92 protein-coding genes, 1 tRNA gene, 4 pseudogenes and 1 riboswitch (2 of these 98 cut by a window edge) are annotated in these 115,343 nt (G+C 61.5%); of the genes and pseudogenes, 68 read left to right on the top strand and 29 right to left on the bottom strand.

Features of this window, described 5'->3' with window-relative positions:
• The 5 genes from efp to gmk all read left to right on the top strand — a co-directional run.
• On the top strand, nt 1-64 hold the 3' end of the coding sequence (gene efp, locus H3S97_RS00695; protein ID WP_015022137.1) for an elongation factor P. It extends 500 nt beyond the left edge of the window; 64 of the gene's 564 nt are visible here — the last part of the coding sequence; the start codon falls outside the window, past its left edge; it ends in the stop codon at nt 62-64.
• Between the two features lie 22 nt (nt 65-86).
• On the top strand, nt 87-767 hold the full coding sequence (nusB, locus tag H3S97_RS00690; protein WP_198219328.1) for a transcription antitermination factor NusB: 681 nt from the start codon (nt 87-89) through the stop codon (nt 765-767).
• A 195-nt stretch (nt 768-962) separates the two neighbouring features.
• A complete protein-coding gene (carA, locus tag H3S97_RS00685; protein WP_332468252.1) occupies nt 963-2,174 on the top strand; it encodes a glutamine-hydrolyzing carbamoyl-phosphate synthase small subunit in 1,212 nt (403 codons plus the stop codon).
• Nucleotides 2,167-5,541: a carbamoyl-phosphate synthase large subunit gene (carB, locus tag H3S97_RS00680; RefSeq protein WP_198219323.1), complete on the top strand. Its 3,375-nt coding sequence runs from the start codon at nt 2,167-2,169 to the stop codon at nt 5,539-5,541. Before carA ends, carB begins: the two co-directional genes overlap by 8 nt.
• Nucleotides 5,542-5,638: 97 nt before the next feature.
• On the top strand, nt 5,639-6,262 hold the full coding sequence (gene gmk, locus H3S97_RS00675; RefSeq protein WP_198219646.1) for a guanylate kinase: 624 nt from the start codon (nt 5,639-5,641) through the stop codon (nt 6,260-6,262).
• Nucleotides 6,263-6,336: 74 nt separating this feature from the next.
• On the opposite strand, the gene ilvD is transcribed toward gmk, so the two are convergent.
• Nucleotides 6,337-8,196, bottom strand: a complete 1,860-nt coding sequence (gene ilvD / locus H3S97_RS00670; protein WP_198177480.1) for a dihydroxy-acid dehydratase — start codon at nt 8,194-8,196, stop codon at nt 6,337-6,339.
• 178 nt (nt 8,197-8,374) lie between these two features.
• On the opposite strand from ilvD, the gene rpoZ reads away from it, so the two are divergent.
• The 10 genes from rpoZ to H3S97_RS00620 all read left to right on the top strand — a co-directional run bounded on the left by rpoZ (nt 8,375) and on the right by H3S97_RS00620 (nt 19,889).
• The gene (rpoZ, locus tag H3S97_RS00665; protein ID WP_015022131.1) at nt 8,375-8,659 is read left to right on the top strand and encodes a DNA-directed RNA polymerase subunit omega; all 285 of its coding nucleotides are present in this window, start codon (nt 8,375-8,377) and stop codon (nt 8,657-8,659) included.
• Between the two features lie 61 nt (nt 8,660-8,720).
• On the top strand, nt 8,721-9,941 hold the full coding sequence (gene metK, locus H3S97_RS00660) for a methionine adenosyltransferase (protein ID WP_045935554.1): 1,221 nt from the start codon (nt 8,721-8,723) through the stop codon (nt 9,939-9,941).
• A gap of 93 nt (nt 9,942-10,034) precedes the next feature.
• Entirely contained in the window at nt 10,035-12,338 is a 2,304-nt protein-coding gene (locus H3S97_RS00655; RefSeq protein WP_198219321.1) for a primosomal protein N' family DNA-binding protein, read from the top strand.
• Between the two features lie 101 nt (nt 12,339-12,439).
• Nucleotides 12,440-13,144: an HAD family hydrolase gene (locus tag H3S97_RS00650; protein ID WP_198219319.1), complete on the top strand. Its 705-nt coding sequence runs from the start codon at nt 12,440-12,442 to the stop codon at nt 13,142-13,144.
• Nucleotides 13,145-13,189: 45 nt separating this feature from the next.
• Nucleotides 13,190-14,164: a methionyl-tRNA formyltransferase gene (fmt, locus tag H3S97_RS00645; RefSeq protein WP_198219317.1), complete on the top strand. Its 975-nt coding sequence runs from the start codon at nt 13,190-13,192 to the stop codon at nt 14,162-14,164.
• Between the two features lie 65 nt (nt 14,165-14,229).
• The gene (arc, locus tag H3S97_RS00640; RefSeq protein WP_198219316.1) at nt 14,230-15,792 is read left to right on the top strand and encodes a proteasome ATPase; all 1,563 of its coding nucleotides are present in this window, start codon (nt 14,230-14,232) and stop codon (nt 15,790-15,792) included.
• Nucleotides 15,789-17,297 carry a depupylase/deamidase Dop gene (dop, locus tag H3S97_RS00635; protein ID WP_198177486.1) on the top strand — a complete coding sequence of 503 codons (1,509 nt, stop codon included), beginning with the start codon at nt 15,789-15,791 and terminating at the stop codon, nt 17,295-17,297. The genes arc and dop overlap by 4 nt, the downstream gene beginning before the upstream one ends.
• A 90-nt stretch (nt 17,298-17,387) precedes the next feature.
• Nucleotides 17,388-18,224, top strand: coding sequence for an inositol monophosphatase family protein (locus H3S97_RS00630; protein ID WP_045935548.1), 837 nt, complete (start codon nt 17,388-17,390; stop codon nt 18,222-18,224).
• Between the two features lie 24 nt (nt 18,225-18,248).
• Entirely contained in the window at nt 18,249-18,452 is a 204-nt protein-coding gene (locus H3S97_RS00625; RefSeq protein WP_198177487.1) for a ubiquitin-like protein Pup, read from the top strand.
• 3 nt (nt 18,453-18,455) lie between these two features.
• Entirely contained in the window at nt 18,456-19,889 is a 1,434-nt protein-coding gene (locus H3S97_RS00620) for a proteasome accessory factor PafA2 family protein (RefSeq protein ID WP_198219314.1), read from the top strand.
• Nucleotides 19,890-19,989: 100 nt separating this feature from the next.
• Here the strand turns inward: H3S97_RS00620 and H3S97_RS00615 are convergent, their stop codons facing one another.
• From H3S97_RS00615 to H3S97_RS00560, 12 genes are all read right to left on the bottom strand, one after another.
• The gene (locus H3S97_RS00615; RefSeq protein ID WP_015022121.1) at nt 19,990-20,277 is read right to left on the bottom strand and encodes an HU family DNA-binding protein; all 288 of its coding nucleotides are present in this window, start codon (nt 20,275-20,277) and stop codon (nt 19,990-19,992) included.
• A gap of 168 nt (nt 20,278-20,445) precedes the next feature.
• Nucleotides 20,446-22,917, bottom strand: a complete 2,472-nt coding sequence (locus H3S97_RS00610; protein ID WP_198219312.1) for a lysylphosphatidylglycerol synthase transmembrane domain-containing protein — start codon at nt 22,915-22,917, stop codon at nt 20,446-20,448.
• Between the two features lie 2 nt (nt 22,918-22,919).
• The gene (purB, locus tag H3S97_RS00605; protein ID WP_198219310.1) at nt 22,920-24,365 is read right to left on the bottom strand and encodes an adenylosuccinate lyase; all 1,446 of its coding nucleotides are present in this window, start codon (nt 24,363-24,365) and stop codon (nt 22,920-22,922) included.
• Nucleotides 24,366-24,437: 72 nt separating this feature from the next.
• Nucleotides 24,438-25,865: a PGAP1-like alpha/beta domain-containing protein gene (locus tag H3S97_RS00600; RefSeq protein WP_198219308.1), complete on the bottom strand. Its 1,428-nt coding sequence runs from the start codon at nt 25,863-25,865 to the stop codon at nt 24,438-24,440.
• Nucleotides 25,862-26,188, bottom strand: coding sequence for a hypothetical protein (locus H3S97_RS00595; protein WP_198180057.1), 327 nt, complete (start codon nt 26,186-26,188; stop codon nt 25,862-25,864). The genes H3S97_RS00600 and H3S97_RS00595 overlap by 4 nt, the downstream gene beginning before the upstream one ends.
• A 201-nt stretch (nt 26,189-26,389) precedes the next feature.
• Entirely contained in the window at nt 26,390-26,941 is a 552-nt protein-coding gene (locus H3S97_RS00590) for a DUF6466 family protein (RefSeq protein WP_198219306.1), read from the bottom strand.
• Nucleotides 26,938-27,966, bottom strand: a complete 1,029-nt coding sequence (locus H3S97_RS00585; RefSeq protein WP_198219304.1) for a vWA domain-containing protein — start codon at nt 27,964-27,966, stop codon at nt 26,938-26,940. The genes H3S97_RS00590 and H3S97_RS00585 overlap by 4 nt, the downstream gene beginning before the upstream one ends.
• The gene (locus tag H3S97_RS00580) at nt 27,963-29,039 is read right to left on the bottom strand and encodes a vWA domain-containing protein (protein ID WP_198219302.1); all 1,077 of its coding nucleotides are present in this window, start codon (nt 29,037-29,039) and stop codon (nt 27,963-27,965) included. The genes H3S97_RS00585 and H3S97_RS00580 overlap by 4 nt, the downstream gene beginning before the upstream one ends.
• The gene (locus H3S97_RS00575; protein ID WP_198219300.1) at nt 29,036-29,569 is read right to left on the bottom strand and encodes a hypothetical protein; all 534 of its coding nucleotides are present in this window, start codon (nt 29,567-29,569) and stop codon (nt 29,036-29,038) included. The genes H3S97_RS00580 and H3S97_RS00575 overlap by 4 nt, the downstream gene beginning before the upstream one ends.
• Nucleotides 29,566-30,498, bottom strand: a complete 933-nt coding sequence (locus H3S97_RS00570; protein WP_198219298.1) for a DUF58 domain-containing protein — start codon at nt 30,496-30,498, stop codon at nt 29,566-29,568. The genes H3S97_RS00575 and H3S97_RS00570 overlap by 4 nt, the downstream gene beginning before the upstream one ends.
• Nucleotides 30,495-31,550, bottom strand: coding sequence for an AAA family ATPase (locus H3S97_RS00565; RefSeq protein ID WP_408610405.1), 1,056 nt, complete (start codon nt 31,548-31,550; stop codon nt 30,495-30,497). Before H3S97_RS00565 ends, H3S97_RS00570 begins: the two co-directional genes overlap by 4 nt.
• Nucleotides 31,551-31,595: 45 nt before the next feature.
• On the bottom strand, nt 31,596-32,384 hold the full coding sequence (locus tag H3S97_RS00560; RefSeq protein ID WP_232356198.1) for a uracil-DNA glycosylase: 789 nt from the start codon (nt 32,382-32,384) through the stop codon (nt 31,596-31,598).
• Nucleotides 32,385-32,534: 150 nt separating this feature from the next.
• On the opposite strand from H3S97_RS00560, the gene H3S97_RS00555 reads away from it, so the two are divergent.
• The 3 genes from H3S97_RS00555 (at nt 32,535) to groL (ending at nt 35,488) form a co-directional block, all read left to right on the top strand.
• Nucleotides 32,535-33,179 (top strand): LytR C-terminal domain-containing protein, encoded by a 645-nt coding sequence (locus H3S97_RS00555; RefSeq protein WP_198219296.1) that lies wholly within the window; start codon nt 32,535-32,537, stop codon nt 33,177-33,179.
• Nucleotides 33,180-33,347: 168 nt separating this feature from the next.
• On the top strand, nt 33,348-33,551 hold the full coding sequence (locus H3S97_RS00550) for a cold-shock protein (RefSeq protein ID WP_015022108.1): 204 nt from the start codon (nt 33,348-33,350) through the stop codon (nt 33,549-33,551).
• A gap of 317 nt (nt 33,552-33,868) precedes the next feature.
• Nucleotides 33,869-35,488, top strand: coding sequence for a chaperonin GroEL (gene groL / locus H3S97_RS00545; protein ID WP_024626575.1), 1,620 nt, complete (start codon nt 33,869-33,871; stop codon nt 35,486-35,488).
• A gap of 198 nt (nt 35,489-35,686) precedes the next feature.
• Here the strand turns inward: groL and H3S97_RS00540 are convergent, their stop codons facing one another.
• Nucleotides 35,687-35,980 carry a WXG100 family type VII secretion target gene (locus tag H3S97_RS00540; RefSeq protein ID WP_015022106.1) on the bottom strand — a complete coding sequence of 98 codons (294 nt, stop codon included), beginning with the start codon at nt 35,978-35,980 and terminating at the stop codon, nt 35,687-35,689.
• A 261-nt stretch (nt 35,981-36,241) separates the two neighbouring features.
• Here H3S97_RS00540 and H3S97_RS00535 point away from each other — a divergent pair, with 261 nt between their 5' ends.
• The 6 genes from H3S97_RS00535 to H3S97_RS00510 all read left to right on the top strand — a co-directional run bounded on the left by H3S97_RS00535 (nt 36,242) and on the right by H3S97_RS00510 (nt 43,858).
• Nucleotides 36,242-36,841, top strand: coding sequence for a TPM domain-containing protein (locus tag H3S97_RS00535; RefSeq protein WP_198180044.1), 600 nt, complete (start codon nt 36,242-36,244; stop codon nt 36,839-36,841).
• A gap of 4 nt (nt 36,842-36,845) precedes the next feature.
• Nucleotides 36,846-37,604 (top strand): response regulator transcription factor, encoded by a 759-nt coding sequence (locus H3S97_RS00530; protein WP_198177501.1) that lies wholly within the window; start codon nt 36,846-36,848, stop codon nt 37,602-37,604.
• Nucleotides 37,585-39,507, top strand: coding sequence for a sensor histidine kinase (locus tag H3S97_RS08455; RefSeq protein WP_269749226.1), 1,923 nt, complete (start codon nt 37,585-37,587; stop codon nt 39,505-39,507). The genes H3S97_RS00530 and H3S97_RS08455 overlap by 20 nt, the downstream gene beginning before the upstream one ends.
• A gap of 129 nt (nt 39,508-39,636) precedes the next feature.
• Nucleotides 39,637-40,026, top strand: a complete 390-nt coding sequence (locus H3S97_RS00520; protein WP_015022102.1) for a cold-shock protein — start codon at nt 39,637-39,639, stop codon at nt 40,024-40,026.
• A 67-nt stretch (nt 40,027-40,093) separates the two neighbouring features.
• The gene (locus tag H3S97_RS00515) at nt 40,094-41,107 is read left to right on the top strand and encodes a DUF3027 domain-containing protein (RefSeq protein ID WP_198180035.1); all 1,014 of its coding nucleotides are present in this window, start codon (nt 40,094-40,096) and stop codon (nt 41,105-41,107) included.
• A 102-nt stretch (nt 41,108-41,209) separates the two neighbouring features.
• The gene (locus H3S97_RS00510) at nt 41,210-43,858 is read left to right on the top strand and encodes an ATP-dependent Clp protease ATP-binding subunit (protein WP_198187296.1); all 2,649 of its coding nucleotides are present in this window, start codon (nt 41,210-41,212) and stop codon (nt 43,856-43,858) included.
• A 412-nt stretch (nt 43,859-44,270) separates the two neighbouring features.
• On the opposite strand, the gene H3S97_RS00505 is transcribed toward H3S97_RS00510, so the two are convergent.
• From H3S97_RS00505 to H3S97_RS00490, 4 genes are all read right to left on the bottom strand, one after another.
• Nucleotides 44,271-46,703 carry an energy-coupling factor transporter ATPase gene (locus tag H3S97_RS00505; RefSeq protein WP_198219293.1) on the bottom strand — a complete coding sequence of 811 codons (2,433 nt, stop codon included), beginning with the start codon at nt 46,701-46,703 and terminating at the stop codon, nt 44,271-44,273.
• 33 nt (nt 46,704-46,736) lie between these two features.
• Nucleotides 46,737-47,363 carry an ECF transporter S component gene (locus H3S97_RS00500; protein WP_408610404.1) on the bottom strand — a complete coding sequence of 209 codons (627 nt, stop codon included), beginning with the start codon at nt 47,361-47,363 and terminating at the stop codon, nt 46,737-46,739.
• Nucleotides 47,348-47,482: riboswitch (FMN riboswitch) on the bottom strand. (Overlaps the previous gene by 16 nt.)
• Nucleotides 47,483-47,619: 137 nt before the next feature.
• Complete coding sequence (locus tag H3S97_RS00495; protein WP_198219289.1) at nt 47,620-48,393, bottom strand: histidine phosphatase family protein; 774 nt, start codon at nt 48,391-48,393, stop codon at nt 47,620-47,622.
• A 52-nt stretch (nt 48,394-48,445) separates the two neighbouring features.
• Nucleotides 48,446-49,225, bottom strand: coding sequence for a nitroreductase family protein (locus H3S97_RS00490; RefSeq protein ID WP_198219287.1), 780 nt, complete (start codon nt 49,223-49,225; stop codon nt 48,446-48,448).
• Nucleotides 49,226-49,398: 173 nt separating this feature from the next.
• Between H3S97_RS00490 and ppgK the strand changes: the two genes are divergently transcribed.
• The 4 genes from ppgK to H3S97_RS00470 all read left to right on the top strand — a co-directional run bounded on the left by ppgK (nt 49,399) and on the right by H3S97_RS00470 (nt 55,242).
• Nucleotides 49,399-50,169: a polyphosphate--glucose phosphotransferase gene (gene ppgK, locus H3S97_RS00485; RefSeq protein ID WP_024626544.1), complete on the top strand. Its 771-nt coding sequence runs from the start codon at nt 49,399-49,401 to the stop codon at nt 50,167-50,169.
• Between the two features lie 75 nt (nt 50,170-50,244).
• Nucleotides 50,245-51,432 (top strand): pyridoxal phosphate-dependent aminotransferase, encoded by a 1,188-nt coding sequence (locus H3S97_RS00480; protein ID WP_198219285.1) that lies wholly within the window; start codon nt 50,245-50,247, stop codon nt 51,430-51,432.
• Between the two features lie 125 nt (nt 51,433-51,557).
• On the top strand, nt 51,558-52,934 hold the full coding sequence (locus tag H3S97_RS00475; RefSeq protein ID WP_232356197.1) for an MFS transporter: 1,377 nt from the start codon (nt 51,558-51,560) through the stop codon (nt 52,932-52,934).
• Nucleotides 52,935-53,004: 70 nt separating this feature from the next.
• Nucleotides 53,005-55,242, top strand: coding sequence for an exo-alpha-(1->6)-L-arabinopyranosidase (locus tag H3S97_RS00470; protein ID WP_198219283.1), 2,238 nt, complete (start codon nt 53,005-53,007; stop codon nt 55,240-55,242).
• Nucleotides 55,243-55,260: 18 nt separating this feature from the next.
• On the opposite strand, the gene H3S97_RS00465 is transcribed toward H3S97_RS00470, so the two are convergent.
• Nucleotides 55,261-57,519, bottom strand: coding sequence for a hypothetical protein (locus H3S97_RS00465; protein WP_198219281.1), 2,259 nt, complete (start codon nt 57,517-57,519; stop codon nt 55,261-55,263).
• A gap of 50 nt (nt 57,520-57,569) precedes the next feature.
• On the opposite strand from H3S97_RS00465, the gene H3S97_RS00460 reads away from it, so the two are divergent.
• The 3 genes from H3S97_RS00460 (at nt 57,570) to H3S97_RS00450 (ending at nt 64,824) form a co-directional block, all read left to right on the top strand.
• On the top strand, nt 57,570-61,001 hold the full coding sequence (locus H3S97_RS00460) for a tetratricopeptide repeat protein (RefSeq protein WP_232356196.1): 3,432 nt from the start codon (nt 57,570-57,572) through the stop codon (nt 60,999-61,001).
• Nucleotides 60,994-63,558 (top strand): NAD-dependent DNA ligase LigA, encoded by a 2,565-nt coding sequence (gene ligA, locus H3S97_RS00455; protein ID WP_198219279.1) that lies wholly within the window; start codon nt 60,994-60,996, stop codon nt 63,556-63,558. Before H3S97_RS00460 ends, ligA begins: the two co-directional genes overlap by 8 nt.
• 69 nt (nt 63,559-63,627) lie before the next feature.
• Entirely contained in the window at nt 63,628-64,824 is a 1,197-nt protein-coding gene (locus H3S97_RS00450; protein WP_198180013.1) for an Mrp/NBP35 family ATP-binding protein, read from the top strand.
• A gap of 115 nt (nt 64,825-64,939) precedes the next feature.
• Here H3S97_RS00450 and H3S97_RS00445 read toward each other — a convergent pair whose 3' ends face one another.
• The 5 genes from H3S97_RS00445 to H3S97_RS00425 form a co-directional block, all read right to left on the bottom strand.
• Nucleotides 64,940-66,286, bottom strand: a complete 1,347-nt coding sequence (locus tag H3S97_RS00445; RefSeq protein WP_198219277.1) for an MFS transporter — start codon at nt 66,284-66,286, stop codon at nt 64,940-64,942.
• 200 nt (nt 66,287-66,486) lie between these two features.
• Nucleotides 66,487-67,923, bottom strand: a complete 1,437-nt coding sequence (glnA, locus tag H3S97_RS00440) for a type I glutamate--ammonia ligase (RefSeq protein WP_029678414.1) — start codon at nt 67,921-67,923, stop codon at nt 66,487-66,489.
• A gap of 144 nt (nt 67,924-68,067) precedes the next feature.
• The gene (locus H3S97_RS00435; protein WP_198180000.1) at nt 68,068-68,802 is read right to left on the bottom strand and encodes a DUF4191 domain-containing protein; all 735 of its coding nucleotides are present in this window, start codon (nt 68,800-68,802) and stop codon (nt 68,068-68,070) included.
• A gap of 48 nt (nt 68,803-68,850) precedes the next feature.
• Nucleotides 68,851-70,338: a dihydrolipoyl dehydrogenase family protein gene (locus tag H3S97_RS00430; protein ID WP_198187287.1), complete on the bottom strand. Its 1,488-nt coding sequence runs from the start codon at nt 70,336-70,338 to the stop codon at nt 68,851-68,853.
• Nucleotides 70,339-70,479: 141 nt separating this feature from the next.
• Nucleotides 70,480-71,106 carry a DUF3043 domain-containing protein gene (locus H3S97_RS00425; RefSeq protein WP_198177517.1) on the bottom strand — a complete coding sequence of 209 codons (627 nt, stop codon included), beginning with the start codon at nt 71,104-71,106 and terminating at the stop codon, nt 70,480-70,482.
• Nucleotides 71,107-71,172: 66 nt separating this feature from the next.
• Here H3S97_RS00425 and H3S97_RS00420 point away from each other — a divergent pair, with 66 nt between their 5' ends.
• The 5 genes and pseudogenes from H3S97_RS00420 to H3S97_RS08540 all read left to right on the top strand — a co-directional run bounded on the left by H3S97_RS00420 (nt 71,173) and on the right by H3S97_RS08540 (nt 75,898).
• Complete coding sequence (locus tag H3S97_RS00420) at nt 71,173-72,549, top strand: dipeptidase (protein WP_198219275.1); 1,377 nt, start codon at nt 71,173-71,175, stop codon at nt 72,547-72,549.
• A gap of 168 nt (nt 72,550-72,717) precedes the next feature.
• Nucleotides 72,718-73,392, top strand: coding sequence for an ECF transporter S component (locus H3S97_RS00415; RefSeq protein ID WP_198219273.1), 675 nt, complete (start codon nt 72,718-72,720; stop codon nt 73,390-73,392).
• Between the two features lie 10 nt (nt 73,393-73,402).
• Nucleotides 73,403-73,963 (top strand): annotated as a pseudogene (locus H3S97_RS08550) (energy-coupling factor ABC transporter ATP-binding protein); the annotation flags it as partial.
• Nucleotides 73,937-74,860: pseudogene (locus H3S97_RS08545) on the top strand (ATP-binding cassette domain-containing protein); the annotation flags it as partial. The pseudogenes H3S97_RS08550 and H3S97_RS08545, both read left to right, overlap by 27 nt.
• Nucleotides 74,861-74,902: 42 nt before the next feature.
• Complete coding sequence (locus H3S97_RS08540) at nt 74,903-75,898, top strand: energy-coupling factor transporter transmembrane component T family protein (protein WP_408610415.1); 996 nt, start codon at nt 74,903-74,905, stop codon at nt 75,896-75,898.
• A 112-nt stretch (nt 75,899-76,010) separates the two neighbouring features.
• Here the strand turns inward: H3S97_RS08540 and H3S97_RS00405 are convergent, their stop codons facing one another.
• Entirely contained in the window at nt 76,011-76,631 is a 621-nt protein-coding gene (locus H3S97_RS00405; protein WP_015022073.1) for a superoxide dismutase, read from the bottom strand.
• A 235-nt stretch (nt 76,632-76,866) separates the two neighbouring features.
• Between H3S97_RS00405 and H3S97_RS00400 the strand changes: the two genes are divergently transcribed.
• From H3S97_RS00400 to H3S97_RS00305, 20 genes are all read left to right on the top strand, one after another.
• The gene (locus H3S97_RS00400; protein ID WP_198219269.1) at nt 76,867-77,787 is read left to right on the top strand and encodes a TrmH family RNA methyltransferase; all 921 of its coding nucleotides are present in this window, start codon (nt 76,867-76,869) and stop codon (nt 77,785-77,787) included.
• A 69-nt stretch (nt 77,788-77,856) separates the two neighbouring features.
• Nucleotides 77,857-78,924: a phenylalanine--tRNA ligase subunit alpha gene (pheS, locus tag H3S97_RS00395; RefSeq protein ID WP_045935521.1), complete on the top strand. Its 1,068-nt coding sequence runs from the start codon at nt 77,857-77,859 to the stop codon at nt 78,922-78,924.
• 7 nt (nt 78,925-78,931) lie between these two features.
• Nucleotides 78,932-81,538 (top strand): phenylalanine--tRNA ligase subunit beta, encoded by a 2,607-nt coding sequence (gene pheT, locus H3S97_RS00390; protein WP_198219267.1) that lies wholly within the window; start codon nt 78,932-78,934, stop codon nt 81,536-81,538.
• Between the two features lie 25 nt (nt 81,539-81,563).
• The gene (locus tag H3S97_RS00385; protein ID WP_198219265.1) at nt 81,564-82,175 is read left to right on the top strand and encodes a DUF4190 domain-containing protein; all 612 of its coding nucleotides are present in this window, start codon (nt 81,564-81,566) and stop codon (nt 82,173-82,175) included.
• A gap of 225 nt (nt 82,176-82,400) precedes the next feature.
• Nucleotides 82,401-83,042 carry a DJ-1/PfpI family protein gene (locus H3S97_RS00380; protein ID WP_198219263.1) on the top strand — a complete coding sequence of 214 codons (642 nt, stop codon included), beginning with the start codon at nt 82,401-82,403 and terminating at the stop codon, nt 83,040-83,042.
• A 74-nt stretch (nt 83,043-83,116) separates the two neighbouring features.
• The gene (argC, locus tag H3S97_RS00375) at nt 83,117-84,208 is read left to right on the top strand and encodes an N-acetyl-gamma-glutamyl-phosphate reductase (protein ID WP_198219261.1); all 1,092 of its coding nucleotides are present in this window, start codon (nt 83,117-83,119) and stop codon (nt 84,206-84,208) included.
• Nucleotides 84,205-85,374, top strand: coding sequence for a bifunctional glutamate N-acetyltransferase/amino-acid acetyltransferase ArgJ (gene argJ, locus H3S97_RS00370; protein ID WP_198219259.1), 1,170 nt, complete (start codon nt 84,205-84,207; stop codon nt 85,372-85,374). The genes argC and argJ overlap by 4 nt, the downstream gene beginning before the upstream one ends.
• Nucleotides 85,375-85,438: 64 nt before the next feature.
• On the top strand, nt 85,439-86,386 hold the full coding sequence (gene argB / locus H3S97_RS00365) for an acetylglutamate kinase (RefSeq protein ID WP_198182570.1): 948 nt from the start codon (nt 85,439-85,441) through the stop codon (nt 86,384-86,386).
• Nucleotides 86,373-87,689 carry an acetylornithine transaminase gene (locus tag H3S97_RS00360; protein WP_198177527.1) on the top strand — a complete coding sequence of 439 codons (1,317 nt, stop codon included), beginning with the start codon at nt 86,373-86,375 and terminating at the stop codon, nt 87,687-87,689. Before argB ends, H3S97_RS00360 begins: the two co-directional genes overlap by 14 nt.
• 48 nt (nt 87,690-87,737) lie before the next feature.
• Nucleotides 87,738-88,712, top strand: a complete 975-nt coding sequence (argF, locus tag H3S97_RS00355; RefSeq protein ID WP_198177528.1) for an ornithine carbamoyltransferase — start codon at nt 87,738-87,740, stop codon at nt 88,710-88,712.
• Nucleotides 88,712-89,248: an arginine repressor gene (locus tag H3S97_RS00350; RefSeq protein ID WP_198177529.1), complete on the top strand. Its 537-nt coding sequence runs from the start codon at nt 88,712-88,714 to the stop codon at nt 89,246-89,248. Before argF ends, H3S97_RS00350 begins: the two co-directional genes overlap by 1 nt.
• Before the next feature lie 59 nt (nt 89,249-89,307).
• On the top strand, nt 89,308-90,558 hold the full coding sequence (locus H3S97_RS00345; RefSeq protein WP_198177530.1) for an argininosuccinate synthase: 1,251 nt from the start codon (nt 89,308-89,310) through the stop codon (nt 90,556-90,558).
• Nucleotides 90,555-92,021 (top strand): argininosuccinate lyase, encoded by a 1,467-nt coding sequence (gene argH / locus H3S97_RS00340; RefSeq protein WP_198177531.1) that lies wholly within the window; start codon nt 90,555-90,557, stop codon nt 92,019-92,021. The genes H3S97_RS00345 and argH overlap by 4 nt, the downstream gene beginning before the upstream one ends.
• Before the next feature lie 93 nt (nt 92,022-92,114).
• Complete coding sequence (locus H3S97_RS00335; protein WP_198177532.1) at nt 92,115-92,846, top strand: SGNH/GDSL hydrolase family protein; 732 nt, start codon at nt 92,115-92,117, stop codon at nt 92,844-92,846.
• A 244-nt stretch (nt 92,847-93,090) separates the two neighbouring features.
• On the top strand, nt 93,091-94,422 hold the full coding sequence (gene tyrS / locus H3S97_RS00330; protein ID WP_198177533.1) for a tyrosine--tRNA ligase: 1,332 nt from the start codon (nt 93,091-93,093) through the stop codon (nt 94,420-94,422).
• Nucleotides 94,423-94,453: 31 nt separating this feature from the next.
• Nucleotides 94,454-96,637, top strand: a complete 2,184-nt coding sequence (locus H3S97_RS00325; protein ID WP_198219257.1) for a helicase — start codon at nt 94,454-94,456, stop codon at nt 96,635-96,637.
• Nucleotides 96,637-97,704 (top strand): HAD-IIA family hydrolase, encoded by a 1,068-nt coding sequence (locus H3S97_RS00320; RefSeq protein ID WP_198219255.1) that lies wholly within the window; start codon nt 96,637-96,639, stop codon nt 97,702-97,704. The genes H3S97_RS00325 and H3S97_RS00320 overlap by 1 nt, the downstream gene beginning before the upstream one ends.
• A gap of 5 nt (nt 97,705-97,709) precedes the next feature.
• Nucleotides 97,710-98,030 (top strand): hypothetical protein, encoded by a 321-nt coding sequence (locus H3S97_RS00315; RefSeq protein ID WP_198219253.1) that lies wholly within the window; start codon nt 97,710-97,712, stop codon nt 98,028-98,030.
• Between the two features lie 47 nt (nt 98,031-98,077).
• Entirely contained in the window at nt 98,078-98,836 is a 759-nt protein-coding gene (locus tag H3S97_RS00310) for a TlyA family RNA methyltransferase (protein WP_332468261.1), read from the top strand.
• A gap of 106 nt (nt 98,837-98,942) precedes the next feature.
• Nucleotides 98,943-99,016: transfer RNA gene (locus H3S97_RS00305), tRNA-Arg, on the top strand.
• Nucleotides 99,017-99,191: 175 nt separating this feature from the next.
• Here H3S97_RS00305 and H3S97_RS08535 read toward each other — a convergent pair.
• Nucleotides 99,192-99,644, bottom strand: coding sequence for a tyrosine-type recombinase/integrase (locus H3S97_RS08535; RefSeq protein ID WP_198219249.1), 453 nt, complete (start codon nt 99,642-99,644; stop codon nt 99,192-99,194).
• A gap of 714 nt (nt 99,645-100,358) precedes the next feature.
• Here H3S97_RS08535 and H3S97_RS00295 point away from each other — a divergent pair.
• The 4 genes and pseudogenes from H3S97_RS00295 (at nt 100,359) to H3S97_RS00275 (ending at nt 102,884) form a co-directional block, all read left to right on the top strand.
• Nucleotides 100,359-100,754 carry a hypothetical protein gene (locus H3S97_RS00295; RefSeq protein ID WP_198219247.1) on the top strand — a complete coding sequence of 132 codons (396 nt, stop codon included), beginning with the start codon at nt 100,359-100,361 and terminating at the stop codon, nt 100,752-100,754.
• Entirely contained in the window at nt 100,747-101,124 is a 378-nt protein-coding gene (locus H3S97_RS00290) for a hypothetical protein (RefSeq protein WP_198219245.1), read from the top strand. The genes H3S97_RS00295 and H3S97_RS00290 overlap by 8 nt, the downstream gene beginning before the upstream one ends.
• Nucleotides 101,125-101,321: 197 nt before the next feature.
• Nucleotides 101,322-102,140: pseudogene (locus tag H3S97_RS08530) on the top strand (phage major capsid protein).
• 3 nt (nt 102,141-102,143) lie between these two features.
• Nucleotides 102,144-102,884 (top strand): DUF4145 domain-containing protein, encoded by a 741-nt coding sequence (locus H3S97_RS00275; protein ID WP_198219241.1) that lies wholly within the window; start codon nt 102,144-102,146, stop codon nt 102,882-102,884.
• A gap of 619 nt (nt 102,885-103,503) precedes the next feature.
• Here the strand turns inward: H3S97_RS00275 and H3S97_RS08335 are convergent.
• Nucleotides 103,504-103,716: a hypothetical protein gene (locus tag H3S97_RS08335; RefSeq protein ID WP_232356194.1), complete on the bottom strand. Its 213-nt coding sequence runs from the start codon at nt 103,714-103,716 to the stop codon at nt 103,504-103,506.
• Between H3S97_RS08335 and H3S97_RS08330 the strand changes: the two genes are divergently transcribed.
• A complete protein-coding gene (locus H3S97_RS08330) occupies nt 103,700-103,918 on the top strand; it encodes a hypothetical protein (protein ID WP_232356193.1) in 219 nt (72 codons plus the stop codon). The genes H3S97_RS08335 and H3S97_RS08330 overlap by 17 nt on opposite strands.
• Before the next feature lie 528 nt (nt 103,919-104,446).
• On the opposite strand, the gene H3S97_RS00265 is transcribed toward H3S97_RS08330, so the two are convergent.
• Together H3S97_RS00265 and H3S97_RS00260 are read right to left on the bottom strand one after the other, a co-directional pair.
• Nucleotides 104,447-105,883 carry a hypothetical protein gene (locus H3S97_RS00265; RefSeq protein WP_198219239.1) on the bottom strand — a complete coding sequence of 479 codons (1,437 nt, stop codon included), beginning with the start codon at nt 105,881-105,883 and terminating at the stop codon, nt 104,447-104,449.
• A gap of 722 nt (nt 105,884-106,605) precedes the next feature.
• The gene (locus tag H3S97_RS00260) at nt 106,606-107,646 is read right to left on the bottom strand and encodes a helix-turn-helix domain-containing protein (protein WP_198219237.1); all 1,041 of its coding nucleotides are present in this window, start codon (nt 107,644-107,646) and stop codon (nt 106,606-106,608) included.
• A 175-nt stretch (nt 107,647-107,821) separates the two neighbouring features.
• Here H3S97_RS00260 and H3S97_RS00255 point away from each other — a divergent pair, with 175 nt between their 5' ends.
• The 7 genes and pseudogenes from H3S97_RS00255 to H3S97_RS00220 form a co-directional block, all read left to right on the top strand.
• Nucleotides 107,822-109,840, top strand: a complete 2,019-nt coding sequence (locus tag H3S97_RS00255; protein WP_198219235.1) for an ABC transporter ATP-binding protein — start codon at nt 107,822-107,824, stop codon at nt 109,838-109,840.
• On the top strand, nt 109,841-111,598 hold the full coding sequence (locus H3S97_RS00250; RefSeq protein ID WP_198219233.1) for an ABC transporter ATP-binding protein: 1,758 nt from the start codon (nt 109,841-109,843) through the stop codon (nt 111,596-111,598).
• A 317-nt stretch (nt 111,599-111,915) separates the two neighbouring features.
• Complete coding sequence (locus H3S97_RS00245; protein ID WP_110425392.1) at nt 111,916-112,458, top strand: hypothetical protein; 543 nt, start codon at nt 111,916-111,918, stop codon at nt 112,456-112,458.
• Entirely contained in the window at nt 112,455-113,678 is a 1,224-nt protein-coding gene (locus H3S97_RS00240) for an ABC transporter permease (protein ID WP_198219231.1), read from the top strand. Before H3S97_RS00245 ends, H3S97_RS00240 begins: the two co-directional genes overlap by 4 nt.
• On the top strand, nt 113,678-114,343 hold the full coding sequence (locus H3S97_RS00235; RefSeq protein WP_198219229.1) for an ABC transporter ATP-binding protein: 666 nt from the start codon (nt 113,678-113,680) through the stop codon (nt 114,341-114,343). The genes H3S97_RS00240 and H3S97_RS00235 overlap by 1 nt, the downstream gene beginning before the upstream one ends.
• 3 nt (nt 114,344-114,346) lie before the next feature.
• On the top strand, nt 114,347-114,496 hold the full coding sequence (locus tag H3S97_RS00230; protein WP_154312449.1) for a hypothetical protein: 150 nt from the start codon (nt 114,347-114,349) through the stop codon (nt 114,494-114,496).
• 393 nt (nt 114,497-114,889) lie between these two features.
• Nucleotides 114,890-115,343 (top strand): annotated as a pseudogene (locus tag H3S97_RS00220) (ABC transporter ATP-binding protein); it runs 461 nt beyond the window's last position.

Here is a 115,343-nt window from a genome sequence, read left to right as displayed (position 1 = left end):
AGGCGAGGGCGAGAAGGTCAAGGTGGATACCCGCGACGGCTCCTACCTGGGCCGTGAGAACTGAGCAAGGCGGAAACCACACATCCATGGCACGTTCCACAGCCCGCAAGCGGGCCTTGAACACCCTGTATGAGGCCGATGAGAAGAGCCAGGATTTCCTCTCCCTGTTGGAGGAGCGCAAGGCTCGGCCGGGGGCGCAGACACCTCTGCCCGCCTATGCCGTGACCATCGTTGAGGGTGTGGCTGGGCATCGTCAGCACATCGACGATGCCCTACAGGCCCACTCCACCCGGTGGCCGCTGAGCCGCATGCACGCCATCGACCGCAACATTCTGCGTATCGCCGCCTGGGAGATGCTCTACAATCCTGATGTTCCCGACAAGGTGGCCATCGATGAGGCCCTGTCCCTGGCCAAGACCCTGTCGGATGCCGATGCACCCTCTTTCATCCATGGCGTTCTGAGCGCCCTGGAGCAGGAGAAGGATGAGCATCAGGCTCGTCGTGAGCAAGCCGATCGGATTGCCGCACTGGCTGATGCCGAGGCCGATGCGGACGCTTCGGATGATGAATCAGATAGGCCAAAAGCAGGGGTCGTATCCACCGGGCCGGTCCCCTCTGGGGATGACCATGCTGGCAGCAAGTCGGAATCGGCAACACCTGCACCTGAAAGAGGGGATGTCGACCAGTCGGCCCCCAGCTTGGACCAGCTGAAACTGACCCTGCCGGGGGAACTGGCCACGGATGCGGATCGCCTGTCAGGCGACTGAGCAAAGATCCGGGTAAAGGCCGACCGATGTCCGCTGGCTGTCAGGGCATCGGTCGGCCTTTTGCCATATTCAAGCCGGGAGATCAGTTGAGCTTGCGGCAAGGGTTGCTCAACCATTCCCTGAACAATCCGTTCGGCATGATCCATGGGGGTCATTAATATGGGTGCGAATATCCACGGCAAACAAGGGGGTTCGGTGAACCTGAAGGACACCAACGCCATCGCCTCCGATCGTCGTTTCTCCGATTCCGCCATCCTTCTGCTGGAGGACGGCCAGGTGTATGAGGGAAAGGCCTTCGGGGCACTGGGCAGCACTATCGGTGAGGTCGTATTCGCCACGGGGATGACCGGATACCAGGAGACCCTGACCGATCCCAGCTATGACAGACAGATTGTAGTACAGACATTTCCGCACATCGGCAATACCGGTGTCAACGGGGAGGACGGTGAGTCCTCACGGATATGGGTGGCTGGATATGTGGTCCGGGAGCCCAGTCCCACTTTCAGCAATTGGCGGGCTACAGGCGGTCTCCAAGGGGAGATGATCGATCAAGGCATCGTCGGGATCAGCGGCATAGATACTCGCCGGCTCGTGCGGCATCTGCGTTCAGCGGGCGTCATGCGGGCCGGTATTTTTTCCGGATCGGCCCTGGACGATGCCAGCATCCAAAGTCTCTTGGATCGAGTCAGACAGGCGCCGACCATGGGTGGCTCCCACCTGACCGGAGAGGTCAGTACCGACCATCCCTATACGGTGGAGCCCTGTGGCCAATACCAGGATAGGGAGCCGTTCTGCACGGTGGCCGCTGTAGACCTTGGCATCAAGGCCATGACCCCTCATCGGCTGGCCGAGCGCGGATGCAGGGTCCACCTGCTGCCCGTGGGCACCACCATGGAGACCATCCACTCGCTGAATCCGGATGGCGTCTTCTTCTCCAACGGTCCCGGCGACCCCTCTACGGCCGATCATGAGGTGGCCCTCCTGCGTCAGGTGCTTGATGCAAGGCTGCCCTTCTTCGGCATCTGCCTGGGCAACCAGCTTCTGGGCCGTGCCCTGGGTTTCGAGACCTACAAGCTGAAATTCGGCCATCGCGGCATCAACCAGCCGGTTATGGATCTGAGCACCGGCAAGGTTGAGATCACCGCGCATAATCACGGATTCGCAGTCCAGGCGCCCAAGGGGGACCCGGTGCCCTCGCCCTATGGTCAAGGTCGATATGGTCGAGTCCGGGTCTCTCATGTCGATCTTAACGATGGAGTGGTCGAAGGTCTGGAATGCCTGGATATTCCGGCCTTCTCCGTTCAATATCATCCGGAGGCGGCGGCTGGTCCGCACGATGCCTCCTATCTGTTTGACAGGTTCGTCACGTTGATGCAGAACGCCAAGGAAGGGAAGGCACATGCCTAAGCGGCAGGACATCCATTCGGTCATGGTCATCGGCTCGGGGCCCATCGTCATCGGGCAGGCGGCCGAGTTCGACTATTCGGGGACCCAGGCCTGCCGGGTGCTGCGCGAAGAGGGGATTCGCGTCATACTGGTCAACTCCAATCCCGCCACCATCATGACGGACCCCGAGATGGCCGATGCCACCTACATCGAGCCCATCGCCCTGCCCTTCCTGGAGCGGATCATCGCCAAAGAGCGGCCGGATGCCCTTCTTCCCACCCTGGGTGGCCAGACCGCGCTGAATGCTGCCGTGGAGCTGGGCAAGGCCGGCGTGCTTGAGCGCTACGGGGTCGAGCTGATAGGCGCTTCGCTGGAGGCCATCGACAGGGGAGAGGACCGTGAGCTCTTCAAGCAGGTGGTGGACCAGGCTGGCGCCGAGTCGGCCAAATCCCGCATCGCCCATAGCCTGGATGAGGCCGAGGCGGTAGCCGACGAACTGGGCTACCCCCTGGTGGTTCGCCCCTCCTTCACCATGGGCGGCCTGGGCTCTGGGATCGCACATGATCGTGAGGAGCTGCGGCGGATCGCCGGTGCCGGCATCCACTATTCGCCCACCGACGAGATCCTTTTGGAGGAGGGCATCGAGGGGTGGAAGGAGTATGAGCTGGAGCTCATGCGCGACCGCCTGGACAATGTGGTTGTGGTCTGCCCCATTGAGAATGTGGACCCGGTCGGCGTGCACACCGGAGACTCCATCACCGTGGCCCCGGTCTTCACCCTGACCGACCGGGAATATCAGCGCATGCGCGACATAGGGATCGCCATCATCCGCGGCGTGGGGGTGGATACGGGCGGCTGCAACATCCAGTTCGCTGTCAACCCCAAGAACGGCCGGATCATCGTCATTGAAATGAATCCACGTGTTTCGCGGTCTTCGGCCCTGGCTTCCAAGGCCACCGGCTTCCCCATCGCCAAGATTGCGGTCAAGCTGGCCCTGGGATACACCTTGGATGAGATCGAGAACGACATCACCCGTTCAACCCCTGCCTCCTTCGAGCCGACCATCGACTACGTGGTCACCAAGATCCCGCGTTTCACCTTCGAAAAGTTCCCCGGGGCGGATACGACCCTGACCACCTCGATGAAGTCCGTGGGCGAGGCCATGGCCCTGGCCGGCAACTTCCGCGAATCCCTGGGCAAGGCCATGCGCTCCATCGACAAGCGGCACATGACCTTCTCCTGGGATGGCCCCCGGCCCGACCAGGCCGAGACCGACCAGCTGCTGGAGGCCATGCATACTCCCACCGAGCATCGCTACCTGCAGATTCAGCGGGCCTTCTGGGGAGGGGCTACCGTGGAGCAGGTCCACCAGGCCACCAGGATCGACCCCTGGTTCCTGGAGCAGATCAGCATGATCAACGAGCTGGCCCTTCGGGTGCGCCAGTCCGAGGTCCTGGACGAGGACCTGCTGCGCCAGGCCAAGCAATCAGGACTGAGCGACCTGCAGATCGCCCACCTGCGCGGCATGGGCGACCAGGGTGAGGCGGTTGTCAGAGAGCTGCGCTGGGCCTTCGGTCTTCATCCTGTCTACAAGACTGTGGACACCTGTGCAGCCGAGTTCGATGCGGTCACGCCCTACTACTACTCCTGCTACGCCGACGAGTCCGAGCTGCGCCCCCGCCAACGCGAGGCGGTCATCATCCTGGGCTCGGGGCCCAACCGGATCGGACAGGGGGTCGAGTTCGACTACACCTGCGTACACGCCGTCCAGGAGCTGGGCAAGGACTATGACACCATCATGGTCAATTGCAATCCAGAGACGGTCTCCACCGACTATGACATGTCGGACAGGCTCTATTTCGAGCCGCTGACCTTCGAGGACGTTCTGGAGATCTACCGGGCCGAGAAGGCCATGGGACCTGTCAAAGGGGTCATCGTCCAGCTGGGTGGTCAGACGCCCCTCTCTCTGGCTGCCAGGCTCAAGGCGGCCGGGGTGCCCATCCTTGGCACCAGTCCCGAGTCCATCGACCTGGCCGAGAACCGCGAGCTCTTCGGTCAGGTGCTCAGCAAGGAGCACTTGAACGCTCCACGGTACGGCACCGCCCTTTCTCTGGATGAGGCCAAGAAGGCAGCCCATGCCATCGGCTACCCGGTTCTGGTCAGGCCCTCCTACGTGCTTGGCGGACGAGGTATGGAGATCGTCTACGACGACCAGCAGCTGGCCACCTACGTGGATCGCGCCCTGGATGAGGCCAAGGCTGATACGGTGGTCTCTGGCCGCCTGCCCTCGCCCCTGCTGATTGACAAGTTCCTCCAGGATGCCATCGAAATAGACGTGGATGCCCTCTATGACGGGCAGGAGCTCTACATCGGCGGAATCATGGAGCATGTGGAGGAGGCCGGGGTCCACTCCGGTGATGCCGCCTGCACCCTGCCGCCTTCGACCCTCTCCGACGACCAGATCAATCGGCTGAGGCAGGCCACCCTGGCTATAGCCCAAGGCTGCGGGGTCCAGGGACTGATCAACGTTCAGTATGCCTTCATGGCCAACACCCTCTATGTGATCGAGGCCAATCCCCGCGCATCCCGGACCGTCCCCTTCGCCTCCAAGGCCACGGGTACGGCACTGGCCAAGGCCGCGGCACGGATCATGGTGGGGGAGTCCATCGCCCAGCAACGAGCCAATGGTCTGCTCCTGCCTGTCGGCGACGGTGGCATGGTCCGCGTCGGCCAGCCTGTGGCTGTCAAGGAGTCGGTTCTGCCCTTCAAGCGCTTCCGCACACCGGTTGGTCGGACCGTGGACATCCTGCTGGGCCCGGAGATGCGCTCCACCGGAGAGGTCATGGGCTTCGATCGGGACTTTCCGCACGCCTTCGCCAAGAGCCAGCTGGCCGCCTACCAGGGAGGATTGCCCACCGGTGGAGTAGCCTTCCTGTCGGTCAACGACACGGACAAGCGCCAGCTGCCCATGCTGGCCGCCCGTCTGCTGGAGCAGGGCTTCAGCATCTGCGCCACCAGTGGCACGGCCTCTGTCCTGCGTCGGTACGGCTTCGACGTGGCCGTTGTAGACAAGATCAGCGATGGCGAAGAGCAGGGTCGGGCTTTCACGGATTCGGACGGGGTCAAGCACATGGGCCGCAATCCTGTCCAGCTTATTGAGGAAGGGGCCATTGACATGATCCTCAACACACCCAGCTCCAGGGGTTCGCGCTCCGATGGCTATCTGATCCGGGTGGCCGCCATCGCCGCCGATCTGCCGCAGTTCACCACCATCACCGAATTCTCAGCCGCCCTGATGGCCATTGATGTGGTCAAAAAGGACGACTACGAGGTCATGAGCATCCAGGAACACGCGGCCCGACTGCTGGAGCTGGAGGAGGCCAGGTAGGTACTGGCTATATGATTGACCCATATTCCGGTCCGGATATGCCGGAGGATGACCTTTAGGAAAGGAAGTGGCCGTGTCAGCGATCAACGGTGCCGACATGTCGAGTCAGGACTCTTCGGGGGAACAGACCGGAGATCCAGGGAAGGCGGGCGGCCGGCTGATCGTGCTGACGGGGCCCACGGCCGTAGGCAAGGGCACTGTGGAGGCGGCCCTGCGCCATGCCCACCCTGAGGTCTGGGTCTCCGTCTCGGCCACCACTCGGGCACCGCGTCCGGGCGAAAAGGACGGCATCACCTACTGGTTCATGGATGAACAGGAGTTTGCCCGCAGGGAGGCCGCTGGGGACTTTCTGGAGACCGCCCTGGTCCATGGCATGTCCCACTATGGCACCCCGCTGCAGCCGGTTCTGAATCATTTGGCGGCAGGGGTGCCCACGATTCTGGAGATTGATCTGCAGGGGGCGCATCGTGTCCGCCAACGGGCGGGGGAGCTGGGCCTGGAAGTGTTCTACGTCTTCCTGGCACCGCCATCATTCCAGGACCTGGTCACCAGGCTGAACATGCGGGGAACCGAAAATGAGGAGCAGCGGGCCCGCAGGCTGGAGACCGCCAAGGTGGAACTGGCCTCAGAGGATCAGTTCGACCAGGTCATAGTCAACGACAGCGTGGATAAGGCAGCCCAGGCGCTCTGGGAGGTAATCGCCAAGGAATACGGTCTCTGAGCACCTGGCCTTTATTTCAGAAGAGGCAAAAATCCCCCAATCGAGTGAGAGCCCGATTGGGGGATTTTGGTCTATCAGTCCAGACCCGAAAGTTGGTTGATCAGATCCGGGTCGCGGGTTGCGCCCTTGTCTGCCGAGCGGGCGAAGGCGGCGTAGGCCTTCAGAGCCAGGGAGACCTTGCGGTCCCTGTGGGCCACATAACCTTCACCGGCCTCCAGCTCTGCGCGGCGCTGGGCGAGTTCCTCGTCGCTCAGCTCGACGTCTACACGCCTGTTGGGGATGTCGATGCGGATCATGTCGCCGTTGCGGATCAGGGCGATGGGGCCCTTGTTGGCTGCTTCGGGAGCGATATGGCCGATGGCCAGGCCTGATGAGCCGCCGGAGTAGCGGCCGTCGGTCAGCAGGGCCACGTCCTTGCCGATGCCCTTGCCCTTGACGAATGAGGTGGGGTAGAGCATCTCCTGCATGCCTGGTCCGCCCTTGGGTCCCTCGTAACGGATGACCAGGGCCTGACCCTTGTGCAGGGTGCCGTTGAGTATGACCTCCACGGCCTGTTCCTGCGATTCGACCACCAGGGCCGGTCCGCGGAAGTTCCAGATCTCCTTGGGCACGCCTGCGGTCTTGACCACGCAGCCATCGGGGGCCAGATTGCCCCGTAGTATAGCCAGGCCGCCTTCGGAGACAGCCGGGTGATCCAGGTCGTGAATGGCGCCGTTGACACGGTCGGTGTCCAGGTCCTCCCACTCCTTGGACTGGTTGAAGGGCTCGGGGGAGGTGATGTGTCCGGGCGCTGCGTGGTAGAGCTCCTTGGCCTGGTCCAGGCAGGTGGGGCGCATGATGTCCCAGTCGTTGAGCTTGGACTCCAGGTCCGGGTAGTCAATGGAATGTGTGTCCTGGTGGAGGACCCCGCCACGGTCCAGTTCGCCCAGGATGCCGCAGATGCCGCCGGCCCGGTGGACGTCGGATATCTCCCAGTCTCCGGAGGGGGAGGCCTTGCAGATGCAGGGGACCGTGTGGGAGATGCGCTCGATGTCGTCCAGGGTGAAGTCCACATCCGCCGACTGTGCGGCGGCCAGGATGTGTAGGACGGTGTTGGTCGATCCGCCCATGGCCACATCCATGGTCATGGCGTTTTCGAAGGCTTTCTTGGTGGCGATGGAACGCGGCAGGACCGAGTCGTCGTCATCCTGGTAGTACCGGTTGGCAATCTCGACAACCAGCTTGCCTGCCCGCTCGAAGAGCATCTTCCGGGCTGTGTGTGAGGCCAGGGTGGTGCCGTTGCCGGGCAAGGCCAGACCCATGGCCTCGGTCAGGCAGTTCATGGAGTTGGCGGTGAACATGCCGGCGCAGGAACCACAGGTGGGGCAGACCGTCTTCTCCAGGGCCAGCAGACCTTCATCATCGATGCTGTCATCGGCCGAGGCGTACATGACATCGATCAGGTCGGTGCTCTCTTGGACTGTTCCATCGGGCATGACGGTACGTCCGGCCTCCATGGGGCCGCCGGAGACGAAGACCGTGGGGATGTTCAGACGCAGAGCGGCCATGAGCATGCCGGGGGTGATCTTGTCACAGTTGGAAATGCAGATCAGGGCATCGGCGCAGTGGGCGTTGACCGAGTATTCCACGGCGTCCGCTATCAGGTCACGGCTGGGCAGGGAGTAGAGCATGCCGGTATGACCCATGGCGATGCCGTCGTCCACGGCGATGGTGTTGAACTCGCGGGGGATGCCGCCCGCTTCCTTGACGGCTTTGGAGACCAGACGCCCCACCTTGTTCAGGTGGACGTGGCCGGGCACGAATTCGGAGAAGGAATTGGCGATGGCCACGATGGGCTTGCCGAAGTCCTCACCCTTGACGCCAGCGGCACGATAGAGAGCACGGGCGCCCGCGAACTCTCGTTCCTTCATCAACTTGGCTGATCGCATCTGCATAGTTTTATTCAAGTGATTGCGGGCATCGACGGGTTGGTCATGACCACATGTTGGAATTTTCGGCCTTTTTGCCCTGCTTTTTCCGGCAGAGAAGCATCCGAGGCTAAAATCGAGCCCGGGCGGTAAAATCATTCAGATTGAATGAATGGTTCATCCAGTTGAATTGGAGAAACATCTTATGGCATTCGGTACCGAGCCCCATCCGCAGGGATTTGCGAATCCTCCCATCGACGACCTCATGAAGCACGCCGATTCGAAGTATGCACTCTCTATCTTCGCGGCCAAGCGGGCCCGTCAGATCAATTCCTATTTCACCCAGCTCAATGAGGGCCTGCTGCAGAACGTCGGCCCGCTGGTCGAGTACCAGAACCAGGAGAAACCCCTGTCCATCGCCTTCCGTGAGATCAACGAGGGCCTGCTTGAGGAGACCCTGGGCGAGGACGATCTGAGCGAAGGCAACTGAGCCTTCGACTCTCATTGCAGGGTTCTCGGGCGGTGATGGTTTCTAGACAAAGGTGAATGAAATGACAGAGCGACGGCTGATTTCGGCTGAATCAGTGACCGAGGGCCATCCAGACAAGGTCTGCGACCAGATTTCCGATGCCATCCTGGACGATCTGATCGCCCAGGATCCGCATTCGCATGTGGCTGTGGAGACCTCGGCGGCCACTGGCCTCTTCTTCGTCTTCGGAGAGGTCTCATCACAGGGCTACACGGATATTCAGTCCCAGGTCCGGTCGGTGCTGCGCAGGATCGGCTACACCTCATCCGATATTGGACTGGACGCGGATTCCTGCGGCGTGACCGTGGCTCTGAGCGAGCAGAGCAAGGAAATCAACCAGGGTGTGGAACGGCTGTCGGCCAGCCAGGAGAGCGCCGCCACACGCGAGGAGCGCTACCAGTCCCAGGGGGCCGGCGACCAGGGCGTCATGTTCGGCTACGCCTGCGATGAAACCGATACGCTCATGCCCCTGCCCATCTATCTGGCCCACCAGCTGGCCTTCCGGCTGGCACAGGTCCGCAAGGAGGGGATAATCCCTCATTTGCGCCCCGACGGCAAGACCCAGGTCACCATCGAATACGATCAGGATGACCGCCCCCGCCGTGTGGACACGGTCCTCATCTCCACCCAGCATGATCCCGAGGTGGGGCATGACTGGCTGCAGGAGCAGTTGATGGAGCATGTCATCACGCCCGTTCTGGATCGCGTCTGTGGCAAGGCCGTCGAGCACCAGGGCTACCGGGTGCTGGTCAATCCGACCGGTTCCTTTGTTCTGGGCGGACCAGCGGCTGACGCAGGATTGACCGGACGCAAGATCATCGTGGACACCTATGGCGGTGCGGCCCATCATGGAGGCGGCGCCTTCTCCGGCAAGGATCCCAGCAAGGTCGACCGGTCCGCTGCCTACGCTGCGCGTTGGGTGGCCAAGAACATCGTGGCCGCTGGACTGGCGCACAAGGTCGAGGTCCAGGTGGCCTATGCCATTGGCGTGGCCGATCCGGTCAGCGTCAACGTGGAGACCTATGGCACCGAGCAGGGGGTCAGCCGCGAGCAGATCCAGGAGGCCGTGCGCGAGGTCTTCGACCTGCGGCCTGCTGCCATCATCGATGAGCTGGATCTGTTGAGACCCATCTATGCCAAGACTGCAGCATATGGGCACTTCGGCCGGGAGGACCCGGATTTCACCTGGGAGCAGGTGGACAAGGTGGGCGAGCTCAAGGCCGCCATCGGCATGACCAGGTAGTAGCTGTTCGTCAAGAGCCACGGCGGGTTTCCAGGTCATCGACTGGGGGAATCCGCCGTGGTTCTCTTAATTGTGAAAGCGAGGGGAGCATCCATGGATTCGCAGGCCGTCAGTCAGCCCGCCCTGGATGGCCTTGCCCCACGCCGTCGTTCGAACAGCAGTCGAAGGAAGCCTCCGCGCCGACCGGCCGATGGACTCCCTGTGGCACGGGTGGTGCTGGACGTGCAGGCCACCCATCTGGGCGGGACCTTCGATTATCTGGTGGATGCCGACCAGGACGATCATGCACAGCCGGGATGCCTGGTTCGCGTCCGGTTCGGGGCGCGCAGGGTCAACGGCATCATCTGGGAACGCGTGGCAGACAGCCAGGTTCCCCGCGCATCCCTGCGTTTCCTGGAGCGGGTGGTGCTGGATCGCAGCCTGATCTCACCTTCCCTGCGCGCGGACATCACTGCCATCGCCAGAGCCTATGGGGGCACCGAGGCCAACATTCTGCGGCTGGCCCTTCCCCCTCGTGTGGCGCGTATCGACAAGGAGCAGCAGCTGGTTCCCGGTCAGCCCCGATTGGCGTCCGACCCCGCCTGGGTGGCCGGGCTGGCCCAGCGACACAAGGATATGAAACAGCGGATTGATCCGGGCTATCAGGGGCTGGAGCATCTGGATCAATCACTGGAGGATGATGTCTTCGCCGCCTTTTTGGCTGACATTCTGCCTGGCATGGACCAGGCCGCCCTGCTGGCTGCCAGGGTGCTGATAGCCGCCCTGCTGGCCGGTAGATCGGCGGTCATGGTGTTGCCGGGCACCCGTCAGGTGGTCCACCTGTCTGCAGTCCTCCAGCAACTTGGGTTGCGCCCCTTTGGCCCTTCTGTCACCGCAGGTCCTGGCCAACAGGAGGCGCGCGGCTGGTCCGGGGATTTCGCCATTCTGGACAGCGGCATGGCTCCTGCCGAGCGCTACAGGGCCTACCTTGCCCTGGCTTCCGGTCAGGTCCGCTGCGCCATCGGGCTGCGGGCTGCGATGTACGCCCCGGTGGAGGGTCCAGCCCTCTTCGCTATGATGGACGATGCCAGCTACCAGTATGCCGACGGGATGATGCCATACGCCAACGCCCGTGGGGTGTTGAGGCTGCGGGCGCGTGCCCATGGCGGCGTCTTCCTGGCCATGGCCCGTGCCAGAAGTGTGCGTTCCCACTGGGAGAGTCTGCCCGAGGCTGCCGAAGCAGACTCTGGCGTGACCGGTCCAGGCACCGCTTTGACGCTTGACCGGCCTGCGGTGACGACCCTACAGCCTTGGATTCGCTGGCTGAACCGGGAGGAACTGAGCCATCTGGCCGACCCGACCATGGGCGCCCGGGTTCCTCATACCGCTGTCGCTGTTATCAACAAAGCCTTGGAGCGTGGCCCGGTTTTGCTGTCCATTCCTCAGGACGGCATTTTCGAAAGCCTGAGTTGCGCTCGCTGCCATCATCAGGCTCGTTGCCCGCGTTGCACCGGACCCCTGCGGGCCAGGCGGCCTGGCGCGCCGCGATGCGCCTGGTGCGGGGCTGCGGCTACGGACTGGTCCTGCCCGGATTGCGGGAGCTCACGGCTTCGGGTGGTCAGGGTAGGCGCCGCCGGGACGGCCCAGGAGCTGCGCATGCTCTTCAGAAACGTGCCCATCGTCATCTCTTCGCCCAACCAGCCCCGTGGGGTGGTCGAGCGTGTACAGGATCGTCCCAGTCTGGTCATCGCCACCCCGGGCGCCGAGCCCAGGGTCGTTGGTTCGGGCGTCGATGGCAACAATACAGACACTGGCGATTCGCATCTGCCTCGGTTGTCGCGAGGATACCATGCCGTGGCCATTCTGGACGCCTGGACCAGCCTGTATGCCCCTGGTGTCGATGCTCGTATGGACACCCTGGGAGCCTGGATGCGCGTGGCCTCCTTCTGCCGCTCCCGGGCACAGGGAGGTCAGGTGCTCCTGCTGGGGGAGTGCGATCCTCAGCTGGCCCAGGCGCTGATGACCTGGCAGGGGCCGGTGTTGGCCGCCGCCGATTTGGAGGACCGTCGGCTGACCGCCATGCCCCCTGCGGTCGGCATGGCTGCAATCTGGGGCGAAAGGGAGGCCGTCGTCTGGATGTTGGACGCCGTCGGGATTGCGCCGGGTCAGGAGGCTGTGGCGGATGCTGGCCCTGAGCCTGTCCCTGCCCTGCTTGGGCCTGTGCCCATACCGGCGCCGTCCACGCTGAAAGCCGGCTATCTGGAGGGAACCCAGGACAGGGTGCGAGCCCTGGTCCGGGTGCCCACCGGCCGCCGGGACAAGCTGGCTGATGATCTCAAGCAGGCTCAGGCCAAGTACCTGGCCGGCCGTGGGCGAGGAGAGCTGCGCTTCCGGATGGATCCCAAGGATCTGACTTGATTGGCGCTCCAGGCGGATATGCAGGGGGTCTATGCGACGTGGTTTCATGAGGGAACGCAGTCAAAGGTGTATAAGAACGAACTCAGGAAAGGCGGAGAGCCATGAAGGGATGGCCGGGCGAGATCCGGGTTGAGGCAGATGTGATCCAGGCTGGGCAGGAAGCAGCTCAGGCCCAGGGTCAGCCCATTGAGCAGGTCATCTTCGACTTCGGCAACGTCCTGATTCGTTGGCAGCCCGAGATGGCCATGGTGGCCCGATACGGGCGCGGGAGCATCGAAGCCCTGCTGGACGACAACCGTTCCGGCTTCTACCGGGCCAACAACATGATGGACGGCGGAGCCACCTGCGCCCAGGCCCGTGACTGGGTGGCCGCCAACTGCGGGTCACCCTGGGATGACATGTTCGCCTACTACTGTGACCACTTCGTCGATTCGCTGACCGGCCCGGTGCCCGGTGCCCGCATGCTGGTGGATGATCTGAAGGCGGCAGGCTTGGGTGTATGGGGGTTGACCAACTGGGGCGCAGAGCTCTTCCATTACGCCTGGGACGGCGACTCCTTCCTGCATAGGCTGGACGGGGTGGTGGTCTCCGGGCCCATCCACATGCGCAAACCCGACCCGGCCATTTACCGCTATGCCCTGGATCAGTTCGGAATCCAGGCTGACAGGACCCTCTTTGTGGATGACAAGGGTATGAATGTAGTCGGTGCCAACAAGGCCGGCATCCGCAGCCTGCGATTCAGTGACCCCTATGGACTGCGCACCGCTCTGATCGAGGCAGGGGTGAACATTCCTCAGGTTCGGTGAAGGCGCGGAGGTCCGAAGTCGTCGGATGAAAAGGAGATTGCCTATATGGTCATGACATTGCTGTTCGCGGGCACGCCTCAGGTCGCCTTGCCATCTCTGAGATTGTTGGCGGCCGATCAGGAGCATTTCCGGGTTGCTGCCGTGCTCACCAGACCCGACGCTCCCCAGGGGCGTGGAAGGCATCTGCATCCCAGTCCGGTCAAGGCTGAGGCCCTGAAGCTGGGGATTCCCGTTCTTGAAAACAACCCCTCCGATCCGGATTTTCCGGCACGGCTGCAGGATACTGGTGCCAGCTGTGCAGCCGTCGTGGCCTACGGGCGGATCCTGCGCCAGCCGGTCCTGGATGCCTTTGAGGGGGGCTGGTACAACCTGCACTTTTCCCTGCTGCCGCAGTGGCGGGGGGCGGCTCCGGTACAGCGGGCCATCTGGGCTGGGGATACCATTACCGGCGCCACGGTCTTTCGGCTGACGGCCGGTATGGATGAAGGGCCAATCCTGGCCCAATCCACCGTGGAGATCGGGCCGCACGAGACCTCGGGCGAGCTGCTGGATCGCCTGGCTGAGGATGGATCCCACCTGCTGGCTGCCAGTTTGGAGGCCCTTGCGGAAGGCCGGATTCAACCGAAGAAGCAGACTCAGGGCGCTTACCAGGTGGCCGCCAAAATCACCCACCAGGATGCCCACATGCGTTTCGATGTGCCCGTCTTCGCCCTGGACCGACAGGTCCGGGCCTGCAGCCCGGAACCGGGAGCCTGGTGTCTGTATCGGCAAGGCGATGACCCGCAGGACAGGCAGACAGGGCTGACCGTGCTCAGGGCGGCACCAGCCCGAGGGGATGAGCCCGGTCTTCCCTTGCATCTGGAGCCGGGTCGGCTGGCCATGGACCGTCGCCATCTCTGGGTGGGTACCAAGACCCTGCCCTTGGAGCTGCAGATGGTCAAGGCTGCCGGCAAGCGCGCCATGAAGGCCATGGACTGGGCCCGTGGAGCTCGTTTGGAGGACGGAGCCCGCTGCAGCTGAGTCCCTCCGCCCGGCTGGCTGTCCAGGCCGAGCGGGGCTCCCAGGGCGGACGAAGGAGGGAAGTCATGCAGTCCGATGATGTTGAGCAGGCTGAATCTGCCAATGACCAGGACCAGGCCGCTGATCGGCGCAACCGGGCCCTGGCTGCGGCGCTGACCAGGGCTGCCAAGGAACTGTCCAAGGCCAAGAGCCAGTTGGCCCAGCTGGGCCAACCGCCCTTGACGGTCGCCCTTGCCCTGGGCGTGGATTCCGTCGCCTATGACAGCCAGGGGGTGCAGCAGGCCCGTCTGTTGATCCTGAACGGTTCCAGGCGGATGGTGGTGCCCCTGGCGCCCGATATCCACGCCGAGCGGATCAGGGCCGGCCAGGAGGTTCTGCTCAATGCCGATATGGTGGTGGTGCGTGTGGGCGATCAGCCGGTGACCGGTCAGGTTCGCACGTTGCGGGAGACCTTGGAATCCGGAGCCTTGCTGGTGGAAGACCCCTCCGGACAGACTCGCGTTGTTGCACGCGCAGGGTCTCTGCAGGACCAGCCCATCGAGGCGGGTAGCGCCTTGCTCATGGACGAAAGCTGTTCGATGGCCCTGGCTGTTCTGCCTGAGTCGGACCGGTCCGACATGCTGCTGGAGGAGACCCCCGACGTGGACTTCTCGGATATTGGGGGTCTGGACAGGCAGATTGAGCGGATTCGTGATGCGGTCCAGCTGCCCTTCCAACATACCGATCTGATGCGTCGTTATGGGCTTCAGGCCCCCAAGGGTGTTCTGCTCTACGGGCCGCCCGGAAACGGCAAGACCATGATCGCCAAGGCCCTGGCTCGCGCCCTGGCCCAGGAGAGCGACGGCCACGGGATCTTCCTGTCGGTAAAGGGCCCCGAGGTGCTCAACAAGTTCGTGGGGGAGTCGGAACGGCTGGTCCGCCGCCTGTTCGCCAGGGCCCGCAGCCTGGCAGGCCAGGGTGGACCGGTGGTGGTCTTCATCGACGAGATGGATGCCCTGCTGCGAACCCGGGGATCGGGCATCTCGTCGGATGTTGAGACCACCATCGTCCCCCAGTTCCTGACCGAGCTTGACGGTGTCGAGTCCCTGGACCAGGTCATGGTCATCGGTGCCTCCAACCGCATCGACATGATCGACCCGGCGGTTCTGCGCCCAGGACGGCTGGATGTCAAGATCCGCATCGACCGGCCCAACAGGACCAGGTCCGCCGCCATTCTGGGCAAATATCTGGGTTCCGATATGCCCATGGAGGATGATGCCAGTCCGGAGGAGCTGATCCAAGTATTGGTCGATGGACTCTTCGCACGGGATGCTGACCATCTGCTGGGCAAGGTCATGGATGCCACGGGCCGCTGGCAGCCCCTCTACCTGGAGTCTGTGGTCTCCGGCGCCATGCTGCACAACCTGGTTGATCGGGTCAAGACCATGGCGGTCAAGGCCTCCATCGAGCAGGGTCGACAGGTGGGTCTTGACCGTGGACTCTGCACGAGGGCGGTTCGTGGGCAGTATGAGGACACTCTGGAGGAGCTGCGTGGCCAGGATCCGGACCGCTGGGCCGATCTGGCCGGACTGCGTCCAGGGCAGGTCCAGGAGGTTCGCCCGGTCGACGGGCCAGTGGAGCGGTCATGAATGCCGGGCGGGTTATGGGCACCGAAACGGAGTATGCCATTGCCGACCCCCAGGATCCCGGCGCTGATCCGCGTACTTTGGCCCTGCGTCTGGTAAGGGCCGCTGCCCAGCCGGACTTGGCGCACATCCGCTGGGACTACGGGAATGAGGATCCGGTCAATGATGCCAGGGGAGGTCGGCTGCCACGTTCAGCTGCCGCTCCGAGCATGCTCACCGATGCGCCTGGTGCCCGGCTGATCGATGTGGCAGCTCCCAATGGCGCTCGGATTTATGTGGATCATGCCCATCCCGAGTATGCCTCGGCGGAAACCGTGAATGCCTTCGATGCGCTGGTCCAGGACCGCGCGGGGGACCGGATGATGGCCCTGGCCGCAGAAAGGGCCGGAGGCCTGGCTCTTTACAAGAACAATGTGGACGGCAAGGGTGCCGCCTGGGGATCGCATGAGAACTACCTGATGGATAGGGCGGTGCCCTTCGCCAGGGTGGCGGCCCTGATGACTATTCATTTCGTTACCCGGCAGATCTACACCGGTTCGGGCAGAGTGGGCCTGGGGCCCAGGAGCGAGGGGGCTGGCTTCCAGCTCAGCCAGCGCGCCGACTATCTGACCAGCCGGATTGGACTGCAGACCACCTTCGGACGACCGATCATCAATACCCGGGACGAGTCCCATGCGGGGCCGGGCAGCCGCCGTCTCCATGTGATTGTGGGCGATGCCAACCGGCTGGATGCGCCCCTTATCCTCAAGCTGGGGACCACCGATCTGCTGCTGGCGCTCCTGGAGTCCGAGGGGGATTCGACCCGTCTGGTCGATGAACTGCTGGATCGCTGGACGCTGGATGATCCGGTGTCGGCCCTGCACACGGTTTCCCGTGATGTCACCCTGACCAAGTCTTTGGCCTTGGCAAACGGAGGATTCGCCGATGCGCTGACCATTCAAGGGGCCTTGCTGGATGCGGTCCGACAGGTCAGAAGGGATGCCGACCGGCCAGGTTGTGCCGACGACCGGGTTCTGAACCTCTGGGGCCAGGTGCTCGAGGATCTGGCTCTGGTTCGTTCTTGCGACGACGAGGCCCGTCTGGCCATGCACGATCAGGCAGGCAGGCTGGAATGGCTGCTCAAGTGGCAGCTCTTGGAGCGTCTGCGCCGCCGTCGGTCCCTATCCGACTGGTCGGATCCCCGTCTGGCGGCCCTGGATCTGGCCTGGGCACGGGTGGATCCCGGCCGTGACCTGCCCTGGCGACTCAGAGGATCCGTTCTGCAACTGGCCAATCCCGACCAGATCACCAGGGCCATGGACCAGGGCCCGGAGCAGACCCGGGCCTGGTGCCGTTCCCAGCTGCTCCACCGTTGCCCTGATGTGGTCAGGGCAGTCTCCTGGAGTCGTGTCATTCTTGAGGAGCAGGGACCTGAGGAGGAGTCTAGGATCAGGGTCGTGGACCTGTCCGATCCGCTGGGTCACACACGGTCTTCCTGCCGGGATGGCCGCGACATATACTGCTCATAGCGCAGAAAATAGTCCGATATCAGACCGGACGACCACCGGTGGACCACGGTCGGCAATGCCTCGACCACCCGTTTGAAAGAGAAGAGAAGTATGGAATTGCGCGATTTGGCCATGCAGGCCGCCACCATCGCTGTGGAGGCCGGCCGTCATGCCCTCCAGGACCAGATCAATCCCCACGATCCCCGCTCCACATCGGCCATTGGCCAGGGCACCCAGTTCTCTCCGGGCATTGACACGCGTCTGATCCGTTACTGCCGGACCAAGATCGCCGCCCTGGACCCCATGGATGGCTTCTGGGAGGAGGAGGCCGGCAACCGCCGTCCGGGCGGCCGCTACTGGTGCCTGGGCCATATCGACGGTCCGGTCAACTACGTACGCAACATGGCCGAATGGACGCTGACCATCTCCCTGTTCGCCGTGGATGAGAAGGGCCACGCCTCACCGGTCCTGGGCATCGTGCATGCCCCGGTCCTGGGCCTGACCTATCTGGCAGCCAAGGGCCAGGGCGCCATCAGGATCCGACGGACCATCGTGGGCGACAAGCGGGAGAAGATCATCCCCTCCACTATGACCACCCTGACCGGATCAGTGATCAGCTTCGGCATGTCCTACTTCCCCAACGAGTCCGAAAAGGTCCTGCAGATCGTCTCGCGCATGGCCGGCAAGCCTGCCGACATCAAGCGCGTCGGTCCTGTCTCGCTGGATCTGTGCCGGGTGGCGGACGGAAGCTACGACGCCTATTTCGAGCCGGCCCTGCACTCCTGGGACATCCCTGCTGTCTCTGCGGCGGCTGTCGTGGTCCGGGAGGCCAAGGGCACCCTCTGGCGCTGGGACGGCGGACATGTGCGCTGGGAGGGCAGCAACGACGTGGTGGCCACCAACGGACTCATCGCGGAGGATTTGAACACGTATCTGAGCGGGCGCTGATACGCGCCGGGAAGGAGAGTGACCATGGCTGAGGCATCCCAGCAGGGGCGGCGCATGGCAGCCGGGCAGCAGCAGGAGCAGGAAGAGGATCTGCCGCAGACCGGTGCACAGGAACAGGGCCAGACGGCTGGATCCGACCTGGATGCCGTCCTGGATGACATCGAGACCACCCTGGAGACCAACGCCAAGGAGTATGTGCAGGGCTTCGTCCAGAAGGGCGGTCAGTGATCCATGGCGGAAGGGCAGGGGCAGGGGACTGACTCGGACTTTCACAGGATATTCGGCATCGAGACCGAGTATGGACTGAGCCTGACCGGTGCCAGTGCCCCCTACGCCGCCGGCAGGGTGGCTATGGCCATGTTCCGCCCTCTCATTGATAAGCACGGATCAACCAACATCTATCTACCCAATGGTGCCCGGCTCTACCTGGACGTGGGCTCCCACCCGGAGTATGCCACAGCGGAGGCCCGTGATCCGCTGACAGCCCTGACCCAGGTGCTGGCCGGGGAGCGGATCATGGCCGACCTTGCAGATCGCGCCCGGAATCGTCTGGCGGAGGACCTGGGCAGGCCCGTCAAGGTTCACGTCTTCGCCAACAATGTGGATGCCCAAGGCCATGCCTTCGGCTGCCATGAGAATTACCTGTTGGACCGGCGAGTCCCCTTGGACATGGTTGGAGCCTGCCTGGTCCCCTTCTTGGTCACCCGGCAACTGATCACCGGGGCGGGTCGTCTGAGTCCCGATGGGTTCCAGCTCAGCCAGCGGGCCGACTTTCTGGATGAGGCGGTCTCCTCGGCCACCACCCGTGCCCGTCCCATGGTCAACACCCGTGACGAGCCTCTGGCTGATCCCGAGCGATGGCGTCGTCTGCATGTGATCGTAGGGGATACCAACCGGTCGCCGCTGGTCACTTGGTTCAAGATGGCCAGCACCCACCTTGTCCTCAATCTGATCGAACAGGCCTGCCGTCGGGGCAGACGGCCAGACCTGGTCGACTGCGCCCTGGCTGACCCCGGTGCAGCCGTCCGAGCCGTCAGTCGGGATCGGACCGGCCGGGTCACCCTGGACCTGCAGGCTTCCACGAAGACCGGTGGCATCAGCGCTCTGGGTCTGCAAGAGGCCTATTGGTCGGCCTGCAAGGCCTTGGTCGACCAACAGGAGGATATAGGTATCGACCGGTCCCAGGCTCTGCGTGCCCTGCGACTTTGGAGGTCGGCCTTGGATGCGCTGGACGAGAGACGTTGGCAGGATCTGGCTGACTGGGTGGACTGGGCCGCCAAGCTGCGCCTTCTCCAGGGCCTGAGTCGACGAGGCGCCGGACGGGATCTGGAAGAGGCGCTGGACCTGGACTATCACGATCTGAGCGCGGGAAGGTCCTTCCCCGGCCTGGTCAGGCATGGGCTCATGCGTTCACCGGTCGACGACTCCGAGGCGCAGCGCGCCATGGACCAGCCTCCAGAGGATACCCGGGCCCGTCTGCGTGGCGACTTCGTCCGTATGGCGGACCGGGGAACGCGCACATGGTCATGCGACTGGAGCCACCTGGTCCTGGGTGGTTCCCACCGAGTCGAGGTGGCCCTGCCCGATCCCTTCGACCATCTGGGGCCACCCCGATACCACTCCCTGATGGACTTCCTGAGGGGTGCTGCAAAGCCGAGTGCCTAGGGTCCGGTTTGCACTGCTGATCATCCGTCAGGTCTTGCTGTAAAAGGAAGGGCCCCGGCATCCGTGGATGGATGTCGGGGCCCTTGCGGAAAGGCTGGTTTCACTTCTTGTTGGTGACGGCCTTCTTCAGCAGCGAGCCAGCAGAGATGCGCACGCCATAGCTGGCCGGAATCTTGATGGTCTCACCGGTGCGGGGGTTGCGTCCGGTACGGGCGGCACGCTTGACACGCTCGGCCGAGAACAGACCGGTCAGCTTCAGACCCTCACCGGACTTCATGGCCTCGACGAAGACATCCTGGAAGGCGTTGACAGCAGCTTCCGCCTGAGCCTTGGTCAGGTTGGACTTCTGTGCAATCTTCGAAACGAGATCAGACTTGTTGTATGCCATAGAACATCCTTCTTTCGGGGGCCTCCCACTGCTTGATTTGGGGAAAGCCCAACGGTCAATGACTGATATTAGCGCAGATTAGGCCCAAACACCGCATTTTCCGGGGGTTTTCGACATTTCACCACGCGATTTTTGAGGCCGTCGGGATTGGGACTGCCCGAAGGTTCCTCAGATGCGATTATGGCTGCTCAACCAGCGCATGGCCAGGGCTCCCAGGGGGATGCGTAGCCAGTAGGTGGCCACCCGGAAGACCAGGGTGGCCGATATGGCCACGCCCGAGGGAACACCTGCCAGGCGGAAGGCGGAGAAGAGCACTGCCTCTATGGCCCCCAGGCCGCCGGGGGTGGGGACGGCCGAGCCTAGTGTGTTGGCCAGGAGGAAGACGAAGGTGGTCTCGAACACGTTGGTCCTGCATCCGAAGGCCATCAGGGCGGCCCAGAAACTCATGCCCAGGGCGGCTGACTGCAGCACGGCCCCAAGCACGGCCACCACCAGCTGCCTGGGCTGGGTCAGAATCTCCACAAGGTGGCGGGCGTAGGAGGCCACGATGGGCATCAGCCGTTCCATGACCAGCCGCCGTGTGTATGGGATGGCCATGATCAGGGAAGCGATGATGGCGACCGTCCCGATGACGATGACCAGGGTGTTGGTGGGGATCATCCCGGATAGGGTGTTGCGCCCTGTGAACAGCCCAATGACGATCAGCAGACAGAAGGTGGTTGCGAACTGAACTGCCACCACGGCGCTCATGATGGCCGTGGCCATGGTGTTGTCGTAACCGTCCCGCCGCAGGAACTGCAGGTTGACGAAGGCCGGCCCCACCCCTGCGGGCATGGAGACCGAGGTGAACGAGGAGGCGACCTGGGACAGGAAGATGCCCTTGAAGTCGCGTTTGGCCGGGTCGATGAAGACTCCCAGGGTGATGGCGCAGCCCACCCAGGACAGTGACCCCAGCAGGAAGGAGAGTCCGGCCATCCAAGGGTTGGCGTTGCGGACGGCGCTGATGACCTGGGGCAGGTTGAACTGGGTGATGATGACCGCCACTGCCACCACCAAGAGGGCCAGGGCCACGAAGCTTCGCAGGCTGAAGCGGGAAAGGGTCACCTGGCCGGTCTCCGCCACCGACTCAGGTGGAGCCAGAGCCCGCAGCTGTTTGCGAAGGTCTGCCAGAATCTGCCGATCCCAGCCGGGCAGGGACTGGGTCTGTGAGGGAATGGCCACCATCTGGCAGAAGGGCGACAGTCCGGCCAGGGTCTTGACCCCCCAGGAGGCACGGGCGGCCTCGATGGCTTGGTCCACGCCGATCATCGTGGCAACCAGGGCCAGAAGCTGGATGCGGTCCAGGGCGATGTTGGCTTGGGAGCTGGCGCTGTCGCCGTTCTCCCAGCCGGCGATGACCATGGAGCCCGACTGGTCCATGGCCAGAGTCTCCGGGCGGATGCGGCGGTGTGTAAAGCCGCGATCGTTGGCGCGGCGGAGGTAGTCCATCAGCTGCTTGGCCCTGTCCGTGTCCAGGCTTCCAGGTTCCAGGGGCCGAAGGTGGACGTCATCCTCCAGGACCAGAATTGAGGATTCCGCGCTCTCCGCCAGGCCATAGGGGTGCAGGGCGGTCAGCCCCAGGTCCCGCAGTTCAGCCAGCATGGCCATGTGGTGCTGCATGGAGTTTCTGACCGACCGGTCCCGGCGCATGGAGACTCCGGACAGCTTGATCCACTGCCAGAGCTGCATCAGATAGCCCATGGTGTGCAGCTGACCGTCCATGACCGACACCGTGTAGGTGCGGCCATCCCTGTCCTGGGCTCTGTAGATGCGGGAGGCCTCGATAAGGTCGTCGGCGAGGGCAGGCAGGGGCTGGCCATCGGCATCCAGACTTGGATCCTGACGTTCCAGACTGGCGGTTTGGATGCCGATGGATGCTATGGCCTGTACCACTCCCTGTCCCCAGGCGCCCTTGTTCTGTGTGCCCGCCAGGTATCGGACGACCATGCCCATGATCCGTCCCAGAATCAGCGAAACCAGAACCCCGCTGGCCGAGTTGGAGGATATGGCGACCATGATGACGGCCACAATATATAGGGCGTTCCATCCCCACTTGACCGAGCTGCGCAAGCGACGGGGTCCTGCTGCGCTCAGGAAGGCAGCCAGACCGGCATAGAAGTCGGGAAGCAGGACGGGTGACCCTATGGCGTTCTGGGAGCTGAATGAGGCAATCAAGGTCGGGTTGCCCGCCTTCAGAATCAGGTTGGAGGTCAGCATGACCAGCCCGAACCCTAGGAACATGGCCAGGGGGGCGGTGATGGCCTGGATCCATTCCCTGTTGACCAGCAGGTGGACAATCACGGTCAGGACCACGGTCACGGTCACTGCCTGCTGGAGGAAGGCGGTAGGTACGTCCATGAGCCAGTCCATGGCATTGCCGGCCTGGCGCATGTCCGATTCGACCCCGGCCGCTATGCCCTTCAGATAGACAGCCGCCAGGGTAACCAGGATTCCCAGGATCAGAGCAGCCAAGGCTCGCAGCAGATCCTCGGCATCGTGGACCCGTTGGGGCGGGGTGTCCCGGATGACGACCTGATCCGCCTTGACGGGATCGGCGGAATCGGTGTCCTCGGGGGTTATGGTCGACTGGGACGGGGTCATGGTCAGTCGCGATCGAAGTCCACCAAGGTTCCGGCTGCGCCTGTGTAGGTTGCCGGCGTCAAGGCCTTGAGCCGACTGGCCGTGTCCCGGTCCAAATCCAAGCCATCGATGAAGTGCTCGACATCCTCCCGTCCGATTCTCTTGCCCCGCATCAGCTCCTTGACCTGCTCATAGGGATGATCCATGCCTGAACGTCCCGCCAGTCCAGCGGCCCGCATGGCCGTCTGTATAGGCTCGCCCAGGACCTCCCAGTTGCTGTCCAGCTCGCGGGCCATCAGTGCCTTGTCCGGGTGGATGGTCTGCAGTCCGCCGTCCAGGTTGTCCAGAGCCAGCATGCTGTATCCCAGGGCCGAACCGATGTTGCGCTGGGTGGTGGAGTCGGTCAGATCCCGCTGCCAGCGGGTTTCGGTCAGGGTGGTGGCCAGGGTGTCCAGCAGGGCTCCTGAGATCTCCAGATTGGCTTCGGCGTTCTCGAAGCGTATGGGGTTGACCTTGTGGGGCATGGTACTGGATCCTGTCGCGCCCTTGACGGGTTCCTGGGCGAAGACGCCGCGGGATATGTACATCCAGACATCCACGGACAGGTTGTGCAGGATCCGGCCCAGGTGGGCGATGTTGCTGAAGAGCTCGGCCTGCCAGTCGTGCGACTCGATCTGGGTTGTCAGTGGATTCCAGATCAGACCCATCCGCTCCACGATGAAGGTGCGGGTCAGATTGATCCAATCCACTTGTGGCAGGGCGGCCAGATGGGCGCCAAAGGTTCCGGTGGCGCCATTCATCTTGCCCATATAGTCCTGATTGTGGATTCGGTCCAGCTGCCGGTGCAGCCGATGGACGTAGACCGCCATCTCCTTGCCCAGGGTGGTGGGTGTGGCCGGCTGGCCGTGGGTCAGGGCGAGCATGGGCAGATCCCGGTACTGCTCCGCCATGGTTGCCAGATGCTTCTCGATCCGGGTGGCCTTGGGGAGCCAGACCTGCTCGACCCCGCCTCGGATGCAGCGGGCATAGGCCAGGTTGTTGATGTCCTCGCTGGTACAGGCGAAGTGGACCAGGGGTGTCAGCCTAGGGAGTTGGGACTCGGGGCCAAGGGCTGTGGCTGCAGCCTCCAGGCGGCGGTCGATGTAATATTCCACAGCTTTGACATCGTGGTGGGTCTGGGCTTCGATGCCTGCTAGTTCGGTGATGCCGTCGGCGTCGAAATCCTCGGGTATGGCGCGCAGGTAGGCCTGTTCTGCCTCGGTCAGAGGCTCTACGCCTGGCAGGACCGGGTGCTGGCCGTTGCCCTGGTAGCCGTTGGCCAGCATGATCATCCATTCGACCTCGACCCGCATGCGCTCGCGGTTCAGGGCAGGCTCGCTCAGATAATCCACCAGATCGGCGGTCTGTCTGCGGTAACGTCCGTCCAGGGGATTGAGGGGGATGACTGGGGTGATTCGGCTCAGGTTCATGCCTCCAGCCTAGACGACCGGGTCAACCAGCAGGAAGCGGCATGGGTGCTCCTGGGGGGCCGCGTGTCCCGCTCACCGTCGTAGCCTGCCACGGTAGTAGCGGGTCTCCTGCAGATCGCCCTCGATGGCATGGGCGAAGTGGTCGTCCTGACGTCGTACTGCTGGTGAGTTCTGATCTCGGGCATCAGCCCAGGCCGCCTGCTGGTAGGCCATGCCGTGGGTGGATTCCTTGCCGGGGCCGGCAGTGGTCACTGTCCGGCCGGTCTGTGTCCCACCTGGAGGGGGAGGCCCGCCCGCTCGTCCCCTGACTGTCAGCTGATTGGATCGAGAGGGGTTGTCGGCCCCATCAAGGCTGGAGACCAGCTCTTCGCGCATCTCCACGCTGGTCACCCAGGTGTCAGGCTGTATTTTCCGATGGGCGATGGGCGAGCCGACGGTCACGATGTGATCGAAACTGTAGCGGTCCGAAAGATCCGAGGCCATGGTTGCGGCCACGATCCCACCCTGGGAGTGGCCTACCAGGCTGACCGGATCGTCCGGGCGAACTCCCGCATCACGCATGGCCTGGTCCACCAGACGCAGGGAGGCTGCCCTGTCGCGCACCGAAGCCTTGTCGCTCATGAGCTGGATGTTCTGGGCCCATCCGATGGGGGAGTCCAGATGGGAGCTGGTGCCGGGAATGTAGACCAGCCAGTGGTCCTTGCCGTCGGCCTCCCGATAACGCTGTACGGCGACTGTGGCGTAGGGAATGCCATCCCGGCAGGATCCCAGGATCTCCAGGTTGTGCAGAGCGCCGGCGATGTCGTGGGCCTCGCCCAATCCTTGGCCCTGCGGCTGAACAGGATTCATGGCGATTCGGTCGCCCTGGAAATGAGCGAGTATCAAAGGCATCAAAAGGCCCGGGCCGGTAACCAATCCGCCGATGGGATCATGGTGGTCTGAAGACAGGCCGGATGCGACGGCGGCCAGCAGGGGCTGTTGGATGCTGGCTGTGGTTTCCAGAAATTCCTGGAATTGCGATGCATCCAGGTGGCCGGTCAGTTTGGCCACCCCCAGGCCTAAACCGACGGATCCCAGCATGAACGGGGCAATAGGCTGAAAGACGATCAGGGCCTTGGAGGTCAGGGAGCTCATCAGCCGGTCCATGAACGATTCAGCTTGCGAGTACAGCCCGTAGGCCTTGGTCAGTCGGTCGGCCACAGACTGGAGCCGGGTGCGCAGATCTTCGCAGGCCTGGGCCTGGTCACTGCAGAAGGACACCATCCGATCCATTGGCAGATGGGCATGACCCGGCGGCGGCACGGCAGCCTGGGTGCAGGGGAGGGCAGGCAGCCCCGGCATGATTCTGCAGATGGCCTGATTGGTCAGAACCCACTGGGACTGCATGGTGGCCAAGGCACCACCTGCTTGGTTGAGCCTGTCCGCCATGCCGGTCAGGTGGTCCAGCTCGGTGCGCGTATAGCCGTTGGCGTCGGGGGCAGCGGTGATGGTCCGCTTCATGGCCGGATCTCTTGATCGATCAGGTTCAGGGTGCGGCCTGCCTGGATGCGCTGATCCTGGCAGACGGCATCCATGGCCCGCACCTGGGCCTTATAGGCCTCAGCAGCCCGGCCTTCCCAGTCGACCCTCAGAGCTTGGTCGGCTAATTCACTCAGATGGACCAGAGTGGTTCGCGACTGCCGTGCCATATCGAACAGCATGGCCCGGCAGCGGGCCGCTCTCGCATGACAGGGGCAGGTTTGGGCCTCTTCCGGATCAGTCAGGAAGGATTGCTGTTCGAGGAAGGGACCCAGGGTGGGTAGTGACGAGGATGACCTATACATGTCTCTACTACAACATTGCAATCATCTTGAAATGATCCCCGTAGGGCCATGTGGTCGAATGAGGTCCGGTTCATCTGGCTGTGGACGGATTTACCGCTAATTCTGTCGGTCTGATAGTCATGGGACGTTCGTCTGCATGGGAATCGATTTGTTGGGAAAGAGGGTGGTGGAGTGACTCACGCGAAAGGTTGTGTGGGCCGGTCACCAAGGCTTGACGTTCTTCCCTTGACCCTTGTTGTCGCCCGCCTTGCCTGTCGGCGTGGGGGAGGTCGACGGTTCACTCTGTTGCTGATTGCGCTTGAGCAGATCCTCCACCTCGGCCTCCTGCTGCTTGGTCAGTCCTGAAGAGGACCCTTTTCCGGATTCGTTCTTTCCGTCCTGGGCCTTATCGGCCTTCTGCTTCTTGAGCAGACGCTCCGTGCGGCTGGTCAGCGCAGCGTTGGCAGCACGGTTGGCCTGGGCAGCCTGTCTGGTCTGTGGCAGAATCAGGGGTCCCGGCCGTTCGACCTGGGCGAAGAGATGTTCGGCCTGGTCCTGCAGGGCCTTGATGGATGCTGGATCGGCCTGGGGGTTTTGGGCCTGTCGAACGTTGGTGCTCAACGTGTGCGTGCCTTCGTTATAGGTGGCGATGGCTTTGACGTTGATCAGGCCCCAGGCCCCGGTCAGGGCTGCAATCAAGGCCAAGCCAGCCAAAATCAGGCGCACTCGCAGGCGGCCTGCGTCTCTTGCTCCTTGCCGGGACTTCCTATTCATAGCAGTCTCCTCGAAGTGCGGATCCAGAGCCCCGCCTCAATCAGGATCAGGACCAGCTCCACCAGGGCCAGCGGCCAGACCAGCGGGGTGACATGTTGGCTGACCTGGTCGACCTTGGTCACCCGGTAGCGCTTGGAAGCCGCAGCCGTGGCTCCTTCATCTACCGCGGTTCCCTTGGCCAGGGACTGGTAGTGGCCGCTCATCTCGTCCGCAATGGCCTTGAGGGTTTTCGGGTCCATGGCGGAGATGCCCGGCTGCCCGGTCTTGGGGTCCGTCACCCAGCTGTCGGCATCGCTTCCGCCGACATCGGAGCTCAAGGGCACCATACCGCCCTTGGCCGAGCCGGTTCCCAGCACAAAGGCATCGTCTAATCCCTCCCTGAGAACGCTGAAGGATCGTCGTTCATCGGGTCCGGTCTGTTCGCCGTCGCTGATCAGGTAGAGCAGGATTCGGTCGTCGGGATGCCGATCCCTGGTCTGCTTCATGACCAGACTCAGGCGATCCAGTGGAGCATCCAGGCTGGAGCCGGCGGACCTGGATGTGGGCTCTGTAGCCAGCCCCCTGGCCCAATTGTCCACAGCCCGCACGTCGGGAGTCAGGGGCAGATCGACGCTGGCCGAGGCGCCGAAGCTCAAGGCCGAGAAGGAGGCATCGGGGTAGATGCGTGTCAAGTCGTGGACGGCCGCCCGGGCCGCCTCCAGTCGGCTGATTCCTTCCTGGTCGCCATATCCGGCATCCTTGACAGCCATGGAACCGGTCACGTCAACCGCAATGAAGACATCAGTGGCGTTGACGGCTTTATTGGTGGTCTTGCTGACCGTGCTGGGGGTCATGACCATGAGGGCCAGGATCAGGACCATGGCAGTGCGTCGGGTCAGGGCCCAGCGGTCGGCATCCGTATCCCGACCCTCGCGCAGTCCATGGATGACCAGCGCAATGGCCAGGAGCAGCAGCAGACCCGCCAGTAGGCCGCCGGCCAACCAGCCCAGGGAAGGCTCAAAGGTCACGGACTTGAGTATGTTCATCGCTTCAGCCTCCAGGCCAGGAGCAGATATCCCGACAGCGCCAGGGTCAGGGCCAGGGTCCACCAGCCGGGTGCATCCAGCAGGCTGGACTGCTCCTGCTGGTGGGGGTCGGCTCCGTGTCGATGCTCTATCCGGCGGACCAAGGCGTTGATGGAGTTTCCATCCTGACGTCGCAGGAAAATACCGCCACGGGCTTCGATCAGCCTCTGCATCTGCCGGGTGCTCTCATCCTCGCTGCCCTGGTCCGGTCCCGAATAGAGCCCGTCCACCGCGATTCCTGCGGCCGAGGTCAGCTTGAGTGCCTCCTCCAGGGTGTATGTGGGTTTGCCGGAGACAACGTTATCGGTGGCCAGGACCAGTGAGCTGGACCGTTGGTCGGCCTTTGCCGATCCGCTCTGGTCCTTGGGGGCGAATTGTGGGAGGAGTGCAGCGCAGCCCACCAGCCCGTCGCCGATCAGCGAGGTGGTGTCCCGGCGGTTCTGCGTGCCCTCCAGCCAGTCGCTGATGTCCTGGTACTGTCGTCCGCTCATGGCATCGATGCGGTCCTGGGACTGCACCCCGTCCAGGATCCGTCGTGCCTTGCTCAATTCGGCGGTGATCATCTCGTAGTCGTCGGTCAGGGGGAAGACGGTGCGCGAGGTGGAGTTGAATATGCTCAGAGCCATGCGTTCGCCCCGGAAGTTGCGGACCAGATCGAGGTAGGAGGCGATCACCTGCCGGTCGTAGGGCAGGGTGGAGCCGGACACATCCAGACATAGAACGATATCGCGGTTGTGCCCCTGCTCCAGTGTCCGATCGACCCGGGCGGGCCTTGCGGCCAGGCTCAAAACCATCAGCAGGGCCAGAGCGAGCAGGATTGCGGCGCAGCGGTTCAGTCGCCGCCAGTGCCGCAGTGCCTCATGGCCCTCTTCGGTGTCCAGGTCGCTGTCCAAGGTCCAGACCTGTGCTCCCGGTTCCTGATCCAGCTTGCCGCGACGTGCCATACGGTAGGCCAGCAGGCCGAACGCCAGGGCCAGGACCAAGGCCAGAACCGGCAGCCAGGGCCACCTCCAGGACAGATTGCCTATGCTCATTGCGGCCACCGTTCAATCAAATCCCGTACCCAGTCGGCAGCCTGATCCACTGTGGCATCGGTTCCTGCGCTGTCCCGGGGAAGGGCGAATTCAGGCGGGTATAAAGCATCTATGGTCTGCCGAAGCAGGTCCAGGCCCTTCCGTGTACTGGGCGTACGGGGCTGGGCCTGGATTTCGGCCAAAGTCTTGGACTTCATGTCGCTGTTCCAGGAGCGGGAGGCAAATCCACGCGCTATGGTGGCCAGTGCCGTCATGGCATGGTCGCGGTCCAGCTGGCCCTTGTCGTACCGGGCCACCACCTGATCGATTTGCTGACGCCACGCATCGCGGGTGTCGGAGCTCGCTTGGATCGGACGCTCTTCCTGGTGACGGCGGAACCTGGGCAAAAGAAGGGCCGCGGCAGCCAGGGCCAGGGTCAGTATGATGGCGGCCGTCGTCAGAGCCAGTAGCCAGATGGGCTGGGTCATGGTGGGCATGACCTTGATTCGGCCATGACCGGATGCCAGACGAATCAGGACGACAGCACTCATGCCGTCATCACCGTCCGTCGCATGGGGATGCCTGGTCTTCCGGCTGAAAGCAGGTGGATGAACCTGTTGAACATGGCTGTGCTGGAGTCGGCCCGGATCAGCGAGGCTCCGATTCTGGACAGTTCTCGGCTGAAGGCCTCGATCTGATAGCGTCTGTGCAGATCCACCGCCCGCGTCCCGTTCGCAGTGCGCAGGAATGCCGGGATCTTCCGTCCGCTGGGCGCATCCGTTACCGAGCCCGTAGCGGGCTGCAGGCGCAGGGGATTCATGGTCTCCACTCCGATGAGGTTCAGGGGGTGGGTGGTGGCCAACCGTCTGATGGTCGGAATCAGGTCGACCTTCAATGCCGACTGGTCGGTGGCGATGACCAGCATGGCCTGCCGGTCCTGGATGCCGGCGGCGTAGCCCAGCAGGGCCTCAAGGTTGCGCGGCTGATCCGGCGGTGATTCCAGAGCCCGGTCCAGGGTCTGCTCGAATCGGGCGAAACCGCCCTGGCAGGGTACGCGTCGGATGGCGGACGAATCGACCAGGACCAGATCCACTTCATCGCTGCGGCGCAGGCAGAGGGAGGCGAACATGCACAGGGCGTTGGCCGCCACTTGGATGGCCTGCTCCCCGTCAGGGCATGTTCCTGACATCTCGCGGCCGACATCCAGCAGCAGCCAGACCCTACTGGTGACCAGGCGCTCGCGCTCCACCACCATGGGCCGACCCATCCGGGCGCTGGCGTGCCAGTCGATCATGCGTGTTTCGTCCCCGAACTCGTATGCGCGCAGGTCGGCTCGTTCGTCCCCGCCGCCACGACGGCCGGAGGAGTGCTCGCCCTCCAGCAGGCCCAGGGCCCTGCGCACCGTGGGAAGCCGCAGGCTGGTGTCCAAGGACTCGATCCGCCTGCGGACCGGGTCGCGATCCGAGCGTCGACGGCTCATGGCACCGGCACCGTGTCGACGATCTGATCGATGATGTCGTCGCTGCTGACGCCGTCGGCCTGGGCCTCGAAGGTCAGCAGGATCCGATGACGGAGCACCGAATGGGCCCAGTCCTTCAAATCCTCGGGAATGACGTAATCCCTGCCTGTCAGCAGGGCTCTGGCCTGGCCGATGCGAACCAGGGCGATGGAGGCGCGCGGGCTGGCCCCCAGCCTCACCTGCTCTGCAAGCCCTTGGATGGGTCGCGATCCAGCCCCCCTGCTGGTGGCTGCCAGATCGACCGCATATCGCATGATGGGCTGTGCTACGTGGACCTGCCGGGCCTTCTGCCTGAGGAAGTCCACATCGGCGATGGTCAGTGCATCCCGATCGTCCTTGCCGGGCATATCGGTGCCTCGGCTGGTCAGCATCTGCAACATTCGGATCTCCTGGCCGGCATCAGGATAGGTCATGACGGCCTTGAGCATGAACCGGTCCATCTGGGCCTCGGGCAGGTTGTAGGTGCCCTCCTCCTCGATGGGGTTCTGGGTGGCGATCACCATGAAGGGCCGGGGCAGGGCTATACGCTCGCCGCCGATTGTGGTGGCACCCTCGGCCATGGCCTCCAGCATGGCTGACTGGGTTTTGGCGTTGGATCGGTTGATCTCGTCCAGAAGGACGAAGTTGGCGTGGATGGGGCCCAGCTGTGTGGAGAAGCGCTGTGTGGAGAAGTCATAGACCTGGGTGCCTACCAGATCCGAGGGCATCAGGTCGGGAGTGCACTGGATCCGCTTGAAGCTGCCGGAGACCGAGGTGGCCAGGGTCTGGGCGGCCGTGGTCTTGGCCAGGCCGGGCACGGATTCGATCAGGATGTGTCCTGAGGCCACCAAAGTCAGGATCAGGGCCTCCCGCAGGTTCTCCTGGCCTACCAGAGTCCTCGAAAAGCGGGTCCGGATCCGGTCGGCCAACTGGCGGCAACGTTGCAGGTCGTCCTGGCTGATTGGCGGAACCTGGCGGTCCTGACCGGGCTGAACAGATGGGGACTGACTGGGTCGAGGTGGGAATAATGCCATAGCAGACATGGTAACGGCATTTCCTGACGACTCAGCCGGCAGGACTCAGGTCAGTGACCAGTCCACCGGTTCGGCGCCCATGGCCTCCAGCGCTTGGTTGGCCTTGGAGAACGGACGGGAGCCGAAGAAGCCGTACCGGGCCGACAAGGGGCTGGGATGCGGGGATTTGATGATGGCCGCGTTGGTCAAGAGGGGCTCAAGGCTCTGGGCCTGCCTTCCCCAAAGAATTGCCACCAGGGGCCGGACCTTACCCTCCTGGTCGCGTCTGTCGTTCAGAGCTCGGATGGCGGCGTCGGTGATCTCCTCCCAGCCCTTGTTCCGGTGGCTGGCCGGTTTGCCCACCCGCACAGTCAGGCAGCGGTTGAGCAGCATGACCCCTCGCCTGGTCCAAGGTGTCAGATCGCCGTTGGAAGGTGTGGGCAGGCCCAGGTCGGAGTTCAGCTCGGCGTAGATATTGCGCAGGGAGCCGGGAATGGGGCTGACTGAAGGGTCCACGCAGAAGCTAAGGCCCACCGGATGGCCGGGCGTCGGGTAGGGATCCTGGCCCACGATCAGGACCTTGATGGAGTCGAAGGGGATGGTAAAGGCGCGCAGAATGTTCTTGCTGGCAGGCAGGTAGCGGTGACCCTGTGCCAGCTCGGATCTGAGGAAGTCGCCCATCCGATGAATGTTGGGCTCGACGGGTGCCAGAGCGCGGGCCCAGCCGGGGTCCACCAAAGCGCTCAAAGGTTTGCGCTGGGTTCGGCCCTGGCCTCCTGCTATGGTCGGAGGGTTGGTACCGGTTCGGTTCGTCGGCTCAGGGGGGGTTGCGGCAATTGGCTGGCTGCTGTTCATAAGGTCACTATATCGCTTGGCAGTATGGGCCGGTCAGGACTGCCTCGGCCATTTCAGGGTTGGCGGAGGACGTCGAATGGTCAGTTGAATGTTGACCCGGCGACGCATTACTTATAATGGTTCAGGATCCGGTGGAGCAGAGGAGAGTTCATGGCTAGCACGCGCGACAATGGGACGCAGGCGCGCCCTCAGGTTCATGATGCGTTCGATAACCCTCCCAAGGGCCCGGTCGGCGTGCATCGCGGGCCGCGTTCCCTGTCGGTCAGGGTCCTGCCCTACCTGCTGGTGGTTGTCTTGGCGGTGCTGTGCGGTCTGGGCGTATGGGCTGCGGTCAGCGGCTCCCTGCCCTGGCAGCAGACGCACACTGAAGCCTCCCGGGTCATCAGCAGCCATCTGCCCAAGCGTTCAGCCTCCTCTTCGGCTTCAAGTAGCGCGACCGCTACCGATCAAGCCTCCCAGGAACAAACTTCTGAGCCGTCCACCCAGTCGCCTTCGGCCAGTGCCTCCAGCAGCAGCCCGGCTCCGGTGGTCAACCGGGGCACGCGGGTCACCGTCATCAACGGAACAAGGATTACCGGGTATGCCGGCAAGAAGCGTCAGGTTCTGGTCAATGCCGGTTACACTGCGGTCACGGCATCCAACCCGCAAGGTGCCCTGCCTGGCGTGAGCATGGTCCGCTACCGTGACGAGGCGGATAAGGCCACTGCCCAAGAGGTGGCCAACGTGCTGGGCATCGCCCAGGTGGAGCAATCCTCTGTGGCCTCCACTCCGGTGGAAGCCATCCTCATGCAGTGAGGCTCGGCCAACCTGGCAGCGGAAGAAAACGACGGCAAAACATTCAGAGTTTCGGCTCGGCGTTTTGCAATTGCCCCATAAATGGGCCTAAACTGACTTTGCCGACCAGGCAGATGCGGTCAGTCTCGTATCTGTTGTGACGCGGCACCTATGTTAAGGAAGTTAGTTATGGCACAAGGCACTGTGAAATTCTTCAGCGCTGGCAAGGGTTACGGATTCATCAATCCCGACGATGGCGGCGAGGACGTGTTCGTGCACTACTCGGCCATTCAGTCAGATGGCTTCAAGACCCTTGATGAGGGAGATAAGGTCGAATATCAGGTGGAGCAGGGCCCCAAGGGTCTGCAGGCAACCAAGGTCACCAAGCTCTGATTGTCATCTTCTGTATTCGTCATGGGGGCCCCGGTCATTCCGGGGTCCTTTTTTATGGCACCTTGCCTACATCCGGATGCTGAGCCAGGACTGTGCAGTGTGCGGATTATCTGTCGCCGCTACCGACATGTCAGGGCAAACATGACATACAGCCTGCAGCGTATTTTCCCTTCGGGTTGGCACTCGGCCCCATCGAGTGCTAATCTGCTGAATTAGCACTCGAGGTGCGGGAGTGATAACACGACAGCTGACGGTCGGGTTCCGTTCCACGCCGACGGTGGGTCATGAAACCTCAAGCCATGACGGAGGAAGCAACAATGGCAAAAATCATCGAGTATGACGAGGAAGCTCGTCAGGGCATGCTTGCCGGCCTGGACAAGCTGGCCGACACAGTCAAGGTCACGCTGGGGCCCAAGGGTCGCAATGTCGTGCTGGACAAGTCCTACGGCGCACCGACCATCACCAACGACGGCGTCTCCATCGCCAAGGAGATCGATCTGGAGGATCCCTACGAGCGCATCGGCGCCGAGCTGGTCAAGGAAGTCGCCAAGAAGACTGACGACGTCGCCGGAGACGGCACCACCACCGCCACCGTGCTGGCCCAGTCCCTGGTGCATGAGGGACTGAAGAACGTGGCCGCCGGGTCCAACCCCATCGCCCTGCGCCGCGGCATCGAGAAGGCTGCTGACGCCATCGTCAAGGAGCTCGTGGCCCAGTCCAAGGAAGTCGAGACCAAGGATCAGATCGCAGCCACCGCCACCATCTCTGCAGGCGACCCCGAGATCGGCAATGAGATTGCCGAGGCTCTGGACAAGGTCGGCCAGGACGGTGTGGTCACCGTCGAGGACAACAACCGCTTCGGACTGGACCTGGAGTTCACCGAGGGCATGCGCTTCGACAAGGGCTACATCGCTCCCTACTTCGTCACCAACAATGATGACCAGACCGCGGTTCTGGATGATCCTTACATTCTGCTGACCTCGGGCAAGGTCTCCAGCCAGCAGGACGTGGTCCACATCGCCGAGCTGGTCATGAAGACCGGCAAGCCCCTGCTGATCGTGGCCGAGGACGTGGACGGCGAGGCGCTGCCCACCCTGATCCTCAACAAGATCCGCGGCACCTTCAACTCCTGCGCCGTCAAGGCTCCTGGCTTTGGTGACCGCCGCAAGGCCATGTTGCAGGATATGGCCATTCTGACCGGTGCACAGGTGGTCTCCGATGAGCTCGGTCTCAAGCTGGACTCCATCGACATGAGCGTGCTGGGCACCGCCAAGAAGGTCATCGTCTCCAAGGATGAGACCACCATCGTCTCCGGTGGCGGTTCCAAGGATGAGGTCTCCGCCCGCGTGGGCCAGATCCGCACCGAGATCGAGAACACCGATTCCGACTACGACCGCGAGAAGCTGCAGGAGCGGCTGGCCAAGCTGGCCGGCGGCGTGGCCGTCATCAAGGTCGGCGCAGCCACCGAGGTCGAGGCCAAGGAGCGCAAGCACCGCATCGAGGATGCTGTCCGTAACGCCAAGGCCGCCATTGAGGAGGGTCTGCTGCCCGGAGGCGGCGTGGCCCTGGTTCAGGCCGCTGCCAAGGCCGAGAAGGATGTCAAGCTGGATGGCGACGAGTCCACCGGCGCCTCCATTGTCTTCCGCGCCATCGAGGCCCCCATCAAGCAGATCGCCGAGAACAGCGGCGTCTCCGGTGACGTGGTCATCAACAAGGTCCGTTCGCTGCCTGCTGGCCAGGGCTTCAACGCCGCCAACAACGAGTACCAGGACCTGCTGGAGGCCGGCGTGGCCGACCCCGTGAAGGTGACCCGTTCCGCCCTGCAGAACGCTGCCTCCATTGCCGGGCTCTTCCTGACCACCGAGGCCGTCGTGGCCAACAAGCCTGAGCCTCCGGCACCTGCCGCAGCTCAGCCTCAGGGCGACATGGGCTACTGATCCCTTGAGGTTCGGCCGCATTCTCGGCTGAACCGGGTGATCGCCAAAGGCGGGGGCCTGCGCATCGGACAATGGTGCGCAGGCCCCTGCCTTTGTTATGTTCGGTCTTTCCATATGCCTGTCAGGTCTGGATCCGATAAGCAATGGACATGCCTTGGTCGAACGGATTCGAGCTGCCTGCATGTATCAGCCAGGCGTTCAGGCTCCGGCGAAGAGGCGGGTGGCCTGGGCCTCGGTGTCCGCGTAGAGAGCCGAGGCCTGGGTCAGGGCTGCCTGGATGCCTTCAAGCGCCTGCTCCATCTGGGCCTGCGAAGCGCGCCACTGCTGGGCCACCGTGGCGAATTGGCTGGCTGCCGAGCCCTGCCAGACGCTTTGGAGATTGTCCAGGTTGGTGTACATCCCCGCCACGGCATCTCTGATGGCCCCTATCGAGCCGCTGACCGCGCCGGAGGCCGTCTGTATCTGATCCGAATCAACTTGGAACCTTGTCATGGTTGTCCTTTCCGTGAATGGCGGTGATGGTGGGGGAGTCCGATGCCGTCAACCGCTACTGTGGACACTATGACAGTGTTCACGCAGTTGCCCCGTCCGCGGACCCATGTGGTCGAACGAGTTCCCCTCCACAGGACGAGTCGGTTCAGCTTTCCTGCCATGCAGCGGGTTCTGGCTCTCCTGCTCTTGATGGTTTTGGCGATCAGCGGCCTTGGATCGACCAGGGCTTTTGCCGATGAACCTCAAAACGGGGCAGGAACCATGACAGATACGATCACCGATCCGCAGAATCTGCTGGGTTCTGATGTGGGCTCCGTCAAGGATGCAATCAAGGAGACTGCAGAGCAAACCGGAGTATCGGTCCGACTGCTCTACCTGCCGCATTTCTATGAGGGCGTCAAGCCGGAGACCTGGGCATCCCGGGTGCTCGAATCGATGAAGCCCGCCCACGACACGGTCATGCTGGCCGTGGCCTCTCAGGACGGCAAATTGGTTGTGGCGGTCTCCAGCAACTCGCAGTCCTGGCTCAAGGACCAGTCCAGCGTGGATCAGCTCTCGCAGGCCGCTCTGGAGCCGGTCACCAAGGGCCGCAATCCCGACTGGGTGGGCTCAGCCAGGGCCATGATGGCCCAAGTGGAGACCCTGAAACAAAACCAGCGACATCATCGGATCATGATTGTCGCTCTTTCGGTGACGGTTGTGGTCCTGGTCATTCTGGTCGTGGTCGTGGCGATCTGGTGGCGTCGCAGCAGCCGAACAGGGGCTCATCATCGCAAGTCCAGCGCAGCGAAGAAGGAACCAAAGCAGACAGAGACGGTCAGCGAACTTTCAGACAATACCCAGAAAGAGGCGGCAAGCTGAAGCCATGAGCAAACCGACGCAAGCACAACTGGTCGTGGTCGACGACGAACCGTCCATCAGGGATCTGCTGGTGGCCTCCCTGCACTTCGCGGGCTTTGCTGTCGAGACCGCGGCATCCGGCTCCGAGGCCATCCAGGTCATCGAACGCATCCAGCCGGATCTGATCGTCTTGGATGTCATGCTGCCTGACATCGATGGGTTTACGGTCACCTCCCGCATCCGTCAGGAGGGAATCGATGCGCCGGTGCTCTTCCTGACGGCCAGGGATGATACCCAGGACAAGGTCATGGGGCTGACTGTGGGCGGCGACGATTATGTGACCAAGCCCTTCAGCCTGGAGGAGGTCGTGGCCAGAATCAAGGCCATACTGCGCAGGACCCGCGAGCACCAGGAGGATGACCCGATCATCCGCGTGGGCGATCTGGAGATCAACGAGGATTCCCATGACGTCACCAGGGCCGGCCGACCCATCGACCTGAGCCCGACCGAATACAAGCTGCTGCGCTACCTGATGGACAATGAGGGTCGCGTGCTCAGCAAAGCCCAGATCCTGGACCACGTCTGGCAGTACGACTGGGGCGGCGATGCGGCCATTGTGGAATCCTACATCTCCTACCTGCGCAAGAAGGTGGATGGCATCACCGTCAGCGACGGACACGGCGGGGAGCGCAAGGTCACCCCGCTGATCGAGACCAAGCGGGGCATCGGCTACATGATCAGGGCTCCCAGGCAGAACGCATCGGATGGCGGCGATGGTGACTAGTCCCCAGGGTCCGGCCCCCAAGACGGAGCCGTCGGCCGCTCCCGACCCGAGGGCGGCTGACGGGTCCAGGTCCTTCATGGGATCGGACTCCGGCAAGACAGCCGGCTCCGTCAAGCCGAGGGGTCGCTCCATGCCTAGGTCGCCTCTGGCTGCCATCCCCCTAAGCACCAAACTTGTGGCCAGCATGCTCATCCTGCTCATCGTGGGCACGGTGGGCGTCTCTGTAGCCATCTGCCAGATGGCCGACGACTATCTGATGAAGCGCACGGACACGCAATTAATCCGCCAGGCCAACCTGGGAATTCGCAACGCCACCCTTCTTCGCCAGGAGGACCTGAGCAAGAACGGCCTGGGTCCAACCGATTACTTCCTGCAGATCCGCGACAACGACCTGCACATCATTTCGGACGATCTGAATCCCATGCAGGTCAACGGGGTCATCTCCCGCCCGCGCCTGCCCGCCGATGGCAGCCTGGGATCGATACCCCTGGGCCAGCCGACCACGGTACCAGCCTACGTGCGCATCTCCAAGCAGGCCTCGCCCGACCGGGACACCATGAAGCGGGCCCGGGCCTCCTGGCGGGTGGTGGCCATGCAGTGGAAGCTGCGGAACGAACTGGACGATTCCGAGATCAGCGGCGTGCTCTTCATCGGCCTGTCCATGAGCGATCAGGACGAGGCTGTGCATGATCTGACGGCTTTCTGCATGATCATCTCCGTCGTGGTGGTCCTTCTGGGAGGAGTCATCTCGGTCCTGCTGATCCAGTCCACCCTGGTTCCACTCAAACGCATCGAGAAGACCGCTGCAAAGATAGCGGCCGGCGACCTTTCCCAACGCATTCCCAGCTTCCCGGAGAATACCGAGGTGGGTTCTCTGGCAGCATCCCTGAATGCCATGCTGACGCGAATCGAGCATTCCTTCGAAGAGCAGCGCCAGACCACCGAGAAGATGAAACAGTTCGTTTCGGATGCCAGTCATGAGCTGCGCACACCGCTGGCCGCCATCCATGGCTATGCAGAGCTCTACAGGATGCAGCGCGACTATCCAGGGGCTCTGGAGCGGGCCGACAAATCCATTCAGCACATCGAGGACTCTTCCACCAGGATGACGGTCCTGGTCACGGATCTGCTCTCGCTTGCACGCCTGGATGAGGGCAGGGGAATCGACACGACCCTGCCGGTCGATCTGACCGGACTGGTGGGTGACGGGGTGGACGACTTGCATGCCCTGGATCCGGGAAGGGATGTGGCTACAGGAAAGGTTTGCCTGGACACCGAGGATCAGCCAGCCCCCCAGGAGGTCCCGGTCGCAGCCAACAAGGGTCTGCCGGGCCTCAAGGTACGCAGCAAGGAGAAAATCACCGTGGGTGGGCACCTTGGTCCATCCGTCAGCCTGGACATCCAGGAGGGCCCCCTGCCCCCGGTACAGGTGACTGGCGACCCCAGCCGCCTGCGTCAGGTGATCACCAATATCGTGGGCAATATCCACCGCTACACTCCGTCTGATTCGCCGGTTCAGGTGGGATTGGGCCTGGTCAAGGCGACCATTGCTCCAGCGGATCTGACCAGGCTGGAGGCCACCGAATCCTCTCTGGGACACCTGACCGAGGCGATCCAGGTGGCTGAGAACAGCCATGTGGGCACTGACTACGCCATCATCCGGGTGGTCGACCACGGGCCAGGCGTCCCGGAGGAGTCCAGGTCCAGGCTCTTCGAGCGCTTCTATACGGCCGACCCGTCCAGGGCTCGGGAGAAGGGCGGCACGGGGCTGGGCTTAGCTATCGTCCAGTCCATTGTCAAGGCTCATCAGGGGTTCATCTGCGCCTCGCAGACCCCGGGAGGCGGTTTGACCTTCACCATCGTCATACCCCAGGGCGTCAGGCGGGATCAGGGGGGGAGCTGAGGGTTAGGCCAATCCTGCCACCAACCGCCCCGTACGCCTATGACAAGATGGGTCGTCCTGCCCGTCCTGTTCAGGTAAACTGATTTCGGATATACCTGTTCAAGAAGCAACGTAAGGAAGTGGCAGAGCATGCCCAGCGGGAGAGTACGGTGGTACGACGCCAAGCGGGGGTTCGGGTTCATCACGGATGAACAAGGTGGGGATGTCTTCCTGCCCTCATCAGCCCTGCCTGCCGGGGTATCCACCATACGCAAGGGATCCCGGGTGGAGTTCTCGGTGGCTGAGGGCCGCAAGGGCCCCCAGGCCCTTGATCTGAAGCTGGTGGGGCCGACCCCCTCCATTCTGCGTGCCAAGCGACCCGATCCGGACGATATGGCCGCCATCGTGGAGGATCTGATCAAGCTGTTGGATTCGGCTGGCAATGGCCTGCGTCGGCACCACTATCCGGGGCGGGCCGAATCCGCCAAGCTGGCCACCCTCCTGAGGGCTGTGGCCGATGACTTTGACGTGCCGGACTGAATGGACGGCGAGAAGAATCCGACGTGGATCGGTTGATCCGGTCCCATTGATGATGAAGGTGTGATAGATGGTTCAAGAGGACCTGGATCCTGAGGAACTGGCCAGGCAGGTGGCTCTGAGCGTGGCTGCCGACAGCGATGAGGTCGGTGCGCTGGTGGGCCGCACCCTGATCGGGGATGGAGTCTGGGACTACCGGTTTGCCTCGGCCATCAAGGGCTACGAGGGCTGGCAGTGGTCGGTCACCCTCTACCGTGATGAGGATGCCGATACCTGGACTGTGGATGAATCGTCTCTGGTGCCCACCGATGCGGCCCTGCAACCCCCGGCATGGGTTCCCTGGAAGGATCGCCTGCTGCCCTCGGATCTGAGCGTGACCGATGCCATGGGCACCGACCCCGACGACCCCAGGCTGACGGCCGGATACAGGCCTGCGCAGGCTGAGCCTAGGAATCCTGAAGTACAGCAGACCCCGGAGGACAATGAAGAGGGCCGGAAAGCATCAGCCTCGGTTGATGCTGACGGTACTGATGGCACTGATGCGGAGACCGACGGTGCGATCTTCCGACTGGTGGACCGCTCAGGTGACGAAAAAGACGTTCACGGGCAGGAATCGAACGAACAGGTCTCCTTCGGTGCCCAGACCTCTTCCGACGATCTGGATGAGGCCGTCGACCGCTTCGCACTGACTCGTCGGCACCTGATGACTGCCGAGGCCAGGTCCGCCACTGCCAAGCGCTGGTACGAGGGGCAGCACGGCCCCAAGTCCCTGTCGACCCGGACGGCCAAGGGCAAGGCCTGCGAGACCTGCGGCTTCATGATTCCCCTGGCAGGTGATCTGGGGACCATGTTCGGTGTCTGTGCCAATCGTTGGAGCCCTGACGACGGGCGTGTGGTCTCCCTGGATCATGGCTGCGGTGAGCATTCCGAGATCGAGCCCCAGGAGGAGTCACATCTCTGGGTCCAGTCGCAGCCGGCCTATGACGATCTTCATATCGATGTGGTCAGGCAGAAGCCCCGCGAGGAGCGCCCTGAGGTGGAACTCATGGAGCAGATGCAGTCGGAAGACGGCTCAGAGGACTGATTCCAAGGCCCTGTTGCGTTCAGAGCGCAATCCCCGGTGGGCCGAGAATAAACGTCACCGTAAATCTGTAGAGTGAATTACGGATCAAAGGGAAGGACAAGTATGTTCGAACGGTTTACCGACCGTGCGCGGCGGGTGATTGTGCTGGCGCAGGAAGAGGCCCGCACTCTGCAGCACAATTACATCGGCACCGAGCACCTCCTCCTGGGCCTGATCAGGGAAGGTGACGGTGTCGCCGCCAAGGCCCTGGCCTCCAAGGGCGTGGAACTGGATGCCACCCGCAAACAGGTCGAGGAGATGATCGGTAAGGGCAATGCGGTTCCCAATGGGCACATCCCATTTACGCCGCACGCCCGTCAGGTCCTGGAGCTGTCGCTGCGCGAGGCGCTTCAGCTGGGCCACTCTTACATTGGCACTGAGCACATTCTGCTGGGACTCATCCGCGAGGGTGAAGGCGTTGGCACCCAGGTGCTGATCAAGATGGGCGTGGACCTGGGCGATCTGCGGACCGCCACTATTGACATGATTCGCGGCAACCACGAGGGGGGCGATGCTGGCAAGGGTGATTTGGCCAATGCCGGTGGCGTTTCCAACAAGGGCGGACAGACCGGTTCGGCCATTCTGGACCAGTTCGGCAGGAACCTGACCCAGGAAGCTGCTGAAGGCAAGCTGGACCCCGTCATCGGTCGGGCCAACGAGATCGAGCGGGTCATGGTCGTCCTGTCCAGGAGGACCAAGAACAACCCGGTGTTGATCGGCGAGCCCGGTGTAGGCAAGACCGCCGTGGTCGAGGGCCTGGCGCAGAAGATCCACGAAGGCGACGTGCCCGAGACCCTCAAGGGCAAGCAGGTCTACTCGCTGGATCTGGGCTCCATGGTGGCCGGTTCACGCTACCGGGGCGACTTCGAGGAGCGTCTGAAGAAGGTGCTCAAGGAGATCAAGACCCGGGGCGACATCATCCTCTTCATCGACGAGATCCACACCATTGTGGGCGCAGGTTCTGCCGACGGGGCCTTGGGAGCCTCTGACATGCTCAAGCCTCTGCTGGCCCGTGGCGAACTGCAGACCATCGGAGCGACCACCACCGACGAGTACCGCAAGTACATCGAGAAGGACGCAGCCCTGGAGCGGCGCTTCCAGCCCATTCAGGTTTCCGAGCCCACCATCGCCCAGACCATCGAGATCCTCAAGGGTCTGCGCGGCCGCTACGAGCATCACCACCATGTCACTATCACCGACAAGGCCCTGCAGTCGGCGGCCGAGCTCTCTGCGCGTTACATTCAGGACAGGAACCTGCCTGACAAGGCTATCGACCTGATTGATGAGGCCGGCGCACGTCTGCGCATCAAGCGGCTGACCGCCCCGCCGGAGCTCAAGGAGCTGGATGCCAAGGTGGATCGCATCTCCGCCCAGAAGGACCAGGCCATCAAGGACCAGGACTTCGAGAAGGCCGCTCAGCTGCGCGACAGCCAGGAGAAACTGGAGGCCGAGCGCAAGGAGAAGGAGCAGGCCTGGCATGAGGGCGAGTCCGATGTCAAGATGGTTGTCGACGAGGATGTGATTGCCGAGGTGGTCTCCTCGACCACCGGCATCCCGGTCTTCAAGCTGACCCAGGCCGAGTCCAAGAAGCTCCTGGGTATGGAGAAGGAGCTGCACAAGCGGATCATCGGCCAGGATGAGGCCGTCTCCGCCCTGTCCCGCTCCATCCGCCGCACCCGTGTGGGCCTCAAGGATCCCAAGCGTCCCGCAGGTTCCTTCATCTTCGCCGGTCCCACCGGCGTGGGCAAGACCGAGCTGGCCAAGGCTCTGGCCCAGTTCCTCTTTGACGATGAGGATGCCCTGATCCGGGTGGATATGTCCGAGTTCTCGGAGAAGTACTCCACCTCTCGTCTCTTCGGCGCCCCTCCGGGGTACGTGGGATACGAAGAGGGTGGCGAGCTGACCGAGAAGGTCAGGCGCAAGCCGTTCTCCGTGGTCCTCTTCGACGAGATCGAGAAGGCTCATCCGGACATCTTCAACACCCTTCTGCAGGTGCTGGACGACGGTCACTTGACTGATGGACAGGGTCGGATGGTGGACTTCAAGAACACCATCATCATCCTGACCACCAACCTGGGAACCCGTGACATCGCCAAGGCGGCCAACACCGGCTTCAACGTGAGCGGCAACACCGAGACCTCCTATCAGCGGATGAAGGACCAGGTGACCAGTGAGCTCAAGCAGCAGTTCAGGCCCGAGTTCCTGAACCGCCTGGATGACATCATCGTCTTCCAGCAGCTGACCGAGCCCCAGGTCCGTCAGATCGTCGATCTGGACATCGCTCAGCTCAACGACCGTCTCTTCGAGCGCCACATGTCCCTGGACCTGACCGACAAGGCCAAGGATCTGCTGGCCGAGAAGGGCTTCGATCCGCTCCTGGGTGCCCGGCCTCTGCGTCGCGTCATCCAGCGGGACATCGAGGATGCCGTCTCCGAGAAGATCCTCATGGGCGACCTGACGGACAATGAGTCCGTCCAGGTCGATGCCGAAGGCGAGGGCATCCTGGGTGAATTCACCTTCACCGGCAAGCCCTTTGAGGGACCCCGGCATGCGGCCAGCTCCGCTGATGGGAAGGACCAGAAGTCTGAACTGGTCGGAGCTTCGGTTGGTTCCACCGACGCTGATGTTCCGCCAGTAGGCGAGGCTGACAGCCGGAGCCAGGATGGTCAGGGTCCTGAGCAGTCCGGCCAGAGTTCGCCTGCCAGTGATTGAGACAGAGGGCTAAGTCCTGACGCAGCTTACTGAAGAGGGGCTGGAGCACTGTAATGCGCTCCAGTCCCTCTTATTCTGTACTGCTGAGAATTTGCGTTGATTGCTGCGATGTCCTTCCTGGAGCCTCGTTGGGGGTATATGGCATCTATTGGCAGAATGAGCTCGGCATTCGCTTTTGCCTTACGAGTCCGCCGAAGGGCTCGATCATTTCCTTATGTGAATCTCAAGTCTGAGATGCAATCGACAGTAAGTGACGCTAGTGTTCCCCAATCAGCATTCCATGCATAACGGTTCCTTTGCCCAAACAGCCGACAACTCAGCAAGTTGCGTGATTGAGCACTTGGGCTAGGCGTGAAGTAGGTCTAGCTGACTGAAACGACTGCGGGCTAAGCGCTTGATGCAGCCTTTTTGCTCAAAACAAGGGATGCAACAGCAGGGCCAGCAGGTAGAAGGCCATGAGAGCGATGAACAGGATGTCCATCCTGCCCAGTCGCAGCAATCGGTAGTGGGTGCGCTCTTGACGGCTGCCTTCATAGCAGCGGGCGTCCAAGGCCCGGCTCAGGTTGTCAGCGTGCCGTAGGGCTCCAGCGAAGACAGGGACCGTGATGGCTATGGCTGCATGAAGGCGTTGTGAGAGCGATCCCGACTCGATGGATCCGCCGCGGGCGGCCTGGGCTTCCACGATGGCCTGAACTTCACGTCCCAGGGTGGGGATGAAACGCAGGGCCAATGAGAGGACCAGGGCAATCTCGTTGGTGTGAATGCCCAGCCTGGACAGTGGGCTCAGCAGGGATTCGCAGGCATCGGTCATCTGCGTTGGGGTGGTGGTCTCCACCAGGAGCGCCCCCAAAAAGATGATCAGCATGAAGCGGCAGGCATAGAGTACAGCCACCCAGATGCCGCCGGTGGTCAGCACAAATGGACCCCAGGCGGCCAGCCTGCGGCCGGTCTGCGTGACCAAAAGATTGAACAGGGCCAGCAGAAGCATGAGGATCAGAAAGCCTTTGACCGAGTTCATAATGGAACGCAGTGGGGCTCGGGCGGCGGCAAAGAGGCCGACAGTGACCACCAGCGCCAGAACAAGTTGCGCCGGCGTGGAAATGGCGAAGGCGGTGAACATGGCTAGGAGGAAGGTCACCAGCTTGGCTCGCGGGTCAAGTCTTGCCAGCAAGGATGGAGGTTTCTGGTCGGTCTGAGCTTGATTGGTTTCTTGCTCGGCAGTTTCCTTCCCAGCGGCATCCTTCTTCGCTGTATCTGTAGCGAGCAGCTGGTGGTAACGTTCCACGACTTCGACAGTCGGCCCATAGTCCAGCGTTTCCCCATGCTCCAGGAGTAGCGTCTGGTCGGCCAGATCCAGGGCCTCGCGATCGGCGTGGGTGCTCATGACGATGGTGACCCCGCGCTGATGGAGCACACGAAGCAGCCTCATGATGCGTGCGCAAGCCTGGGGGTCGAGACTGGCGGTGGCCTCGTCCAAAACGAGCAGTTGCGGGCTGCAGGCCACGACTCCGGCGATGGCCACCAGCCGCCGCTGACCCCCCGACAGGTCGAAGGGGGAGCGATCAGCCAGATCACTGATGTCCAGCAGCTTCATGGCCTCATCCACCCGTTGCTGCACCTGCTCGGGCCCATAGCCCAGGTTGTGCGGACCATAGGCGATGTCCTGGGCTACAGTATCCGCAAAAAGCTGATGTTCGGGGTATTGCATGACATAGCCGACCCTTTGGCGCAGAAGCTTCAGATTCTGGCGCCGCAGATGCTTGGCCTTGGGTCGGTCGGGCCCGGCCAGGGGCAGGCCGGCCACCTGGATGGAACCGCTGTCTGGGGCGGCCAGGGCACAGATGAGCCTGGCCAGTGTGGACTTGCCGGATCCATTGCGCCCGATGATGGCCAGGGTCCGTCCTGCCGCCAGCTCCAGATTCACCTGGCTGAGGGCTTTGCTTCCAGCATCCGGAAAACTGTAAGAGACATCCGACAACTTGACCATGGGACTAGCGTGGTTGCCGACTGCGGTTTTGGCGTCCGTATCTGATGTACTGCTTTGGGTCAATGGATTTTGGTCAGGTTCGCCAACAAGGGCAGGTAGATCCTGACTGTTCAGGATCTGATCAGGTCTTCCGGAGGCCACGATGCGTCCATGGTCAAGTACGAGGACCCGATCGGCCTGTCTGGCCTGCTCGAGCAGGTGGGTGATATGGACGACAGCCGTGCCCTGGGCTGTCAGCCGGCAGAGGATTGATTGGATCTCCTGTCGGCCGGCTGCATCGAGCATGGCACCAGGTTCGTCCAGCACCATCATGCCTGGATTCATGGCCAGGCTGCCGGCCAGGGCCAGTCGTTGCTGCTGTCCGCCAGACATGCGGGTGGGATCATCATTCATCCGCGTCTGCAGATCCACCTGCCTCAGGGCCGCTGGCACGCAGGAGAGCATTTTTTGACGGGGCAGGCCCAGATTCTCGGGTCCGAAGGCCACGTCGTCCTGGACGACAGTGGTCACGATCTGGTCCTCGGGGTTCTGAAAGACCATGCCGATGCTCCGTCGCGCCTGCCGGTAGGCTTCAGTGTCGATCCGGCGGCCCTGGTCCGAGGTATCGGAGCAGACCACCCGGCCCATAAGCTCGACCTGGCCTCGGTCAGGTGCCGTCGCACCCGAGAGTATGCTTCCCAGGGTGGATTTGCCGGAACCATTTGCTCCCAGGATGCACAGGTGCTCGCCTGCATGCACCTCCATGGTCAAGTTGTCCAAGGCCCAGGTCTGGCCTCCGTCATAGGAGAAGGAGACCTGATTCAGGCGGGCGACCGTTGTCTTCGAAACCGCAGAATTCGAGCCTGCGGATTGGGTCATGGATGCTGCCATGACGTTCCGAACCGCCGAGGCTTACTTGTTGATCAGCTTGGAGATGGGCTTGTAGATCAGGAAGGTGACCACGCCGTGGATGGCGAACTTCATCAGGTTGAAGGGCAGGAGGATGGGCACGATCATGGCGACCACCTTGGCCATGGACATGTGCGCATAGAAGGGGGTGATCACCACGTTGCACAGGATGGCTGCGATCACGCCCAGGATGGCACCGGAAACGATTCCGATGACCGCTCCCTTACGGCTGTGCATCCTGCGGTAGACCAAGGCTGCCGGCACACTCAGGGCCAGGGCCACAATCATCGAGATCAGGGCGCCGAACGGGTTGGTGAACAGGTGCGGTACGAATCCCAGGATGGAGATGATGGCTGCAGCCGCCGGTCCGAAGGCGAAGCCGCAAACCAGCACGACGATGCCTGAAGGGTCGTATTTGAGCCAAGGGGCGGCAGGAAAGATCGGGAAGGAGAAGAAGCTCAGAACCATGGCCAGGGCTACGAAAAGCGCGTAGACCGCGATTCGCTTGGTCGACCAGCGTCCTGAACCGCCTGCACCTGTGGAGTGGACATCGTTGAAGCGCGTGTCCTTGTTTGTAGTGGTATGTGAATGAGAATTGGGCATGCTCATAGAGGGCCTCGTTTCTTCCATCCGGACTGTAACCGTTGGCTTCGGATTTTGACCGATATCCACCGCTTGCGCGGGTCGCGGGCTCCCGGCATTTAGCCGGATACCGCCAGTAAGGACTTTCACCTTCCCTGAAACTGACGCTTTCAATATAGCTGCGGTCCCTGGAATGGTCAATTCCCTCTCGCTGCCGGTGCATTTCCAGACAGGCCAGGAAGGAAACAAAACCACTAAAAATCTAATGGCCGAAGAAGTGCAGCGCGCTTGAAAGCTCTGCCCGCTACTTGTCCTGACTCCCTGCCTGGAAATACTCCATGGAGCTGACCGGGCCCGCCAAGCGGAAGCCCTCATCCCCATAAATCACTTTGGTGACTGCGGTGTTGTCCATGTCAGGGATGGGACAGTGGTCGTCGATGGCCACCAGGAACTGTTGCAGGCACATGCCCGAGGAGACCACCAGGACGGGCCCGCCGCCCTCTTCGATGGCAGACTGGGAGATGCGCGTCAGTGCGCCGATCATTCTGCTACGGACCTGGGCCGTGGTCTCAGCCCGATCCTCTTTCTCCAGTCCTGCGGACAGGACGTCCTGGGCATCCAGCCGATGGAAGGTATCCTGCATATGGACGGGAATGTCCCTGCCGTAGGTTGCCTTGGCTGCGGCGAAGTCCTTGAACCCCATGGCGGCGCAGACCTGGTCCAGAGTGGTGCGCTCGTCCCGGCCCTCGAAACTGCCGAAGTTGTCCTCGCGCAGGTCAGGGTCCACGCCCACACGCAGATCCCCATTGCCGGACATGTCAAGGGCCAGGCGGGCCGTTTCATACTGTCGGCTCAGATTGCCGCTCCAGGCTGCACGGAAACGAATGGGGCGCAGTCCCCGGCCGAACTGGCATACATCCTCACGACCTTGCCTGGTCAGGGGGAAATCGGACCAGCCCTGCATCAGATGCATGACGTTGGCCGTCGTCCTGCCGTGCCGGGTCAGGTAAAGGGTTGTCGAACCTGCTTCAGCGCCCGGTTCGGCGACGGATTGTGATGAAGATGCTCCATTGTTCATAGTTCATCACCCTACACGGCCCCCTTGCCGGGTCACCGGGGTACAGCTATGGTCAGGACCTGATGAAACGGCCCCCGTCGCCCCAGGTCCATGTGCCGCCGCCGGCTCCGATCTGGAAGTTCATTTTGGCTATGCCCAGGTCGACTGCGGACCCGTAGGAGACCGAGGGGTCCAGGGTGGCGATCGCATCGCCTGAATCCTTGTCCAAGGCGAAAACCACCGGCTGTCCGTTCATGGCCGAAGGAGCCTTGGCGGCGGCAGCCACGCCGGCCTTGAACCATTCCGGAGCATCCCGGCGGTCCTGCGCGCTCATGGCTGAGGTCAACTCCTCATAGCTCTTGGAGGGTCGATGCTCGCTCTGTCGTTGGCAAAGCTTGTCGAAGTCCTGGTTGCCGTAGCCGATCTGGTCAGCCGGATAGCCGATGGTGACCACCAGATAGAGCGACTGGCTGGGGGTTATCCGACAGTGGCGCTCGGCCGCCTGACGATCCCAGCTGCCCGACACCCATCCTGTCCCCAGTCCGTACAGGGTGGCGGCCAGAACCATGCGCTCGCCATAGAAGCCGGCTTTTTCCAGGCTTTCGCGATCATTCTTGGGTCCGACCAGGGCCAGGTAGTTGGCCGCATTGGCCAGGTGACCGGAAGCGTTGTCGGCCGCAAAGGCGTCGGGTTTGCCCAGGACCAGCTGCATGTCCAGGCCACTCAGCGTATTCAGGGCGTTCAGGGTGCTGCCCAGCTGTCTGGCCAGGTCGGGATCGATGGGTTTGGGGTCGTATTCTCTGGTGGTGATGCGCACGTTGACTGCGTCAATAAGCTGTGTATGTTCGGTCATAACCTCATTATCCCACCCAATTCCGCTTCCTGCAGGTGGTGGCACAAGGCCGGCGGAAGAGTCCGCGCCTGGTCCGGTTTGTGCCACTGCCAGGGGTCGCAGAGGCATGGCTTGGGGTACAATCGCTACCGTGCCGGTTCGGACCCTCATCTTTGATCAGCTAAGGAGCAGCAATGATTGAAACAGCGCAGGCTTTCGGAGTGGATATCGGTGGATCCGGTATCAAGGCTGCCCCTGTTGACCTGACGATCGGCGATTTTGCAGAGCCTCGCAAGAAAATTCTGACTCCCGAGCACTCCACGCCAGAAGCTGTGGGGGTTGTGGTCAAGGAGCTCTTGGATCGATTCGAGGTTTCCTCGGATGTGCCTGTAGGTATCGCCTTTCCTGCTCCTGTCAAGCCTGACAAGCCGCTCGATTTCATGGCCAACCTGGACCAGGCATGGGTGGGTACCAATGTTCAGGAGGTCCTTTCCAAGGCCTGCGGCAGGCCCGTCAGTGTTGTCAACGACGCGGACGCAGCTGGTCTGGCCGAGGTGCAGTATGGGGCGGCCAAGGGACAGAAGGGTCTGGTCATCGCCACGACACTGGGCACCGGCATCGGCACGGCTCTGATATACAACGGCGTGCTGATTCCCAACAGTGAGTTGGGCCACCTGACGCTGGACGGCAAGGATGCGGAAAAGTACGCAGCCTCTTCGGTGCGCGACCGCAAGAAGCTGAGTTATAAGAAGTGGGCCAACCGTCTGACCAAGTACTACCGACTGCTTGAGCACTACTTCAATCCCGATTTCTTCGTCGTCGGCGGCGGTGTCAGTCGGATGAGCGAGAAGTTCCTGCCTCACATCGACATCAAGACTCCCATCGTTGCTGCCAAGTTGCGCAATCAGGCCGGCATCGTTGGCGCCGCCTATCTTGCTGATCTACGGCAAAAGCATCTGGGGTGAAGCAGGGCTTTTTCTGCGACTGTCCTGTATTGGGCGTTCTGGCGACTGCCGGATCGGAGGAGGAGCTGAAGAATCGTGCATTTTTCTCACCGTACCGGGTCCGACCACCCCAATCGCATTGCTCTGGCCGAGTCGGAGGCACGTTCCCAGGGTCTCAAGCTGGGCAGGTTGAATGATTCCAACCCCACGCACTTCGGGCTGGCCCCCTCATTCCTGTCCCAGGTATATGAGGCGGAACCGAGAGGACCTCGTAAGGCCCGACAGGCCCTGGCCGAGTTTCTGACCGGGCGTCAGGAATTGAGCCAGAGCGAGGACGGTGCGGCGGTCGATCCTGATGACCTCTACCTGCTCTCATCCACATCACAGGCTTATTCATGGCTGATGAAGCTCCTCTGCGACCCGGATGACGCCATTCTGGAGCCCAGGCCCGGATATCCCTTGATCGAATCCATTGCCGGCCTGGAATGCGTCCGAACAATCCCATACCGCCTGGCCTACGACGGGTCCTGGGTCCTTGACCTGGCCACGGTCAGGCAGGCCCTGGAGGGACCCGGAGGCGATCGCATCCGTGCTCTGGTCCTTATCAACCCCAACAACCCTACCGGTTCCTACATTCATCCGGAAGAACGCCAGTCACTGATGGAACTCTGTCAGCGGCAGGGGGTGGCCATCATAGCGGATGAGGTCTTTTTCGATTACCCTCTGGATCCTCTGCCGGGTCGTGCCCGGTTGGCTGGTGAGAATCGGGTGCTGACTTTTGCCCTGGACGGGTTCTCGAAGAGCCTGGCAGCTCCTCACGCCAAGCTGGGCTGGATCCAGGTTTCCGGGCCGGCCGACCAGGTTGCCGCCGCCAAGCGTCATCTTGACCTGATAGCCGACGATTACCTGCCCATGAGCCTTCTGATTACCAAGGATATGGAAGCCATGCTCTCGGATATCCCTGGCCAGACCAGTCGGGTGGGGGAGCGTATCAGGGGCAATCTCGGAATCCTCAGACAGACACTGGGCCAAAAGGAGTCCTGCGTCTCCCTGCTCAGGCCTGAGGGAGGCTGGAACGTTCTGTTGCGTTTTCCTCAGGTCATCGACGAGGAGGAGCTGATTCTTCGCCTGATTGGGTCCTACGGGTTGACTGGCCAGCCCGGATACTTTTTCGACATGCCAGGCAACGGATATCTGGCCCTGTCGCTCCTGCCGGAATCCTCGGAATTCCGCCGAAATGTGAACTCAGTCGTCTCAGCTATCGGAAAAATAACCTGTTTATAACCCACGTAATGCACTGTTCGCTCCGATAATATGTTCGGAACAATTGCCGGTTATGGAAGGGGGAGATTGGTACGGCTCAATGATGAGCCACTGATTGCAAGGCTGCACACGAAGGAGTGATAACGATGGTAGACGAAAATAAGGATCGAAGGGGAGACCCAGCCGACGGGGCTGGTGCCCGGATCGGGGAAAACATCAAGGCCATGGCCTCTGTAGATGAGACCGGAGGTGCTGTGGCGAATCAAGGCGTGGATCCAAGCCTGGCTCCGGATACGGGCAGAAGGCTCAACAATGCGGAGAAGGTCCGCTTTGCCATTGGCTTCGTCCTGGTATCCCTGCTCTGGGCCGCGCCCTTTACCATGGGGTCCGGGGTCCTCCTGCCTCAGATTTTCAATTCCCTGCATGGAGTCAGCGCTGAAGCGGCTCTGGGGACAATGAATTCGATTGGCTGTGTGTTCGCCCTGGTGGCCAATGTTGTTTTCGGCGCTCTCTCGGATATGTCCAGGTTCCGGGTCGGCAAGCGCACCCCCTGGATCGTGCTGGGCGGCATCATCGGCTCTCTTGGCTTCCTGCTGGTCATCCAGTCCCATACACTCCCCATGATCATCTTCGGCTGGTGCATTGTTCAGGTGGGCATCAACTGCCTGATAGCCCCGGCCGTGGCGGTCCTCTCCGACAGGATTCCCGAGTCGACCAGGGGAACCTATTCGGCACTCTATGGGGCCAGCCAGGTCATCGGCCAGCAACTGGGAACCATCATCGGCAGCTCGTTCATGGCCAACATCCACACCGGCCTGGTGGTCGCCATGATCATCTTCCTCTTTTCTGGTATTCTCACCGTGTTGATCTGGCCCCGGGAGAAATCGGCTGCCAACACGGTCGTGGAACGAACCTGGGCGGATGTCGGCCGGTCCTTCATACCGCCCACCAAAAACAGCCGCGACTTCTACCTGGCGCTTCTGGGCAGGTTCACCTTCGTCGTCGGCTGCTTCATGATTCAGGGCTACCAACTTTACATACTGCAGAAGTACTGCCACCTGAGCGATGCCCAGGCCGCATCCACACTCAAGGTCATGGCCTTGATTTCGGTGGTGACAACCATCCTGGCCTCCGTGGTCTCGGGTCCCCTCTCGGACTTCCTGCACAGGCGGAAGGTGATTGTAGCCACTAGCTGTCTGATTCTCGCCGTCGGCATACTCTTCCCCTTCCTGATGCCAACCGCCACGGGCATGTACTTCTATGCCGCTCTGGCCGGAATCGGCAACGGCTGCTACATGTCAGTCGACCAGGCGCTGAACGTCGATGTGCTGCCGAACGCCAAGGAGGCCGGCAAGGACCTGGGCATCCTCAACCTGGCCAATACGATCGGCCAGGTGATCGCCCCCGGGTGCACCACGCTGGTTATTGGCCTCTTCGGCGGCTACAGGATGATCTTCCCAGTCGCCATCGCCTGCCTGCTGGTGGGAACCGTCTTCATCATGATGATTCGCAAGGTCAAGTGAGTCTGAAAACCTGTAATCCGGACCTGTGCTGAGCAGTGGCCCGGCTAATCGAACCCGAAAGGAAAAAGACATGACAGAAGAATCGCATACCAAAGCCAAGGATCTGAATCTGCAAGAGGAGGCCTCGCTGACCTCGGGATCCGACTCCTGGCACCTGCAGGGCCTGCCCGACAAGGGCTATGAAGGCTATATGATCACCGACGGCCCCTACGGACTGCGCAAGGCCACTGGCTCCGATGTCTATGGCTCGGTCCCGGCTACCTGCTTCCCCCCGACCGCCGGACTGGCCTCTTCATGGAACCCAGATCTGACCTACCAGGTGGGCCAGGCCATGGGCGAGGAGTGCATCCAGGAGAAGGTGGCCGTCATTCTGGGCCCCGGCATCAACATCAAGCGCAGCCCGCTGGGCGGCCGCAACTTCGAGTTTTACTCGGAGGATCCTGTGCTGGCCGGTCATGAAGCTGCAGGTCTGGTCGAAGGGGTCCAGTCCAAGGGGGTGGGCACCTCTCTGAAGCACTTTGCAGCCAACAATCAGGAGACCGACCGGCTCAGGGTCAGCTCTGACGTGGACGCGCGCACCCTGCGTGAGATCTACCTGCCGGCCTTCGAATATGTGGTCAGGAATGCCAAGCCCTGGACCATCATGTGCGCCTACAACAAGATCAACGGGGTCTTCAGCTCGGAAAACCGCTGGCTGCTGACGGACGTTCTGCGCGGGGAGTGGGGCTACCAGGGCATGGTCATGTCCGACTGGGGTGCCGTCCACAACAGGGTCAACGCCCTGCAGGCCGGACTCAACCTGGAGATGCCGCCCTCCCGCACTGACGACCAGGTGGTCCAGGCCGTACAGGCTGGCAAGCTGGACAAGGAACAGCTGGACCGGATGGCCCAGGGGATCCTGGACCTGATCGACAAGGCCCGTCCGGCCATGTCCCAGCAGGGTTATCGCTACGATGTCCAGGAACACAACAACATGGCCCGTCGAGCGGCCCAGGAGTCCATCGTCCTCTTGCGCAACGAGGACAGGATTCTGCCCCTTGATCCCAAGCAGAAAGTTGCGGTCATCGGCGAGTTCGCCCGGACCCCGCGCTACCAGGGTGGAGGTTCCTCGCACATCACGCCTACTGAGGTCTCCTCGGCCCTGGACGGCTTCAAAGAAGCTGGCATGAATGTGGACTTCGCGCCCGGGTTCACGCTGGACGAGAAGGAACAGGATCCCGCCCTGACCCGGCAGGCGCTTGAAGTTGCGCGCGGAGCCGACACCGTGGTGCTCTTCCTGGGATTGCCTGAAGATGCCGAGTCCGAGGGCTTCGACCGCACCAGCATGGATCTTCCCGACAAGCAGGTGGCTCTACTCAAGGCCGTGTCCGAGGTCAACGACCGGGTGGTCGCCGTCCTCTCCAATGGAGCCGTGGTGACTGTTACCGACTGGATGGACAAGACCAAGGGCTTGCTGGAGACCTGGCTTTTGGGCCAGGAGGGTGGACGCGCCGTGGTGGATGTGCTGACCGGTGCCGCCAACCCTTCGGGCCATCTGCCTGAAACCATCCCGGTTCGGCTGGAGGACAACCCCACTATCACCTCCTTCCCCGGCGAGGAGGGTCACTCCCGCTACGGCGAGGGCGTCTACGTGGGATACCGCTACTACGACACCTTCCAGCGTCCGGTGGCCTTCCCCTTCGGATTCGGCCTGTCCTATGCCGACTTCGACTTGGATCAGGTCGTGGTGACCAAGACCGGAGCCAACTCGGCTCGGGTGGAGGTGACCGTGACCAACACCTCGCAGGTGGATGGCGCTCAGACCGTGCAGGTCTATGTGGCCCCCTGCGCCAGCCAGGTGAATCGGCCCAGCCATGAGCTCAAGGCCTTCACCAAGGTCTTCCTGAAGGCGGGACAGTCCAGCCGGGTGAGCATGGACCTGACCGAGCGCGACTTCGCTTACTGGTCGACGGCCATGGATGCCTGGCATGTAGAGGCGGGCACCTACCGCATCCAGGTGGGTACTTCCAGCCGCGATCTGGTTGCAGAAGAGAACCTGCAGGTGGATGGCGACGGCCGGTTCATTCCACTGAATGCCGAATCGACCATGGCCGAGTGGCGCGAGAATTCGATTGGCGGACCTATCCTGCGCGATCGTATCGATCAGGATGGCATACCGCTGCCCGACGATCCCAACACAGCTCAGCTTTTCGACACCATGCCACTGGCCTCGGTCATCACCTTATCGGGTGGCGATGGCAATGGCATCGTGGCTGACATGGTCGACCGGTATCACCAGGCCCTCAAGCAACAGGGTCTGGACTCCTGACATCACTGTCGGCTGGGCTCAGGGTGCTATAAACCAGACGGCTACGTTCATGGCCTGACTGAGGTCGAAGTGCTCCAGCAGGACCATGGCGTTGATGAATGTCAGGACCAGTCCAGCCAGACAGGCCAGTGTTAGCAGGCTCATGACGGCCGCTCCCGCTGTGGAGCGGCCGTCTTCATATGTTGAGGATGCGGTGGCCATGACCACAACAGCTGCCAGGCAGATCAGCCAGGCGAAATCGATGGTGTAGCGCACCGAGAATCCACCCAGATATGAGTCTGCAACCATGACCAGGACTGCCAGGGCCAGGGCCATGATCGAGGCGGGCATCCATCCCCGACGATGCAGTTCTTTTCGCACCCGAGGCAGAGCAAGAAGAGCAAGGGCCAGTACAAGTACCGGGGTGGTGACCAGAAGCCCGCCCAGGCCGGGTTCGGTGAAGTGCCAGACCCGCATGGGAGCGGGGGAGAATTGCAGGTAGGGGAAGACCGGCAGGGTCGTCAACGGCTGCAGCAGGTAGTAGCCAAAGATCTGCAGCAGGCCGCGGGTGCCGGGATGATAGTTGGTCAGGTCCAGGACGGTCATCTGATACCGGTTGCCGAAGTCCAGCAGGGATCCGAAGCGCCAGCGGTTGTACAAGAGCAGGGGGGCGGCGACCAGGAGGACCGGCAAGAGGCCGCAGACCAGCAAGGACAGCGCCCGCCTCCGAGACAGGTTGGCAGGCTGGTTCCCGCGCGTGAACAGGGCGTTGATGACTGCCCTTATCTCCTTGGCAAACAGGGGCAGCGCCAGCAGTCCGGCAGCCAGGAAGGTTGGTCGGCAGCCCAGGGTGGCAGCCACTGACAGCGATCCCAGGAAGAGCCGTGATCCGGACAGATGCCAGGGTCGGTCCCCATCCTCCACGGTCCACATCCGTGTTGATCCACGACCCGAATGCTCACCGGCGTCCACAGATTGTCGCTGGATCCGTCTGGCCCCCATCCAGAGCCAGAGTCCTGTCATGACCGCCAGCAGGGAGGCATCGAAGGGAATCGTATAGAAGTTGCGGCGGCACCAGAGGTAGAACATGCCGGATCCTCCCAGCATGGTCATGAGGGCCATGCCGACCACGGCCAGGTTGACCCGGGGAAACCAGCGGGCCAGCAGGCGGATGGTGGCCAGGGCGGTCATGATGGTTGCCGCCGCGACCAGCAGGGCCGCAGCCGAGCTGGTGGGCAGGGCATAGCCGCCCGGATGCACCAGGCTGGTTATCACACGGTAGGGCAGGAAGAGCAGCAGCACTGGCAGGACACCGAAGTAGGAGTACCAATGGCCGTTCCGGTATACGTAGTCCCAATATATGGGTTGCTGGTCCTGGGCCAGCAGCGCGTTTCGAGTGGCTATATCGAAGGGGTTGGCTGCCTTGGCCAGACCCGGCGCTTGGCCAAGATTCAGCCAGGGTCGTCCATGCAGCAGGGCCTGGGCCACGTGATCGTACTGGTTGAAGTCGTAGACGTATGCATTCGGCTGGTGGTAGGCCATGGGAGTGAAGGTGGACAGATCGTGCTGGATGTTCCAGCAGGACCAGGCTGCCAACGGAGCAAGAATCAGGGCCAGGACCAAACGCTGACCTACTGAGCCTGTATTCAACCGGGTCCGCCAGAGGACCGAGCCGGGCAGGTAGCCCAGGATCAGCGCTGCCAGACAGACCAGCATCAGTATCCGTGCCGGGTTGAGGTCCAGGGGGACCACCTTTGCCGGAGTCATTCCGGTCAGCTGCAGCCGGGCTCCGATGGGCTCCTGTATCCACAGTCGCATGGCCTGGATCCGGGCTCCGCTGGGTTTGCCTCTGATGCGCAGGTAGTGGCTGCGGGACTGACCGGGGCAGATCAGTCCTCGGGTGCCCTGGGTCCAGCCCTTGTCGCCGGCCAAGCGCAGATCCAGACGTACATGGATCTGCGACAGGAATGAACCCTCGATGTCCTCTGCAAAGTGGGCCTGGACGAAGGATGCCTGTCCATCTGCGACGGGGACATCCACCCAGGCACCAGCCGGATCGGTGATCTTTAATCCTCCGCCATGCAGCGGGGACAGCCCTGGGCCCAGCCTTTCCGGTCGGGGTTGGATACTGCCCGCAGTCCCTGCCGAAGAGCCCGAGGCGGAACCCGCCAGCGACTGCCAATGAGCCAGGTTGAATACCCCCAGTTCGAGGATAAGCACAACAATGAGTGCTACCAGCAGTCGAATGGTCGTGCCCCTGGCCGGGGTGGGGCGTCGCAGGGCTGGCAGAGTCATCACGGTTTTATTCTAACGGCGACATGTCGGGTTGGATTGGGACAATCGAAAGTATGTCCAAGAACGCGAAGAAGTCCCGGGGGTTCGGGAATCTGTACGGTCTGGGCCGTTCCATTCTTTCCGCACTGGAAGGACTGGTAGGCTCCTCTCGGCCGACCACAGGGGGTCGTGGGGATCGTCCCCTGGATTCTTCGGTGGCCGACATGGTCGATCTGATCAACCGCACGGGGCGCCATCCTGATGATCGGCAGATGCGCGAATTTCTGGCCTCTCACAGCCGTATTCTGGGTGTCGCCGTCAAGCGCCGGCTTTTTCCCCGCCTGCAGGGCGTGCCCGAGGGGCTGACGCTGGGCTGGGTTCAGTGGCCTGATGCGCCCGGCCGTGGCTTCGCGTTGGGAATCTTTACCGATCGTCGTCACTTTGCTCAGATCGCTCTGGCCGACGACCATGGCAGGGTCTTCATCGGCGAGCAGAGCCGGATGGACCTGCAGAACATGGAGCCTGCCTTCTTGCTGGGCCGGGAGGAGGAGGTGACCCTGGCCGACGGTCGTCGGCTGGGCCGCGATCCGGGTCAGGATTCGGGACCGGTCCGTGCCTTGCAGGGTGCTGTGGCTGGCCGTGACGATGCCGGCCATATGCGTTGGTTGGCCTCCTGGCTGCGAGCCGATGGCCGCTATTCCCTGGAGCAGTTGCGTCCACTCCTGCCTCCGGAGATGCGCCTGGACCTGGAGTACCGGGATGCCGTGGCCATCGCCTTTTTCGCCGCCTACCTGCTGCCGCGCATCCAGGGAACCTTCACCGGGTTCGGCTCGGGCAACATCTTCTACCGGCTGAACCGGGAGGCGCCAATGGGTGCCATCCGACGCAGTGTGGGCGACATGATCCAGGCGCGCTCCCACGGACAACGGGTCTCCGGCTTGGAGGATCTGTTCGCCGACCTGATGCGCGAGGCCGGGGCCTTATCGCCCGTCTCCGGTCTTGAAGCTGTTCACGGGGCCGAGCCCCTGCATCTGTATGCATCCTCGTATTCCGGCGCCTACTTCCTGAGCTGGGACAACGGACTGGAGTTCACCGCCGCCCTTGCGGCCCTGCGCATCGAGGGCAATCTCAATAGGTTCGCCGCAGTCAGCGCCTGGCTGGAGCGCAATGCCCGCCTGGGGACGCTGCCCACCGAGGACTCAATCAATCGCGTCCAGGCAACCCGGCTGGACCAGGCTCTGTTGGACGATCCTGCCATTGTCGCCCTGATGCGCCCGGGGGACTATCCGATTCGCTTCGATCCCCTGGAGGACGACGGGCGGACTGCCATCAACGCCATGGTTGACAAGGCTGCGGCTACCGCCGTCATGGTCCGTCAACAGGCTCCCCAGGCTCTGCCGGTGCGAGCGGACGGCCAGGGGCAGGAGCCCGTGCGTTCCGAGTGGGTCTACCGGCAGACGCTGTCCATGCTCATGCGATCCCTTCGGCTGCCCTTCCGCTTCGATGTGGAGTTCAGATCCGACCTCGCCCAGGGGAAGGTGGCCCTGGCCTTCACTGCGGCAGGACGCACCATGATGCCCTCCAGCCGCTATGAGGATCAGTCACGGGCCTGGCGGGACCTGGACGACGGCGAGCGTTCCGCCATGAGCGCTGACTACAACCTGCGCGTCGGACTGATGATGGCTGCCCTGGCATTCGGGGTGGATCCATCCGTGCGCGAGGTCAGCCTGCAGATCGACTCCATCGGTCTGGAGGAGGCTGTCGACCAGCAGAACTCGGCCATCAGGACCATGATGGGACAGGCCCTGGAGGCCTTTGAGCGCATGCGTTCCGGCGAGGTGGCCCCCACTGGGTCCAAGGCTGATCCCAAGGATGGCGACGTGCATGGCGATCCCACCAAGCCCATCGCCTCCCGTATGGCTCCTGAGCAGCAAGAGGGCAATGAGGAGGACAAGGCCGAGGATCAGGGTGAAAGGGAATCCGTTGACCGAGAATTCAAGGATCTCATGCAGGGTGTGGACCTTGACACTGCAGCCTTTGCGACGCCATCGTCGGCCAATGGGTCCGATGCGGATGAGTCGACCACCGCTGATGCATCCAAGGAGGATGTCTCGGATGGTGATGTCTCGGCGGATCAGACTGGCGACGATGCATCCCGGAATCCGCTCAGCGCCTTGCAGAGCAATCCGACCATCCGCACCCTGGTCTCGGTGGTCTTCAGCAGGGAACTCTTCCTCTCCCGCATCCGTTCGCAGGGTCTGAAAGAACCACGTGGCATATACCGCTTCTTCGATGCGGCCATGCAGGTGGATTCCCAGGGTGGGCTCAAGCCCACTGAGGCCGTGTTCGACATGCGCGATGACCGCTTCAGTCCCCACGGCAGCCAGGAGGAGCCCGAGTTTTCCGAGGTGACCTTTGCCGACAAGTCTGCCAAGGCCCTGGGCGCACATAAGGCCGTGGACCTTTCCATCCAACGGGCCGACCTGCTTCAGAGGGCTGTAGGAGGTTTCCACCAACTGGCCTCGGACCGGACCATGACATCAGCAGCCAAAGCCCAGGAGGCTACAAGCATCATCGAAAGCATCGGCGACCCGGAGCTGGAACAGTTGGCCCCGCAGGTTGCCAGCGCCATGATTGACGGCAGCTCTGTTCCAGACTTTGACTTCTCCCTGTCCTCCCAACTGGACAAGGAGCGTGTCAGGGCCCGCGATCTGCTCTTTTCCGGCGGAGCGGCCCAGGGCATACAGGTGGAGCAAGACGCCATCGCCCATCTGGATGCCGTCTTTGCGGCCGAGGGCCAGGTGCCCCGCTACTTCAATTCATACGCCGAGCGTGTGGTCTATAACCGCCTCTTCGCCACACCGGGGGAGCGGACCCTGCTCATTCCTGACAACCTCTTCTACGCCCACCTGGAAATTGCCGACCTGCTGGCCCAGCTCAAGGAGGATCAGGCCGCCCTCAAGCATCTGAACGCCATGGTGGCCTATGCGCCCGCCTACCCGCTCTCCCACCTGAAGCTGGCGGTCATGCTGGCCAACCGGGAGGACTGGGATTCGGCCCGGGCTGCCACCCTGAACGCCCTGCGGGTGGCCCTGGACCGTGACGATGCCTCCTTCGCTTACTACCGTCTGGCCTATGCCTCATGGATGCGCGATGAGTTCGACGTGGCTGCAGCGGCTTATTTGATGAGCGAGCACATCAGTCCCGACCGGATACCGGCCCTTAAGAGTGAGCTGGCCGAGCTGCAGGCCAGGGCCCGCTCCCAGTGCGTGGTCCTGCCCGAAGACCACCGGCAGGCCCGTCGGGTGCTGGCCGAACATGGCCTGCCGGTCTGGCCTCACACCGAGGTGGCCTCCATAGTGCGCCAGGCCGCGCGCATCTGTGTGGACGGCGGGCTCTTTGTCCCCGCCCGAACACTGTCAATGGCGGCCGCCAGGATGAACGACGACGATAATGAAGGTGTTGATGTGGTACAGGCACAGTTCATGAGGTCGCTCAATGCATGACAAAACAGCTCAGGAAGATAATCGGCAAACCAGTGATGAGGGCAGGAATGCCGAATCCAGGCCCAGGCCGGGCACTGACCGATGGATAGCCTCCCTCCAGCCCGACGATGCTGATGCCATGCGACTGGGGGAGCTTGACCTTGACTCCTTGGGAGCCCAACAGGCCCAGCGCCTCTGGTCCAGGCTGGCCGCCTGGGTCGAGTCCGACCAGGTCGCCTACTATATAGACGATGCGCCGGTCTCCTCCGACGCGGCCTATGACGCCAGGATGCGTTGCCTGCAGGAGCTGGAGTCCCGCTTTCCCAGCCTGGATACCCCCCAGTCGCCGACGCACCGGGTCGGAGGGACCTTCTCCAACGACTTCGCCTCCGTTCGTCACCCCTCCCGGATGCTCAGCCTGGATGACGTTTTCAGTGTCGCCGAGCTGCGCCAATGGTATGACGGGCTTCGCAACGAGCTCGATTGGCCGCAGGACAAGGCCCTGCCCATGACCAGCGAGGTCAAGATCGACGGCCTGGCCCTCAACCTCCTCTACCGCAACGGGGTCCTGGAGCAGGGCCTGACCAGGGGGGACGGGGTGACCGGCGAGGACATCACCCTCAACGTCAGGACCATTCCAAGCATTCCCCAGAACCTGTCGGGCCCGGCCCGCGACATCCCCGAATTCGTGGAGGTCCGCGGCGAGGTCTTCATGCGGTTCGACGACTTCAACGCCTTGAACGGGCAGCAGGAGCAGGAGGGCAAGGCGCCCTTCGCCAACCCCCGCAACGCCGCCGCCGGATCCCTGAGGCAGAAGGATCCACGCATCACGGCCAGCCGTCGTCTGAGCTTCTACGCCCATGGCCTGGGCTCCCTGAGGTGGGGCCCGGCCCATCCCAAGGGGACCCATGACGAGGTCATCGACCAGTCCCAGGCCTACGACCTCTATAAGCAGTGGGGGATTCCGGTCTCACCCCACAACCGGGTCGTCACCTCCTTCGACCAGATTCTGGACATGATCGACTATTACGGCCAGCACCGCAATGACATCGAGCACGCCCTGGACGGCATCGTGGTCAAGCTTCAGGACCGGGATCTTCAGCGCAGGCTGGGTGCCACCTCCCGTGCCCCCCGCTGGGCCGTGGCCTACAAGTACCCTCCGGAGGAGGTCAATACCCGGCTTCTGGACATCACCGTCCAGGTGGGCCGGACCGGGCGGATCACCCCGGTGGCGGTTCTCACCCCGGTCACCGTGGCCGGGTCCACGGTCTCCAGGACCACCCTTCACAACGCCTCCGAGGTCAAGCGCAAGGGCATTCTGATCGGGGATACGGTGGTGGTCCGCAAGGCGGGGGATGTGATCCCCGAGCTGGTCGGACCGGTCGTCGAAGCCAGGAAGGGGCGCGAGAAGGACCTGAGACCCTTCGTCATGCCCGATACCTGCCCCAGCTGCGGCGCTCGGCTGGCTCCGGCCAAGGAGGGCGACGTGGACATCCGCTGCCCCAATGTGGAGTCCTGCCCGGCCCAGCTGACCGAGCGGATCATCCACATGGCCTCACGAAAGGCCCTGGACATTGAGCACCTGGGGGAGCAGAGCGCCATAGCCCTGACCAATCCGGATGAGAACCGGCCTGATTCCGTTGAAGTCTATGCCCCCGGCCTGCGTGAGGTCCTGGTTGACCAGGGCGGCCAGGCTGCTGCCTACCAGCCGGACCCGGATCTGAAGCTTCCCCCGCGTCAGGATCCGGTCCTGACCAGCGAGGCCGGCCTGTTCGACCTGAAGGTTGAGGACCTGCGTCAGGTCTATGTCTGGCGTGAGGTTCCCCTGATGGAACAGGTGGAGGTGGAAGGTCGGCATGGTCGCACCACGACCAAGCGTCGGACTGGCGGCAGCGGTCTCTGGTACCGGGTGCCCGCCTTCTATAACCAGGGCGAGCGGGCCATGAACAGCCATGAGACCCAGGCCCAGGAGGCCGCCCTGGGCAGCGCCGATGCCCAACCCTCCAGGAACACCCTGCAGATGCTCGAAGAGATCGACAAGGCCAGGCATGTCGACCTGTGGAGGGTCCTGGTGGCCCTGTCCATCCGGCACCTGGGACCGACCTCGGCCCGGGCCATAGCCACCCGCTTCCCGTCGCTCAAGGCCGTGGAGGAGGCCAGCGTGGCGGACCTGTCCGAGCTGGACGGGGTGGGCCCGGAAATCGCGCACTCCATTCATGACTGGTTCCAGGGTGCGCGACAGCCCGGCGACTGGCGCGGGCGCATCCTGGATGCCTGGCAGGCCGCCGGGGTGGGTGCTCACGTCGAACGCAGCACCAAGCCGCAGACGCTGAAGGGCATGACCGTTGTGGTCACCGGCAGTCTGGAGGACTTCTCCAGGGACTCCGCCAAGGAGGCCATCGTGGAGCGCGGCGGCAAGGCCTCAGGGTCCGTCAGCAAAAAGACCACCTATGTGGTGGTCGGCGCCAACCCGGGATCCAAGGCCGACAAGGCTGAGAGCCTGGGCCTGCCCATCCTGGACGAGGCGGGCTTCCACCGTCTGCTTGACACCGGCGACCCCAAACCGGCCCAAGGCTGATTGTGACATTCGCAATATCCGACCAGCCCCGCCCTGGCAGCCGATGGCTGGGCGCGATATGGTGACGGCATGGAACAAGTAGAGCATCGCAAGGAAGGGACCCGGGATCTGGAGGAGCTGCCTCGAAGAATCAAGGGGGAGGTCTATGAGCGGCTCAGTCGGGTCATCGATCCAGAACTGGGACGGTCCATCACCGATCTGGGCATGATCACCGACATCATTGTCGAGCCAGCCAGGGATGCCCAGGCCGACTATGAGGTGACCGTGCGGGTAGAGCTGACCATCAAGGGATGCCCGCTGTCGACCACCATCACCAACCAGATCAACGGGACCGTGACCTCCTATCCGCGAGCCCGGCTGCGCCCGCATATCGATGTCTCCTCCATGAGTCGGGAGAAGCTGGACAACCTGGTGGCCGACCTCAAGGCGGCCCGGCGCAGCAATCCCTTCTCCAAGCCTGGCGTGGGCACCCGCATCTTCGCCATCGCCTCGGGCAAGGGAGGCGTGGGCAAGTCCTCGGTGACCGTCAATCTGGCGGCCACGCTGGCAGCACTGGGTTATGACACGGCCGCCATCGACGCGGACATATACGGGTTCTCCCTGCCTGGGCTCTTCGGCGTGCACAGCAGGCCCACCAATCTGCACGGCATGCTGATGCCGGTCACTGCCTGGGGGGTCAAGCTGATCTCCATCGGCATGTTCGCCGGTTCGGATCGGGCCATCCTCTGGAGGGGTCCGCGCCTGCAGCGCTCGCTGGAGCAGTTCCTCTCCGATGTCTGGTGGGGCGACCCCGACGTGCTCCTGCTGGATCTGGCCCCAGGCACCGGAGACATGGCCCTGTCCGTGGCCCAGGCCCTGCCCAACAGCCGATTGATCGTGGTCACCACCCCCCAACCTTCGGCCTCGCAGGTTGCCGTGCGTTCAGGGCTGGTGGCCCTCCAGCTGCCCACCAAGGTCCAGGGTGTGATCGAAAACATGTCCTGGTACGAGCACAATGGTGAGCGGCTGCGCATCTTTGGTCAGGGAGGCGGCCAGCGTGTGGCCGACCAGCTGACCCGGGATCTGGGGTATCAGGTGCCTCTGCTGGAGCAGCTGCCCCTGCAGACCGACCTGCGCGAGTCGGGGGAGTCCGGACGTCCGGCTGTACTCAGACCAGACGGCTCCCTGGATGATTCGCCGCTGACCAGACGGTTTGTGGACCTGGCCAAGACCCTGATGGCGGGTTCTGAGCCTGGTGATGCCCGTCGGGCAGCCGGCGAGGACTGACTCTCAAGAGATAACATGGTCTGCTGCACTGGCCACTGCCGGTATGCCTTCTCGGCCGTGCTTCGAATCGACCACCCTTCAAAGTTTTCAATCCGTTTCCGCGCCTTGTCCGAGACTAGACGGCAACCGGGCTCTTCTGGCTGGTGATCTGCCGCGAGGGGATGGCCAGGAACCAGGGGACGGCCAGCACGACCAGGCCGATGGCGCACATGGCCAGGAAGGGGATGACCTCATGTCCGGCCAGGATGTAGGAGGCGAACATGGGTCCCACGATGTAGCCCAGGGAGGCGGCCGTGTTGAGCAGCCCGAACATGCGACCGCTGAACGAGGGTCCCGCCAGCTCGGCGGCCACCACCGGCTGGGAGATGCCCATCATGACCTCGCCCAGTCCGAAGATGGTGATGCCCAGGGAGGCCACGCTCAGGGCGCCGGGAGTGGAATCCAGGCGCAGGCCCAGGACGATGATCACCCAGGCCGCAGCCCAGAAGACCGGCACGGTGCGCAGCATTCGCACATGGTTGGCATCCTTGAGGCGGGGCAGCAGCACGATGTTCATGATGACCACTGAGAAGGTGTTGACCACGTCCACCACCGACAGGGACCAGCGGGGGATGTGCGGATCCGAAATCAATGTGGTGACCAGACCGGCGTCGAACTGGGAGTAGCCGAACAGGTCCATGAAGAAGGTGCCCAGGGTCAGCAGGGCCATGGATGCCAGCACCCTGGTCAGTGAGCTGGTCCGCCCTCCGAAGGTGCCGTTGATGGTTGTGTTTTTCTTGCTGTTCGGCTGGCTGGCCTGAAGAGAGTGGGACGCCCCGGCGGATTCCTTGATGGCCTCCCGCTCCGCCTTGGCCTTGAGCTCAGCCGTCAACCGACGCAGCCTCCAGTGGCGTTCGATGACCAGCAGGGACAGGCTGAGCAGAGCGAATCCCAGGGCCCTGCCGCCGAAGCCGATGCGATAGAGGAAGTCCTGACCGCCTGCGGCCAGCAGTCCGCCAACGGCCGCCCCAAGGCCGATGCCCAGGTTGAGCTCGGCCTGGTTGATTCCATAGACGATCCGGTGTTGCTCCCTGGTGGAGATCTGCGTCAGAATGCTGGCCCAGGAGGTCTGCATGCCCATCCCCAGGCCCGAGACGAAGGCTCCCGCCACTGCTGCCCGATAATCGTGGGCCACGGTGAAGATCAGGGGGCCGATGACCGAAAAGATCATGGCCGTATGCATGGCCAGCCAGGAGGAGCGGCGGTCCGAGACCCATCCGATGATGGGGTTGGAGATCAGGGACCCCACCGAGCTGATGGTCACCAGAAGGGCGGCTTCGCTCATGGTGGCGCCCAGGGAATGGGTGGCGAAGAGCAGCTCGATGGGCATGACCAGGCCGATGCCGAAGTTGCACATGAGGTCCACGATGAGCATGGCGCGCAGATATACGGGCAACTCCATGAACTCACGCAGCCAGCGCATCGATCTCCACCTCCATCGGATCCGTTTTCGTACCTCTCCTCATTCTGGCCTGACCGCCTGCCGGGATGCCGGGGCTGGCGTGTTGCCATCAATGGGCGGATGCCGACGGCCGTGACAATGTAAAAGGCCCGACCCTTCAGCAGGAAGGATCGGACCCTATGCGACCCGGCTGATCAGCCGGCCTCGGTCGCCATGCGAACTCAGATGTGGAAGTAGAGCTCGTACTCCAGGGGGGTGGGGGCCAGACGGGTCTGGTCCAGTTCACCGCGCTTCAAGTCCAGCCAGGTCTGGATCAGATCGTCGGTGAAGACGTCGCCCTCGCTGAGGAAGTCGTGGTCCTCCTCCAGGGCGTTCAGGGCCTCCTCCAGGGAGCCGGGCACCTGCTTGATCTGGGCGTGCTCCTCCGGAGGCAGCTCGTAGAGGTCCTTGTCGATGGGTGCCGGAGGCTCGGTGTGGTTGAGGATGCCGTCCAGTCCCGCCATCAGCTGGGCCGAGAAGGCCAGGAAGGGGTTGCAGGAGGGGTCAGGGGCACGGAACTCGATCCGCTTGGCAGCTGGTGAGGTGCCGGCCAGGGGGATGCGGATGGCCGCCGAACGGTTCCGGGCGGAGTAGACCAGGTTGACCGGGGCCTCATACCCGGGCACCAGCCGCTTGTAGGAGTTGGTGGAGGGGTTGGTGAAAGCCAGGACGGACGAGGCATGCTCGATCAGGCCGCCCACATACCAGCGGGCGATGTCGGAGAGCCCACCGTAGCCATTCTCGTCATAGAAGAGGGGCTTGCCATCCTTCCAGAGGGACTGGTGGCAGTGCATGCCGGTTCCGTTGTCCCCGGCGATGGGCTTGGGCATGAAAGTGGCCGCCTTGCCGGCCAGGGCAGCGGTCTCGTGGACCACGTACTTATACTTCATCAGGTCGTCGCCAGCGTGCAGCAGGGTGTTGAAGCGGTAGTTGATCTCCTGCTGGCCGGCGCCGCCCACCTCGTGATGGGAGCGCTCCAGAATCAGGCCCACCTTCTGCAGGTTGGCCACCATGTCGTCGCGCAGATCCTGATAGTGGTCAATTGGCGGTACTGGGAAGTAGCCCTTCTTGACCCGGTTCTTGAAACCTATGTTGTCGGAGCCGTCCTCCTCGACATCCACGCCCGAGTTCCAGGGGGCCTCGATGGAGTCGACCTCGTAGAAGGAGCGTTGCATGCTGTTCTCGAAGCGGACCTTGTCGAAGATGAAGAACTCAGCCTCAGGAGCGAAGGAAGCCGTGTCGGCGATGCCGGTGGAGCGCAGGTAGGCCTCGGCCTTGGAGGCGATCTGCCGGGGGTCGCGGGAGTAGGGCTCGTCGGTCACCGGGTCCACGATGGAGAAGGCCACATTCAAAGTGCGGTGGCGGCGGAAGGGATCCAGATAGGCTGTTTCAGGATCCGGAATCAGCTTCATGTCGGACTCGTTGATGGCTTGGAAGCCTTGGACGGAGGAGCCGTCGAAGGCCATGCCGTCCGTGAAAGCCTCTTTGAGGAATTCGCTGGCGGGGACGGTGAAGTGCTGCTGGACCCCGATCAGGTCCGTGAACCTGACTGAGACATATTCCACGCCCTCCTGGTTTATCAGAGCTTCGCAATCGGCCTTTGACTTAAGTTCGCTCACTGAACTGCTCCTTTCGTGGAAACCGTAACGGTCACCCAGTCTAGGGGACCGGTTTTTTCGGCAATTCGCCACTGAGGTTACGGGGGTGTTTCATGCGAAGGTCCCGGCGCCTCCCTGCTGGAAGATGCCGGGACCTTCAAAACATCAGCGCCCGCGCATGGCCTTGCGGCTGACGTGTATCTTGGTCGGATCGATGCCCTTGGGCATCCCCAGGGCGCTCTGCCGCTTTTGCAGGGTGACCAGCCGGTCGTTCAGGGTCTCCAGCTCGGTGGCGGTCAGCTTGATCTTCTTTTTGACCACGGTGCGCTGGAGCTTGTTCAGCGGAACCTGGTCGGGACCGTGGCCCACGCTGATCCGGTATATGGGTATGGCAGACCCGCGGGTGATGCGGCGGATCTTCTCCTCCTCGCGGTTCATGGCCTTGTTGACGCGGTTGTAATCGCCCTCGGCTATCAGGTAGACCCCGGTGCGACCGGTGCCCCTCCAGACGGCATCCTTGGTCTTGGCGTCGATCCAGACGGGTTCCTGGGGGAAGGAGAAGCCTGCCTTGGAGATGCTGCTCAGCACGGCGGCGGCGGCACCTGGACGACCCTCCATCTTGGCGTAGCCGACCCGGTCGGAGCGTCTGGTCAGGGTCATGGTGGCCAGGAGCAGGCCGACCATGATGCCCAGAAGCACGGTCAGAATCCATGACAGCCAGCCGAAGTGGGCCAGCAGGCAGATCACCACCGCTATCAGTGTGGGTACCAGAATGGCCGCGGCCAGCAGCCAGGGAAGGGCCTTGTCCTCTGCGTAAGTGAATTGGTAGATCTTGACGATCTGGCTGATCGTGCTGGTCTTCTTTTTTGCTTTTTTGCCCTTGGTGTCCTCTGTAGCCATGCCATCCTCACTTGGAAACGTTCACTGGTTGACCAGTCTACCGCATGCCTACCGCATGTTCAGGGGTCTGCCGTCAGCCTTGAGCAGGGCCTCTCCAATGGCTTCCGAGAAGGTGGGATGGGGGTGGATGAGCCCGGCCGCACGGTGCAGGGGGATCTGGTTGCCAACCAGCTGCTGGGCCTCGGCGATGTTCTCGGAGGCCTGGGGGGATACCATCTCCAGACCGACAACCATCTGCTTCTCCATGTCGGTGGCCGGGCAGGCGGTGATCAGGCTGAGGGTGCCCTGCATGCCGCTCATGCGCATGCGCGAGTTGGACATCATGGGGTAGATGGTCTCCTTGACCTGGTTCAGCGATGGATCGTCCTCGGCTTCCTGACGGCTGAAGCCCACAGCTGCGGCCTGGGGGGAGGAGAAGACCACGCGGGGGATGGTGGCCTCGTTGACCGGCTCGGGGTCCAGGCCGGAGGCGGCATCGGCCAGGGTGATGCCCTGCTGGAAGGCCCTGTGGGCCAGATGGTGACCCGGGGTGATGTCGCCCAGGGCCCAGACCCGGTCACGGCTGGTGCGCCCCTGGGAGTCGGTCAGGACCTGGCCATGGTCGTCCAGATCGATGCCCAGCTCCTTCATGTGCTCGGGATCGGTATTGGGGTCCCTGCCGATGGCCACCAGGACCAGATCAGTCTCGATCGTTCCCGCCTGGCCCTTGTCGTCCGTTGGCTGGTAGTCGACCTGAATGCCTCCATCAGCGGGTAGACGGTGTCCGCCCGAACAGCGGGCGTGGGTGATGATTTGAATTCCCTGACGCTCCAACTCCCGGGTCAGAATCTGACCGGTCCGCCGACCCCAGTGGGAGAGCACCCGGTCCCGTCTGATCATCAGGGTCACCTGGCAACCGGCTTGATTCCAAATGGTGGCGAATTCCAGGGCCACAGCCCCTGATCCGATAATCAGAGCCCGGTGGGGGAAAGGCTTGAGGGTCAGGGCTCGGTCGGTGTCGATGACCAGATCATCGAAGGGGAGTTCTTCCAGGGCCCTGGCATGAGAACCGGTGGCCAGGATGGTGTCGCAGGTTGTCAGGCGGGTTCGATTGCCGTCATCGTCGGTCACCTCCACCAGGCCGTCGCCGACGATGGTGCCGTGGCCGTGCACCACGGTGATGCCGCGTTGCTTCAGCAGGCTCGACAGGCCGCCGGTCATGGCGTCCACCATTCGGTCCTGATAATCCTGGAGCTTCTGGTAGTCGATGTCGGCCGACTTGACGTTGATGCCCATGGCGGCCCCAAGGTCAGCCTGTTCGAGAACCTGGGTGGCGGTCAGCAGGGCCTTGGTGGGGATGCATCCGCGGTTCAGGCAGACGCCGCCGACCACAAGGTCCTGCTCGACCAGGGCTACGCGTCCGCCCAGCTCTGCCGTGCGCAGGGCCGTGGCATAGCCGCCCGGACCGGATCCGATGATGATGGTGTCGTACTGGCGGCTGTCGGCATCCCAGGGGTCAAGAAACTCTGTGCCGGGTTGGTTGATCGATTGCTGCATAGCAATCCATGCTAGCCGTACAGGCTGGGAGAATGAAGACCATCAGCAGAATGTGGAGTGAATACGAAGAACGCCCGGAACCTCAAGTGGAACCGGGCGGCGCGGCTAATCGATGGGTCGGTAAGTCAGGACAACCGGCTGTCACTTGGGCCAGTGCCCACGCTTGCTCTGGCTGGGCTTGGGGACCCGCCAGCGCCGGACCATCATGGCCCGTTGCCAGGCATAGGAGGCCGAGCGGGAACCCTTGGCCACCGAGCGCTCGCCGAACTTGTCGATCAGCAGCCGCTTGAGCTTGCGCCACATCAGCCAGGTGTCGATCAGGGCCACGATCAGGTAGCCATATAGAAGGATGGTCACCACCATGGTGAAAGTGGCGTAATGCTGCGGACCCACGAACATACCCATCAGGGTGGCCACGAACATGAGGATGATGGCCGGGAAGATCCATTCCAGCAGATTGAAGCGGGCATCCACATAGTCGCGGATGTAGATTCTCCAGGGAAGGCGCTCCGACTTGGGCATGTGGTCGATGTCGCCGGTCCTCATGGCCTCGTACTGGGCATCCTCACGGGCTCGGATCCTGGCCTTGGCGGCCTTGCGTGAGGCCTTGCGGTCCTTGGGGACCAGAGGGCGTAGGTTCCGGGCCTCGGCCTGCTTGCGCTTAGGGGTGGGGCGTCCCTTGCCTCGTGCCTCTTCAGTGGAGGCCTTCTGGTCCGCCTCCGCCTCTTTGTCCCGTCGATCCTTGCGTGAGAAGGGGTTCCATGTCATGCGAACAGGTTACGGTGACGCCTAGACTCGCAAGCATTGATACGCAAGCAATTATAGGAGGTAGCGATGGCGGGACTGGGCCTGGAGACGATCCGCACCCGTGTGCAGGACGATAGGAGCCGGATCGTCGATCTGCTCAAGGACAAGATCGCCCTGGCCTCGGTCTCGGCCAAGGGGATCACCGGGGATCACATGCGCCGCTCGGCCGACTATGTGGCCGGGCAGCTTAGACAGGTGGGTGTGGATGCCCGGGTGGTCCAGGCCACCAATCCTGACGGCACCCCGGGCGCCTTCGAGGTGATTGGATCCCGGCAGGTGGATCCCGATGCCCCGACTGTCCTTCTCTATGCCCATCACGATGTGCAGCCGGTGCCCGATTCCTCCCAGTGGTCCACTGATCCCTTTACCGGTGTCGAGAAGGATGGACGGCTCTACGGACGCGGATCGGCCGACGACGGCGGCGGCATCGCCATCCACTCGGGGGCCCTGCACGCCTTGGACAAGGACCTGCGCGTCAACGTCAAGGTCTTCATCGAGGGGGAGGAGGAGATGGGCTCGCGCAGCTTCATCCCCTTCCTCCAGGCTCATCGGGACGACTTCGCATCGGACCTGATCATCGTGGCCGACTCGGGCAACTGGTCGGCGGACACCCCAAGCCTGACCACCTCCCTACGAGGGAATGCTGACCTGGATGTCACGGTCACAGCCCTGGAGCACCCGGTCCATTCCGGGCAGTTCGGCGGGCCTATCCTGGATGCCAACACCCTGGCCGCCATGCTGATCGCCTCCATGTATGACGACCAGGGCCAGCTTGCCGTGCCCGGCCTGGAGGGCGGCCAACCCATCGGCGGCCTGCAGCGTGACCTGGACCAGGCCCAGCTGCGTGCCGATGCCGGGGTGGTGGACTCCTACCGGCTGGCCGGAACCGACTCCCTGGCCTCCCGGCTCTGGACCAAACCTGCAGCGGCGGTGATCGGCTTCGATGCCCACCCGGTGGAGGGGTCCTTCAACGTGCTGGCCGATAAGACCCGCTTCCGCATTTCCCTGCGCACCGCCCCCACCCAGCGGCCCGAGCAGGCCGCGCAGGCACTGGCCGATTTCCTGATTGCCCATGCCCCTCATGGGGCCAGGGTGGAGGTCACGCCCGGCGACATGGGCATGGGATGGGCCATGGACGCCGGCAGTCCGGTGGTCCGGCAGGCCGAGGAGGCCATGCGGCAGGCCTTCGGACGCGACCCGGTCAACAAGGGCGAGGGCGGATCCATCCCCTTCATTCCCGAACTCAAGCGGCTCTTCCCCGAGGCCCAGGTCCTGGTGACCGGTCCCGAGGATCCCCAGTCCAACGCCCACAGCCCCAACGAGTCCATCTCCCTGCAGGGCCTGGTCGACAACATCATCACCGAGGCCCTTCTGCTGGATTCCCTTGACCATCGTATGTTCTAGGATGGCAGGTGACACGGGGGCCGTATGCCTGAGGGCGTGCGGCTGAGAGGAGGCTCAGCCTCAACCGGACGAACGTTTACCGGGCAATGCCGGCGCACGGATGTCACTGGACCCGTGCCTGAACGGGATGGCGCTCATAGGGAGCGCCCCGAGGAAAGGCACAAGATCATGACCGATGGTCATTTCATAAACAACACTGCTTCCGGATCACAGCCGGAGTCCGGGGGGACTCCCTCCCAGGTCAGAATCCCCTCCAAACGGTGGAGGGTGGTGGATATCGCCGTCGCCTCGGTCATCGGTGTGGCTTCCGCCGTCATCTACTGGGTGGTCGCCATGGTGACCACCATTCCCTGGTCCTTCCTGGACGGGGTTGTGCCCGGTCTGGGAGGTATCCTCAACGGTCTCTATCTATTCGCCGGGCCCTTGGCCCTAGTCATCGTGCGCAAGCCGGGGGCCGCCGTCTACGCCGAGCTGGTGGCAGCCATCCTGGAGTCGCTGCTGGGTAGCCTCTGGGTGCCTGTGGAGACCATACTGATCGGTCTGCTTCAGGGCTTCATGGCCGAGCTGGTCTTCATACTGCTGCGTTACCGGCGCTGGAACATGTCCACGGTGGCACTGTCGGGCGCTGCCGCTGGTTTCGGCTGCTGGCTGTATTCCTTCTGCACGCACCTGCAGGCCATCAACCTGACCGGTCCCTATGGGGTGATCTATCTGATAGCCACCCTGATTTCGGGTGCTCTGATTGCCGGAGTGCTGGTTTGGTACCTCTACAAGGCCATCGCCGCGACCGGGGCTCTGGACCGCTTCGCCTCCGGCCGCGATATTCGTACGGCCGGGAAGTAGAGGCCCGGGCGTGGACCAGAGCATCCAGGACAACCCCTACCGACCAGCGGCCTTGGAACTGCGCGGCTGGGGTTATCGGCATGCCTACCGGAACCACTTCGCCGTCAGGGATCTGTCCCTGAGCATTCCTGCAGGTCAGCGGGTGCTTCTGCTGGGAGCTTCCGGCATTGGCAAATCGACAATCCTTGAGGGTGTGGCCGGGTTGCTGGGCGATCATGCCCCGCAGAGCAGCCAGGACCAGGTAGAGGATGACGAGGGCGGGGTGACCCAGGGCCAGGTCCTGATTGACGGTAATCCCGCTGTCTCCAGCCGGGGGCGTGTGGGCCTGGTCCTGCAGGATCCGGATGCTCAGGCCATCTTTCAACGGTTGGGTGACAATGTGGCCTTCGGGCCCGAGAACATGGGGCTGCCCCGCCAGGAGATTTGGCCACGGGTGCGGAAGGCCATGGCCGAGGTGGGTTTGGCTGACCTGCAACTGACCCGGTCCACCATGCACCTGAGCGGAGGGCAGATGCAGCGTCTGGCCCTGGCCGGCGCCCTGGCCATGCAGCCTGGGCTGCTCTTATTGGACGAACCTACGGCCAACCTGGACCCGGTCGGCGTCGAGCAGATAGTAGATGCCGTCAGGAAGGTCCTGGACCGGCAAGGCTCCACCATGGTTCTGGTCGAGCACCGGGCAGGGCCTTGGATGGACATGATCGACCGGGTCATCGTGCTTGGGCTGGGCGAGGTTGAAGATGGCACCGGCGGTTCGGGTGCTGCGGCCTATCGCAAGACTGTGATCATGGCCGACGGCAGCCCCCAGGAGGTCTTCACTGATTCCGGGTTGGACCTGGCATCCCTGGGTGTCTGGGTTCCAGAAGCCTACAGGAGCGCCGGGGATTCGCTCCCTGAGCTTGGACGGGTCCAGGCCAGGTCAAGGCAATCCTGCTCCGGCCAGGATGGTCATCCCGTCCTGCTGGCTGCTCAGGATCTGGCGGTGGGTCGTCAGGGCACGGCAGTGGCCGAGCACATCAATCTGGAATTCAGGGCCGGTCAGGTCACCGCCCTTGTGGGGGCCAACGGGGCCGGCAAGTCCACTTTGGCCATGACCCTGGCTGGTCTGCTGGAGCCTGTGACCGGTTCGGTCCTTGCCCGGGATCGCCTGCTTCGGGGACCCCAAGGGCGGATGCCTGCGGAGCCCGAGCCCATCCGGTGGACCTCATCCCAGCTGGCCGCGCGCATCGCCTACGTCTTTCAGAATCCTGAGCATCAGTTCGCCCGGGGCACAGTAATGGATGAGGTCAAACTGGCCCCCATCCGCACCGGCATGAGCGAGGAGCAGGCCCAGGTTCGCGCCCAGGAACTGTTGGGCCGCTTCAGGCTGAGGCAGTACGCCCGCGCCAACCCTTACACGCTCTCGGGCGGCGAAAAGAGGCGGCTCACCGTGGCCTCGGCCCTGGCCGCTGCACCCCAGGTGCTGATTCTTGACGAGCCCACCTTCGGCCAGGACAGGAACACCTGGGTCAGCATGGCCCAGCTGATTGCTGGCCTGCGCGACCAGGGAGCCTGCATCATCCTGGTCACCCACGACCGGGAGCTGGTCCAGGCCCTGGATGCCCGCCTGGTGGAAATGACGCCTCCGGGAGCCCAGAAGACCGTCTGGCCTGCAGCCGGGTCAGATTTGCACACTCTTCAGAAGACTGTTGCCGCCAGGCTGACCGTCACACCCATGGACCAGCGGGAAGAGCCGGTCAAGCCGGCCAGCCGGTCGCCATACATAGCCTCCATCAATCCGGCCTTCCGTCTGATCGGGGCCTTTCTGGCGGCTCTGCCCCTGCTGATCAGCCTGGACCCGGTCTCGGCCACGACGGCCCTGATTCTGGAGTTCCTGCTGCTGGGCTCGGCAGGCTTCACGCCCCTGCGCGTGGTCAGATCCACCTGGCCCATCTTCCTGGGGGCGCCAGGTTCGGCCCTGGCGATCATCCTCTATGGCAAGAGCGGTGGCGCGACCTTCTGGCAGTGGGGAATGATCCACATCACCCAGCGCTCGCTGGATCTGGCCCTGGCCACTGCCTTGCGAATCCTGGCCATCGGAATCCCCGCCATCATCACCGTACTGGGAATAGACGCCACCGATCTGGCCGATGCCTTCAGCCAGGTGCTCCACCTGCCTGATCGCTTCGTCTACGGGGGGCTGGCCGGCATGCGGCTCTTTACAGTTCTCAAGGACGATTGGTCGGCCCTGACCGCCTCGCGCCGCAGCCGTGGACTGGGCGATGAGAACCGTTTCAAGGCCTTTATGCCACAGGCTTTCGCCCTGTTGGTCCTGTCCATCAGGCGTTCGACGACCTTGGCCACGGCCATGGAGGCCAGGGGCTTCGGCGGCAGCACACCGCGCACCCATGCCCGGGTCTCCCAGATCAGACCACGTGATGCGGGCTTCCTGCTCATATGCCTGGCCGTGCCCGCGATTTCCCTTACCGTGGCTGCACTGACCGGCTCCATCGCCTTCTTTGGCAACTGACTGTCGGGGATTTCTGCAGCAGACTCCGGATATGGAGGGACCCCGGTCCTTTCCGCCTCCCGCAGAGAGGGGAAAGGACCGGGGTCTGCCTGTGGGTGGAAGCGCTGGTCTTTTACCTGGCCAGTGTGGTGTTGATGTTGCGCACCTCGTCAAAGCGCTTGGAGGCATCCTCCCAGTTGACGATGTGCCACCATGCCTTGACGTAGCTGGCCCGGTCGTTCAGGTACTCCAGGTAGTAGGCGTGCTCCCAGAGGTCCAGCAGAACCAGCGGGAAGATGGTGACGGGCAGGTTGCCCTGGTGGTCGTACATCTGCAGGGTGACCAGGCGCTCGCCCAGAGTATCCCAGGCAAGGACGGCCCAGCCGGAGCCCTGGATGCCTGCGCACATGGACTCGAAGTAGGTCTGGAAGCCCTGGAAGGACCCGAACTGGTCCTCGATGGCGGCCTTGAGCTCGCCAGTGGGCTCCTGGCCGATGGCCGGGGCCATGTTCTTCCAGAAGATGGAGTGGTTCTTGTGCCCGGCCAGGTTGAAGGCCAGGTTCTTCTCCAGCAGGTTGGACTGGGCCACGTTGCCGGACTCGGCCGCGTCGTGGATCTGCTCCAGGGCCTTGTTGGCACCGTTCACATAAGCCTGATGGTGCTTGTCATGGTGCAGCTCCATGATCTTGCCGGACACGTACGGCTCCAGCGCCGAGTAGTCGTAGGGCAGATCGGGAAGTGTGTATACGGGCATATCGTCTCCTCACAATGATTCTGGCCAAGCCAGATGAGTGATGGTCGGTCTGCGCCATACCAACGACGGACGTGGTCGACCCGACCGGTTCTTTCACACTAGCCCCTTGTTCGCCGAGCACAAGGGGCGCAGACCTTTCTTTCAGTGAACTTTCCCACAGATGTAGATTCACCGAGGTGAAGCCGCAGGCTTCTGGACTGCGGGGCTCTCGACTGGCGGGGCTAGAGTGGTGCCCATGCCCTTTGATGACACCCTTCTTGACAATCCCCGTGCCCAACGCGTTCATCGCTTGGCTGAACTGCAGGATCGGCGGGCCCGGCAGCGTCATGGCCGCTTCCTGATAGAGGGGCCGCAGAGCGTGCGCGAGGCGGTCCGCTGGCGTCCCGACCTGCTGACTGACCTCTATATTCAGGCGGATGAGTCCTCTCCTGCAGCCCAGGGAAGCCATCTGCGCCCGCTCAACGAGACCGTAGGCGCCATCATGGAGCAGGCCAGGGAGCTGCCTGATTGCTACGGGCACTTCGTTTCCGCCCGGGTCATGCGTGCCATCAGCGGCAACGCCCAGGGGATCCTGGCTCAGGCGCGCACGGACGGATTCCAGGCCCAGCCGACGGACCTTGACGATCCCCGCAGCCTGACCGGGGAGGGGTCCGACCTGGTGGCAGCCTTCTGGCAGATTCGTGATCCAGGCAACGCCGGAACCGTCATACGCACCGCCGACGCTGCCGGTTGCAGGGCGGTCATCCTTGTGGACCAGTGCGTGGAACCCGCCAATCCTAAGGTCATTCGCTCCACAGCTGGATCGGCCTTTCATATACCTCTGATAACTATGGGCACCGAGGACTTCCTGGCCCTGTGCAGACGGCAGGGACGGATCATGGTGGCGGCCGATGTCTATGGCACGCCGGACAAACCGGTCCGCTCTCTGACTGAATGGATGGCGGGCGCTGCCTTGGCCAAGCCAGACTCGGCCGGTCAGCCCATGGCCCTGCTCTTCGGCAATGAGGCACGTGGACTGCCCAATGACCTGTTGCAGTCCATGGATCAGATCGTCCGCATACCCATATACGGGCGGGCTGAATCACTCAACTTGGCCACCTCGGCGGCGGTGCTGCTCTACGCCATGGCCATGTCGAGTCGTATTGAAAGAATGTGAAGGCGTCAACGACCGGGATTTCCGCTGATTCGCGGCCCGGACACGGCATTGGCAACAGTGGAAAGGTCCATGGTGGCACAGGAAGAATTCGACCCCGCGGCGATGACCGACGAGGTCAACGAGGGCATCGGCAGGATTCGCGAAGCCTCCGATCTGGAAGAACTCAAGGCGATCAAGGCCAAATATGCGGGGACAGGTTCAGCCCTGGCCGGATCCGGACGGATCATCGGACGGCTGCCAGCGGATCAGAAGAAGACCGCCGGGCGTCTGGCAGGCAAGCTCAAGGCTGATTTCGGCCGTGCCTACGGGCTCAAGGAGCGGCAGCTGCGCCAGGAGGAGGAGTCCCGCCGCCTGGCCGCCGAACAGGTGGACATGACCCTGCCGGTCAACCGCCGTCCCCAGGGCGCCCGCCACCCGTTGTCCAAACTCATGGAGGACGTGGAGGACTTCTTCGTCTCCATGGGTTGGAGCATCGCGCAGGGTCCTGAGCTGGAGGCCGAGTGGTACAACTTCGATGCCCTCAACTTCGGCCCCGACCATCCTGCCCGCCAGATGCAGGACACCTTCTACGTCAAGGGCAGCCAGGCCAGGGATGCCGCCGGCTTCGTCGGGTCCAACATGGTCATGCGCACCCATACCTCACCCGACCAGGCCCGTTCCCTGATAACCCGTGGTGTGCCGCTCTACGTGGCCTGCACGGGCAGGGTCTTCCGCACCGACGAGCTGGATGCCACCCACACCCCGGTCTTCCACCAATGCGAGGCCATCGCCGTCGACGAGCACCTGACCATGGCCGACCTCAAGGGCACCCTGGACAAGCTCGCCGTAGCCATGTTCGGTCCCGAGGCCCGGACCAGACTGCGGCCCTCATACTTCCCCTTCACCGAGCCCAGCGCCGAGATGGATCTTTGGTTCCCCGACAAGAAGGGCGGTCCCGGATGGATCGAATGGGGAGGCTGCGGCATGGTCAATCCCAACGTTCTGAGGTCGGCCGGCGTGGACCCGCAGCGGTACTCAGGCTTCGCCTTCGGCGTGGGCATGGAACGGACCCTGCTCCTGCGCCACGACATCAACGACATGCACGACCTGGTCGAGGGCGACGTGCGGTTCAGCCAGCAGTTCGAGATGGGGGAGTGACCGTCAGATGCCAATGGTAGATATCGACTGGCTCAAGGAGCATGTGCAGGTCCCTGAGGATCTGACCTATGAACAGTTGGCCAAGGACCTGGTCCGGGTCGGTCTGGAGGAAGAGGACATCCACCAGTCCACGGTGACCGGTCCCATCGTGGTCGGCTATGTGGTGGATGCCGAGCCCGAGCCTCAGAAGAACGGCAAAACCATCAACTGGTGCCATGTGGATGTGGGCGAGCAGTACAACGCCGTGGACGACCAGGGCCGCAAGGTGCCCCGGGGCATCGTCTGCGGGGCCCCCAACATGGCTGCGGGCGAGAAGGTGGTGGTGACCCTGCCGGGGGCGGTCCTGCCTGGGGATTTCCGCATCGAACCACGCAAGACCTATGGCCACATCTCGGACGGCATGTGCGCCTCCGAGCGTGAGCTGGGGCTGGGTTCGGACCATCAGGGCATCATCCTGCTACGCAACTACGGGTTCACCCCCGAGCAGTACGAGCAGCTCAAACCGGGGGACGATGCCATGAGCCTCCTGCATATGAATAGGCCCGTGCTTGAAATCAACATCACCCCTGACCGCGGCTATGCCTTCTCCTACCGGGGGGTTGCACGGGAATACCACCACTCCACTGGTGCAGAGTACACGGATCCGGTAATTGAGCTGAACAAGACCGTACCGGCCTCCGCAGCTCAGGAGGATCAGGCTCCGATGGCCGTGCATGTTGAGGACAAGAACCCGATTCATGGTCAGCCCGGCTGTGACCGGTACTATCTGCGGGCCCTGACCGGGTGTGACCCCAAGGCCGCCACTCCCAGCTGGATGCGTCGTCGGCTGGTTCGGGCCGGCATGCGCTCCATCAGCCTGCCGGTGGACATAACCAACTACGTCATGCTGGACCTGGGCCAGCCCCTGCACGCCTACGATCTGGACAAGCTCAGCGGCCCCATCGTCGTCCGCAGGGCCAGGCAGGGCGAGCACCTGACCACCCTTGACGGCAAGGATCGCGAGCTCAGCACCGAAGATCTGCTCATCACCGACTCACCCGAGGGACAAGAGGGTTCCCGCATCCTGGGACTGGCCGGAGTCATGGGAGGTCTGTATGGCGAGGTGACCGATCAGACGAAGAACATCCTGATCGAGTCCGCCCACTTCGACCAGGTGACCATCGCCCGGACCGCCCGTCGCCACAAGCTGCCCTCGGAGGCCTCCAAGCGCTTTGAGCGTGGTGTTGATCCGCAGATGCAGCCGGCCGCTGCAGCCATGGCCGCCGACCTGTTGCATCGCCTTGCCGGTGGCCAGGACCTGGATGCTCCGCTTGATATGAACCAGACCAAGCCCATGCCGGTCATCGACTTTGCGGTCAGCGAGGTGGCACGTCTGACCGGACTGGAGGTGGAGCCCCAGCGCATCGTGGCCATCCTGCGTGACATCGGCTGCACGGTCCAGGGTGATCCTCAGGACCGGCTGTCGGTGACCCCGCCGACCTGGAGGCCCGACCTGGGCGAGGGCTGCGACCTGGTCGAGGAAGTGGCCCGCCTGGTGGGCTACGATCGCATCCCCGTCACCGTGCCATCACCCAAGGTGTCCGGTGCGGTTGGTCTGACCGATCGCCAGCAGCGTCGCCGTTGGGTGGCTGACACCCTGGCCGAGTACGGGCTGACCGAGGTCCTGGACTACCCGTTCGTCGGCGATAATGATTTCAAGGCCTTTGGCATGGATCCTGACGAGGTCCATGTCAACAGCGTGGAGCTGGCCAATCCCATGGCCGCTGACCGGCCCTACCTGCGGCAGAGCCTGCTGCTGCCACTGGCCAATACCGTGGAGCGCAACTTGCGCCGCGGCAACACGGATGTGCGTCTCTTCGAGATCGGCTATGTCTTCCGTCGCGACCCTCAGGCTCCTGCTGTGCCCACCCTTCCTGGCGGCGTGCGGCCCAGCGACGAGGATCTGGCCCGACTCGACCAGGGTCTGCCGGAGCAGCGGTTGCATGTGGCGGCCCTGTTGACTGGCCGCGCCCAGGAGGACGGCTGGCTCAAGGACAGCAGGGATGTGGATTGGACCGATGCAGTCGAATCGGCTCGTCGGGTTCTGGATAGGCTGGGCGCCGACTATCGGCTGGAGCAGCCCCCGGCCGAGCAGGTGCCCGATCAGTGGCATCCGGGCCGTACCGCCAGACTGCTCCTCGATGATGGCACGCTTGCCGGTATGGTGGGCGAGCTGCATCCCCGGGTTGATCAGGCTCTGGGCCTTCCTGCCCATTCGGCCGCCTTCGAGCTGAGTCTGGACACGGTGCTGGACCACCTGGACTACACGCCCCTGCAGGCCAAGCCGGTCTCGACCTTCCCGCCGGTCCGCCAGGATCTGGCTTTCACCGTGCCGGACACGGTCTCGGCAGCGGACCTGACTTCCGCCATCAGAGAAGCGGCTGGGTCTAGTCTTGAATCCATCGAGCTGTTCGACGTTTTCACTGGCGATCAGATCGGTGAGCATGCAAAATCGCTGGCCTTCGCAGTCACTTTCCGTGCCCCGGACCGTACATTGACGTCCGAGGATAGCGAATCCCTGCGCCAGGCCATCGTTGACAAGACTGCGGGTCTGGGTGCCGTATTGCGCACCTGACCGGGCATCAAGGGGACCGAGGGACATGACGGATTCTCAAGAACAGGGCACAGCTGGAGGACCTGACCGCCAGGATCATGATGGGGGCGACCAGCCCTTGTACGGCGCGCGCGCCGATTGTTATCCAGGATGGAATCCGTACATATACGGTCGCCCGGATCCCGAACCCAAGGCCAAGGAATCCGACTCGTCCCAGGGTAGCCCCACCAACCGGCCCATGCCCATGGCGGGGCAGCCGGGCCCCGGTGGCGGCGGGAATCCTGGCAATCCCCAAACAGCCCGTCCTGGCACTCCGGGATGGCCTCCCCAGGGCATGCCCAATTTGAACGATCCCTCCCAAAATCCTGTCTACGGTCACTGGGATCCCTGTGCCATCATCGCCTTTTTCATGGCCCTCTTTCTTCCAATGCCTGTGGTTCCAGCTCTGCTCGGCGGCATTTCCATGTATCGGACACGTCACCTGCATATGAAGGGCTACGGGCTGGCCATGGCTGCCCTGATCATCAACCTGCTCTTCACTCTGGCTTGGCTCTGGCTGCTGGCCAACGGCATTTCCCTGAACGACTTCTACCAGCAGATGATGCCGTCGCCCTCAACGGGTGGCGGCGGCTCTGGCGGGGATGGCGTCAGCGCCTGAACTCTCAAGGTACAGGTGCCGCCAGTGTCAGCAGAAGTTTGCGCACCTGTGCAAGCTCATACCCCGTGGGCTGAGAGCAAGAAGCTGTGAAAGAGTGCCAGGAAGAACCTGGCAGTTATGGGCCTGGCGGTACCATCGATTGAGGCGGTGATGTCACTTCCCGGAAGCGAGCATTGGCGCCAATGAGTATTCATGCCTGTGCGACTGATGTCAGCCTTGAGACTGATGAGTTGCAGGTCTGCCAGTGGGGAGAGGTTCATTCGAATGGTGCCGGATGTCAATATTGTCGTATTCGACGGATTCGAACCCCTGGATGTCTTCGGGCCCTTTGAGGTTTTCATCAACACAGATGGCGCCTGCGTGCGGATATTCTCCTTGGATGGTCCTGGCGTGAAAGTCAGCGAGGGCGGTGCCAGGGTCGAGGCCCTGGGACCAGAGGAGATCGATCCCAGGGGGGTTCTGCTTATACCGGGCGGGTCGGGTACGCGCGCCCTGGTTGACGATGACCGCTGGCTAAACAATCTGCGGAGCCTGGTTGCGCAGTCTTCGCAGGTGCTGACTGTCTGCACGGGTTCGGCTCTGCTGGCTGCTGCCGGTGCTCTGGATGGTCGGCGGGCCACCTCCAACGATCTGGCCTTTGACTGGGTGGTCAGCACGGGTGAGAGGGTGGATTGGATCAAAGAGGCCCGTTGGGTGGTCGATGGAAAGTTCCGCACCTCCTCGGGCATCTCGGCTGGCATCGATATGGCCTTGGATTATGTTGAAGATACTTGCGGGCCCGAGGCTGCGGACAAGGCCAGCACCCAGATGGAATACATCCGCAACCGGGAGTCCGGTTATGACGCTTTTGCACGGTCGAAAGCATAACGACACGCCAGATTGCATAATTATGCATTTTGTCGCATGACTATTTATGATGGTGCCCGGTGAAAGGAGCGTTCATGCACCAATATACAGTGGCCGTGGTGGGAGCCTCCGGGTATGCCGGTTCTGAAATGATCCGGCTCATGGCTGCTCACCCCGCCTTCCGGGTATGCACGGTCACTGGGCGCGATTCAGCGGGTCGACAGCTGGGGGAGTTCTCGCCCAATCTTCCCAATTCACTGGCCTCGCTACAGATTCAGACCACGGATCCGAAGGTCCTGGCTGGCCATGATCTGGTGGTGCTGGCTCTGCCCCATGGTGCCTCTGGTCCCCTGGCAGAACAGCTGGATCCGAAATCCATGCTGATCGATCTGGGTGCCGACCATCGGCTGGAGGATCCGGCCGACTGGCAGGACTACTACGGCGGCCACTTTTTCTCCCCCTGGACCTACGGGATGCCGGAACTATTGACAGCAGAAGGCGTCCGTCAGCGTGAACTGCTCAAACACGCCCGCCGGATAGCAGGTCCGGGTTGTAACGTAACCGCAGTCACCCTGGCTTTCCAACCGGCCCTGGCTGCCGGATTGGTGCAGGCCGACGACCTGGTGGCCGATCTTGCCGTGGCTTACTCGGGTGCCGGTCGCTCCAGCAGCAGGATGGATCTGCTCGCGGCCGAGGCCATCAACTCAGCCCATCCCTATTCGGTCGGCGGCACCCACAGGCACATCCCTGAAATCCTGCAGAACCTGCGCAAGGCAGAATCTGCCGATCCGGACCTCGGTGGAGATCGTCAGCCGATTCGCTTGGGGCTGACCCCCATCCTGGTGCCCATGTCGCGAGGGATCCTGGCCGTGGTTTCGGCCAAACTGAATGCGCGTGGACGTTCGTTGGGTGCGGAGGGCATTCGCGCTGTATGGGAAAAGGTCTATGCCAAGGAGCCGTTCGTTGATTTGCTGCCCCAAGGCAGGCTCCCCTCCACAGCCGACGTGTACGGTTCGAACCTGGCCCAGGTTCAGGTCCTCACGGACGAACGCGCGGACCGTCTCTATGCTTTCGCAGCCATCGACAACCTGACCCGGGGCACCGCCGGCCAGGCCCTTCAGGCCGTCAACCTGGCCCTGGGCCTGCCCGAGGAAACCGGTCTGACAACCATAGGAGTGGCACCATGAGCATCACCTACGCCGCGGGCTTCCAGACAGGCACCGCCATCGCCCACCGCCCGGGAGGCTCACGTCGCCGCAACCTGGCCCTGGTTGTCAATAAGGGGCCTTTGGACACTGCTGTAGGCGTCTTCACTCCCAACCGCTTCCGGGCCGCTCCGGTCATCTGGACCAGCAGGATTCTGGAAGAGGGTCGGGCAGGAGCCGTGGTCATCAACTCGGGCAATGCCAACGCCTGCACGGGTTCAGAGGGTCTGGACCAGGCCAAGGCCATGGCTGAGCGGACAGGCAGGAATCTGGGTCTGCCAGCCGAGCGGGTTGCCGTCTGCTCCACAGGGATCATCGGCCACCTGCTGCACCTGGACCCCATACTGGCCGGCATCGACCAGGCGGCCCAGGAGCTGTCGACCAGCCAGGAGGCAGGCGAGGCGGCAGCCAAGGCCATATTGACCACCGACACCTGCACCAAGACCGTGGCCCTGGACGGCTCCGGCTGGCGGCTGGGCGGCATGGTCAAGGGTTCGGGGATGATTGCCCCGCAGCTGGCCACCATGATCTGTCTGATCACCACTGATGCCATTGTTGAGCCTGACCAGGCCCGCCGCGCTCTGTCTGAAGCCTGCCGGCTCAGCTTCAACCGGATTGATGTGGACGGTTGCATGTCCACCAATGACACAGTCCTGCTCATGGCTTCGGGCGCTTCTGGCGTTCGGCCTGACCCCGATCAGTTCCAGGAGTTGCTCAGCCAGGCCTGCGGTGAGCTGTCCCGCCGCATTGTGGCCGATGGTGAGGGCAGCCGCCACCGTATCCGCATCCAGGTGGAAGGGGCCGAAAGCGAGGACGCGGCCCTGGCCTGTGCCCGCGCTGTCTCCGGCTCCACCCTGCTCAAGTGCGCCGTGGCTGGCGAGGATCCCAACTGGGGTCGCGTAGTGGCCTCCCTGGGCACCGTGCCGGCCTCGACGGCGGCCTATGATCCTGACCGTGTGGATGTCAGCTTCAACGGAGTCAAAGTCTGCCAAGGAGGCCGCCCCGGCCAGGATTCGTCCCTGGTCGACCTGCACGTGCCCGAGGTCCATATCGATATCGATCTTGGCCAGGGCGACCGCCAGGCCACGGTTTGGACAGACGATCTGACCCACGAATATGTGACCATCAACGCCGACTACCACACCTGATCCGGCACCTGTGCACGAGCGTGAGGCACCGGAGGCAGAAGCGGCAATGAGGAAAGGGAAAAGGATGGCAGATGGCGAGCAGGAGGCAGAAGCCGAACGGGCCCTGGACGATGTCAGCAAGGCCCAGGTGCTGATTGAGGCCCTACCCTGGCTGGAGGAGTTTGCAGGTCAGCGGATCGTGGTCAAGTACGGCGGCCATGCCATGGTTGATGACCACCTGCGCCGGTGCTTTGCCCAGGACATGGTCTTCCTGCGGCAGGTCGGCATGCACCCGGTGGTTGTCCATGGGGGAGGCCCCCAGATCTCTGCCATGCTTCAGGCCCTGGGTATCCCCTCGGTGTTCCGCGGTGGTCTTCGTGTGACCACGCCGGAAATCATGAAGGTGGTCCGCATGGTCCTGACCGGTCAGGTGGGCAGGGATTTGGTCGGTGCCATCAATGCCCATGGTCCCATGGCCGTCGGTCTGTCTGGAGAAGATGCCGGTCTGTTCAGCGCTGCCCGTCGTACCGCTATGGTGGATGGTCACCCGGTGGACTTGGGCCTGGTGGGCGAAGTCGTGGCTGTGGATGCTTCGGCCGTGGAGGATCTGATTGATGCCGGGCGGATACCTGTGGTTTCTTCGGTGGCCCCGGACGAGCAGGACGCCACCCAGGTGCTCAACGTGAATGCCGATGCCGCCGCCTCTGCCCTGGCTGCGGCCTTGGGCGCCAGAAAACTGGTCATTCTTACTGATGTCGAGGGACTCTATGCCAACTGGCCTCAGACCGATTCCCTGGTTTCCAGCATTGGAGTGGATCGTTTGGATGGTCTGCTCGGAGAAATGAAGGCAGGCATGCGTCCCAAGATGGAGGCCTGCCTGCAGGCTGTGCGTGCCGGAGTCAGCCAGGCCCACATCATTGACGGGCGACAACCGCACTCCATGCTCACCGAAATCTTCACCCAAAACGGGATCGGCACCGTCGTCGTGCCGGGTCATGAAATGGTCATGAGGAGGAGCCATGAACAAGGCTGATCAACATTGCGCCAACGTCGCGGAGCCAGCCGAAACGGTTGAGGGTCCCCGGAGTCGCCAATGGGCCGATCGCTATGACCATGTCCACATGCAGGTCTTCGGAAGGCCGGGCAGGGTCATGGACCACGGCCAAGGCGCATGGATATGGGACGTTGACGGCAATCGTTATCTGGACATGCTGGCCGGGATCGCGGTCAATGCCCTGGGTTACGCCCATCCTGCTTGGAACAAGGCCCTGGCCGAGCAGGCCGGCAAGATGGCCCATATCAGCAACTTCTTCGCCTCCCGGCCTCAGATTGAACTGGCCGAGCGGCTGCTGGAGCTGGCCCAGGCCCCGGATGGTTCACGCGTCTTCTTCTGCAACTCCGGAACCGAGGCCAATGAGGCGGCCATCAAGCTGGCCCGGCTGCATGGCACTCGCATGGGCGGCCATCCCGGGCGGATCCTGGCCCTGACCCACAGTTTTCACGGTCGCAGTATGGGCTCGCTGAGCCTGACCTGGAAGCCTGCCATCCGCGAGCCCTTCCAGCCCCTGGTGCCGGGTATGGGCTTCCTGCCCTCCGGCGACCCCGAAGCCCTGGAGGAGGCCTTCACCGGAGAAGAGGCTTCCGACCAGCCAGTGGTCGCTGTCATACTGGAGCTCATCCAGGGTGAGGCTGGCGTGCTGCCGCTGGAGCCCGACTATGTGCAAAAGGTGCGTGAGCTCTGCAGCCAGCATGGTGCATTGATGATTCTTGACGAGGTGCAGACCGGCATGGGCAGAACCGGCCACTGGTTCGCCTTCCAGGATCAAAGCCTGTCCGGCGGTGCCTGCCCTGATGTGCTCACCTTCGCCAAGGGGGTGGCCGGCGGTTTCCCCATGGGCGGGATGATCACCTTCGGCTCCGGGCCTTCCGGTCTGCTGACCCCAGGTACACACGGGTCCACCTTCGGCGGCAACCCCCTGGGATCGGCCCTGGCGCTGACCACCCTGGAGACCATCCAGCGGGAGGGTCTGCTGGAACGGGCAGAGCGGATGGGGAAGAGGCTGCGCGATGGCATAGCCGCCTGCGGCCACCCCCTCTTCACTTCGGTCAGAGGCAGGGGTCTGCTGGATGCCATCCAGCTGAGGTCCCCCTGTGCCAGCAAGGTGGCCGCCTGGTGCCTGGACCACGGGCTGATAGTCAATCCCGTGGCCCCTGATGCCCTGCGTCTGGCGCCGCCGCTGATCATCCAGGCCGATCAGATCGACCTGGCCGTTGACATTCTTTCCAAGGTCCCGACCCGTCTCGGGGACGTGGATCCGCCGCAGGGTGATCGGTGATTTACAGCATTCAGAGACAATCGTGACGACACCGTAAGGGAGGCAGAGATGAACAGCGGTTTGCGGCACATGCTTCGTGACGACGACCTCAACCACGAGGAGCAGCTGGAGGTGCTTCGGCTGGGCATGGCCTTCAGGGCCAATCCCTATTTGTCCAGGCCTTTCCTGGGTCCTCAAGCCGTGGCGATCATCTTCGACAAACCCAGCACGCGCACCAGAACCAGCTTCTGCGTAGGCGTGGCCCAGCTGGGCGGCTACCCCATGGTCATCGACAGCCCAGGCTCGCAGCTGGGCCGTGGCGAGCCCGTGGCGGACACCGCCAACGTGCTGACGCGGATGACATCCGCCATAGTCTGGCGCACCTTCGGCCAGGATCGGGTGGAGACCATGGCCGCCCATGCCACCGTGCCCGTCATCAATGCGCTGACCGACTCCTTCCACCCCTGCCAGGTCCTGGCCGACTTCCTGACCCTGGCCCAGCACCGGGGCGGGGTCGACGCCCTGGCCGGCATGACCATCGCGTATTTGGGCGACGCAGCCAACAACATGGCCAACTCCTATCTGCTGGGCGGGGCGGTGGCCGGCATGAACGTGCGGATTGCCGGCCCCCACGGCTTCCTGCCAGATCCGAGCCTGGTGGAACAGGCGCGAACCCTGGCCGCTGAAAACGGAGGATCCATTCTGGTCACCACGGATCCGGTCCAGGCCGTGGAGGACGCCGACTGCGTCTTTACCGACACCTGGGTCTCCATGGGCGAGGAGGACCAGTACGACGTTCGCTCCCATCCCTTCCTGCCCTATCAGGTCAACGCCCGACTTATGGCCCATGCCCGCCCGGATGCCCTCTTCCAGCACTGCCTGCCCGCTTACAGGGGCCGGGAGGTGACGGCCGAGGTCATCGACGGCCCCCAGTCCGTGGTCTGGGACGAGGCTGAAAACCGGTTGCACGCCCAGAAGGCACTGATGACCTGGTTGGTGGCCCGCTCCCGGGGTGACGAATCCCTCCTGCAGGGGGTGTGCTGATGCGTCCGACGACCAAGGTGGCCCGGTTGGATGCCATCCGCCAGGCCTTGAACCGACATCGGGTCAACTCCCAGCAGCAGCTGTCCTCCCTCCTGGCTGAGCAGGGCATCGAGGTGACCCAGGCCACCCTGAGCCGGGACCTGGACGACCTGCATGCCACCAAGCTGCGGTATGCAGACGGGAGCATGGCCTACTGGATTCCCGCCACCACCGATCAGCAGGCCATGGAGGCCGCTGCCGCCGAAGGGCCTGAGGTCGAGGGGGAGAACAAGACCGACGCCTACCTGGCCAAGATCCTGACCGGGCTGATCACCTCGGTGGCCCGGGCCCGCAACCTGTTGGTGGTAAGAACCCCGGCCGGCGCCGCCCAGTATGCGGCTTCCGCCCTGGACCGTCAGCCGATCAAGGGCATCCTGGGCACCATAGCCGGGGACGACACGATTCTGATCATCGCAGCCGACGATGAAGCGGCATCATCCCGGGCCGACTGGCTCATGACCATCGTCTCCGGTCAGGAGGACTCCCGGGCCCGATGATCGGTGAAAGCGCGAACTGAATATCTGCAAGTGTGAAATTAGAAGGAAAGAGGATCGCCATGACCGAAAACAATCGCATCGTGCTGGCCTACTCGGGCGGCTTGGACACCTCGGTGTCCATTCCCTACCTCAAGGAGCGCACCGGCAAGGATGTGGTGGCCGTCTCCCTGGATGTTGGGCAGGGCGGGGAGCGTCTGCAGACCATCCGCCAGCGGGCCCTGGACTGCGGGGCCGTCGAGTCAGTCGTGGTGGATGCCCGGGACGAGTTCGCCAGGGATTACTGCATGCTGGCGCTCAAGGCCAATGCCATGTACGAGGGCGTCTACCCGCTGGTGTCGGCCATCTCCAGGCCGCTGATCACCAAGCATCTGGTCCAGGCGGCCCACCAGTACGGTGCCGACACCATAGCCCACGGCTGCACCGGCAAGGGCAACGACCAGGTCCGTTTCGAGGTCTCCATCATGTCCATCGACCCGTCGCTGAAGGCCATCAGCCCCATCCGCGACCTGGGATTGATGCGCGATGTGGAGATCGCCTACGCCAAGGAGCACCACCTGCCCATCGAACAGACCGAGGAGAGCCCCTATTCCATCGACCAGAATGTCTGGGGACGGGCCATCGAGACCGGCTACCTGGAGGATCCCTGGAACGGACCCACCAAGGATGTCTACTCCTACACCGACGACCCGGCCTTCCCGCCGGTCGAGGACGAGGTGACCATCGACTTCGAGCAGGGCATTCCCGTGCGCATCGACGGCAGGGCCGTCACCCCTCTGGAGGCCATCGAGGAGATGAACCGCCGCGCCGGAGCCCAGGGGATCGGACGTGTGGATCTGATTGAGGACAGGCTGGTGGGCATCAAGTCCCGCGAGCTCTACGAGGCTCCGGGGGCCGTGGCCCTGATCACCGCCCACCAGGAGTTGGAGAACTGCTGCCTGGAGCGCGAACAGCACCGGATCAAGCGCGACATCGACAAGCGCTGGGGCGAACTGGTCTACGACGCCCAGTGGTACTCGCCTGCCGTCCGTTCACTGAACGCCTTCATCGAAGAGACCCAACGCTATGTCTCCGGTCGCATCCGCATGGTCATGCACGGGGGACGGGCCGTGGTCACCGGCCGGCACTCCGACAGCTCCCTCTACGACTACAGCCTGGCCACCTATGAGTCCGGCGACAGCTTCGACCAGAACGCCTCCAACGGGTTCATCGCCATCTACGGCCTGGCAGACAAGGTGGCCGCCGCTCGTGACATGCGCTTCGGCAACGGCATCGCACAGGACGGACAAGAACAGGACGGACAAGAGCGGTGAGCAGCGGCGACAAGCCCATGGCCCTCTGGGGCGGGCGTTTCAGCAGTGGGCCCTCGCCGGCCCTGGTCGAGCTCAGCCGATCCACCCAGTTCGACTGGCGGCTGGCCGACGACGACCTGGCTGGTTCCCGAGCCCACGCTCGGGCCCTCAACCGTGCTGGACTGCTGGATGATGACGAGCTGGCACGTATGGAGCAGGCTCTGGATGAACTCCAGGACCAGGTGGACTCCGGCGCCTTCGCCCCTGAGCCTGGCGACGAGGATGAGGCCACGGCCCTGGAGCGCGGCCTCATTGACATAGCGGGGGACCAGCTGGGCGGCAAACTGCGGGCCGGGCGCTCGCGCAACGATCAGATCGCCACCCTCATTCGGATCTGGCTGCGTCGCCACGCCCGGGTGCTGGCCAAGGACCTGCTGAGCACGGCCCAGGCTCTGATGGATCAGGCTCAAGCTGCGGGAACCACGGTCATGCCCGGCCGCACCCATATGCAGCACGCCCAACCCGTCCTGCTGGCCCACCAACTCATGGCCCATGTCTGGCCTCTTGTCCGTGACCTGGAACGCCTGAGGGACTGGGATAAGCGTGCCGATGCCAGCCCATATGGATCTGGCGCGCTCGCCGGCACCACCCTGGGTCTGGACCCCCTGCCGGTGGCCCGGGATCTGGGCTTTAGCCGGGTCTGCGCCAACTCCATCGACGGGACCGCCGCCAGGGATGTGGTGGCTGAGTTCGCCTTCGTCGCCGCCATGATCGGCGTGGATCTGTCCAGGCTGGCTGAGGAGATCATCATCTGGAACACCCAGGAGTTCGCTTTTGTACGCTTGGACGACGGCTACTCGACCGGTTCCTCCATCATGCCCCAGAAGAAGAATCCGGACGTGGCCGAGCTGGCCCGAGGCAAGGCCGGTCGACTGGTCGGGGATCTGGCAGGCCTGCTGACCACTCTCAAGGGGCTGCCGACAGCCTATGCACGCGATCTGCAGGAGGATAAGGAGGCGGTCTTCGACCAGGTGGACACCCTGGAAGTCCTGTTGCCTGCCTTTGCCGGCATGGTCGCCACCTTGACCTTCAACAAGGACCGCCTGGAGGAGCAGGCCCCCACAGGATTCGCCCTGGCCACCGACCTGGCTGAGTGGCTGGTCAGGCAGGGTGTGCCCTTCCGGCATGCCCACGAACTCTCCGGGGCCTGCGTCAAGCTGGCCGAGGGTCGTGGTTGTGAGCTGGCTGACCTGGATGATGACGATTTCGTCAAGGTCTTCGCTGACTGGGTGCCCGCTGATCGGGCTCCAGAGGTCCGTACTGTGCTGACTGCCGGGGGAGCCGTGCGCGCTCGCCGGGGCCAGGGGGGCACTGCACCGGAGAGGGTAAAGGAGCAGATGGATCAGGCTGCACATGCGCTGGAGGAACTGAAGACCTTCGCCGACTCGCAGTCTGATGGGCCTGCCTACCGTCCTCCCAGGTGATCTTTCTGGTCTGCGTCGGACCGATGGCCGCGCTAGAATGCCCAACGGCAATCCATCAAGGTGAACGGCAAACAGCGAAAGGCGGCGGTGATTATGAATCCGGTGGCACTGGTCCAGGCTTGGTGGGCCAAGCAGCACATCACTCTGGCCAAGGAGCCGCCCGGTTCCCGCCAGGGGCTGTGCTCGCCTCCGAACCAAGGCCGCGACCCGGAGCCATTGACCATGCTGGTGGTGGGCGACTCCATGGCGGTCGGCTGCGGGGTGAAGGACCAGAGCCAGGGCTTCGTTCCTGACATAGCCGCCTGCCTGGCCACCCGGCTGGGGCGTCCGGTATCCTGGTCGACCCAGGGTCGGCTGGGGGCCACCATCCGCAGGGTGCGCTACCGGTTCCTGCCCGCCCTGCAGGACCATCCCGATCTGCTGGTCCTGTGTGCAGGATCCAACGACATCATGGCCAATCGCACCGATGAGCAGTGGCGGGATGACCTGGCTGCCAGCATCGAGCTGGCCAAAAACAAGGGCCGCCAGGTGCTGGTCCTGAGCTCCGGTCAACTTTATCGGGATCCTGCCCTGGGCCGGGCACTCAGGGCCGAGGTGGAGCGTCGGATAGCCCGCCAGACTCAGACCAGTCGTCAGGTCTGTCAAGATGCCTCGGTGCCCTTCGTGGATGCCACCCGCGACGATGTCGGCACCGATCGACCCGACTTCTGGGGCATCGATCACTTCCATCCGGGGGTTGAAGGTTACCGGCGCATGGCCGCCTGCGTGGTCGACCACATCCCTCAAGACCTGATCAATCAGTTGTCTGTGTCTGCGCGTTCCTGACTTAGACGCGGTGGTTTTGCTGAGAGGATTCAGTCGGCCGCCCCGTCTTGGCAAAAGCAGCCAGCGGTTAATCGCCAATCCGCAGTGGTCGATTCACAGTGATTATCCGGTTTCGCCCCCTGGGGATTTCTGCTTGGTGAGGCCTTGTCTGCGGCGGTCCGGGGCTCTGCCGTGTCGGTATCTGTTGCAAGAATAGTAGGGTTTAGCATACATTCATCAAGTATTCGATAGGGAGTAGCCTCTCATGTCGCAGGTCACCGATTTCAGGCAGGCGGGTTTCGACTCGCTTTTCGACGAACTCAAGTGGCGCGGTCTCATTGCCCAGTGCACGGACGAGTCCGAGCTCAGGAAGGTGCTGGCCGACCCCTCGGTGACCTATTATTGCGGATTCGACCCCACAGCTCCTTCACTGCACGTGGGCAATCTGGTCCAGTTGCTCAACATGCGCCACCTGCAGGCGGCCGGTCTGCATCCCATCGCCGTTGTGGGCGGGGCCACAGGGCTTATCGGCGACCCTCGGCAGTCGGGTGAGCGCACCCTGAATCCCAAGCAGACCGTGGCCGAGTGGACCGAGCGTCTTCGTGGTCAGATCGGGCGCTTCCTGGATACCGAGGGGGACAACCCCGTCCGGTTCGTCAATAATTATGAGTGGACCGGGTCCATGAGCACCATCGACTTCCTGCGCGATGTGGGCAAGAACTTCCGCATGGGCACCATGCTGGCCAAGGACACGGTGGCCCGCCGTCTGAATTCCGACGAGGGCATCTCCTTTACCGAGTTCAGCTACCAGGTGCTCCAGGGCAACGACTTCCTGGAGCTCTTCGACCGCTACGGATGCAGTCTGCAGCTGGGCGGCAGCGACCAGTGGGGGAACCTGACCAGCGGTCTGGACCTGATCCGCAAGGTGCGCAATGCCTCCGTCAACGTCATGACCAGCCCGTTGATCACGGACTCCCAGGGCAAGAAGTTCGGCAAGTCCGAGGGCAACGCGGTCTGGCTGGATCCCACCATGTTCAGCCCCTACCGCTTCTACCAGTTCTGGTTCAACCAGCCCGATGACCAGGTGGTCAAGCTGTTGAAGACCTTCACCTTCCTGCCCAAGGCCGAGATCGAGCGTCTGGAGGAGCGGACCGCCCAGGATCCGGGCGCTCGCGAGGCCCAGAAGGTTCTGGCCTGGCAGGTGACCTCCTATGTGCACGGAGAGCATGCCGCCCAGGGGGCCATCGATGCCTCGGGCGCCCTCTTCGGCCGCGGCAAGACCCTGGAGGAGCTGGACGAGGATGTGCTGGATTCCGCACTGGACGGCCTCAAGGTCGATGATGGTCAAGGCGGGCGAGCTCTGCCCGCAGCCCGCGAGGGTCAGCGTCTGGTGGAGGCCGGGGTTGCGGCCGGACTCTTCCGTTCGGTATCCGAGGCTCGTAAGACTGTGGCATCGGGCGGTTTCTATCTGAATAACCAGCGGGTCGAGGATCCGGATCAGGTATTGGGCAACAAGGACTTTCTGCATGGGCGCTTCGCCCTGGTTCGCAGAGGAAAGAAGGCCTTGGGCGCGCTTGAGCGCCGGGCCGGCAAGTAGGAACGTAGAAACGTAGGAATTAAGGACACTGATGGCAGAAGAACACAATCATTCCCGGGGCGATCGCGGACGGGGCCGGGGCGGTTCGCGTCCGGGCGGCTTCCGGTCGGGCGGCCGTCGCTCTTCGGGCTTCCACAAGGGGGGTTCGCACTCGGGCGGATACCGCTCCGGAGGCTATCGTTCTGGAGGTCACCGTTCCGGCAACTTCCACAACCATGACGGCGAAGGCGGCGAAGAGCGTCGTTCCGAGAACAGGAATGGCCAGCGGCCCTTCCGCGGGCGAGGGCACGACCGGTTCGACCGTGACAATCGCGGATACAGGCATGACCGTCAGGATGGTCACGGCGGCTTCCGTAGGGATTCCGACCGGGACCGGCATTTCGACAAGCGTGACGACCGCCACGGCCGTCGGCAGGATGGCGACCGTCCACGTCGGGATTTCCATGCCAACGGGAATGGCGGCTACAGGCATCGCGATCATGACAACGACCGCGGTCGGTCGGGGTATGGTGATCGTCGTTCCGGTCGCGGCTACCAGCGGCATGACCGTGACCGTGATCGTGGTCAGGGCTTCCGCGGGGACCGCCGTCGGGGTGACGACCGGAGGTTTGATCGTCGGCAGAATGAGCGGTCCGGCGGGGATCGCCCGTGGAACAACCGCTCGCGGGATGACCGTCCACGTCAAGACCGTTCACATGGGGACCGTCCCTACGGCAACCGCTCCTACGGCGACCGTTCCCGTGACGACCATCGTCAAGGCGGCTATCGGGGCGACCGCTACCATGGCGACCGCTACCAGGGCCAGCGTGGCCGCGATGACCGTCGCCATGACGACCGTCGCGGGACCTATCAGCGTGACCGCCAGAATGGCTATGACCGTGGTCGCCGCAACTCAGACGGGACCATCTCCTATCCTTCGCAGAACCCCTACACGGATCGCCGGCCTGGCGAGCCCAAGATGCCCAAGGGCCTTGAATGGTCCATGCTCTCCAAGGATGACCGTCTGCGCCTGCGCGGGCTGAGCAAGGAGCATGCCGAGAACATCGGTTTGCACATCCTGGCCGCCTACGCGCTGGAGGAGACCGATCCCCAGGGGGCCCTTGCTCATGCCAAGTGGGCTGCACGGCAGGCCTCGCGGATCGATCTCGCTCGTGAGACGCTGGCCCTGGTGGCCTACCGTCAAGGCGACTACAAGCTTGCCTTAAAGGAGTTCCGCACTGCACACCGCATGAACGGCTATTCCGATTATCTGCCCTTCATCGCCGACTGCGAGCGTGGTCTGGGCAATCCCCGCAAGGCCATTGAGGAGGCCACCTCTGAGGAAGGCAGCCAGCTCCAGGGCGAGTCCAAGGCGGAGATGTTCCTGGTCTATGCCGGAGCCTTGGGCGATCTGGGCCTGTGGGACAAGGCCATCGAGACCGTTCAGGCCCTGGCCAAGGCCCGTGGGCTCAGCGGCGACTACCGGATGCGTGCCGTGCAGGCCGAGCAGAACTTCCTCGAACAGGCTGGTCGCAGCCAGGAGGCCCTGGAGCTGGAACCCCTGCTGGATCGGCTGGAAGCGGAGTATGCCGACGAGGATGAGGACGAGGATGGCCAGAAGGACGGACAGTCCGAGGAGATCCTGATCGACTACGACCTGGAGCACCTGGATTCGGCCATGATGGAGGATCTCTCCATTGACCCGGATGGCGGCGAGGATGATTCGGATGAGGCTGAAACTGAGACTGAGGCCGCCGAGTCTGATGTCAGTGATGCATCCGATCAGGGTGCCGATGACAGCCTGGTTGAGGAATCTCCAGAATCAGTTGCTTCGGACGATTCAGCGGACTCAACTGACACTGGTGACTCATCCGATTCGACTGATACATCTGATTCGACTGATACATCCGACGCGGTTGATTCGACTGGTTCGTCCGACTCAACTGCTTCATCTGAAGTGTCGGAATCTGAAGTGCCGGAATCGTCAGATACTGTGAAGCAACCCGGGGGGGAGTCCTCTCGCCTTGATGCAGAAACTTCGGACGATGGGTCTCAAAGTGACCAGAACGGTAGCGAAGCTGACGTGGCTGTCGCCGATAAATCTGCTGCTGACAACGGTGACGCGACTGTCCAGGCTGCAGGATCCGAGGCAGGCACTATCGATCATGAAACTGAACAGGCCAAGGATGAGCAGGTCAATGAGTCCGATACGCCTGATGAAGCTAGGACTGAATAGTGACCGTATTCCTCAAAGGAACTGACGACGCTCCGGCAAAGACCTATCATCTGGCACTGCTTGACCTGGATGGGGTGGTCTACCGGGGTGCTGACCCTGTTGAGCATGCGGCCGAGGGCATCGACCGCGCTCAGGCGCTCGGCATGCGCATGGCCTACACCACCAACAATGCATCCCGGTTTCCCCATGTAGTGGCCGATCAGCTGCGCGGGTTCGGTCTGACCCTGGACGATGGCCAGGTCATCACCTCGGCCGTAGTCGCCGCACGAATGCTGAGCCGACACCTGCAGGAGGGCGCCAGGGTGCTGGTCATAGGATCCAATCATCTACGTGATCAGATCCGCCTCAACGGAATGGTGCCGGTAAACAAGGCCGCAGATAAGCCAGAGGCCGTCATTCAGGCCTGGTATCCCGAGCTGAGCTGGCAGGACCTGGCCCAGGCCGCCTTTGCCATCGAAAACGGTGCACGCTACTTCACCACCAACAAGGATCAGACCCTGCCCCGCGAAGGTGGCATGGCGCCCGGGAATGGGTCTATGCTCCAACCGGTGATTCTGGCTACTGGCAAGCAGCCGGAGGACTCGGCCGGCAAGCCGGAATCGGCCATGTACGACGAGGCACGGCAGCTGTTGACCGACAGCCAGGAGAAGAGCTTGGACATCGGCCGGTGCCTGCCTGTGGGCGATCGTCTGGACACCGACATCGAGGCAGCCAACCGGGGCGGGTACGACTCAATGCTCGTCCTGACGGGTGTGGCCCGAACACCCGCCATTCTGACTGCACCTGCCAAGTTGCGGCCTACCTATCTGGCTGAAGACCTGCGCGGCCTGACTGCACCACAACCCCAGCCCAGTAAGGAGGCCGACCAGACCTGGCACTGCGGCGGCCAAACCGCAAAGGTGGATGATGATGATGGGCATGTGACTCTGCATGCTCTTGATGGTGGCGGCGACCCCCTGTCCGATCTGGATTCTGTGCGGGCCTGCGCCTGTGCGCTCTGGGAGTACCAGGATCGTGGCGGAGACATGGACGCGCTGGATCTGCCCGCCTTCGTCGTAGGGGCATAGAGGCCATGACGGAAGAGGTCGATTCCGGACAGCCGGGAGCGAGTGGACCATCCCAGGAGTCCAATCACTACGGGCCACCTGAGCAGTCCGGCCAGACCGGGCAGCCTGTAGAGTCTGAGCGTTCTGGATGGTCCTCTCAGGCAGATGACGAGGATACGACTGCCTCAGTACCCGAAGAGCCCATGGATAAGCAGGCTATGGCACCTCTTTTGGAACGTTTCCCTGATTTGGCTCAATTGGACGATCTGGACGATGCCCAACAGGTTGAGCTGCTCGGCAAGGTGCTGACCGGGCTCCAGCAGGACCTAAACCGGGAGGGCAAGTGAACGTTGAGGACACGGTCGTCAGCGCTGGGGACGGTTGTCGAAGGACTGTGGCTCACACCTGCGACCGGCTTGACCGTATCCTGTCTGCACAAGGGCTGACGGATTCACGTGCCAGAGCCCAGGTGTTGATTCGGCAGGGCCGGGTTACGGTCAACCATCATCTGGCATCAAAGCCTGCTCAGAGCGTCCAGCCAGGCGATGTGATTCTTCTGGATCCGGGCGATGACTATGCCTCCCGGGGAGCGCTGAAGCTGGAGGGCGCCCTGACGACTTTTGCGACGCAGGGGATGGCCGGTCCGCGGGACAGGCTCTGCCTCGATATCGGGGCCTCCACGGGCGGTTTCACTGACGTCCTGCTCAGGCATGGTGCACGGCGAGTTATCGCCCTTGATGTGGGCCACGGACAGTTGCTTGAACGGATTGCCGCTGATCCTAGGGTGATTGACATGAGCGGTGTCAATATACGCGAAGTTCAGCCGGGGGACCTGCCTTATCGCCCGGAATATGTGGTCTCGGATGTGTCTTTTATCTCGCTGACCTATGTCATTCCAGTACTGCCTGCCTTGCTGGCGCCTGTTGCCAACTGCATGCTGCTGGTCAAGCCCCAGTTTGAGGTCGGACGTAGCCTGCTGGGTCATCATGGCATTGTGACGGACGAGGACAGCAGGCAAGAGGCTTTGAAGCGGGTCTTGGCCTGTGCGCGTGAGCATGGATTTGTTGTCCACGCTACCATGCCGTCGCCCATAACCGGTGCCCATGGCAACATGGAATATCTACTCTGTCTGTCTTGGTCACAGTCGGCTTAAAGCCTGTGGCTTTCCGCTTCCCGCACGACACACCAGACTGGACAGAATCTACAGTTGCGGTAATATAAATGAGTTGTCAAAAACGAGTTCCTCGTCGAGATGACATGCGCCAGTAGCCCAACGGATTAGAGCAGCTGACTACGGATCAGCAGGTTGCAGGTTCGAATCCTGTCTGGCGCACGAGAAACCCTTGGAAACATTAGTTTCCAGGGGTTATTTAATATGAGGATCATTTTCTTTCAGACACGATTAGACACGACGGGCGAAAATGCTTTAGTTCAGTTTCCTGTCTCGCTGCTTTCTATGATCTCGGCCACTTCATCTAAACGGTTAGGCCAGAGCGACGCATACACATTCAGGGTATGCTGGCATCTGCATGACCCAAGGCGTTCTGGACCATCTTCACGTCAGCCCCCCCCCCCGTAGCGATGGATAGAGATGCGAAAGTGTGGTGGAGACTATGTATCGTGAGTCCGCTCCCGGCTACCGCTTTCACCCAGATGCGGTTATACCAGTTCTTTATGTTGATGTGTTCTCCGCGTTTGGGGCGGAAAACGAAGGCTTTGGGTGGTTGCCCTGAACAGAGCCTTTTGAGGGGGGGGACGACGAGGAAAAGGGGAATCGCAACCCGCTTGTGTTCCCACGTTTTCGCAGATCCTAGGGCTGGTTTGCTTTTATCATCTTCGGTCCAGATTCGTAGGATGTTGACCCGCAGCTTCTCGAAGTCCATATTTGAGACTTTCAGTGCTGCTGTCTTGCCGATCCGCAAATCCACATATGCGAGGAATCGAACTAAGGTGTCCGACATAGATGGATTGAGCTTATCTGTTTTTTCTGCCGGTCTTCTGTTTCCACATAGGTCAGATATAGCGCTTCATCTGTGATCTGCTTGCGTGAGAGTTTGGTTCCCGACAGTGGGTCGATAGTAAGCCACTGACGTTTAGGAGTTACCTCTCATATTGGAACACGCTGCCGAAAGTAACTTACACTATGTTGTGAATGCTGGGGGACAGTGGCTTGGATTTGCGGGTTGCCCCGAACATACAAGATGATTCGCCTTTGTTGGAATCCTCGCTCCAGGTGTTTATGTCCGTCTCGGTTATGGCGTTAAGTTGCACGTCGCCCATCGTGGAAGCACTTGTGTCTTCAGTTCGCAACGGTATCAATTGATGCTTGACGCCTTCAGCCCATGCTTCAAACTCTGGTAGTCCTCAGCTAACTCTCTGGAAGTCTGTTGTCGGAGTGCGTCCGGTACGTACTTGCTGCCTCTAAGATTTCCCTTCCCCGCCACCCGACTGCATCTCTGTATTATTCCGTCATATTCAGCTTGAGGAATGCCTTGATGTGTCTGGTATTGGTTCTGCTTGAGTTGGGGTAGTACCAATTGACCTTCTACCTGAGGCCCCTGCCATAGAGTCTTGTTCGCCACCGTTCCGACACGTTTGCGCTTGCCGGGTTCTTGGCTGAGTATGTAACACCGCGCGTCAAGGAATGCAAGACTAGCCTGTGCCGCGGGCGGCCCATGGCCTATGACCACATGCTTGTGGAACGCGCCCACGCCATGCCGGCCGGCATTTGCCCCCGATGCCGCATGCTGAAGGAGCGCATGGACCGGCAGATGCTCGACCCGGCAACTCCCAGCACCTTCACCGCGTTCGCCATCGTCATCCAGGACATGATCGAACTCCAGAGGATGACTGTGCCCGAAATGGCCGAGAAGGCCGGCATCAGCCAGCGCACGCTGAACACGGAAGCCCGCACCGGCATCATCAGCATGACCCACCTGGACAGGCTCCTGCAGGTGCAGGGCCACGGATGGAGCGCCCTGCTCGCCGACATCAGCGACCTGTGCCGCCGCGGGCAACGCTACATCGCCATCATCGAAACCATCAGAAGCAAGGAGACCGCCGATGAGTGAGGAACAGGACGCCGAATTCGCCCGCCGCCTGGAGGAGGCCGAACGGCTGGACGAGCAGGCCGCGAAGACCGTGGGCCTGCGGGTGATGATGGACTGGGTGCTGCTGGCGGGCAGGGCGTACGCGCTGGGCGTGGGCGAGGTGCGGGTGGCCCTGCCCTGCGCGAACCCGGACACCCCGGAACGCACGCGGCTGATGGTGGCCGCCGTGCTGCGCAACGTGGCCGAAGGCCTCCTGGGCCTGCAGGAAAGCCAGGCCAGGGAGCGCGGCAACGACCCGGGCACCCTCCTGCTCAAGGCCTGCGACCGGCTCGGCCTGCCCTACGCCACGATCAGCGGCTGGCGGAAACAGGCCGGGACGGGCCCCGCATGAGCCGCCCGCGAGGAGTATAATAAGAGGGTGTCCGCGTGCAGGCCATGCGGACGCCTCACCATTTATATAACTTCAGCGGCGTGCAGGCCATGCCAGCCGCGCCAGGGTCCAGGGAGACCGGCGCGGGAACATGAACATCGACTCATCAACCAGCATGAGCATGGCCGCCGCATACCCGGACAGGTTCCCGACGCGCCATGCGGAACAGGAACACCACCATGACGGACACCGCCAACATCATCACCACCGGCACCGGCAAGGAAGGCCTGTGGCCCGGCTCCACCTTCTACCCGGCCCAGACCATCGCGCCCGACGCGCTCATCTTCAGCCAGACCAGCGTCGGCGGCACCATCAGCGGCGACGGGCCAGTGGCCCGCATCCCCTACATCAAGGACGGGCTGGACGCGGCCATCGTCGCCGAAGGCACCAGGATCACGGAAACCGACCCCGACCTGAGCGAAATGTACGTGCACACCCACAAGATTGCCATCCTCACCCCCATCAGCAACGAAGCCGCCGACTACACGCAGACCACCAGCCTCATCCAGGCCGGCATTGTCAAGGCCATCACCGACAAGGCCGACTGGCTCCTCCTGCAGGGCGACGAAGCCGGCATCAAAGGCCTGCCCTGACCCCCGACATGATCCGACGCGGGAGACATCAACGCCGCCACAGGGCTCAACCCCCTCCTGGACGCCATCGGCAAGGTCGGCGACAACGGAGGCAGCCCCACCGGCATCATCATGGGCTACAGTACCTGGGCCAGCCTGCTCAAGCTCACCGACAGGAACGACCGGCCCCTCATCGCCACCGACATGGCCAACAGCCCCACGCCGGCCATCTACGGGATCCCCACCATCCTGAACATGCAGACCCCCGCAGGCGCCATCCTGCTCAACGACAGCAGCCAGGTCCTCAGCGCCGCCAGCCAAGCCGCCGTCGCCACCAGAACACAGTTGTTTACAGTAAGGGCCAAGCAGAGATGCCCGACCCTTTCACATAACCGGTATCATTGAAGTATGGCATCAAGAATTTGTTGGCACTGCGAGCGTTTTTCGCATATGACTCAAATAGGGCCAGTTTTTTCGGATATACTCAAGGGGAAAGCAGCCGATTCGTTTGTATGGTTCGCTCCTTTCACGTGTGACGCATGCGGGTACGCCACATTGGGGATGATAGACAGCAGTTTATTGGGCAGAAGAATCAACTCAGGCCAAGCTCAAAGCGTTTTCCAAGTCGAAGCCGATTTCGAGGACGAAGAAGAGCCTGATGATGAAGACGAGCAGATAATCACTTGGATCCCTAGGGAGCCGGTCTGGAAGGAATATGAAGATGTCCCTGAAGATATAGCTGCTGTGGCTTCCGAGGCATATTCGTGTTGCTCAATCAAGGCCTATCGTTCAGCAGTGCTCATGGCCAGAACGGCGCTGGAAGCAACCGCCAAAAACAAGGGCATCACCTCCGGGTCTTTAAATGAGAAAATCGAAGAACTTGCAGAGCAGAACATCATTACAGACCAACTGGCTCAGGAAGCAAATGAAATTCGGCTATTGGGGAACGACATGGCCCATGGCGATCCGGATATTCCGGTGTCGAAGGAGGACGCTTCAGACATCCTCGGCTTTCTTGATACCGTGCTGGATTATGTGTACCAGCAGCCAATAGCCATACAAAAACGCAAAGCCCTTAGAAAAAAGCGTAAGGAGAACAAAAATGACTGCCGGTCAATAGCCCCAAGCTCGACGGCAGCAACGAACTGATAGGGTGCTTTTGCGATTCTTTCACGATACATGGGCCGATGGTGTTAAACCATCGGCCCTTTCTCGTATTTGCCCACAGCTCTTCTCTCCTTCATTCCCGGCGACGATAACAGCCTGGGCAACCTGTAATGGCTTTCAAGCGCTTGTCATAAAGCCAAAACCGCAAGAGAAACCGCAGCGCGCAATTCATGGTACCGTAAAACCAGGCTTCATCCCGTCGAAAACAATCCGGGATCGATCCAACCCGGGGGGGGGTACATCCCGGAGGGCCGCGGGATAACAGCCGGCTAGCACCTCCGATTATGCGTGCGCCCTCCCCTTCATTTTTCGCCAGGATTCCGGACTTTTCTGAGTCTCATGGCGTTCGCCGCTCTGCGGTCTGTTTCCGTTGCTTGTAGGGGTGTCCAGAGAATGCGTCTGGGTCTGCATTACGTGACAGGACCTGTGTTTTTACTGTTGTCACGTAATGAATTCAATGCCTGATAGTGCTTGGTTTTCTTGTTTTCAGAGTTATGTCACGATATGCCTAAAGCATGACTCGATGCGAGTACTGCTGTAAAGTACTGCCCGAGCATTCCGGGAGGGGTCGCCGGCGCAGGTTCTGCTCGGACGCCTGCCGTCAGCGGGCCCACCGGGCAGGCAGGACGATGCCGGTGCCCTCGGACATGGCGATGGCAGACCGATGGCTGCGCAGGCGGCTGGCCGCCAGGGCGAGGGCACCAGCAAGAGGCCGATCCGCTTCGACGGTTCCCTGGCCTCCAGCACCGACCCGTCCACCTGGACCAACTTGCCCGCAGCGGAGCAGTCCGAGGAGGGTGAGGGTCTGGGCCAAGATCAACCCTTCCGGCCAGGGGCTGCACATCTGGAACCGGTGCGGCGAACGCAAGGGTGTCAAGGTGCGCGGCCTGATGGATGCAGAAGCCTACTCGCAATGCCGGTACATGACCTACACAGGTCACGCCTGGCGGGACAGCCCAGCCAGGCGTGCGAATATTACCATCCTCTTCGCGGTAATTAAACGCACAAGGGCCTAAGCAAAAGCCAAACCACCACAAAGAACTGAATGGTGGAAGAGCGCATCCCACAGCCATAAGCCACGCACCTACCCTAACCCAGAGGTGGGGTCAACAAACCCCTAGATTCAGTCTAGGACGATGACGTAAGCCAGTCATACCCCGTAGAAGCGACGAAAGAAACATCCAGACACGGTTCAGATACGATGAACGTCGTTTTGCTCCCAATCTCAGCCTAGTTTTATCCGTATTAATCGGATCATTTTCCCTTCTGCTATATAGCTTTAAATAGTTCGGCACAGTATGGGGTATTTGCTCTCAGTACATCAGCAGGTTGCAGGTTCGAACCCTGTCTGGTGCACTGCACGAAAGCCCCGCAGCTGTGAGGGCTACGTGGCTTTTCTATTGCTAAGGGAATTCCCTCAAAACAAGAATTTGGGTGACATTTAAGAGACAAAAGTTCTCATAAAAAAAGCCCCGACGAAGCGAGGCCTAGTGAGATTGTAATCAATTCAAATTGCTCAACGTATGTTGGAATGAAAGCAATTTTTAAAGTGCTGAAAGTCGCCTAATATTGCTGTCAGTCCATAATTTGTTTGGTTCTCCATTGAAATTGCGAACTGCTTCTAAGAGATTGACGTCAGTCATTTTAGTTAATTTAGGTTCTATGATATCCAGCAATTTTCCGAACTGAGTCTGGCCAGATTTGCTTGAAAGAATATAATTGTATTGTGGATCTAGTACTAGATGTAGTATTTTTCCTGCATCAGTTGAGGAAAGTAATTTTAGAAGATCAGAGTAATACGGTTCTGCTGCAACACTTACGCCATAAGGATTACCTAAGTAGCATTGTAAAAGAACTGATAGATATTTACCTGAAACAGCATCAGGGATACGTCCATCATTTCCAACAAGGTTCTTGAGTTGTTTCGCCGGTGCAGGCTCAGTAAAGAAGTTGTTCCAGCCTTGATGTGCTGATAGCAGGAGATCTAGTGCTTCGTTTAATTTGATTGAAAGAATATCATCTGTCAAGTACGGTAATCCGTCTGCAATTTCTAGAAGTTCATAAGCTGCATTAGCAGAATCACTGTCAGCATTGGCGGCAGCAACAGCTTGTCTGAGGCCGAACTTATGTCGTAAATCTTCGGGAATGTGAGGCCACAATTTTGGCCATATTTGTTTCACATTATCCGCTATAACTGTAGTTCGTTCTTTTTTTGCGACATACATACCGAAAAGTCCATTCGCCAGAGACGTGACGCGGTCCGTTGTCTCCGCCGTAAAATTTTGGAAATAAGCTGTAGTCTCATTCACTTCTTCTGGAGATAAGCTGCGTTTTTTAATATTGCTTAATAAGCGCGCTGTACTAGCCATTACTGTGTCTGTTGGTTGACTAATTACTTCTTGAATACATTCCTGTAGGTAAGTAGCTAGCTCAAGGCCTGACATCTTTTCTTCATTTGGATGTGCTGCACTGACGTTATTACGAAGATAACGAATGGTATCTATCTTTTTGTATCCAACTTTGGTTATGAATCCGATTTCTTTGCATGCAATTAAGAGAGTAGCGTCATTTATTTTTTCTAAATCACTTTCATCTTTAAGATCTCCTATAGTTACGTTCGATAAACCAGAAACAACGTCGTAAAAATAGCTGAGTCCGAAACTTTTTATTCTTTCCCGAAGTGAAGCTATTAGCTCGTCCCAAAGATAATTTAGCGCTGCGTCAAAAAGTCCAACTGTTGATGCCGCAATCATTTTTGACACATAGTAAGAATTGCCCAGTGCATTCGACTGTAGCGATGATAGTGCGCTTTGAATGTTGTAGAGTACAATTGAGCGTTCTTGTATCGGAGCGAACAGTTTATCTGATGGCAGCTGTAAACTCTGTAATAGGCGTTGTAGGCTGCTATCCAGCACCGTCAGCTCTTTAGTTGTGATAACTCTAGGATTATTTTCATTAGGTTGTACTAGTTCTTGGTTCATTATAGATCCCTCCACCAGAAAAGAATTGTACAATCACTTGTCTCACAACCGCAACCGCAGGTGATTCTAATTTCCTCGAATTTCCTAGTATAAAATCCCCGAGCTTCTACAGTTGTAAGAGTCTTTGATATTTGCAAGACAGTTTCCAGGCAGGTTGTGGGTGCGTAAAATATACATCTACCCTGAATTTTGGCAGAATAGTTGTGGCACTACTGGATGATGTCTGTACCTGTACAATACGCTGAGCCGTCGGTTTGAGAAGAGCCATGCCAGCCAGTGGTACAACTGTCTCCGAAGGAATCAAGTCTAAAGAGTTGCTTCAAAGCACTCTATAGGAAAGAGGACGCGAGATTAGCTCTTATGCCAGTATGAGAACGTCGCTACCACTCAGGCTAGCACAGCCTCTGCCCGACTGATCGCAAATAGGGATTCGATGCTAAGCGCTTCCAGCCGGACGAAATGCAGCAAAAGGAGGGCCATTGTCAAGAAGGCAGAACTGGTATCCAAACGCTATGCACAGTTGGTGGAGTTGACTTTGTCCTGGCTTCTGGCTAAACCGTAAATTATAGCATCAATCATCGGAGTCGACAAGAGCAAACATCTAGTAGCGCTGCTGATGCCCCGCAACTTCAATCTTGAGCTGGAAAATATGGCTTTTTCTTGAAGAATCTTATATTCCCTATGAACTTGTCAGTTCTTTCTCTCCTGGAAGACCGATATCATCAAGTGAAGTCCGAGGAACTCTCATGCCCGGCTTTCGTGACAGCGGGCGCTTCGATTTCGGGAGCTTGTTCGATACAGTTGCTCCCTTCGCGCCAAGCGATCGGTGCAACCCCGGTTTCTCTGGTGAAAGCCGCGCTGAATGAACTGGGGCGCATATATCCGACCTGCCTGCCGATCCAGGCAATGTCCTCCCCAGTGGACGAGAGAAGATGGCGGGCCTGGTCCATTCTTCGCTCTCTAATGTACCTGGCCAGACTTGTGCCGGTCTGATGCCTGAAGGCGGTGCATAAACGGGTGCGTCCCACATACAGGGACTGTGCTATCTGATCAATGGAGAGGTCACTGCCCAAGTGGGATTGAATGTGGGCTTTGGCCTGTTGGACTAGGTCACAGTCATATGACGGTTCATGGCTCTGTACAAAGGCAGAGGGAGATTGGGCCAGCCTTGCCAGGAGCAGGTCGATGTGTGCTTTGATGAGGAACTCTGTCTGGCCCTGCCTTCCTAGGGCAAACTTTGACAGGGCGGTTGAAGCGGCCAGTGCAATATCGGATGGCCAGGGTTGTCGGAAGGCGTCAAAGAGTCCCTTGACCTGGCCGGGCCATTGGTTTTCCAGCTCCATGAAATAGCCGGGCAGGATGCAGATGCTCCGGGTCCGCGAGCGAGAGCCTGCCGGTATGCGGTTGGTGACCGATCCCGCCTGCTGGATTAGGGAGACCATATTGCCCTCCTGCTTTGTACATGGCTGCAACCCATAAGGAGCGGGGTTGGCTGCCGGGCTTTCATCCAGGGTCAGGCAGGCATAGTCGGTCATGGCGTACTCGTTAAAGTTCATTTCGCGCAGGAAGGTGATGTCGTGCCATATGACCAGGCAATGAGGACCTGCCGGATTGGCTTGGAATCTTCCCTGGCAGATATCGCCATCGACCTGCCCTTCCAATCCTCCCGATCGGTGATGGAGTTCCATGCCGAGTTGCTCCACCTGGGGGCGATACAGGGTCTGAATCTCGCGGGATTCGGAGTATATCGTCCGGTCTGTCATGGCTCACCTGGTTTCATCCTGCCGGCTTTATGGCGATCTCGGCGGACTTTCGTTTTCGTTCGCACCTTTTATGGATTCATCCGTCGCTCTGTGACGGTCTTCCGGGCATTGACTTCTCAGATTACGTTCGATGGCAGCGAACGACAAGAGTTTTGGATGAACCTGGAGGAAAGAGATGACCACAGATCAGGCGGATTCGAGAAGCAAACCGGATCCTGCAGAAGGTAAAGCACAGGGCGGGGGAGGTGCGCCTAATCGTGAGAGGTCGCATGGGCGTAGTTCCCTCAGGCGGCTGCTTGATTTCGCCGGCCCTCGTAAGGTGTTCTCCTATCTCGGCTGTGGTCTGTCCGCCCTCTCCACGATTGCTGGCCTTGGACCCTACATCTGCATATGGCTGGCGGTAAAAGACCTCCTCGCCGTTGCTCCAGGGTGGTCTCAGGCTACGGAAATCGCCATTTATGGATGGCTGGGATTCGGGTTTGCGGCCGCTTCCGTCTTTCTGTACTGTGCAGGGCTGCTGATGACGCATCTGGCGGCTTTCCGGAGCGCATCCAACATGCGCAAAGCGGCCATAGGCCACCTGCTGAGCCTTCCCTTGGGGTATTTCGACCTCCATGCCTCCGGCGAGCTGCGTCGCGCAATTGATGGCTCGGCGGGCGATGCCGAGAATCTGCTCGCCCATATCCTCCCCGACGCGGCTGGCTCCTTCGCCATGATTCTGGGTATGCCGATACTGATGCTGATTTTCGACTGGCGTATGGGCCTGGCCTGTCTCTTCCCCATCCTGATTGCCCTGGTCTGCATCCGTGTCATGATGAACGATCAGGGACAGTCCTTTATGAAGGAATACCAGGATGCCCTGGTGCGAATGTCCAAGACGGGAACCGAATATGTCCGTGGCATTCCAGTGGTCAAGGTCTTCCAGCAGACGGTTTATTCCTTCAAGGCCTTCCATGAGGCCATCGAGCATTACAGCAGAATAGCCAGGAACTATGCCATGAAGATCTGTCACCTGCCTCAGACCATTCAGATGACGGCCCTGAACGGGACTGTGGTTTTCCTTGTTCCTGTAGCCATCCTGCTGGCTCCAGGGCAGAGTGACTTTACCTCTTTCCTGACCGATTTCGCCTTCTATGCCGTCTTCTCGGGCATGGTTCCCACGGCCATGACCCGTCTGCAGTTCTCCAGTGAGTCCTTCAGCAAGGCTGACGATGCCTTAAACAGAATCACCGGCGTGCTCAGCAGTGATCCCCTGACGGTAGCTGACGAACCGGAACGCCCGAAGTCGGCAGATGCTTCCCTGGAACAGGCGTCATATACCTATCCAGGTGCTGATCTCCCGGCATTGGATCGGATTGACTTCAAGGTGCCGGAGGGTGGAATGGTCGCTCTGGTCGGTCTCTCGGGAGGCGGCAAATCGACCTGTGCCAGTCTGTTGCCACGTTTTTGGGATGTGGATTCGGGCAGGGTCGCTGTGGGTGGCATTGATGTCAGATCCATCGATCCACATGATCTGATGGGGCAGGTCGCCTTTGTCTTCCAGACCAACAGGCTCTTTTCGACCACCCTGCTGGAGAACGTTCGCGCAGCCAGACCGGACGCCGCTCCTGAGCAGGTTATGGAGGCATTGAGAGCGGCTCAGTGCATGGACATCGTTGACAAGCTTCCCGAGGGGCTGGATACCATGCTCGGCTCAGGTGGAACCTACCTTTCCGGGGGAGAGGTCCAGCGTGTGGCCCTGGCCAGGGCAATCCTCAAGGAGTCTCCCATTGTGGTCCTGGATGAGGCGACTGCTTTTGCCGATCCCGAGAATGAATTCTTGATACAGAAGGCGCTGACCAAATTGACACGCGGCGAAGGGGGCCGACGGCGAACCGTTCTCATGATTGCCCACCGTCTATCGACTGTGGCTCATGTCGATCGAATCCTGGTATTGGATGGGGGCCACCTGGTAGAGCAGGGCACTCATCGCCAGCTTCTTGACGTACAGGGTACCTATGCCCGTATCTGGTCTGATTACGAACGGGCGGTCTCCTGGAAGGTCGACAACTCTCCGAGGTCTGCCGCCGGAGCGGGTCAAAATCCCGCAGGCCCCATTGCGGGTGAGAAGCACGTCGTTCCCGGTGTCGGGCCATTCGCTACGGACTCGTCTACCGGTGATTCCGACATCCAGAGGAAAGGAGGTGAGACATAAGTGTTCGCCTCATTCAAGAAGAAGTATGCCCTGTCCGACCGAGGCATGAAGATCGTGGTTTTGGGAACGCTGTGGACCACACTGACCAATCTGATCATCATGGCGGGAACAACCTCCCTTCTGCTGGTCATGAACGCTTTTGTTGAGCACCTGACGGCAGGGGCGTCTTTACCGAAGGTCCTGCCCTATCTGGTTGGTCTCCTGGTCTTTGCGCTTATTCTCTTCGGCTCCTCCTGGTTTCAATACAGTTATTCCTACGGTGCGGTTTTCAGTCAGACCGGAACCCAGCGGATCGACCTTGCCGAGCGATTGCGCAAACTGCCGCTCTCCTTTTTCGGGCGGCGTGACCTGGCTGATCTGACCGATACCATTCTGGGTGATGTGGCCACCATGGAACATGCCTACGCCCATGCGCTGAGCCAGCTCTACGGTGCGGTCGTTTCATCCGTCCTGATATTCCTGTCGCTTCTGCCCATCAATTGGGTACTTGATTTGGCTGCATTCTGGAGCGTGCCGGTGGCCTTCACTATCATCTTTGCCACTCGACGATTCGTTGAAGCTTCGTCACGGCGTACGAGGCAGGCCCAGATTCGGGTCAGTGACGGCATTCAGGAGGCGCTTGACTGCGTTCGGGAGATTCACGCCACCAACCAGGAAGAGAGGTATCTGGAAAGGCTTTCCTCGACCATCGATGACACCGAAGCCACTACGGTCCGAACCGAGATGACCAATGGCCTTATATTGAACTCCGCCATGGTGGTTTTGAGGTTGGGTGTGGCAACGACCTTCCTGGTGGCTGCCGGATTGATCATCCAGGGCAGGATCGACTTCATGGTCATGTTCCTATTCCTCCTGATGGTCTCACGGATTTACTCGCCCTTTGATCAGGCGCTGATGCTGGTTTCGGAACTTTTCCAATCCCAGGGCTCGGCCCGGCGGATTCGCTCCATCAACGAGGAACCTGTAGCTGAGGGGAGTGAGGAATTCCACCCCGATGGGCACGATATCGTCTTCGACCACGTTGCCTTTTCCTATCCCGCGCTTGAGGGTAAGGCGGTAGGCGGGCCGGTTCTCGAAGATGTGAGTTTCACCGCCCGGGAGGGGGAGGTCACGGCCCTGGTCGGCCCTTCGGGTTCCGGGAAATCGACCTGTGCTCGGCTGGCGGCTCGCTTCTGGGAAGCTGCTGCAGGCTCCATCACCGTAGGAGGAGTGGATGTGAGCCAAGTGGATCCGGAGGTTCTTCTGCGCGACTATGCCGTGGTTTTCCAGGACGTGATGCTCTTTGATGACACGGTCATGGGCAATATACGGATGGGTCGGAACGGTGCAACTGATGAGGAAGTGTTGGCTGCAGCCAGGGCCGCCAACTGCGACCAGTTCGTCTCGTGCCTGCCACAGGGGTACCAGACGAAGATTGGTGAAAACGGCTCCAGACTTTCCGGGGGCGAGCGGCAACGAATCTCCATTGCCAGAGCCATTCTCAAGAATGCACCGATTGTCTTGCTTGACGAGGCTACCTCCTCCCTGGATGTGGAGAACGAGACGCAGGTGCAGGAAGCCCTGTCACAACTGCTGGTGGGGAAGACCGTCATGGTCATTGCCCACCGGATGCGCACTGTCGAGCAGGCTGACAAGATTGTGGTTCTGGGCCATGGGCGCGTGGTCGAGCAAGGTTCCCCGCAGGAGCTCATGGCCGCAGATGGTGAATTTGCGCGGATGGTTCGTTTGCAGGCAGAGAGCGCAGACTGGTCCTTGTAGAGAGGGCTTGGACCGACTCTTGGTATCGCCAAACGGCAGAGAAGGCAACACTACATCATAGGCAGTCAGAATATTTCCGAACAAACTGAGGAACGAGTGGTGAATGCGAGATTTCATTCCAAAATTGATTGCTCCAAAGACTGTTCCGAGTAAGCTTGAACTGTTTGCATTTATATTGCTGACTTTTATCAACGCGTAGTATAAAGTTTTAATTTATAAGTTTTAATGTAAGCTCACATGCTTCACAAGGAGGTGGCTTTACAGAGAGAATTGGATTTGATTGAGCCTCTTCTGCCGCTCGAAATAAGTCATGAAATTTGATCAGCATCATCAAAGGTAAGTATCACTGGATAATCAAGCAGCTCGGACATGTCGAAATTAGCCTGGTGGCGTCTGCGAAAGGTGGCACGGTGAGACGCTTTATGGATAGATCGATACTGAGGCTCAACAATCGCCTGGAGTTGGTCTTTCTGTATTTGGGCTGCTTTCTATTGGCTGGGTTTTTCGTGTATTTGAAACACCAGGCGGATGATTCGGAAGTGTTGATGAGTTACATCAAATTCATGATCGAAAAACGGCGCGCTTTCGTTCTGGGGTTTTCTGCGTTTGTGTTGGTGTTTCTTTATCAATTGGTGACAAAAGCCAGAACTGAGGTCAGATGCCGGGTACTGGTGGGAGATACGTTGAGGCAGATAAAACTCAGGTATCTTGTCGAATGCCTGATATTGCTCGGCATTTCTTTCTTGCTTTCGACTGTGGTCCATCTGCTGTTGGGTTTCGAGATAGTTGATAGCTTCTATGTGCTCTTGGCCCTGGCCGCATACGTACTGTTGAGCGCTGCGTTCTTGGGGGCAAGATGAAGGTTTTCCGCTTCTTTCTGACTCGTGTATTTCTCAGGAAACCAATCTTTGCCATAGGTGCGCTGGTCTTGTTCTTGATGGCCAACTACATGGCATTCCTGACAGCTCATAGTGTCTTGTCCACGCGTGAGGGATACCAGCAAATGGCGCATTTTGACAAGGAGGGAACATTCGTAGCGAATCTGGATCCGGATTCAGATTTTGGTAACAAGGACATCTCAAAAGCATCGATTCAGAAAGTCTACGATCGTCTGGACAGCCGATATCACTACGCGCTCTATACGGACGGAATGATGACCAATCTGGCTAATGGTTGCGGGGTTAAGGTTCCAGTGAGTTATATGAATCAGCGATATAACGACCTGGATGGGTTTGCCATTGCTCAAGGAAGCGGGTTGACGTTTGATTACAGCCTGGTGCGGAACGATACGATTCCCGTGTTGGTGGGCGAGGGACTGGCCAACGACTATCCGCTTGGCACGCAATTCAAGATGCATGACCCTGCCCTGCTGCGAGAAGTAAGGGTGAAGGTCGTCGGTGTCATCGCCGATAATTCGGTGCGTTCAAACTTCTATGCGCTTAATTCGAAGAAGTACTATAATTTTTCAGTAGTTGTGCCCGTCACCACGGCTTTCATCAAACAGGCTGATGTCAGTTTTAATATCAACGCGCTCAACGATCTCGTTCTATCTGATACCGATCGTGCGGACGTGTCCGAATTGGGTGATTACATCGACAAGACGATTGGGGCCAAGTTCAACCTTTACAGTTATCAGGACAACATTGACTATTACAACGAATATTTGTTCTCTTCTTTGCGTTTTCTGACCGTGGCTTCAGGCCTACTGCTTATTCTCGTCGTTTTGCTGTCTGTCTGGAGTGTACTGATCAGTGTGCGGGTAATGATGCGTGATTTCACGATCAACCTCATGGTGGGACTGAGCTATGGCAGACTTCGTCGGCTTTTCTACGCATATTATGCGGGCCTTTCCTTAATTGCATTGCTTGCCGTTTTCGCTATGGCAGCTTATTCGCGGCATAGCTACTGGCGAAAGAAGGATGCATTCTTAATGACCTATGGCTTGTGGGGAATGATCAGGATGGACTGGCTGGCCTTACTTGTCGCGTCGCTGTTCGATTTTCTTCTGGTTGCTATGCTCGCTCAATTGATCACCTGGAGGCTCAGGCATGTTCCTATCTCATTGGGGGTGCTGCAATAATGGACAAGGTCATCGATCTCAACCTGGATCATAAAACATACAGGAAGGGCTCATCTTCAGTCACTCTTCTTGAACATTTCTCGCTGACAGTCACCGAGGGCGAGAAGGTCGCAATCGTTGGAGAGTCTGGCGTTGGCAAGAGCACATTGCTGAACATCCTCGGTCTGCTCGATACACGCTATGAAGGCTCTTACAGGCTGCTCGGCAGATCCGCGCGCACGCTGTCCGACCTCGAATCGGCCGCATGGAGGAATGAGAAAATCGGATTCGTCCTGCAGGAATCAGCACTTATCAGCTCCTTGAGCATAGAGGACAACATCAAGCTGCCCCTGCTTTACGCGCGGAAACCGCGCAAGGTGGATTCCCGAAGATTCGACCAGGTGGTGGACTCTTTAGGTATCGGGTCGATACTGAGCAAAAAACCGCTTGAATGCTCCGGAGGGGAAAAATCAAGAGCAGTCTTCGCACGAGCCGTCATTATGAACCCCGAGGTTGTTCTTGCGGATGAGCCCACTGCCTCGCTCGATTCGGAGAACCGGTCGAGGATCATCGCCCTGCTCTTTGGCTTGAACCACGATTCAGGATCCACAATCGTCACCGTTACCCATGATGCCTCACTGGCTGACCAACATGATCGAATCATCAAACTTCAACGAAAGGACTAGAGCATGGGTTTCTGGATTATGGTATTCGAGGCTTTGCTCGGGCTGGTGCTTCTAATTCTGGGAGTCGTTCGGGGCAAGAATGACAAGCGCTGGTTTGCGCTGTGCATATTGGGCGTAGCATGCCTGGCGTTCGCCGTTTGGCTTGCCATATGAGCACCCGGTGAAAAAATGCCGGTGGCCGGCATCGAGTGAGTATGAGTAGCGGTTGCTGACGGGGGGGGGGGGCAGCAGATAGCCTATTGGGGGAGCCAAAGAGATTCCGAATTGCCATGGCTGATCGAATTAATGAGTGAGTTTTGTTTCTTTCCATGAACGTGCGGGAGATACTGGTGATTCGATTGATTCGCCAAAGATTTGAGATACCTGTTCCTCTTTAAATTTGTAGACAGGTGCTTGTGCATTCGGTCCTAACAGACAGCGGTTCTGATGCCGATATATTTCAATCACCATTGGTGGTACTCTTTTCGAAGAGTGTCTGGCAGGTTTGGCCGCTCAATGCAATGAAACTTTAACGAACCGCTGTACCTACCATAAAGGGTGGCACCAATGAATGCTGCTATAGAACTTGGCAATCTGGTTAAAGAGTATGAAACGCCTGCAGGGGTTATCAAAGCACTTGATCATCTCAATTTAACTGTTCCTGAAGGGGGCATCTTTGGTCTGCTGGGCCCTAACGGTGCTGGAAAATCAACAACGCTCGAAATAGCTGTCGGCTTGAGAAAACCGACTTTCGGAACTGTCATAGTATTCGATAGGAATCCGCAGACTGATTCACAGTGGATTCATCAGCGGGTGAGTATTTAACCTCAGGAGTCCACTATCTTTCCCCAGGAAAGAGTGGGGGAGATACTGTCATTCTGGGCCAGTCTTTATGATCACCCGCGCGACGTGGATCAAGTCGCAAAATGGATGGGCTTGGACGAATTGCTGCTCCGCAAAGTAGCGAAATTATCAGGTGGACAAAAACAGCGTCTGAACGTTGGTCTATCCATCATCGGAC

Source organism: Bifidobacterium choladohabitans, from assembly GCF_016102005.1.
GTDB classification, from domain to species: domain Bacteria; phylum Actinomycetota; class Actinomycetes; order Actinomycetales; family Bifidobacteriaceae; genus Bombiscardovia; species Bombiscardovia choladohabitans.
Note: the sequence above shows the minus strand (reverse complement) of the source record. Positions and strands in the feature narration are given on the sequence as shown.

Coding starts and splice junctions, on each gene's coding strand:
- H3S97_RS00555 (WP_198219296.1), top strand. CDS start 32,535: ATGGCTAGCACGCGCGACAATGGGACGCAGGCGCGCCCTCAGGTTCAT.
- groL (WP_024626575.1), top strand. CDS start 33,869: ATGGCAAAAATCATCGAGTATGACGAGGAAGCTCGTCAGGGCATGCTT.
- H3S97_RS00345 (WP_198177530.1), top strand. CDS start 89,308: ATGACCGAAAACAATCGCATCGTGCTGGCCTACTCGGGCGGCTTGGAC.
- purB (WP_198219310.1), bottom strand. CDS start 24,365: ATGAACCTGAGCCGAATCACCCCAGTCATCCCCCTCAATCCCCTGGAC.
- H3S97_RS00315 (WP_198219253.1), top strand. CDS start 97,710: ATGACGGAAGAGGTCGATTCCGGACAGCCGGGAGCGAGTGGACCATCC.
- H3S97_RS00360 (WP_198177527.1), top strand. CDS start 86,373: ATGAACAAGGCTGATCAACATTGCGCCAACGTCGCGGAGCCAGCCGAA.
- argB (WP_198182570.1), top strand. CDS start 85,439: ATGGCAGATGGCGAGCAGGAGGCAGAAGCCGAACGGGCCCTGGACGAT.
- H3S97_RS00240 (WP_198219231.1), top strand. CDS start 112,455: ATGAAGGTTTTCCGCTTCTTTCTGACTCGTGTATTTCTCAGGAAACCA.
- H3S97_RS00255 (WP_198219235.1), top strand. CDS start 107,822: ATGACCACAGATCAGGCGGATTCGAGAAGCAAACCGGATCCTGCAGAA.
- H3S97_RS00235 (WP_198219229.1), top strand. CDS start 113,678: ATGGACAAGGTCATCGATCTCAACCTGGATCATAAAACATACAGGAAG.
- ppgK (WP_024626544.1), top strand. CDS start 49,399: ATGATTGAAACAGCGCAGGCTTTCGGAGTGGATATCGGTGGATCCGGT.
- H3S97_RS00630 (WP_045935548.1), top strand. CDS start 17,388: ATGGAATTGCGCGATTTGGCCATGCAGGCCGCCACCATCGCTGTGGAG.
- argJ (WP_198219259.1), top strand. CDS start 84,205: ATGAGCATCACCTACGCCGCGGGCTTCCAGACAGGCACCGCCATCGCC.
- H3S97_RS00420 (WP_198219275.1), top strand. CDS start 71,173: ATGGCGGGACTGGGCCTGGAGACGATCCGCACCCGTGTGCAGGACGAT.
- H3S97_RS00460 (WP_232356196.1), top strand. CDS start 57,570: ATGTCCAAGAACGCGAAGAAGTCCCGGGGGTTCGGGAATCTGTACGGT.
- H3S97_RS00325 (WP_198219257.1), top strand. CDS start 94,454: ATGGCAGAAGAACACAATCATTCCCGGGGCGATCGCGGACGGGGCCGG.
- H3S97_RS00625 (WP_198177487.1), top strand. CDS start 18,249: ATGGCTGAGGCATCCCAGCAGGGGCGGCGCATGGCAGCCGGGCAGCAG.
- H3S97_RS00260 (WP_198219237.1), bottom strand. CDS start 107,646: ATGACAGACCGGACGATATACTCCGAATCCCGCGAGATTCAGACCCTG.
- fmt (WP_198219317.1), top strand. CDS start 13,190: ATGGTCATGACATTGCTGTTCGCGGGCACGCCTCAGGTCGCCTTGCCA.
- rpoZ (WP_015022131.1), top strand. CDS start 8,375: ATGGCATTCGGTACCGAGCCCCATCCGCAGGGATTTGCGAATCCTCCC.
- H3S97_RS00515 (WP_198180035.1), top strand. CDS start 40,094: ATGGTTCAAGAGGACCTGGATCCTGAGGAACTGGCCAGGCAGGTGGCT.
- H3S97_RS00500 (WP_408610404.1), bottom strand. CDS start 47,363: ATGGAAGAAACGAGGCCCTCTATGAGCATGCCCAATTCTCATTCACAT.
- H3S97_RS00230 (WP_154312449.1), top strand. CDS start 114,347: ATGGGTTTCTGGATTATGGTATTCGAGGCTTTGCTCGGGCTGGTGCTT.
- H3S97_RS00595 (WP_198180057.1), bottom strand. CDS start 26,188: ATGTATAGGTCATCCTCGTCACTACCCACCCTGGGTCCCTTCCTCGAA.
- carB (WP_198219323.1), top strand. CDS start 2,167: ATGCCTAAGCGGCAGGACATCCATTCGGTCATGGTCATCGGCTCGGGG.
- H3S97_RS00550 (WP_015022108.1), top strand. CDS start 33,348: ATGGCACAAGGCACTGTGAAATTCTTCAGCGCTGGCAAGGGTTACGGA.
- H3S97_RS00520 (WP_015022102.1), top strand. CDS start 39,637: ATGCCCAGCGGGAGAGTACGGTGGTACGACGCCAAGCGGGGGTTCGGG.
- H3S97_RS00450 (WP_198180013.1), top strand. CDS start 63,628: ATGGAACAAGTAGAGCATCGCAAGGAAGGGACCCGGGATCTGGAGGAG.
- H3S97_RS00430 (WP_198187287.1), bottom strand. CDS start 70,338: ATGCAGCAATCGATCAACCAACCCGGCACAGAGTTTCTTGACCCCTGG.
- H3S97_RS00565 (WP_408610405.1), bottom strand. CDS start 31,550: ATGGCATTATTCCCACCTCGACCCAGTCAGTCCCCATCTGTTCAGCCC.
- gmk (WP_198219646.1), top strand. CDS start 5,639: ATGTCGAGTCAGGACTCTTCGGGGGAACAGACCGGAGATCCAGGGAAG.
- H3S97_RS00505 (WP_198219293.1), bottom strand. CDS start 46,703: ATGACCCAATCCGCAGGCTCGAATTCTGCGGTTTCGAAGACAACGGTC.
- H3S97_RS00570 (WP_198219298.1), bottom strand. CDS start 30,498: ATGAGCCGTCGACGCTCGGATCGCGACCCGGTCCGCAGGCGGATCGAG.
- metK (WP_045935554.1), top strand. CDS start 8,721: ATGACAGAGCGACGGCTGATTTCGGCTGAATCAGTGACCGAGGGCCAT.
- dop (WP_198177486.1), top strand. CDS start 15,789: ATGAATGCCGGGCGGGTTATGGGCACCGAAACGGAGTATGCCATTGCC.
- ilvD (WP_198177480.1), bottom strand. CDS start 8,196: ATGCAGATGCGATCAGCCAAGTTGATGAAGGAACGAGAGTTCGCGGGC.
- H3S97_RS00615 (WP_015022121.1), bottom strand. CDS start 20,277: ATGGCATACAACAAGTCTGATCTCGTTTCGAAGATTGCACAGAAGTCC.
- H3S97_RS00600 (WP_198219308.1), bottom strand. CDS start 25,865: ATGAAGCGGACCATCACCGCTGCCCCCGACGCCAACGGCTATACGCGC.
- H3S97_RS00405 (WP_015022073.1), bottom strand. CDS start 76,631: ATGCCCGTATACACACTTCCCGATCTGCCCTACGACTACTCGGCGCTG.
- H3S97_RS00490 (WP_198219287.1), bottom strand. CDS start 49,225: ATGACCGAACATACACAGCTTATTGACGCAGTCAACGTGCGCATCACC.
- H3S97_RS00265 (WP_198219239.1), bottom strand. CDS start 105,883: ATGAACCAAGAACTAGTACAACCTAATGAAAATAATCCTAGAGTTATC.
- tyrS (WP_198177533.1), top strand. CDS start 93,091: ATGTCGCAGGTCACCGATTTCAGGCAGGCGGGTTTCGACTCGCTTTTC.
- H3S97_RS00590 (WP_198219306.1), bottom strand. CDS start 26,941: ATGAATAGGAAGTCCCGGCAAGGAGCAAGAGACGCAGGCCGCCTGCGA.
- H3S97_RS00380 (WP_198219263.1), top strand. CDS start 82,401: ATGAGTTGCAGGTCTGCCAGTGGGGAGAGGTTCATTCGAATGGTGCCG.
- pheS (WP_045935521.1), top strand. CDS start 77,857: ATGGTGGCACAGGAAGAATTCGACCCCGCGGCGATGACCGACGAGGTC.
- H3S97_RS00475 (WP_232356197.1), top strand. CDS start 51,558: ATGGTAGACGAAAATAAGGATCGAAGGGGAGACCCAGCCGACGGGGCT.
- H3S97_RS00610 (WP_198219312.1), bottom strand. CDS start 22,917: ATGACCCCGTCCCAGTCGACCATAACCCCCGAGGACACCGATTCCGCC.
- H3S97_RS00275 (WP_198219241.1), top strand. CDS start 102,144: ATGGCATCAAGAATTTGTTGGCACTGCGAGCGTTTTTCGCATATGACT.
- H3S97_RS00495 (WP_198219289.1), bottom strand. CDS start 48,393: ATGAACAATGGAGCATCTTCATCACAATCCGTCGCCGAACCGGGCGCT.
- nusB (WP_198219328.1), top strand. CDS start 87: ATGGCACGTTCCACAGCCCGCAAGCGGGCCTTGAACACCCTGTATGAG.
- arc (WP_198219316.1), top strand. CDS start 14,230: ATGCAGTCCGATGATGTTGAGCAGGCTGAATCTGCCAATGACCAGGAC.
- H3S97_RS00655 (WP_198219321.1), top strand. CDS start 10,035: ATGGATTCGCAGGCCGTCAGTCAGCCCGCCCTGGATGGCCTTGCCCCA.
- H3S97_RS08535 (WP_198219249.1), bottom strand. CDS start 99,644: ATGTCGGACACCTTAGTTCGATTCCTCGCATATGTGGATTTGCGGATC.
- H3S97_RS00620 (WP_198219314.1), top strand. CDS start 18,456: ATGGCGGAAGGGCAGGGGCAGGGGACTGACTCGGACTTTCACAGGATA.
- H3S97_RS00530 (WP_198177501.1), top strand. CDS start 36,846: ATGAGCAAACCGACGCAAGCACAACTGGTCGTGGTCGACGACGAACCG.
- H3S97_RS00435 (WP_198180000.1), bottom strand. CDS start 68,802: ATGGCTACAGAGGACACCAAGGGCAAAAAAGCAAAAAAGAAGACCAGC.
- H3S97_RS00290 (WP_198219245.1), top strand. CDS start 100,747: ATGAGTGAGGAACAGGACGCCGAATTCGCCCGCCGCCTGGAGGAGGCC.
- H3S97_RS00535 (WP_198180044.1), top strand. CDS start 36,242: ATGACAGATACGATCACCGATCCGCAGAATCTGCTGGGTTCTGATGTG.
- argF (WP_198177528.1), top strand. CDS start 87,738: ATGAACAGCGGTTTGCGGCACATGCTTCGTGACGACGACCTCAACCAC.
- H3S97_RS00540 (WP_015022106.1), bottom strand. CDS start 35,980: ATGACAAGGTTCCAAGTTGATTCGGATCAGATACAGACGGCCTCCGGC.
- H3S97_RS00575 (WP_198219300.1), bottom strand. CDS start 29,569: ATGAGTGCTGTCGTCCTGATTCGTCTGGCATCCGGTCATGGCCGAATC.
- H3S97_RS00385 (WP_198219265.1), top strand. CDS start 81,564: ATGACGGATTCTCAAGAACAGGGCACAGCTGGAGGACCTGACCGCCAG.
- pheT (WP_198219267.1), top strand. CDS start 78,932: ATGCCAATGGTAGATATCGACTGGCTCAAGGAGCATGTGCAGGTCCCT.
- H3S97_RS00415 (WP_198219273.1), top strand. CDS start 72,718: ATGACCGATGGTCATTTCATAAACAACACTGCTTCCGGATCACAGCCG.
- H3S97_RS00445 (WP_198219277.1), bottom strand. CDS start 66,286: ATGCGCTGGCTGCGTGAGTTCATGGAGTTGCCCGTATATCTGCGCGCC.
- H3S97_RS00335 (WP_198177532.1), top strand. CDS start 92,115: ATGAATCCGGTGGCACTGGTCCAGGCTTGGTGGGCCAAGCAGCACATC.
- H3S97_RS00580 (WP_198219302.1), bottom strand. CDS start 29,039: ATGAGCATAGGCAATCTGTCCTGGAGGTGGCCCTGGCTGCCGGTTCTG.
- H3S97_RS00400 (WP_198219269.1), top strand. CDS start 76,867: ATGCCCTTTGATGACACCCTTCTTGACAATCCCCGTGCCCAACGCGTT.
- ligA (WP_198219279.1), top strand. CDS start 60,994: ATGCATGACAAAACAGCTCAGGAAGATAATCGGCAAACCAGTGATGAG.
- H3S97_RS00585 (WP_198219304.1), bottom strand. CDS start 27,966: ATGAACATACTCAAGTCCGTGACCTTTGAGCCTTCCCTGGGCTGGTTG.
- H3S97_RS00650 (WP_198219319.1), top strand. CDS start 12,440: ATGAAGGGATGGCCGGGCGAGATCCGGGTTGAGGCAGATGTGATCCAG.
- H3S97_RS08455 (WP_269749226.1), top strand. CDS start 37,585: ATGGCGGCGATGGTGACTAGTCCCCAGGGTCCGGCCCCCAAGACGGAG.
- H3S97_RS00425 (WP_198177517.1), bottom strand. CDS start 71,106: ATGACATGGAACCCCTTCTCACGCAAGGATCGACGGGACAAAGAGGCG.
- H3S97_RS00295 (WP_198219247.1), top strand. CDS start 100,359: ATGGCCTATGACCACATGCTTGTGGAACGCGCCCACGCCATGCCGGCC.
- H3S97_RS00510 (WP_198187296.1), top strand. CDS start 41,210: ATGTTCGAACGGTTTACCGACCGTGCGCGGCGGGTGATTGTGCTGGCG.
- H3S97_RS00350 (WP_198177529.1), top strand. CDS start 88,712: ATGCGTCCGACGACCAAGGTGGCCCGGTTGGATGCCATCCGCCAGGCC.
- H3S97_RS00470 (WP_198219283.1), top strand. CDS start 53,005: ATGACAGAAGAATCGCATACCAAAGCCAAGGATCTGAATCTGCAAGAG.
- H3S97_RS08540 (WP_408610415.1), top strand. CDS start 74,903: ATGGCCCAGCTGATTGCTGGCCTGCGCGACCAGGGAGCCTGCATCATC.
- H3S97_RS00560 (WP_232356198.1), bottom strand. CDS start 32,384: ATGAACAGCAGCCAGCCAATTGCCGCAACCCCCCCTGAGCCGACGAAC.
- argC (WP_198219261.1), top strand. CDS start 83,117: ATGCACCAATATACAGTGGCCGTGGTGGGAGCCTCCGGGTATGCCGGT.